This is a genomic window from Bacillus sp. TSO22, assembly GCF_020223595.1.
GTDB lineage: Bacteria > Bacillota > Bacilli > Bacillales > Bacillaceae > Bacillus > Bacillus inaquosorum.
In genome coordinates this window covers 56,791-170,938 of the sequence record NZ_JAHAWO010000015.1, presented here as the reverse complement: position 1 = coordinate 170,938, position 114,148 = coordinate 56,791, and the positions used below count along the sequence as shown (strand labels likewise).

Below are 114,148 nucleotides of genomic sequence, written 5' to 3'. Positions count from 1 at the left end.
CCAGTCATCTTTCGCTTCTTGAATCTTATTATAAAAAAATTCAATAAAGCTTTCTGCAACAGTATCTTGATAACCAATTACCCTATCCCATTCAACTACTGGGCATTCTCCGTCCTTCATTTTATTCGTGTCTAGACAGTAAGCAAAGTAATCAACATCTTCAATAACCACAAGTCCATCAGGAAGGCCGTAGTGTTCTCTATATTCCTTAGTTCTATTTACAACTGATGCATGATCAAAGTTGTAACCTAAAACTAAAACACCGAATAAACCACCAGCACCGTATTTTTCTAAAAACCATTTATAGCTATTGGGAAGAACGCATTGGAGGATTTCTTCAATGCGTTCAATGTTTTTATGACTTGCGCCATCTGTAAATATAGCATTTTGTTTATTTTCATTAATAAAGTTTTCAACCTTCGAATAAATCATTTAAACACCTCAATTTCCATTCTCAAATTGTTTCGCTCTCCACTTCCAATATCTCTTTCTAAAGCTCTCGTATTGTGCTTTTAAAACCTTATCATTTCTAAAACTTTCACCATCAGACTTAAGCTTATGAATGACATCACTATATTTTGTATGTAAACTGTTCGGGATTTCAAGCATTGGGCCAGGTTCTTCTTGAATCAGGTGATGTAAATTAATCTGTGTGCCATCTTTTGCATAAGGGGCATTCCCGTTTTTCATTAGCTGAAGATTTGTAACGCCGAATTCTGTTTTTTGATTAATATCTATATCTTTCATAGTATACACTCTTCGACTTACATCTTTAACTTTCCCCTTCGCCTTTACCTTCCCCTTTATTTCATACGCTTCATACTTTTCTTTATTTAGCCATGGGGGACTTATCTTTTGGCCAGTAAACGGTTTTCTTGTTCCATCTGGTATTTTCTTCGCATTAGTCAAAAGTTCATTCTTAAGGTTTTGGCTATCAACCACATTGTATGGTACGTTATCAGCTAGAGCAAGCTTATACTTAGGGTTGTAAGGCAACAAATCTGAAATATTGACATTCTTAATTTTCTTCCCTGCTTGCCCTGCCTTGTTTATGACCTTACCTGCTACATCTGCTTTGTTGATGGCTCCTGCACCTTTTGTTCCAACAATTGCTGTAACTGTTGAACCAACAGCGTAGGTCACCCATCTTGATCTAGAGTAGGCATCCCCATTCACCATATCTTTTTGGTATGACTCTTCTATTGCTGCTGAAACAGCATCATATGTTTTTACTGGATGAAGAACTGCATTGCCCAGCGCTGAGAGTGTTTCTCCCGGATCGGTGATGAAGTCCCATATTCCGGTTACTGTGTCTTTTCCAACATCATATAAACCTACTCCTACACCTTTTACGATATCCCAGGTGATTTCTCCTGCTCCTTCTAGCTGCTTCGCTTGTTCAATTTGCACTGCAAGCTGTACTTGAGCCGGTTCAAGATTCTCGTACCCTACTTTCTTAGCAATCTCTAAATATTCATCAGGGTCAGAAACACCGTCATTAAGTTTCTTTTTCAACTCTTTAATTTCTCGTTCTTTTGCTTCTTCTTTTTTCACGCTTAAGTAAGCTTCAGAATGCTTCTCAATATCGCCTTTTTTCTTATGTATGTCACTTTCTCTATACGCTTTGGCGTTATAGTGAATTGGTGTGGCGTTCTTCCCTTTACCTGTTGACTCCTGCAGCTTTTTAAAATCTTGCTGAATAAATTGTTCATTTGGCTCGGACACTGCGTACTCCGTTTTTAAATCCTCATCAAGCTTATTCAGCTTATCGATGGTTTTCTCACGTTTGTCATCTGCAGAAGAAAGCTTGTCTTTGAAGTCTTCTGTTGAGAATACCTCAAGGGGGAGAATATCATTGATGTCGTTCAGAATGTCTTTCATCGCTTTCTTCTGTTCGGACATAATGGATTTTGATTTTGCATAAGCGTTCGCCAGCTCATGTTCTAGAAAGGATTCTTCTATGTAAGCATCAGACATCTTAGCATCTTCAAGTTTTGCAGAAATACTGCTTAAGAAAGCAATTTTCATATCGATGAGATCAATCCATTGATCTGTAACGCCGACATGGTCATGATAAAATGCTTTAATGTTGTCTGCACCCTTACCTGAAAACTCGCTGTCATCTAGGTCAGCTACGTCTTTAAACGCTTTTCTTAGCTTCACCATTTGCGACCGTAGTTCCTTATACTCTTTGGTTCTTTTATCCGCTTCAGAGAGTAGTGAATCAGCCTCAAAAACCTTCATATCATTCTCCTTTCATGCTTACTCTATATAAATTTTACCACAATTCCCCATGTCAGAAGCAAAATACTGCAACCAATCAACCTAGGAATTTAGAACTTTAAATGTTTCTTAACTCTCCAAAAATCAATTGTAATTATTTGGATTATTTGATATTATCCTGTCTGGAGGTGGGATAATATGTAATTATATGTAACAATATAACACTCATTAGCTATTCATTTGTTATGTAACACAGAAAAAGGAGATGATTGTTTATGAAAAAGTTTTTAAAATGCTTTGGATTAACTGCTCTAACTGTTGTTTTACTTCTTTCCGGACTCTTCACACATGAAAAGAAAGTAGCTGCAAGTGAATCATCTAACAAAACAAGTATCCAAGGAATCGACCTTACAAAACGTATTTCTTCAGTTAATGGAATAAAACAATCCAGTGAAAACAGCTCCAAAAAAGAGATCACTGGTGTCTCTAATAAACTTGCTAAAATTGCAAAAGAAGAAGGACTCGATGTAACAGATTCGTATCAAACATATATAGCATACGACAAACAAGGAAACAAACTTTCATCAGGAAACGTTACAAGTGAGAACCAACGCAAAACCCTCGAAAAGAAGGCTGGGAATGTAGTTTATCTGAGTCATACTTTTTTAGGTGGAAAAGTCAATAAAGTAATTCATGGAGTAGAAGTTTCAAAAGTTGTTGGAACACCTCCAGCAACTCTTGAAGTTCAACAGGCTCTATGTAAAAGTGGCTATTACAACAAGCAATTTACATGCCCTCACGTAATAAGAAAAACTTTCGTTGCAGGTCAAATAAAGAAAGGTGCGGAAGTACATCAACTGCTTAATGTGAATGCTTCATCCTTTTGGAAGTATTCAGGGAGCGCTATTGCAACTTGGGCAGGAAGACCCCCTTCCATAAGAACTTTAACTTGGACAGAGGGTCTATACCTTACAAACAAAAAAGGCATGTTCTTCCCTGTCTATACTGATAAACAATCAGGATTAAATCTATTAGCACCATCACACGTTTTTTGGAAAAAGATTCCTGAGGACAAAAGAGTTAAATGGAGAAATAAAGAACGTACAGCTTATAGAAATTGGTACGATAAGAAATATGGCAAAAAAACTTGGACTAAGTTTGAAATCCACCATCAACTTCCAAGGGAATACGGTGGCGGAAATATGACCGGGAATTTAATTCCTTTGGATAGGAGTTTCCATAGAACCGAGGTCAATTCATGGTGGGCTTCTTACTAAAAAGTAATAAAGGACTCTAATTAGAGTCCTTTACTCATCTATGTTTTCATAATAAGCTTTAACATCTCTTTCAACTTCCCAGTACTTATTTCCGTTTGAACTTAAAAGTCGATCAAACCAAATTTCAAAATTCGCTTTTAAATCTACTGCTTCATCAAAATGATCAATCGAATCCAAATAAAATAAGTAATCTAAGTCTCCTTTTTCATATCTATTCGAATCTATAACATACCTTCCATCAAAATGATATCCAATCAAAAAACACTTTTCTGGAAGGTCTTCTGTTTCATTGTATTTCATAACATCTTCAATACTGAGTATTTCGATTCCATCAAGAAACTCCAATCCATTATGTAGAGCTAGGAACTCCTTATAATCTTTGGGTAAACTTACATTGAAATGTGATTCTAATTTTCTAATTTCGTCTTCTGTTGCAGGTTCATTAAATTCAAATGTGGCATCTTCTAATACGAAACCACCTGGTTGAATCATTGGAAAGGTGCCATACTTAGAAACAGCTTCTTTAATACCAGCAAGTGTCAAATGAATAAGTTTGCCTTCTTCCATATCCCATCCCCCTATCAACAATTATCTAGATTTTACCATGTCATGCAACTATAAGGAAAGCATAACTAATAGGACATTAATTGGTTATTAGGAAACAATTTTACTCATAATAGAAGCAGCATTAGTGGTGAATAAAATGTAAGTGTTATTTGCTGTTTTAATCACTACCCTATCCGTAGAGCCATAAGGAAACCCAATCCTTACTGCACTTTTTTCCTCTCCCCCATAATTTGGATCAAGAAACACATCATCAATTTCTTTGATTGGGATTTCAATTTTGGATAGCTGCCAATTGATAATTAAGTTATCATTTGTTTTTTCAACTTTAATTCCAAGCATAAAACATTCCCCTTTTCGACTATGAATTTAGTAAAATTTTAACATACGCCTGGAAGTCTTAAAGAGAAATGCGATGATATTAAGGAAAAATTAAATTCACAATAATTGGATACAGGATTATAATTATTGATGGTTTACCGATATAAATAGAGAACAAACATTCTAAAAAGGGGAAATGAAGTTGAAGAAAGTATTATTAGGTTTTGCAGCATTCACTTTGAGCTTATCGTTGGCAGCCTGCAGCTCAAATGATTCTGAAAAAGTAAGCACGGGAAAAGAAACACCACAAGCATCTACGGATGTAGAAAAGAAAACAGAACAAAAGGAAGCTGCTAAAGAAAAAACTGCTGACAAATCTAAGGAAAAAGATGAAAAGGAATTGGTCGATGTTACTCTAGATAGAGCTGTTGATGGTGACACAATTAAAGTTACCTACAACGGAAATGTAGACACAGTCCGCTACTTGCTCATTGATACACCTGAGACGAAGAAACCAAATTCTTGTGTTCAACCATATGGTGATGATGCATCAAAACGAAATAAAGAATTGGTCAGCAGTGGTAAGCTGCAATTGGAGTTTGATAAAGGTGACCGCAGAGATAAGTATGGAAGACTGTTAGCTTACGTTTATGTTGACGGCAAATCTGTTCAGGAAACATTGTTGAAAGAAGGATTGGCCAGAGTAGCATATGTATATGAGCCAAACACCAAATACATAGACGAATTTAAGAAAGACGAGCAGGAAGCAAAATCAGAGAAGCTTTCAATTTGGAGTAAGAATGGATATGTGACTGACCGAGGATTTAGAGGCTGTGTGAAAGAGAAAACCACTGCAGTTAAAAAAGCAACAACATCTAAACCGGCTGCAACACAGCCTACTACTCCAAAAGCATCAAGTGAAACTTCGACTACAACTGAAAACGAAGCCTCTTCAGAGTCAACTGGAGAAACAGAAACGTTTAAAAATTGTACAGAGTTAAGAAAGAAATATCCGAATGGTGTGCCTAGTTCCCACCCTGCTTACCAATCTAAAATGGACAGAGATCATGACAACTATGCATGCGAACGATGAATGAAGTAGGCTCATCTTTATCTATTTTGACAAAATAGATAACCGTAACATAAGGCCTGAAGTTATTTTTTCTAGGAAATTAATAATTATTGTGGAAAAATCCTTTATTTGGTCGATATAGCTAAAGAAGCAAATCATAATAAAGGAGTAATTACAATTGAGAAAATGGTTTTTAGGTCTGGGAGCTCTAACTCTAAGCTTTTCTTTAGTTGCGTGCAGCTATGAATCATCAAGTAATAACGATGAAGACACTTCAAAAAAAGCAACTACAAATACTGAGAACAAAGAAAACAAGCAAAATGACAAAAAAGAATCTGCAAAAAAAGAAGAAGATCCGTTTGAAGATGGTGAAGATTACTTTGAAGGCTTAGGTCACGTTAAAGAAATTGGTATTGGCTATAATGAAGACCTTGGTATTACCGGTATAGACACTCCTTCAGAGCCAATAAAATTAGGCAGTATGAATCTTTATATTGCTGGTGTAGATATTCTTGAGATTAAGCCAGATGACGATGCAAAATCACTTTACTTTAATGATCAAGGCAAGGTTCGTGCTGTAGTACTGAATATGAAAGCTGAAAACACTTCCTCTAAAGATGTAACGTTTAATCCTAATCAGGCTATTATTGTTACAGATACAGGCGAACAGCTAGAATCGCAAATGGGATTAATGGGTGATGTAGGCGGAGACTTTTTGGGTAAGGTTAATAAAGAAGGTCAGACTTTCTGGTTACTTAAAGACAATACAGCAAATATCAGCAGCCTTAAAGTGATCATTCCACCTTCTCATGATGCACATAATAATGAAAAATTAAGTGACGAGAAAAGAATTGATCTAAAAATAATGAGTTTTAAGGAAGCTGAGAAAAAATACATGCAATAATTCAAGCCCCTATGGGGCTTTTTTTATTTCTCGGATTGTTAATCATTGAGTAAAAATATTAGAACCTCTTCAATTTCTTTTTCTAAGTCATTATTATTTAAATCAAATAATGTTCCACAACCGCTTCCTATAAAGCCACCGTAGTAATACCACAAATCCATTGTGATGCAGTCTAGATCTTCATCATAGGCTTTTGCAGGTTGATAATAATTAATTGTTATTTGTGAACGGTATTCTTTTTCCAAACATCTTTCAGCTGTTAAATCATTTAGCTCATCTCCATCTATGTCTCTACAAATTTTTATTGTAAGGTTTGGTTTACCCTGAGCTTCAAAAACATCTATATATTTATTTTGCAGCTTTTTGGATACTACTTCTCCAAGGCTCTCCAGTTCAAATATCTTTTGTTTTAATTCTAGATTTATATCCTTTTCTGGAATCTGTAAATAACCTTCATCGAGTGGACTTTGATTCTTCTGATTCTTAAGTAACTGTCTTAAAGCTTTCCACACAGTGTTGTCCTCCTTTCCAAGTTAAAACGAAACAAAAAGCCAGAGAGTATGTGAGGGAACTCTCTGGCCTATAGTGGCTGATATACCAACTATGATACATATACAGGATACTTTATATTATCGATGTATTCAAGATAAGGTATATTTTATTGTTTAATGACCAGATTGAGTTACACCTGATATCTCCTGCTACTAGAACCAACATTTCTAAAGAGTAAGGAAGCAATCAAAGCTAAAACAAAATAAACAACTACAAACCCGCCCCAGAAGACAAGCGCTTCATCAAATGGAAATCCAAATAGTCTAAAAATAATCCTGTGAACAATACCGGTAATAATAATCAGGATACTTGAAGAAATTGCAAAAGTAATATGTTTCATCAAGAACAACTCCTTACGAAAGATTTATTACTCTATCAGAGCAGTTAGCTATTTCTGGATCATGCGTTACACATATGATTGTTTTCCCCATTTCTTTCAACTGATGGAAAAGAGAAAGAATAATGTTCTTGTTGTACTCATCGAGGTTTCCTGTCGGTTCATCGGCCAGAATGATATCGCAGGGTTTTAGAATAATCCTGGCTATTGCTACACGCTGTTGCTCACCACCGCTCAACTGGTATACCTTTTTCTTTAAAATGCTTTTATCTAAGCCTACCATCTCTAGAGCTTCAGATAGCTTGTTTTTGTCAAAGTCTTTTGCGTATGCTGTGGAAAGCATTAAATTCGTTAATACAGTTTCATTATCCATGAGCACATAGTTTTGAAAGATATATCCTAAATTCTCTCTCCTTAACTTCATCACCTCTTTAGATTTAGGATTTTCATAGCCTAAAATCACAACTTTACCTTCATCTGGATAATCTAAGAGGCTGATTATATTTAGAAGAGTGGTTTTGCCAGAACCGCTCTTGCCAACAATAGAAACGAATTCATTTTCCTCTATGTGAATCGAAAAGTTAGAAAGAACTGATTTTCCATCAAAACTTTTGGATATGCTTTTAAGTTCGATCATAATCTGTCTCCTTTTAAAATCTTATTCATGTTTTTCCTGTTCAAATAAAGGCTGAGGAAATACAGAATAATCATCTCAATTCCAATGAACAATACAATCAAGCCTATTAATTCATAGATTTTATAATAAATACTAAAGCAGATTCCTATCAGACAGTTAGACACAGTCGACAATATGATTAAGCTCTTATTTCTAGCCCAGTATGAATATCCAAATATCTCTTTAAGGTACAGTCGATACGCATTTGCACTGTAGTATGACCATATATAAGAGATAAGGAAGGCTACTGACAATATGAGTGTTATAGTTAATCCAATTAGATTCTGGATGAACTGATTTTGAATTCGTGCTATTTGGTCGCTTAATTCTTGATAGACTGATATCGCAGAACCAATCAGCTCTTTTGTATCTGTTTTATCTAAATAAGGGATGATGTGGTCATATGCCATACCTTTTGAGGCATCAGAAAAGAATAAACTTGAGGTTGCATATGCACCTATAACTGATGAATCAACATTATCAGTGAATACAATTGCAATTGGATCAACAATATTGTTTTTATTGTTGCCGAGCATACTATTATAAGTGAAGTATTCTTGATTATTTTGAGTATATATTATTTTGATTTTCAATCGCTCTTTTTTCAGCGTATTTAATGGTTGCTGAATTTCTTTGTTATACATATTGTCTACTTCAACCTTATCGAAGAAAAATTGATCTTTGTAAGCTTTGAGGATTTTTTCTTTATACTTAGCGTATTTTTTTGGAACAAGTAAATTCAATGTGTTTTGATCGAGAGTTAATTGTTTTTCAGTAATCGTTTTTCCGTTAATTCCTTTAATGGTGTTTACTTTTAAATAATTAGGACTGATCGTTACGCTTCTTCCGGATGGTAAATAAATTTCATTTTCTTTGGTTGTATTCAATGTATAGAAATAAACTGGAGTTTTCCCATTCATTTTCAATATTCCATAGTTTTGAGCATCCATTATAAACGCATCTTTATGTCTTTCTAATTCATGATAAAGCTTTCGTACCTTCTCGTTTTTTTCTCTATCAATTTTTAAATCACTGTAGTTCAAACCTGTGTTAGCAAAACCGGTTTTATAAACTGTTTGTGTCTTATTCCAGTAAGATTGATTGTCTAGCCGTTGTTTTAAATCGAACAAATTAGAGAGGGATGAAGCAAAAATATTAAAAAGTAGGATTGTCACAATTAACTTAAAACCCAATGACAGCCATTGAAACTTTTTAAATGGTATGCCGCCTTTTATCGTGGCGCTTATATTGCTGTTGTTATATAAAATCAAAGTAACAATAATTGTGTATATCATCATTGAGAATGTCACAATCAGTGCATTTCGCATGTACATTTTAACGTACACTGATAACCAGTCGTTTAGGTTGAATATAAAAGCCAGAATTACAATGAGAAGGGCGCCGAAAATTATGATCATAACAATTGGTTTTAAAAACATTTTTGGGAAAGTTAATAGTGATTTGGTTTTTGAATATCCCCATAGCTTCTGTAGGAGAAGTTGCTTGCGATTCTTAATTACGAAATAAAGGATGCCAACAAATAAGATTAGCATGGAAAGCAAAGCTAACAAGAGCAATGTAGTGCTGAACACAGCAGAGTCATTTAAACTGATGTTTTCTTCTATACTGACATCGCCATAGTCTGAGAATAGCTTTTTAGCTTGTTCAATTACATCTTCATCCTCGGATGAAATATAAAATCTATTTCCTAACCCTACGTTGTTTATTTGGTTTAAATTGAAGTATCTGATTTTCCATGTTGATAAAGGGAAATCAATAGTACCAATCAAATTTTTATCTGATTCATTTGCTGTTTTATTGAAATTAGATATAAACCTATCTCCTATTTTGATTGAAGGTTCATTCTTAAGGTTTGAAGCGTAGATATTTAAGGTCTTCTCGTCTAAAAAATTGTATTGAGTAATATTCACGTTCTCTTTTTTTGAAAATCCAGCTATTTCCTTAATGAAATCATCACTTTTAAAGTGTGCTTTGTTGTAATTAATAATTAACGTTTGTTTATTAGAGAATAAAGTATAAAAAACTTGCTTATTCAGAGTATAGTGATAGCTGGATATGTTCATTGAGAGTAAAAATAGAATGAACAATATATAAATCGTTTTCTTCATTGGATAGCCTCCATAAAAAGAAATCCGGTGCCTTATAATCAAGTTTTGACGGCACCGGAAGATAGATTATTAATCTCTTTGCTATTGTCTATTTATTTCGTATCCCAAAAAGCCCTATTTCCCCAAAGAGTTGAATACACTGAAGCGTAGGTATACCCTTCATCTTTTTTCTTCCATTTAGATGAAAAGAACCTTTCTCCGCCAGCCTGCGCACTTGATTTGTGAGTCTTTTTAGTATGATTGTAATTGGATTTAGTTTGCCCACCTTCGAAACCATGATACCAAGTACCGCCACCCGCTTTTTGTTTAGTCAATTTCATGACTTGTATTAAATCCCTTGTTTCATCCAAGTTTACTTCTCCGTGTGTAGCCTCATCTGAAGAACTAGCAAAAACGACAGAAGATGATACTAGTAAAGTAGCTCCCAACACCATTGAAGCAAAAACCTTCTTTTTCAATATAACCTCTCCTTTTTGTTTTCACAAGAAAATATACTGCGTTTTTTCTTGTTAAGTATGAGTATTACACTTAAAAAGTTATGTCACTTCGTGTTGAAAAGACCTTCAATACCAACATGACGAACCACGACAAAAAAACTGATTATGTTACCATATCCCCCCTTTCTAGACACCCAATATAAGGAAATATTGGGTTTATTTGATCATACAATGACTTTTAATCTTTTTCAAGTTCAAATTTCCTATGAGATTAGTAAGTGAAGACATAAGGTGATGTAAGCGTGTAAAGTTGAGTACTTTTCGCTCAAATCAGGGATAGATATGCATCATCTAGTTATAGAGGAAAAGAAAAAAAGTCACTCTTGATTAACAGAGTGACTTTATGAATGTGTTCTATATAAAACTCTTTAAAATGTGAATTTTATCGAGAATTAAATGCTATATACAGAATGATTTAGTATAAATATATCTACATATAGATTAATCAAAGAACTCAAATTTTATATTAAAGGGATAATTTTGTCTCTCTGAATTTCGAGTTGATCTTTTTAAAATGTCTTCAGGAATTACACGAGTAAAATGGATTTTCTTAATAAACCTTTTGAGCAATTCATTTCCATATTCTTGATCCATATCCTCTCTCAAGATAAGAATGAGTTTCCTTTTTTCCTGGATAAGTTCAATTTCTTCTTCAACTGATAGTGAGTTTATGCAATTAATAACTTCTTCTCTCTTAGCTTTTAGCTCGTCCATCCTTTTGACAAGTTCTTGCTTCTTCTCTCTTATTTCTTCATGAGAGAATAGCCCTTCCATCGCTAATTCTATTAGATTCTTTTGTTTCTGTTCAATCTCCATAATAGCTTTATCTATTTGATTTAACTTCAATTGATTCTTTTCATTTAAATCTGATGCATTATTTTTCCTTAGCTGCTCTTCCATCTTAGAGAGGTCGTCAGCGTATTTTGTTAGTCCAGTTAGTACCCTTGCTATTACAGCATCTAACTTCTTCCCACAGTTTGGACACTTTTCACCATTAGGTAACAAGTATTCACATTTCTTAAGAGTGTAACCAGTAGAACTTTTAGTGTCTTTTCTAATGATCATCTTTCTACCGCAAACTCCACAAAAGATTAAGTCTTTTAATAGTGTAACCCCTGATTTAATGGCTGGCTTTTCTCTGATGCTAATGGATTTTAGCGCTCTTGATTCTCGATCCTGATTTGCTTTATCCCAGACATCAGGTGGAATAATAGCAGGATGAGCATTTTCAACTGTAATGGTTTCTACGTTGTCATATTCAAATTTTCCGTTTCTCTTAATCTTTTTCCTGTTATTGAAGATTAGGGTTCCTTTATATGCAGGGTTTTTTATAATTCTCTTGATAGAAGGAAGATTAAATGCTTTGCCGGTAGCTGATTTATAACCCTCATTGTTCAAAATGTCTCTAATTTTAAAGCTCCCATATCCTTCTGAATGCAGTTGAAAGATGTATCGAATTGTAGGTGCTGCTTCTTCATCAATTTCAAGTTTTTTTGTCTCGTTGTTTCTTTTGTACCCAAAAGGAACATTTCCACTTACATGTAAACCCGCTTTAGACATTTGCATTTTATTAGCTTTACTTCGCTTACCAATTGTACTGTGTTCATGACTTGAAATCATGCTACCAACGTCAAATAAGAGACGATCAGTCTCTGAGTTAGCTAAATCATAAGATTGATAAGGAGTTAATATCGGTTTGTCATAATCGATACAGTACTGTTTAACAGTTTGACTAATAAGACCATTCCTAGAAATCCTGGTTAACTCAAAACACGCAATTGCATCATATTTTTCAATGTTGTCGAGCAGTCGTTTAAGTGCAACCCTTTGAGTTATTTCAGATTTTCCACCACTTATGACTTCTCCAAATTCTTCATAAGTAAAGTCATGCTCTTCACAAAACTCTATAAGGATTTGTCTATGGTTCTCCAGAGTTTCTACGTTTTCGCCCTTCTTCTCCTGACTAATCCTAAGGTATATAGCTACATGGTGTATGTTCTCAAGATTCTTAATCATCATCGTATTCCCTTTCTCTGTGCATGGTGCTATATTTAACTAACTAGAGAATACCACTTATTATCAGAAGTTTCCATACTTATTTTAAAAAACACAGTAGGAACCGCATAGCCTGAGGTATGGCCTCTCAGCCCTTCAATGATCTCCAAACCTTTGGAAACGGGGGCTCTGAAATGTCCGATACCTTCTGACAGATCACATTGATAAATATAATACGGACGGACTCTGATTTTTACCAAGTCGTGCATGAGCTTTTTCATGATTGGAACTGAATCATTAATACCGGCTAACACGACTGCCTGATTTCCGACCGGCACTCCTGCGTTCACCAGCTTTTCACAGGCCTCAACGGATTCCTCTGTCATTTCGATGCTTGTGTTGAAATGAGTGTTCAGCCAGACCGGATGATATTTTTTCAAAATCTCGCACAGTTGATCGGTAATGCGCTGTGGAAAGACGACCGGCGCCCTTGTTCCGATTCTGATCACTTCCAGATGCGGAATGCTGCGAAGCTCTTTTAAAATGTATTCTAAAATTTGATCATTGATTAGCAACCCGTCACCGCCTGAAATTAAACAATCGCGGATTTCAGGTGTTTCCCGGATATAAGCAATCGCAGCATCAAGCTGTTTTTTGGGGACTCCCATTCCGATTTGTCCGGAAAAACGCCTTCTTGTGCAGTAGCGGCAGTACATGGAACATTGATTAGTGACAAGAAACAGCACACGGTCGGGATAGCGGTGCGTCAGACCGGGTACCGGTGAATCTTCATCCTCATGGAGCGGGTCTTCCAGATCGTATTTTGTTTTGTGCATTTCTTCAGAAAGCGGTACAGACTGCATGCGGATCGGGCATCTCGGATTATCGGGATCCATTAATGAAGCATAGTAAGGTGTAATATTTAGGGGGATCGTTTTGGTCGAAATTCTGACGCCTTCCTCTTCATCCTCGGTCAGATTAATGACTTTTTTTAAATCATCTACCGTTCTTACCGTATGTGTCAGCTGCCAAAGCCAATCGTTCCATTTCTCTTCCGGAACATCCTTCCATAACTCGATCTCCTTCCAATGCCGTTTCGGTTTATGCCATTTGTTTGCCAAATGAATTCCTCCTTACAGGTGCTTGCACCAAATATTCATGTTTTCAAGACCTTCGGCTATATAGCAATTGTTGATCAGCCTTCCGCCGTACTGATAGCCGGAATGGTACAACACAGCATTCATCCCAAAAGACGCAGCACGGGCGAGAGAAAATACATGAAAGATATCCTTCTCGGCCATTTCTTTTTCTAAAGCCTCGATTAAAAGGCTTGTCAGCGAACGGCCCCGATATTCCGGAAGCACAGCGCAGTCGGTTATTTCCGCATGCCCCAGCCCTGGATTGCTATCTGCGCTTGCTGCACTGATCAGACGATCATGATCAAACATGACATAATACATCGTATTTTCATTCATCGTCTTTTCAATATAAGCAGGATCAAATACGGGGGTCGGGTACGTACGGAATACTTTTTTATACAGCATGGATAGCTGGTACATGTCGTTTGTTTCTGCTTTTCTCATCGTAAAAACGGGGGTAGTTTCGCTGCGGTGGTGAGGTGCTGTGCGATATAAGGCTTCGATGGTCTCCTGTTCTTCTATATAAGAATCTGTTTGTCTCCGTTTCTCTGTGAGGTAACGGACCATGAGGCAAGCCGGGTGGCCGAGATAATAACCCTTGAGAAAACCCTCCGGCACAAATAAGTGTTTGGCAAGCACTGCCTCATCATGCTGTTTCGTATAGACGATGATTTTTTCCGCATCCTCTTCTTTTGCCGCTGCCACGATATCAGGCAGCGCCTTCTCAATGGCTCCGTCATAACGAACTACTCTGATTCGTTTGTTAAAGTCGTCATGGTCCAAAACCGCTGTGACACCGTTACTCTTTATTGACTTGAGCATCCGCATCCTCCCCGTCTGTATGAAGCCCGCACCAATCCATAACAAAAAGTGCAATAATTTTAGCAGATTCTATCATGGCTTCAACCTCAATATATTCGTTTGCCTGATGAGCTGTTTTTGTTTCTCCAGGCCCGAAGACGATCACTGGCGTATCTCCTGCATGGTATAAAAGCCCTCCGTCTGTTCCCCATGGCGAGGCTTCGATCATTGGCTCTGTCTGTTTCATTTTTTGATAGGCTGATTGCAGCACTGAGATTAAAGGATGGTCATCTGGTAAATCATTCGGAAGCCATTGAGCGCCAAACCATTCTACTTTAATCGGATGATGTTTAAACCATTCGTCACGGTATTCTAAATCCCTCAGCCAGTTTTCCAATTCTATTTTTACAGCTTCAGGCTTTTCATGGGGAGCAATTCCGCATCTCCCTTCTATGACGACACGGTCTGCAACTGAAGATGGCCACGCACCGCCTGAGATGGTGCCGATATTCACCGGTACCGGTATTGGGACATTGTCATACAGCGGATCTGAAATTCTCGCATTGCGGGCTTTCTCCAGCTCTTGTATGGCTGTGATCACGTGCATGCTTTTTTCAATCGCGCTCACACCTTCATAGCGTGTGCCCCCATGTGCCGCTAATCCTTTCACTGTGATCCGAAACCACATCGAGCCCTGCTGCTTTATAAAAAGTTTCATATTCGTCGGTTCCGGAATCAGCGCGCCGTCAGCACGGTAGCCTCTCATAATGGCAGACAGTGTTCCAGCGCCGCCGCACTCTTCATCTACAACACTTTGAAACAATACATCTCCCTTCAATTTGACATCGCAAGCGTGCAGGGCTTCTAAAGCAAAAAGAAGGGCTGTATTGCCTCCCTTCATATCCGTTGAGCCGCGGCCGTATATTTTACCGTTTTCTTCGACAGCTTGAAACGGTTCATACTTCCAATCCTTTACACTTCCTTCAGGCACAACATCGATATGACCGTTTAAAATCAGCGACCGGCCCCCGCCCGCTCCCGTTTTTTTTGCAACGATGTTAGGGCTCTCATGAAAATCGGAACGGTCTGATTTAAAGTAGGGATGCTGTTTTAATTGCTTTAGGCTTGGCTCCCACACATCAATGTCCATATGAAATTGCCGCAGCTTTTCAAGCACAACAGCTTGGGCGTTAAATTCTGAGCCTAATGTGCTTTTTTCTCCAATCAGCCTTTTGAGAAGGCGAATGGCTTTGGCCGAATGCTGATCAAGCCACTCGATTACTTTTCTCTCAATACCCTGCATCCTCATTCCCCCTTTAAGACAAAGGCATATCTATTTTGATTTCAGCTTCAGTCAACCTCGTCACCTCGTCGATTGTCGAGCCATTCATCAGCTCTTTTAATATGAAATGATGGCCGTCGACCTCAAGAACGGCTTTTTCAGTAATGATCATATCTACACAGCCTGCTGCAGTTAATGGAAGCGTGCAGGTTTCTGTTAATTTAGGCCTCCCCTTTTGATCTGTATGACTCATGACGACAACCACTTTTTTCGCTTTTTGGGCCAGTTCCATCGCACCGCCCATGCCCGGCACCTTTTTTCCCGGGACAAGCCAATTTGCCAAATCGCCTGACTGGCTCACCTGCAGGGCGCCTAAAATCGTAATGTCAATTTTGCCTCTTCTGATCATCGCAAAAGACATCGTTGTATCAAAATAAGACGCTCCTTTTACAGCCCGGACGGGAAATCCCGCTGCGTTGCATAAATTTTCATCCTCATCTCCCTTTTGAGGGCTTTCGCCAATGCCGAGCACACCGTTTTCCGCCTGCAGCATGACCTGCATGTCAGGTGGCAAAAAGTTCGGCACCAAGGATGGAATGCCGATACCGAGATTCACAATCATGCCCGGCTTGATTTCAGAGGCGGCCCGTTTTGCGATCTGTTCTCTCTCTGCTACTCCCAAGCCCATTTCCACTTCACTCCTTCGCTTCTCACAACCCCCTCGACAAAAACCCCCGGTGTAACAATCATTTCTTCAGAAACCTCTCCCATCGGGACGATCTGCTCAGCTTCGGCAAAGGTTCTACTGGCGGCCATTGCCATAAGCGGATTCATATTGCGCGCTGTTTTGTCATACGTTAAATTGCCGAATTCATCGGCAATGCGCGCATTGATGAAAGCAAAATCAGCCGTCAGCGCCTCTTCAACCAAATATCGCTTTCCAGCCACAGACACGATGCCCTTTTCCTCACAAACCATTTGATTATCAATACCGACGTCGGTTAAAATGCCGCCGAGTCCCGCTCCGCCGGCACGAATCCGTTCTGCAAGCGTTCCCTGTGGTGAAAATTGAACCTCTAACGTCCCGTCAGTCATCTGTTTACCTGCTACAGGATTGGAACCGATATGCGATGCGATCAGGGTTTTGACTCGTTGATTGACAATAAGCGGACCGATCCCTATTTCCGGAAACCCGGCATCGTTGCATATGACGGTTAAATCCGTTACACCGCTGTCCAATATAGCTTCAATCAATGATGGAGGCGATCCGACTCCGCCAAAACCGCCGAACATGAGGACCGATCCGTCCTGAATATCTGCAATTGCTGTATCGATGCTGATTGTTTTTTGAAATGGCGCCATTTGATTTCAATCCTTTTTCAGTATTTTTTCGACCGCTACAACTGTTTCTGAAAAAATAGATATAAGCTCTTTAGCCTCACCGTCTGAAATGGTAAAAGGAGGAGCAATAATGACAGCATCTCCTTCCCCGCTGTCTATTCCCGCTTTGGCAGGATAAACAATCAGCCCGCGTTTTTTCGCCTCGCCGATCATGCGCTGGGTAACCGCCTGCTCTGGTGGAAAAACGTTCTTCGTTTTCTTGTCAGATACAAATTCAATGCCTAATAGCAGTCCTTTACCGCGCACATCACCAATGATCTCGCTTTGAGATGCTGCCTCAACAAGCTGCTTTCTCAGCGCAGCCCCCTTTTTTTCTGATTGCTTGATCAAGTCATGCTTTAACACATATCGCAAAACTTCAAGAGCAGCTTTGGCAGAATAGGGGTGTGCACTATATGTGTGGCCGCTCATAATCACACCTGAACCTTGTTTTATCGTCTCAATAATAGAGTCAGATACAACGGCAGCGGCAATTGGCGCATACCCGGCACCGAGGCCCTTCCCCAGTACAGCAATATCTGGAACGGTGTGCCAATGTTCTGTCGCAAGCATCCTTCCTGTTCTTCCAAGCCCTGTCATCACTTCGTCTGCAATAAAGAGCACTTCGTGTGTGCGGCATACCTCACTTAATCTTTCATAATATCCCGGAGGCGGAGTGATCGCTGCTCCTGCGGCTCCGATGATAGGCTCAGCCACAAAGCCGGCGATAAATTGGCTTCCGATTCTTTTGATGGACGTATCGAGTTCATCAGCGGCAGCCTGAACAAAATCCTCTTCCGTCTTATGATTCTGCCGATAAACATGAGGAGCTGAGATAGCGGGATATCGTTCAACTAGATGGGTGAACCGGTATCTCCTTTCATAAAAACCAGATAATGAAAGCGCTCCCAAAGTTATTCCGTGGTAACTGCTCCATCGCGACAAAAAGATGGATTTTTGCGTTTGTTTTTTTTCCTGCCAATATTGAATGGCGATTTTCATAGCGGTTTCTATTGCTTCTGAACCGCTGTTGACAAAAAAAGACCAATTCACATCTCCCGGAAGCTCCTGCGCCAAGAGAGCGGCTAATTGCTCGGCGGGCTCACTCGTAAACTGTGAGCGGTAAGCAAAAGACACCTGGTCAAGCTGTTCTTTCAGCTTCTCAGTCACATCACGAACCCCGTGGCCGATGTTGCATGTCACCGCACCTGATGAGCCGTCAAGATATCTTTTTCCAGTTTGATCATAAACATATGAACCCTTCGCATAGCTGACAACCGGATAGGCCGAACTAAGCTCCGGCTTAATCAAATAACTGCTCATGCTCCCACCTCAAAAACCCATTTGCTATATTGTATGAGTGTCCAAATTGCGTCATGACGTTCCCCGCAAAAACTTTTTCACACAAAAAAGAGCCTTCCTGAACGGAAAGGCTCTTTTTGAATTTCACCTTCTAGCAAATAAAAGCGGCTCCGACAATAATTAATAAAATGAACAAGACAACAATCAATACAAACGTATTTTTCTCGCAGCCAAATCCGTAACCGTATCCAGGGTATCTATGCATGCTGTTTTCATCCTTTCTTATCACGATATACGGCATTTTATGCGGGCCAAGTCCCAAATGGTTTGTGCGAACGCCTATTTCATGTAAGGAAATAATGAAAAACAGTATGCACCCGCTCATATTTTTTAAACGTCAGATTTTCGTAAAAATGGGTTGCGCCGTCAATGCTTGTAGCCACTAAATAGGCCGCTTCCATTCCTAGTGATTTGGCGATGGACAGCATTTCTTTCACTAAGATACTGCCATAGCCCTTCCTTTGAAACTGATCCAAAATTGCCACTTCTTCGATTTTGGCCGTTTTCTCTTGCGGATGAATGAACAGCTCCCCGCACCCAATGGGAATCTTCTGTTCCTGGTCGCTGTAACAAACAACCAGGATAATCGTACCCGCTTTGTAAAAGGGATATTTTCTTTTTAGTTTTTGTTCAGCGATCGCTTCTCCAATATAAATGGAATCGTAAATTTTCATGATAGAAGATCCGTCGCTAAGGCTTTTTGCCGTCCCCCATGCCGTTAACGGATGTCCCGTCTGCCCCTTCCAGTCATCAAGCTTCATGTCATAAAACAGCTCATCCTCGACAACAAACCCCCTTTTTACAAGCGATTGCTTCAAACCGAGCGGAAAAACATGCTGCGGGGACGCTTTTAAATGAAGATAATTCGCATCAAGAAGCTTTGGTACGGATGGCAAAAAATCCAGTAACCGCTCCAATGGAAACGTATCATGGAGCTGAACAAAGTTATGAGAAAAAATTTGCGGAAGCTCCGGATCTCTATATACGCTGTAATGATCAAACGATGCTGATTCAGACGTTAACAATATATATTGATGTTCCGTTTTTGAATAATGTCCTGTCATGAACGTCTCCTTTTTATGACCTATACCTTTACTCAGTTGCAATATTCAATTTCTTTATAATCTCATCGTACACCGGATAAAACGGCTTTCCAATTGGAAATTGCTGAATATTTCGGAAAGAAGCGGATATTGGCTTCTGATGTAAAAAGAATTTCCTTGCTACTTGCTCACTAATCGGGTGAAAGACGCCGTTTAGAAACAAAAACGGCTCGCGTTCTATAAAAAACAGCCTTCGCCCAGGCGGATTTTCGATCCATCCAGATCGTTCCCGCGTAATTGGCAGCCCTTCCGGCAGCGCCTCCAGTTCTTCTTTTTCAATTGTCAATATGTCTTTTCTTTTAAATTGATAAAACTGAAAAGCATACTGGCCCTCAATCCGTCTTTTTTTTCCGGCTTCGATATAAAATATTGCTGGATGGTCGGCTTCCTTTACTAATATATAGTTCGGAATGTTTAAAATCTTTCCAATGCTATATTGGAATAAATACGGGTCCGGAACAGCCACAGTCCGATTTAGATACAAAGAACCCCACCTTTCCCCGACAGGATGCCTTACACCCTGATCAAGAAAATACACGTTTTGATCTGAACCTTTTACAAATGAACCGTCAATCAAATCAGCGGGCAGAAACCGATATGCATTTTGAAATGAATCGGGGGTTTTATAGGTTGTATCTAATACTTCATTTATCGGCAGAAATGGGGCAAAGTTGTTGATCCTGGCCCAAAAAATTGAGTCGCCATGATTCCAATGCGTCATATCATCATCCCAATAGCTTCCATATTTATGTTGAATACGATCAAGTAGCGAACGGCGATGCATAACTGAACAATGATCAACTTGAAAAGCGGCCTGATCAAGCACTGCATTGGCATTTCTATAGAAATGGGAAATTTCCTCTCCCCTTTCGTTTACATGTACAACTTTTTGTTTTGAATAGACAGCCTGTGCCTCAGGCTTATGTGAAAACGTCTGCACCATACGGCTCAGCCGCTCAGGATGATAAACAGTGTCATCGGTGAGATAGGAAATGTAATCGCCGTCGGCATATGGGAGTGCGCTGTTAATTAATGTGGCATAACGGGTTGTTTTTAGTCGTTCTGCGGGATGTACGAAACTGTTTTGATAACGAATACGCTGGTCATGAAGGTACTTTTGAATCACCGCAGTTGTTTCTTCATTAGAATGATCATCCATGATAAATAGCTCCCAGTGATCATATGTTTGCTTCATGACGCTTTCAATCGCTTTTTGCAGATAATTAGGTTTGTTGTAACTCGTTAAAATAATGGACACTTTCTCTCCCATCTATACAGCCCCCCTATCGTCAAACATAAAAACGGCTCCGCAGCAAGCAGAGCCACTGTCATCATTTAAAAAGCACCCCAGCTTACAATACTTGAGAGTGCGACATTCGATCTCGTGTTATTTAACGGGTTTTGAAAAATAACCAAATCAGTCAGAACCTCTTTTACGATGACGTTTTGAAGCGTATCCCCATTCGACAGATGAACTGTTGAAACCGGTACGCCAAGCTCTTTTGCAAATACGAGCTGCCGTCTGAGATCAGATGGATTTCCTTCAGAAGATGATTGACGTATGAGCAGAATCAGCAAAAGCAGAATAAAATGCAGTTCATCTTGATTTTCTTCTTGATTCACATGTTTCTCTAAATCCAAACAATCCCTCTCCCTTATCCTTATACTCTATTTCACAATATGAACTGACTTTGATTTATGGTATAGGCTATGTCCACTCATTTAAAAAATCAGCATTTTCCTTAAATGTAAGAAAAATAGATCAGGTACGGCGTTCGACTCATACCAATTGGCAATCCGAAGAATATGATTAACGTGAGTTCACTATTGGATAGGAGGTGTGTGTAATGAGCTCTGAAAATGCACAGTTAAAAAAGGATTTGATTAAAACCCTTTTAAGCCCTTTATTCTCAACAGAAGGAGGAGTAAACGTGGATAATAATCTTAAAGACATGCTTGAAGCTGCCATCGATCAAAAAGTAGATGAAAGTGATATGATTACGGCTGAATCTACTTCCCTTCCGGCAAGATGGATTTTTGCCAGAGTTACGCCAGGCACTACAATCAGTATTGTGACTGATTCCGGTGACATGATCGGCCCGGTTGTCTTCGTTGCTTTCGATCAAGTTCACGGTATCGTATTTGTAACACAGGAAAGCTCCGTCACTCCGGCAGGTCAAGCTACAACATTAATTGATGTAGACAAAGTAGAAAGCGTTACGTTCTTTTCGTAACATCTGATGAAAGTCTTGTATATCCAGTCGGGATACGGAGGAATATACAGTTATTTTGACCGCTGGGCTGAAGAATGTTTTCGGAACACTCATACAGAGTATATGTCTGCAGATACACCGGAGGCAGAATCTCTGGTGAAGATCGAAACGTTTCAGCCGGACTTCGCACTTATGATGGTAGGAGACCGCGTTCCTCACGACTGGCTGACCTGGTTAAAGGGTAAGGGTATCCCCGTGTATGTTTGGCTGACCGAAGACCCATTTTATATTGATATCAGTCTTCAGGTGATTAAGCACGCTGACGCCATATTAACGATTGAACAAAATGCCGCTCTCTATTACCGGGAGCTTGGCTGCCAGCACGTCTATTATGTTCCGATTCCAGTTAATCATCGGCTGTTTAGAAAAATGGACACAGAACATTCTTTTCATTCAAATCTGCTTATCATCGGCTATCCTTACCCTAATCGGGTTCAGCTTATGAAAGAAGCGGTACATCTGCCTTTCACGGTTCGAGTAATCGGAAAGGAATGGAGAAAATATCTGCCTAAAAAAGTGCTCAAACAGCCGCATATCGATGTCGTCAGCACGTGGGTTCCGCCCGAACAGGCCGTTCATTATTACAATGGGGCAGACATCGTGATCAATGCGCATCGGCCCTATCATTTTGCTTTCAACAAAAATCATTTCCGCATCAAAAATGCCAGTTTTAATAACAGAACGTTTGATATCGCTGCATGTGAAGCATTTCAATTAACAGATTTACCCGCGGCACATCCTTTTTCATCCTTTATTTCTTATCACAACATCAACGATTTTAAGGAAAAAGCCGCTTTCTATATCAACCATCCTGAGGAACGGCATAAAGCAGCAGCAGCCAATTACAAAGAGACCGTACCCGCAAATACGTATGATGAGCTTCCTGCAAAACTAAAGGCGATTCATCTGGCGCTTTCTTGAAAAATCGTTCATTGATATGAACGATTTTTTGATCTGCAGAAAAAAGCAGCTTACTCAGCTGCTTTCTTTTTTAGCCGTCAGAACGGTCCTTCAGCTTCCTCGGATTCACCTGCTTATGAAGATCAGGCTTTCCGCCGAGATGCTTTGCAATCTGTTCCCACGACACAATTTTGAAGTTTTGATTGACGGCTTGTCCATTTTCAATATTTTCGCCGTCCTGCGCCACAAAAATCCCGTACGGATATTTTGGGCCAAGCCCGAAGCCGAGAACATCAATACCATCTGTATCACTAGTACCGTCTATCTTCTCGCCATCTGTAATGTCAAAGTTGGCTACATAGCGATTGCTTCCCTGCCGTTCATACATTGCATAGCTGTTATTTCCTTGACTTGAAGCCATGAGATATCCTTTACCCTCTGGCGCATAATAGATCGTCAGTCCCTCAATATCAGCTGTCAAATGTTCTCCAGTCGCACGGTCGACAACCTGCCCCTTTGATCCTCCGCCAGGCTCAGCATTAAATTTCCAGATGGCTTCATCTTCCTCTGCTATGTACAGGTTCCCGTACTCATCATCCGCGACAAGGCCTTCGGTCTGAGAATTCAATTTAAATTCACGCACTTTTTTCCCTGACACATAACCCTTTCCATTATCAACAATTTCATACTGCTCAAATTCTCCTTGTTTGCCTGTCACTAATGCGTAAAATGCTCCTGTTTTCTGACTATGATACAGGCTGAATCCGTATACCTCAGAAATATTAGTGGCTATAGGGTGGTTCGGGTCTGTAATGCTTTTCAATATTCCTTTATCCCCGTCAATTGCATATACTTCAATTGTATTCTTTCCTTCAGACCGGTTGGAGGCGGCAGCTATATCAATTTTTTCGCCGCTAAATGGAAAATCATAGCGCAGATCGACATTATTGAGTTTGCCAAACTCGAAAGAATGAATCTGTTTGCCGTCCAAATCATACACGACTAGACCTGATTTCTTATTTGTCGTGATCAACTTGCTTTTTTCCGGATGCTTTTCATTGACCCAAATGGCCGGGTCATCCGCTGCGTCATCACCAGAAGCGACTGGATCTGTCTCCGTTTGCGCCGTCACTTTAAAATGCTGTTCCTCATTCACATGATGTGCCGACACCGAGTTTGCTGTCAGGCTAAGAAATAAACCCGCGGCAGTGCTTAGCAGCATTGTTTTTGAAACCTTCATTTGAATACCCTCCTTTTTATCACTATCACTCTCTATTGTAAAATATATACAGGTCTTTAACTGTGAGGAAAATGAACCCTTTTTTTATAGTGTTTCTGACTCATAAATCGCTTTTCCTTACGATGTACGTGAAAATGACTCCGTCAGATTTGCTTTTGCGGCGCGAAATAAACCAAAATGAATAATTAGTACATTGTTTATTTAGTTAGAATATTCTCATGATCATTCCCCTAAATTTTTTTATTGGTTGCTTTCATTAACTCGAGCATCGATGAGCACCTTCTCGTAAATCCTGGATTTGCTGTTGAATGATTTCAGTTAAAGCTGAATAAAAATAAAATTGGAATCATCCAACAATTAACATTTAGATTATTGCGGCTAAATGCGGTTTGTACTATTCCATAAGAAGGAAGGAATCGTTGATGACAAAGCTTTGCCGAGAAGTTTGGATCGAAGTCAATCTTGACGCCATAAAAAAAAATTTGCGAGCCATACGCCATCATATACCAAAAAAGAGCAAAATTATGGCTGTCGTAAAAGCGAACGGTTATGGTCATGGGTCAGTAGAAGTAGCGCGCCATGCACTGGAACACGGGGCGAGTGAGCTCGCTGTTGCCAGCGTGGAGGAAGGAATCGTTTTACGAAAAGCAGGGATTACAGCACCTATTCTTGTGCTTGGTTTTACATCCCTTAGTTGTGTGAAAAAGTCAGCAGCTTGGAATATAGAGTTATCAGCATTTCAGGTTGATTGGATTAAAAAAGCTAGCGAAATATTGGAAAATGAAGCAAGTACTAACCGATTGGGTATACATATTAATGTGGATACTGGTATGGGCCGATTAGGTGTACGTACAAAAGAAGAACTTTTAGCAGTAGTGAAAGCACTAACAGCAAGTAAATCCCTAAGATGGGCAGGTATTTTTACACATTTCTCAACAGCTGATGAACCAGACACCACACTAACCAAGCTGCAGCACGATAAATTTGTCAGTTTTCTCAGCTTTTTAAAGAAGCAAGGCATTGAGCTGCCCACCGTGCATATGAGCAATACGGCTGCCGCCATCGCTTTCCCTGAATTTAGTGCTGATATGATTCGTTTAGGTATAGGCTTATATGGTTTATATCCTTCAGCATATATAAAAGAACTTAACCTCGTTAGGCTTACACCTGCATTAAGTTTAAAGGCGCGTATCGCTTATGTGAAAACGATGCGAACAGAACCGCGGACCATTAGTTATGGTGCTACATACATCGCGGAACCTGAGGAAGTAATCGCTACACTCCCGGTCGGCTATGCTGACGGTTATTCCCGTGCACTTTCCAATCGCGGATTTGTTCTTCATCGCGGAAGACGAGTGCCGGTAGTGGGAAGAGTGACAATGGATATGATAATGGTTAGTTTAGGAGAGAGCGGTGAAGGTAAACAAGGAGAGGAAGTCGTGATTTATGGTCAGCAAAGGGGAGCTGAGATTCCCGTAGATGAAGTTGCTGAAATGCTCAATACGATTAACTATGAAGTGGTGTCTACATTAAGCCGCCGCGTCCCTCGTTTTTATATAAGAGATGGCGAGATTTTTAAGGTATCAACTCCAGTATTGTACGTGTAGATGTTCACTTATTTTTTTACAACACACGAGGTTGTTCATCTTAAAATCTTCTTTTATGCAAAAATCAAGGTTCCTCATCTGAGAGATTTTGCTGATGTATAGAAATCTTCGACAAATTTCGAAATCTATCCGCTGTCATCCAAGTTGTCCGACAATTGGACTAGACAGGGATTTGGATGCTGGTGGAAAGCCAGAAAAGAAGAACCTACAAAGTCAAATAAAAAAACCGAAATCATTGTTTATACAACAAAACCTAAAACAATTAACATCCCCTCATGAAATTGAATCACTGTATGAATGGGGCAATCTTATATGCCCCTTCCAGTTCGCAAAGTCAATCTGCCTGGGTATCAATCAGATCAAGCCCCACTTATTACAAAAGACAGAATTGCCCAGATATTGAAGATTTGCATCAAGAAAAAAAGGCATAAAAACAAGCCTGTCTATCCATTAGGCAGGCCTGTTTTTTTGATTTATTTATCAAAGAGATGCAGATAGCTTTCGTACCCTTCTTCTTTCAGTTTATCCTTCGGCACAAAACGCAGCGCCGCTGAATTTATGCAGTAACGCAGCCCGCTTGGCCCCGGTCCGTCATTAAATACATGGCCAAGATGAGAATCAGCAGTGCGGCTTCTCACTTCTGTGCGAATCATGCCGTGGCTCGTATCTAGTTTTTCTTCCACTTCTTCTTCTTCAATCGGCTTTGTAAAGCTTGGCCAGCCGCAGTGGGAATCAAATTTATCCTTGGATGTAAACAATGGCTTGCCTGACACAATGTCTACATACAGCCCTTCCTCTTTATGATCCCAATATTCATTTTGAAACGGCGGCTCCGTGCCGTTATTTTGCGTCACCTCATATTGCATGCGATTTAGTGACTTCATTTTTTCTTCTTTATTGTACGCCATTTATTTCGCCCCCCAATGCTCGCTGATAAATCCGGCTCGTCCAGAACCTGTCCGGTAGCGCTGATAATGTCCTGGATTCTTTTTATAAAAATGCTGATGGTAGTCTTCCGCTTCATAGAAAGGTTCAGCTTTTAAAATGTCCGTTACAATCGGGTCTTTAAAGACGCCGCTTTCTGCCAGGCGCTGCTTGGAAGCTTCCGCAAGCTCCTTTTGTTTTTCATTATGATAAAAAATGGCTGCACGGTAGGAGGTGCCGCGATCTGCAAACTGGCCGCCGGCATCTGTCGGGTCGATTTGCTGCCAAAATAATTCAAGCAGTTTTTCATAAGGGAACACATCAGGATGAAACGTGATTTGAACCGCTTCACGATGACCTGTCGTTTCACTGCACACCTCTTCATACGTAGGGTTTTCAGTATGGCCGCCTGTATACCCGGACACCACTTTTTCAATTCCCGGCTGTTCGTCAAAAGGTTTAACCATACACCAAAAACAGCCTCCTGCAAATGTGGCGATTTCTTTTTTTTCAGACATACTGGTGCCTCCTTTGTTAATACGTGGTATTATTATATTATAGCATGTAATAATAGAATGAAAATGATTCTGCTTTTCAATAAAATCTATAGGTTTTAAGCAATATGCTTATGTAATGGAGGTTCACAAATTTGAAAGTAAGAACACAGATGATGTACGATATGGAAACTTTACTCCGTAAAGTCTTTAAACAAATACGCAACGAAATCAATGAAATTCTAGATAAAGAGCTGTCACGGAATGAATTTACGATTCTGCGGATCCTCAGTGAACAAGGGCCCAAAAAAGTTACTGAATTTGCGCCTATTTTAGAGGTATCGGCAAGCCACATTACGGCTGTGACTGATGCGCTGGTAGAAAAGGAATGGATTACGAGAATCAGATCGAAGGAAGACAGACGCATCATCCGCATTCATATCACTGAAGCGGGTGAAAAAGTCCTTCAGCATTTCAACGAGAAAAAAACGGAATATTTCTTTAAACGCTTTGACTGCTACAGTGATGCCGAACTTGCCTCATTAATCGAGCTCTTCAGCAAACTTGATAAAAAACGGTGAAAAAAAGCACATACCGCTATATATGGGTATGTGCTTTTCACAGCGCTCACTTATTTTGCAGTGAACAGTTTCATTGTTTTCCAGCGGCCGTATCTGTAATACAAAAAAGCCGCACAGCTGCTTAATAAAAAACTCATTCCGATTCCGAGCCCGATTCCTTTCTGTCCAAGCCAAGCTGAAAATAGGGCTGTGAAAGGATATCTCAAAACCCAAAACGATATCAAATTTAAAACCAGCACCTGCAGCATCGCTCCCGCTGCCCTGACGATTCCGTTCAGTACGAAATTAATTCCGATAAAAGGATAGAAAAACGCGATCCAGCGCAAATATTGTTCACCAAACGCGACCGCATCAGGCTCGCTGATAAATAACCTCATGAGGTATTTACCAAATACCCAAAGTATAACTGCAATCACCAGCATGCAAGAAATAACAGCCATCACACCAAGCCTCGCAATGGTTCCCACTCTTTTAAAGTTTCCGACTCCGATATTTTGCCCTGCCATACTGTTGACCGCCGTACCGGCAGCCATAGCCGGAAGCGTGATGAGGCTGTCCAGCCGCTGCACCGCGCCGAAGCCTGACACAACGTGCTCTCCGTATGAGTTGACAACACTCATAATCGCCATCATGCCGCCTGTAATCACCATCATCTGCAGACCGGCTGGAATCCCGAGTTTTAAAATCAGCGCGGACTCTTCCCATTTGGGCATGCGCGGAATAGAGAACGGCACAAGCTTGTGTTTGATGACATAAAACAACCCATACAGAAACGCAATGCCCTGTGACAAAATCGTCGAATAAGCAGCTCCCGCTATTCCCATGCGGAACACAGAAATAAAGAGCGGTGCCAACACTGTATTCAGCACAACGGCAAACGCAATAAACCGGAGAGGTGTTTTGCTGTCGCCAAGCGCCCGAAGCACAGTACTGATAAAGTTATATCCAAACAAAAATAAAATGCCGATAAATTGAATCTGTAAATAGGTCTCAGCAAGCGGAATCATCGACTCCGGCGTTTTTAGAAGACGAAGCAAAAGCTCTGACAGAAAAAAACCGGCCGCGCCGAATCCGATGCTTAGGCCTGTTAATAAAACAACAAAGGCGTTAATATACGACGCCATTCCTTTTTCATCATCTTTTCCCTTTTGCTGTGACAAAATCGTTAACGTCGCATTGTTAAGGCCCAAAATAAAAGACAGCACGGTTAATACAATCGTGCTTGATACCGCGGCTGCCCCAAGGGCCTTTGCCCCCAGTAAATTTCCGATCCACAAACTGTCTATAAATTGAAAGGAAACCTGCAATGCGTTTCCGAGCATAATAGGCATTGAAAACAGCACAAGCTGTTTCAGCACGTTCCCCTGTGTAAAATCGTATGCTTTCATTTTTTCTCCTCGTGTTCTCAAATTTTCTTCAGGCGCACGAAAAAAGAGACGTTGTTTCATGTCTCTTTTTTCATGATTTATCGGTTTTTTTCCGGTCTCTCATACCAAATGTAAACACCATCACACTTAGGAACAAGGCACAATAGGAAACGTTCAAATACATTTGATCCATATCTTCAGTGGCCAGATGATGATAAGCAAGCCAGCCGAAATACAGGGAAAATATAAAGGATAATAAACTGAAATACTGGTAAATCCGTTTCATTTTCAGTCACCTCTATTGTTTAGGATGGTAATAGGAAAACTCAATTTCATCTTTTTCTAAATTTATTTTATCCGCTTTGACATACATTCCATTCGTTAAAGGCATTTCTGACAGACGCACTTCAATGCTTTTATCGCCGGGATGAACGTGGACAAATGACGGCAATTCGTAAAAGCTGTCCATATAATTTAACACAAAGCTAATCGGTATACTCAATTTCCCTAACGAAAATTTCGTGACATTCAACTCCACATCGCCATTTTTTTTCACAGTCGGTTCAAAAGCGACAAACGCATCAATGGACGTGGAAAAAGCCTTGATTTTCCCTGCGACATGAACATCATCATCTATCTCTACTTTATAATCAAGCTTGTTTGCTGCTTTGTCGTTTAAATATGAGTTGACAAACGCAGCTAATGATTCTTTTGTGCTTGTCACTTGAAATCCATACTCACTCTGAGATGAATCCTTCACCTGAGCTTGTTCTCCCGGCAGCATAACAAGTGTCACAAACCCAGCGGCGAGGACAATATTGATTGCAAGCAATATAAAAAACAGTCGTTTCCACTTATTCATGATGTCACCCTACTCTTTCGGTAATCCTTCTTTTTTAATGGCTTGATAGACCCGCTTCGCGATAAGGGAATAGCCCGTACCATTAGGATGAAAATCATCTTCCTCAGAAATTCGGCTGCTGTCACTTTTTTGATTGAACAAGTCTTCAATTTGAATGATTTTTGCATGTTTATCTTTTTTCAGCTCTTTTTCAGCAATATGGTTCCAATCAGTGACGACTCCGTTTATTTCATTTAATTCAGATAGCGTGAACGTAAACGGATTATACATGCTGACATAAATCAGCTCAGCGTGATCATTCAGCTCCCGGATTTCAGAAATGATTTTTTCAAAACGCTTTTCATACGGCTTTTCCGCTTCCTGAAACGGTTCAACGGTTAATTGCAGAAAGTTTTGGCGAAGGACTTTCATCAAATCATTACCGCCAATGGTAAAAAAGACATAATCTGCGTCCTTTATGCCTTTTTGAACCTTTTTATCTTTTAGTTTCTCTAACAAATCATCCGAACGGTTCCCTTTCACGGCATAATTCTTTACGTCTACCGTTTTGACTTGTTTATCTGACCGGATAGAATCCGCCACCTTGCCGACGTATCCCTTTCCTTCGGGATCTCCGACACCTTCTGTCAGCGAATCTCCGACAGCAGCAATGACAATGTGCTCTTTCGTTTTCGTTTCATGGGCTTTTTGTTTTCCCTCAGATGCTGTACGTATGCTCGTACAAGCAGTAAGAAGCAAAATCAAACTGGCCATGAGTGAAAAAATGCGCAGCTTCAATCTTGTTGCTCCTTCCCATTCTACTAGTGGAAAGTGTATCATGTTTTAGAAGATTTGCAAATGCCTAGTCTCCTAGCTTACTTGAGTGTACTGGCTGTCTTCACATCGGCGATAATATCATCGTACGGTGTATTTTCTACTCCGTTGTAATCTTTCAGCACCTTACCTTTGGGGCCTACCAAATAAAAAGAAGAATAATGAATGACTTGGTCCTCTCCCTCCGGTTTCTTCACAATCGCTTTAAAGCTCTTAAGCGCGAATGCCTCAATGTCACTCTGGCTGTATCCCGTGAGGAAATCCCAGTTATCAAAAGATAATGGATAGTTTGCGGCAAATTTCTTCAGCTGTTTCGGCTTATCGTTTTCTGGATCAACGCTAAAGGATACGATACGGACATCTATGTTCTCAGCCTTCAGTTTTTTTTGCAGCTCGGTCATATGAGCGGTCATCGGCGGACATACAGTTTCACAATTGGTAAAAATAAAATCCGCCAGCCATACTTCTCCTTTTAAACTCTCTAAAGAAACATTCTTGCCGTCTTGGTTTTGAAATGTAAAAGGCTCCACCTCGTAATTGAGCGGATCTTTAATCTGTTGTCCTCCGCAGGCACACAAAAACAGAAAAAACAGCCCTGCCGTTAAACCCTTGATAACCTTCATGACTTTCACCCTTTCCAGCCAGCATAAAACGCTTTCTAAAACAGTTCTAACCTGCTGCGTCCCATGTTTGTATTCGATACCGGTCAAAAAAAATCCTGCATGCCTCCCAATCTACAAATACAAAGGGGGACACACAGGTATAAACTCCATATCACGCGTTGTGCTTTAACACCTCTTGATGAAAAACAGCCTGATAATCTGCCCATTTCATCCGGCGCTTCATATAATGTCGGAAAGAATACACTTTTGCCCTGCTGTTTGATGAAAACACTTCTTTTAAGTAGAACTGCAAATGGTGATGTAACATAAAGAAATAGTGCTCATCTTCCTTTAAAACAGGTATTTCTGTCACTTTCACCTGAATCCCGTCACTGCGTTTGAACTCTAGGCTTTTGAGTAACAAGCTATCAATCCTCTTTTTTTGTTTTTCTTCTATTATATACAATGCCAGCCAGGCTGTCTGTCATTTTGCGCGGTTGTGTGAAAAAATTAGATCAGCAAATGAAACAAGTCCTCATCCTTATTCACCTCTACATAATGAAACGCTTTTCTATTCATCCGTTCAATCAGCGGTCCATAGTCTGCCTTGTTCTGCAGCTCGATGCCGACAAGAGCAGGCCCGTTGCTTTTATTATTTTTCTTCGTATATTCAAACCTTGTAATGTCATCATTAGGTCCGAGGACTTCGTCAAGAAACTCGCGGAGCGCTCCCGCTCTTTGCGGAAAATTGACGATAAAATAATGCTGAAGTCCCTCAAAAATCAAAGACCGCTCTTTCATTTCCTGCATTCTTCCGATATCGTTATTGCCCCCGCTGACCACACACACTACATTTTTGCCTTTAATTTCATCCTTGTACAAATCAAGCGCGGCAACAGAAAGAGCTCCAGCCGGTTCAGCAACAATCGCACATTCGTTATATAATTCAAGAATGGATGTACATACTTTCCCTTCAGGCACAAGGAGGATGTCATCCACGACCGCTTCCAGCGTCTGGAACGTTTCCTCCCCAATTTTTTTAACAGCGGCTCCATCTACAAATTTATCAATTTTATCAAGTGTGATGACATGCCCGGCTTTGTTTGATTCAAAATAGGATGCCGCACCCGCCGGCTCAACAGCAATTACCTTTGTATCAGGGGACACATTTTTCAAATATGTACCTACCCCTGAGAGAAGGCCGCCGCCTCCGACACTTGCAAACAGAAAATGCGGTTCTGTATCAATGTCGTTTAAAATCTCGACTGCCAGCGTTCCCTGGCCCGCCATCACATCCGGATCATCGAACGGATGGATAAACGTCCGGGATTCCGCCTCACAGCACTCAACAGCGCTTTTATACGCATCGTCAAACGTATCACCTGTCAAAATAATATCGATAAATCCTTTTCCGAACAGTTCAACTTGAGACACTTTTTGTCTCGGTGTTGTAGACGGCATAAAAATTTTCCCGTGAATGCCGAGATGTTTACATGAGAACGCCACACCTTGAGCATGGTTTCCGGCACTTGCACACACAACTCCGTTCTCAGTCTGCTCGCTGGAAAGCTGTTTCATTTTATGATAAGCCCCTCTGAGCTTAAAAGATCTGACAACTTGCAAGTCTTCACGTTTCAAATAGATATTGCATTCATATCTCTCAGAAAGTCTGTCATTCCTTTGCAAAGGTGTGTGAATCACAACATCCTTCACGTTTTGATGAGCCTTTAAAATGTCTTTCACTTGGATGAGAGAGTTTTCTTTAAGCAACGGTTTCATGTACAGATTCCTTTCTTGTTTTAAATCCCTATTTAATATGCCATTATAACACGAATATTCAAAAAATAAGACAATTATTTTTATTTAATAATTAAAAAAATACAGACTATATTCACCACATCCTGTTGTAACATCTGCGTCATCAGTATCCTGCTGACCCAAGAAAAAAGATGATCGTAAATAATAGGTGTTTTCAGCCAAAAGACATGATATAATAAAACCAATTAGAACCAAAAGGAGCCAATTGATGAATACCGCACCAACACTCAACACATTTCATAACCTAATCGGAGAACATCAAACATTTTTGGAAACGAAGCGAATCGCTAAGCAGTTCTCATTATCGGAGCTTCCCGTCCTGATCACAGGAAAAATCGGAACAGGGAAAGATCATTTCGCACAAGCCATACACCAGAGATCTTCGAGAAACAACGAACCTTTTATTAGCGTCAATTGCAGCGCCCACTCGGAAGAAAGCCTTATGCATGAGCTTTTTGGTCCTAACGGAAACTCAGGAGCGTTTCAAAAAACGGCACGAGGAACCCTTTTTATTGATGAAGTATGGCGGATGCCTGCTTCTGTACAAGCTCAGCTGCTAAAAGCGCTTGATTCAGACACGGAAAAACCGCGAATGATCTGTGCTTCCGCAGACGGATGCGCGGAACATACATTCAGACAAGACTTATTCTACAGACTGAATATTTTAACGCTCACACTTCCCGAATTGTCTGAACGAAAAAGCGATATACCGCTTTTGACACAGTATTTTCTCTCAAATTCAGGTCAGCAATTGTTAATTGATCCCTCAGTCTTTCCGATGCTTGAGCAGCACACATTTGAAGGCAATGTCAGAGAATTAAAAAACGCCGCAGATTATATGGCAGCAGTGTCAAGCGGAGGAACCATTCATTCATATGACGTCCCGCCATACATTAGGGGCGCAATAGACGGAAAAGCGTCGAAGAAAAAAGCGAAGCTGCTGACTTTAATGGAAAAAGCGGAGTTTTTGTTTATTTTGGAAACAATAAAAGCGTTAAACGAAAAAGGAGAGCCAGCCAGCAGACGGATCATTTCCGAACACAGCAAAAACACCCAAACGTCGTTAACTCCTCAGCAGGTCAGAAGCCGACTCGACTATTTGGAGAAAAAAGATTATGTCACAAAAAGCCGCGGACGCGCCGGCACTAAAATTACGTTAGAGGGCTTGAGCTTTTTAGAAACGCTGAAAAATCAAATGATCTAGCGATCGAAAGGAGAATGCACTTGTTTACAATCAAAGAAGAGATCGCCAATGCAATTACACATGGCATCGGTGTACTCTTATCCATACCCGCACTAGTGTTTCTGATCATATTTGCAGCTAATTACGGCTCCGCATGGGATATTGTCAGCTTTACGATATTCGGTGTCTCTATGCTGCTGCTTTATCTAAGCTCCACACTGCTTCACAGCATCACACATAAAAAAACGAAGAATATTTTGGAGATTATTGACCATAGCGCCATTTACGTTCTGATCGCCGGAACCTATACGCCTTTTTTGCTAGGCCCGCTGAAAGGCACGCTCGGCTTCACCCTGCTGGTTATCGTATGGTCACTCGCCCTAGGCGGAATCGTTTTTAAAATTTTCTTCGTGAAACGCTTTATCCTATTGTCAACCTTAGTGTATTTGATCATGGGGTGGCTGATGATTATCGCGGTTAAACCTTTATATGCTTCGCTGAGCGGAGCGGGATTCAGCCTTCTTTTTCTCGGCGGCATTTTATACTCTGTCGGAACCATCTTTTACATTTGGAAAAAGATCCCCTTCCATCACGCCATTTGGCACAGCTTTGTATTAGGCGGAAGCGCTGCGATGTTCTTCTGCGTGCTGCTTTATTGTGTGAAGGTGCCGTTCATGTCGTAACAGAAAAGCGCAGTCTTAAAGACTGCGCTTTTTTATGCACGTAATTGCTTTTCATTTGCAGGTATATAAGCTTTTGAAAATGACAATTCAATGTCTGCCGGTTTTAAACGTTTAAAAATCGATCCCTTTTGCAGTTCATCTGTCCCTTTCGTTTCCACCATCACCAACGGAAGATGATAGCGGGCCGCAAGTTCAACAGGATCTATAGAACCATCTAATGAAAGAATCAGGCTTTGTCCTTTTTCAAGCTGTTTCGTCACATCTTCATATACCTTTTCTGAACTGCCGTCTGCAATCACATCCATCCGATTGAGCCATTGCCCGATAAAAGGCAAGCGAAATACTTTTGGATTAGCGATAAAGCCGGCCGGTTCCTCAATATATCCAGCAATTAAGGCCAGTTCAGCTAAACGCAAACGGGGATGCACATACAAAACAGGACCGCGCGGTATTGGTTCAGGCTGATGGATCGTCACAACTGAACCAGTCATGCCGATGCAGCCTTCCATAAACGCCTTTGGCTGTTCATAGACAAGAGTCATCTGTTTTTTGTATGACAGACGGGGGTCAAGCATCGTTTGATTAAATAATTGTTTCATATTTTTTAACAGCATATACACAATATAAACTACTAGCAAGCTGTAACGAACCAATTAAAATCCTCCCGCTTCAGAAGAATTCTTTTTTTCATACATTAGAAATTCGTAATCGTACGGGTTTTTTTCGTCCTTGATCCCCTGCTCAGAAGAAACCAGCTTCCAATTGGTTTCATCAAATTCAGGGAAGTGACGGTCACCCTCAAACTCGTGATGAATTTTGGTCATATACAGTCTGTCCGCATAAGGGAACAGCGCTGTATAGAGCTGAGCCCCTCCGATCACAAAGCATTCCTCAGAACCTGAACAAATGTCCAGCACATCCTTTAATGAACTGACAACCGTGCATCCCGGAAATTCTGAAGCCGGCGCTGAAGTGACAACAATATTTTTCCGGTTTGGAAGCGGACGTCCAATGGATTCATATGTTTTTCGGCCCATAATGATTGAATGGCCCGATGTTACTTTTTTAAAGTACGCAAGATCATTGGGTAAATGCCACGGCAAATCATTGTCTTTGCCGATAAGCCTGTTGGCATCCATCGCAAAAATGAACGAAATCATACGCTTACCGCTCCTTTGATATGAGGATGCGGATCATAATCCTCGATGATAAAGTCCTCAAATGCAAAGTTGAAAATAGAATCAATCTCCCTGGCGAAACGAAGCTTCGGAAGCGGGCGAATGTCTCTTGTCAGTTGCAAATTGACTTGTTCAATATGGTTTTGATAAATATGGACATCGCCAAATGTATGAATAAACTCTCCCGGTTCAAGCCCAGTCACATGAGCAATCATCATGGTTAGCAGGGCATAAGAAGTAATGTTAAACGGCACACCGAGGAAAACATCGGCAGAGCGCTGATACAGCTGACAGGACAGCTTGCCGTCAGACACGTAGAATTGGAACAGGCAATGGCACGGCGGCAACGCCATTTTATCAATTTCAGCAACATTCCAGGCACTGACGATTAAGCGTCTGGAATTCGGATTTGTCTTAATATCCTCAATAAGACGGGAAATTTGATCAACGGTTTCCCCGTCAGCTCCCCGCCAAGAACGCCATTGTGAACCGTATACAGGCCCGAGTTCACCGTTTTCATCAGCCCACTCATTCCAGATCCGCACTCCATTTTCCTGCAGATAGCGTACATTGGTATCCCCTTTTAAAAACCAAAGCAATTCATGTGCAATTGATTTAAAGTGGAGTTTTTTAGTGGTCAGCATCGGAAAGCCTTCCTGTAAATTAAATCTCATTTGATACCCGAAGGTGCTAATTGTTCCGGTCCCTGTCCGGTCTCCTTTTTTTTCGCCATGCTCTAAAACATGCCTGCATAAATCCTTATACTGTTTCATTTTTTTCATCCTTTAAAAGTAGTCTTCTAGTAGTGTAACACAATAAAAAATCATTTCTGAACCCAGAAATGATTTTTTATAGTCAGCTGACGACAGGCTTTTCATCCTGTTCTTTTTCTTCATCTTGCAGATCCTGATGCGTATGGGCAATCCTGCTCGCCGCTGCTGCCGCAAGTGCTGCCACAATATCATCCAAAAAGGTATGGATACCGTCTGGACTTTCATCAAGTTCCTTAATAATTCCAATCTTCTCTTTATCTAGATAACCGAAGTTAGTCAAACCGATCGACCCGTACACATTGACGATTGAAAGCGGGATAATTTCATCTATGCCGTAAAGCGGTTCATCCGTTTCAACAAGGTGCTGCAGCGGTTCAGGAAGCAATTTCTGCTCAGCAAGCTGATCAAGCGCAAGTCCTGTTAATACAGCATGAATAATTTCACGTTTGTTCAGCACTTTTTCTACATTCTCCATACATACACTGAGCTGCAGATTTGGATTATATTTTTCCTGAAGCTTTTGAACAATCTGCGCAATATCTTCTATCATAACGCCCCGTTTGTTCAGCATATCTTTTGTTATATCGACCATTTCATTCATTGTGTACTTTTTCATGTCTAATGGCATCTCCTTTACGCACTCATCCAGTTGGGAGGCGTGTTGCGGTCCCAGTAAATACTCCCAAGCTCATGATGTGATTGAAATCCATCTTCTGCTGTATGATAGTGAAAATTAAACCAGTAGCCGTCATGAGGCGGGTGGTCTCTGCGCACATGGAATCTGAGGAGATCTTCTCCAGTTGTCCGATTGTAAACGTTGAAAATTTTTTCCGTTTTGCCTGCTGAAGGCTTGCTCGAGATCACAACATCCTGATATGCCTCATCATCTTGCAATGTCGCTAAAAAATCGCTAATCACATTTTCGATTTTCGGCAGGATCTCATTCCGATAGTCATCCTCAATGACAGGAGCGATTTTGCTGCCGAATTTCAAAAAGGACTGATCCTCAACGCTGTCAAGGAGCTGTTCCCTGTACGATTGAAAAAGCAGTTCAGGATCGCGCCTGTCTTCCGACTCATAATCATCGTACAGGTCATGCTCATCATAAAAAGCGGTGTAATCATTCTGCTCAAGACTGCTCGGCTGTCCGGAGGGCTTGTCCGCCATAAGAGCAGCCGGAGGAGATACGAGCCCGAACGTTACGATGGTAAATAAAACCACAAGGGTCTTTCTCATCCACAATTTCATGACTGCTTATTCCTCTCTATTTTATTGTCATGTTTCTCTTATTTTAGCACACCCGAAACATGCAAGTCATGTACTATATGAAACTGATATGGAAATTAGGAGATTCGTTGCTTTGCCGCATGTGTAAAAACGCTTACAATATACTATGAAAGGAGGCTTTCCGCATGATTGACGCTTTGTTTGCCACAGTTTCACTCTTAACATTGTTATACTTTGTCGTCATGGAAGTCACCGATTAACAGAAAGCCCGTGAGAGTAATCACGGGCTTGTTTTACTTGCAGCTTGAATAACGCCATAATGAAACAGTGCTGTTTTTCTTTTCATGACGTGAAAACCAAACTGTTCAAATCGCGGGCTTTTCCAGTGGTCTTTAAGCACTACGCTTTTTCTGGCAACGCGCACCGCTTCTATGATACACCCTTCATGCAAAACTGAATCCTCTGCCAAATCCCGTAAAGGTGCGATGCCGTCAGATGTCTCTACAGGCTCATGAAACATTGGATCGAAATAAATTACATCAACAGAGTCGTCAGGAAGCTGCTTGATATATTCAAAGCAATCCCCATTCTCCACTTGGATTCTTCTCATTGCAGCTTGAAGCTCTTCTATGTCCGTTTCCCATGAATGCAGTCCCGTCCTCACCAAAACGGATACAAGATGGTTTTTTTCGATCCCAATCACAGAGCCCGTTTCGCCTACTGCCATACTTGCGATTATGGCATCCGAACCCAGTCCGAGTGTGCAATCTAAAAACGTATCCCCTTCCGATAAACCAGTTGCCTGAAGCATCGGCTCTTGCTCCCCCCGTAAGAAGCGTTTGGCTCTAAACATCGCTGTATTCGGATGAAAAAAGAATTTGGCACCTTGTTTCGTATAAAGTTCAAACCGTTCTTTGCCGACCACAAGCAAATCACGTTTAGCTGACTTCAGCAGGTTTTTAACGGTTTGTTTATTTCGGCCGCAATATGGCATGCCCAGCTCTTTAGAAAGCTGCTTTGCGGTTTTTATGGTGTGTTCAGTCGGTCTATAGCTTGTTGTTATCATCTTCTATACTCCCAAAAAGAAAATGCCCGGAAAACGGGCATTTAGCAGTGTGCATCGAAGGCAGCGGTCAGATTTTTCATGATCTCTTCCATATCGTGTCCTTCAATTTCATGACGCGGAATAAAATGTACGACTTCTTTGCCTTTCAAAAGAGCCATTGACGGTGAAGAAGGCTCCTGGCCAGTAAAATACTCACGCATTTTTGCAGTAGCTTCTTTATCTTGGCCCGCAAATACAGTCACCGTATTGTCAGGTGTTTTGTCGTGCTGGAGGACTGCCTGTGTTGCCGCAGGACGCGCAAGGCCTGCCGCACAGCCGCACACAGAGTTAACCACTACAAGAGTTGTGCCCTCTGCCTTTTCCATAAAGTTTTCTACTTCTTCCGCTGTTGTTAATTCTTCAAAACCTGCTCCAGTCAGCTCGCGGCGCATCGGTACGACAAGCTGGCGCATGTATTCTTCATAAGCCATTGACATAAAAAAAGCCCCCTCTATTATCCTTCATCTGAAGTAAAGGATACTATAGAGAGGGCCGGATTTCAAATGTTCACGACTTAAAATAGGAGAAAGTGATTCCCGCTGTCTAGATTTTCATGATACCGCCAGTGTTGGCGCTTGTCACCAGTTTAGAATAACGGGCCAAGTAGCCAGTTTTCACCTTAGGCTCAAAACCTTTCCAGTTCGCTTTCCGTTTTTCCCATTCTTCCTCTGGAACTTGTACATCCAAGATACGTTTTTCAATATCAACGATGATATGGTCTCCGTTTTCAACAAAGGCAAGCGGTCCTCCCTCTGCGGCCTCTGGTGATACGTGGCCGATCGAGAGGCCTCGAGAGGCTCCGGAAAAACGCCCGTCCGTAATCAAAGCCACTTTTGGCCCGAGTCCCATCCCAACGATCTGGGAAGTAGGCGCCAGCATTTCCGGCATTCCAGGTCCGCCTTTTGGCCCCTCGTATCGGATGATGACGACGTCGCCTTCTTTTACTTTCCGGTTGATTATGCCGTCAAGCGCCTCATCCTGAGAATCAAATACGACAGCCGGACCTTCGTGTCTCGTAATTCCGTTCTGTACGCCGCCCGTTTTAATGATAGCGCCGTCTGGAGCCAGATTGCCGAATAAAACAGCAAGGCCGCCCTTTTCAGTGAATGGTTTATCCAGCGGATGGATGACGTCATAATCCTTCACTTCATGTCCGGCAATGGTTTCTCCAAGTGTTTTTCCTGTAACAGTCAGCGCGTCTAAATGAAGCGCTCCTTCTTTCTTGGAAAGTTCATTCAGCGCCGCTGACACGCCGCCCGCTTCATGTAGATCTTCAATAAACACATCTGATGCAGGAGCCAGCTTGGCCAAATGCGGCACGCGCTCAGCGACTTCGTTAATGCGTTCTAAAGAGTATTCAACGCCGGCTTCGTTTGCTAGAGCAAGCGTATGAAGAACGGTATTTGTTGAACCGCCGAGCGCCATATCGAGTGCAAAGGCGTTATCAATCGCTTTTACTGTGACGATATCACGCGGTTTGATATCCTTGCGAATTGTTTCCATTAATTGCGTAGCCGACTTTCTGACAAACTCTTTTCGTTCCGGTGATGTCGCGAGAATGGTTCCATTACCCGGCAAAGCTAGTCCAAGTGCTTCGGACAGACAGTTCATTGAGTTTGCTGTAAACATTCCAGAGCAAGACCCGCACGTTGGGCATCCAAACTGCTCTAGTTCTTGAAGCTCGTTTTCATTGATTTTTCCGGCTTGGTAAGCGCCTACCCCTTCGAATACTGAGGAAAGGGAGATTTTGCGCCCGTCACTTGTTCTTCCTGCCGCCATCGGCCCCCCGCTGACAAAAATCGTTGGAATATTGATGCGCATTGCCGCCATAAGCATTCCCGGCGTGATTTTGTCACAGTTCGGAATACAGACCATTCCGTCAAACCAGTGCGCGGATACGACCGTTTCCACAGAGTCGGCAATGATTTCACGGCTCGGCAGCGAATACCTCATACCGATATGCCCCATCGCGATGCCATCATCTACTCCGATGGTATTAAATTCAAACGGTACGCCCCCGGCTTCTCTGATTGCTTCTTTTACGATTTTCCCAAACTCCTGCAAGTGAACATGACCGGGAACGATATCAATGTATGAATTACAAACCGCAATAAACGGTTTGCCGAAATCCTCTTCTTTTACACCTGCTGCACGAAGCAAACTGCGGTGCGGAGCTCTATCGATTCCTTGTGTGATCATGTTACTGCGTAATTCTGCCATGGTGATCCTCCTAAATACTTTCAATTGTTAGACTGGATTTTATTTTAACAATTTTCAGTTTATTTGTGGGCTGTTTTTGCAAAAAGATAAAATACAGGCCGCCCTCGCCTTAATTGTTTCCTTCATGTTTTTATATTTATATAGTTTTCTGTCGATGTAAACCCTCCAACTATTAATATTGTTACTTACTATAAATAGTTTTCGGGCATTTTTCAACAATATTCGAAATAATTTTTATAAAAAGTGAATTCACAAAAAAAGGTGCATGATCTGCACCTTTTTCTTTCTATTCTCCTTTTTTTCTGCTCTCTGTCATTTGTTTCCAAACCGAACCTTTTGCTTCTTCTCCATGCTCAATACGCTCAAGCGCCATTTTCACTTGAAGGCTGACCTCAAATTCGGGATCATCTTCGGCAGCACGCAAAGCTTCAATTGCACTTTCATCTCCGACTTCGTACAGGAACATAGCCGCACGCCAGCGAACAAGCTTGCTGGAGTCGCTTAACGATTTGATCATAGCAGGAATGGCTTGAGGGTCGCCGATATCAGACAGGCAGTCTCCGGCCGTTCTTCTCACTGAGACAGCTTTGTCCTCAAGTGCCTTATACAATAAAGGAAGAACATCAGGTGTTTCAATCATTCCTAAATACACAACAGCCTGTCTTCTAATGGACACCTTGGGATCATCCAATGCCTTCTGTAAAACCGGGATATCCTCCTCTTTCGGATCCATCTGCTCGAGATGTGCATAACGCTTTTTCCAGTCCTCATCATCCAGCATATTAAGCGTTACTTTATACGCTTTGCGCTGTACAGCTTGTTTTGCTTCGCCCTTTCCCTGAGCGGCTGCTTCTGTCAGCCGTTTCAGCCGTTCATCACTGTATGCGGCCTGAAGCTCTTCTGTCACGTCATGACCGATTTCATTAAAGTCGCCGAATCTGACGCCTTGTTCTTTCCAGGCCCGCTCAAACACAACATTTGAAGCTTCAGATCTGAGTTTTAAGATCGCCTGCTGAAAGCGTTCAGGTAACCCGAAGCGCTCTTCACGCTCCCCATCCGTCAATTTGACCTGCATAGGAATGCCGCTGAACATCTGCACAAAAACTTTCACCTCTCCAAAAGACTCTTGATCAGAGCGGTTTTCTTCTGCACTTTCAGCACTTTCCATCCCAAATGCAGAGCGGACTTGCGGTAAAATGTCTTTCCAGTCGTATCTTGCGTTCCGTTCAACAGCAAGAAAATCAGCGACGTGGTAGACACCTCTAACCCCTTCTATTTTAAGGATTTCCGCTATAACAGGCGGTGCGCCTTCTGCTTGATCCGGTTTATAGTTATTGCTTTTGCCCGCCGGAAGCTCTTCCGTTAAGATGACCTTCATTGTATTCGGGCTTGGCGTAGGTTCAATTGATTTTATCTTCATGATCGTCCTCCTATAGCATATCTGTGACTTATTCTATCATAGTCACAGCAAGCCTTCTATTACGACGTTTTGGCATCAATCCCGGGTATGTCTTTTTCTAGTTGGCGGACAAAATGGATCATAAAATCATGTCTTTCTTCTGCCAGTTCCCGTGCAGTGTCTGTATTCATCATATCTTTCAGCCGCAGCAGCTTATGAAAAAAATGAGCGTAGGCGCTTTGATCATCTCCATAAAGGCTGTGGCCTTTTGCGCCCGCAAACATAAAAGTTCTCGCAATACCGACAGCACCGATCGCATCAAGCCTGTCAGCGTCCTGTACGGCTTTCCCCTCAATTGAGAGCGGCTCTTCCGCCAGCTTTTCCCTGTCCCGAAAGGACATCCTTGTGATAATATCAATCACTTTGTCAGCAGCCTCTTTTCCAACTCCGAAAAAAACGAGCTGTTCATAAACTTCACTCACTGAAAGCCTGACCGTGTCAGGCAGCTTGACATCAATTAAATCATGAACCAAAGCCGCCGTTTCAACAATGAACAAATCCGCATTTTCCTTTTCTCCAATATACACAGCAAGATCTGCAACTCTTGATACATGATGCCAATCATGTCCAGAGCTTTCGCCGGTTAGGACAGATTGAACCCATGTCCTGATTTGCTCTGTCTGCTTCAATTCCTTCACAAAAACACCCTCTTTATTGCCCTAATAGCTTCACGATAACGTCTTCCAGCTCTTTCGGATTTGTATTAGGAGAATATCGGCCAACGATTTCTCCATTTCTGTCCACAACAAATTTTGTGAAATTCCACTTGATCGCCTTAGTTCCCAGCATCCCTTTCGCATGCTCTGTCAAATACACAAACAGCGGGTGGGCGTTTTTCCCGTTTACTTCTACTTTTGAAAACATAGGAAACGTTACACCGTAATTTGTTTCGCAAAAATCCTGTATGTCTGCCTCGTCACCAGGCTCTTGGTTCATAAATTGATTGCAGGGAAACCCTAAGATCTCCAGGCCCTCCTGCTGATATGTATCATATAACTCCTGAAGCTGCTTCAATTGCGGAGTAAATCCGCATTTACTCGCTGTATTCACGATCATCAATACCTTTCCGGCAAAAGGCTGAAGTGTCATGTCTTTCCCTTTTATTGTACGTACCTTCATATGATATATAGACATGTAAGTCCCTCCTATGTCCCTGGTGCTGATTATTTTACCTTTTTTATACCTCAATTCAAAATGCAAACATCATTTATCAGAACTCTTAAGAAAAGAGTCAAATGAACCTTAAATTCATGTGGCTCATTTTTTATCTTAATCATTCTATAAAACATTACATTTACCTTCTGAGATACATCATGGAAAATCATTTTACAGTGAAACCAAAAGGCGTATCTATGCGTTTTATTTAAAGAGTTTTCCGTTGTTTCCCCATCAACCCTTATAGATAGATTGAAAATTGGCGTGAAAATTCCTATAATGAAGAAAATTAAACGGGGAAATGATGGAGGTGGCACGTTGCCTATTAATATACCAACACACCTGCCGGCAAAACAGGTGCTTGAGAGTGAACATATATTTGTAATGGATGAAAGCAGAGCATTTCATCAGGATATCCGGCCGCAAAAAATTATCATATTGAATTTGATGCCGAAAAAAATCCAAACAGAGACTCAACTTCTCAGATTGCTTGGAAATTCGCCTTTACAGGTTCATTTTACATTTTTAATCCCAAGCACACACACGCCGAAAAATACTGCAAGAGAACACCTTGACGAATTTTACACGACTTTTTCCAATATCCGTCACAAGAAGTTTGACGGCATGATTATCACCGGTGCGCCGATCGAGCATTTGGCGTTTGAAGAGGTTTCTTATTGGGAAGAGCTCAAAGAGATCATGGAGTGGAGCAAAACAAATGTCACTTCAACCTTGCATATTTGCTGGGGCGCTCAAGCAGGTTTGTACTACCATTACGGTGTGGAAAAAATTCAAATGCCGAAAAAGATCTTCGGTGTGTTCGAACATTCCGTTCTTGCAAAACACGAAAGATTGGTAAGAGGTTTTGACGAGCTATACTACGTGCCGCATTCCCGGCATACAGATATAAATATGGAACAGCTTCAAGCAGTGTCCGAGTTAAAAATTCTATCCGCATCAAAGGAAGCTGGGGTTTGCTTAATTGTGTCAAAAGACGAAAAACAAGTCTTTTTAACAGGGCACCCCGAATATGATACAAATACGCTTCTTCAAGAGTATGAAAGAGATCTGGAGCGAAACCTTTCTACTGTCGAGGCGCCTAAACATTATTTCGCAAAAGACAGCGAAGAGCCAGTGAATCGCTGGAAAGCGCATGCGACATTATTGTTTATGAACTGGCTGAATTATTACGTTTACCAAGAAACTCCTTACGAATGGGACTAATTTTTCTTTTTTTAGTGATACGCTGAGCAAAAAATATGATAAAATACATCTGATTCAGTCTGCGTATAACAAAAATTTAAAATACTGGAATCCAAATCATTTAAAATTAGCTTAATTTTTTCACTGCATTAATAATTCAATTATGTATTTGTGTTATGTTTATGTATAGACAATAACTCCTTACGATGCATGAAGCTTGCTTGTTGTTGATTACATTGAGGTGAATTTACTTGAATACCAATAAAAGAGTATTAATTTTGACTGCAAATTACGGAAATGGACATGTGCAGGTAGCCAAAACGCTTTACGAGCAATGTGTACGTCTCGGCTTTCAGCATGTAACAGTTTCTAATTTGTACCAAGAGTCAAATCCGATTGTTTCAGAGGTAACTCAGTACCTTTATTTAAAAAGCTTCTCAATCGGGAAACAGTTTTATCGTTTGTTTTATTACGGAGTTGACAAAATCTATAATAAACGTAAATTTAATATTTACTTTAAAATGGGTAATAAACGATTGGGCGAACTTGTCGAGGAACATCAGCCCGATATTATTATTAATACATTTCCGATGATCGTCGTGCCGGAATACAGACGCCGAACAGGAAGAGTCATCCCTACCTTCAACGTTATGACTGATTTTTGCCTTCATAAAATTTGGGTTCACGAAAACGTGGATAAATATTATGTGGCGACAGATTATGTGAAGGAAAAACTGCTGGAGATCGGCACTCATCCAAGCAACGTGAAAATCACCGGAATTCCAATCAGGCCGCAATTTGAAGAATCCCTGCCGGTGGAGCCGATATATAAAAAGTACAATCTTTCACCAAACAAAAAAGTGCTTCTTATTATGGCAGGCGCCCACGGTGTTCTAAAGAACGTAAAAGAGCTGTGTGAAAATCTTGTCAAAGATGATCATGTGCAAGTGGTTGTCGTGTGCGGGAAAAATACGGCTTTAAAGGAATCTTTAAGCGCGCTTGAAGCAGAAAACGGTGACAAATTAAAAGTTCTTGGCTATGTGGAGCGCATCGATGAGCTGTTCCGGATCACAGATTGCATGATTACAAAACCTGGGGGCATTACTTTGACAGAAGCAACTGCCATCGGTGTGCCTGTCATTCTGTACAAACCCGTGCCTGGCCAGGAAAAAGAAAATGCAAACTTCTTTGAAGATCGCGGAGCTGCCATTGTCGTGAACCGTCATGAAGAGATTCTCGAGTCAGTCACTTCCCTTCTCGCAGATGAAGATACCTTACAGCGCATGAAGAAAAACATTAAGGAGCTTCATTTAGCAAACTCCTCTGAAGTGATCTTAGAGGATATCCTGAAGGAATCAGAAATGATGACATCCAAACAAAAAGCCAAAGCGCTATCTTAATGATGTTCATAGAGAGCACACGAAAATCGTGTGCTCTTTTTATTTATATTCACCCATCTATAAAAGCGGTTACATTTTTTTGTGAAACTTGCCCTTCTTTTGAAAAATAAGCAGTTTCGCAACTTGACGGGTGCTCCCAGATGGTGTATAGTTGAACCATCATTTAACAATGAATCAACGTTAAATGATGACAAAATTTTTTTTAGCACACGGGTGCTACAGTACTAGGAGGAATTAAGCAATATGCAAAACGGTAAAGTAAAATGGTTCAACAACGAAAAAGGATTCGGCTTCATTGAAGTTGAAGGCGGAGACGATGTATTTGTTCACTTCACAGCTATCGAAGGAGAAGGATACAAATCATTAGAAGAAGGACAAGAAGTTTCTTTTGAAATTGTCGAAGGTAATCGTGGACCTCAAGCTTCTAATGTTGTAAAACTCTAAACTCAATACATGACGACAAATAGAGGAGAGGCATTTGCCTCTCCTATTTGATTTTCATCTGAATTTCAATAGCCAAAATATTTTGTTTGCACCTCTGTTCAATCTCTGCAACATGCTTTTCCATTGATGGCTTCCCTTTTTTCGCGATATCCGCCAGTTCTTCTAAATCACTGTATATTTCTATAAATGTTTTGTGAAGGATCGACTTCAAGTCTTTATCATCCATAGCTGCGTTCCCCTTCTCTTCCAAGATACCCCAAATAGTAAATCAGACCTATTTATTCCGGTTCAATAGTTATATCGGCTTATTTTCATTTTATTTTCTATTTTGGTACATAAATTTCAAAAAAACTCTGCAAAATAGTTGCGGAGGTGTTTTTTGTGACATCAGAATTTCATAAAGAGGATCAGGCTGGATTTACTGATAAGCGGCAGCTGGAACTAGCGGTGGAAACAGCGCAAAAAACGACAGGAGCTGCGACGAGAGGCCAAAGCACAACATTAGTCGATTCCGCATACCAAGCTATTGAGGATGCAAGAGAACTGTCACAATCTGAAGAGCTGGCAGCTCTCGATGATCCTGAATTTGTTCAGCAACAACAGCAGCTGCTGGATGATAGCCAGCATCAGCTTGATGAATTCAAAGAATAAAAACCGCAGCTTCTGCGGTTTTTATTCTTTAGTGATTGGTTAAAACATCGCCGTATGCTTTCAGCTTTTCACCCACCGTACATTTATTAATGCAAAATGAATGCGCATAGGTTTTGCCAAATTCCTTGCGAAATTGCTTCTTAATAAAACAATCCTTGCAGTATTCATCGTGCAGTTCTGTCAGTTCTTTAAAAATCATTTTCTTATCCAATATCGTCATCTCCGTTACGGTCTAATTTCGTGTGGCTTTCTACGAATTGATGGGATAGAATCTTTTTAGCGAGGCCGTCAGCTTCCTGGTTGTCTTTCCGCTGTATGGTTTCGTAGGTTGGGGTAAGCTTCAGCGATTCAAGGAGTGCTTCTATTTTGTCCAGCCATTCATTATGCGATGGATCATAGCAAGGCCAGCTGCCGTCAAGCTGATTCAGCACAACAAGTGAATCCCCTTTGATCGTAATTGAATTTCTGCTTGCCCCAAGCTCTCTTACTTCTCTTATTGCTTCATATAGCGCCGCGTATTCAGCTTCATTATTGGTTTTCAGCCGGAAGCTTTTATTTTTTCTCAAGCGATGCCGGATTCCTCCCAATGAATAATAAATGACGATTCCGAGTCCGGCCAGTTCGCTCTCCTTATCGAAACTGCCGTCAAAGTAAACAGTAATATCATCAGGCTCTTGAGCAAGCTCCTCGGTTAGCTTTTCCAATTCCTTCAGCGTCCAGCTGCCGCCTTTCTCGTCTTCAAACTCGAGCTCTTTCATGTATGGAAAACGGCTGAGTTCTCTGGCTAGCATACGTGCTTGCTGAGCAGTCAGCCAGTCTTCACCCAAAAATGAGACGGATCCCGTCCCTTTTGCTTCTATTTTCATATGCGGTCTGAGCTTCATTACGATCACCTTACCATTCATTAGTTGCCGGGCTTGTGCTATAATCAAACCAATCTAATCCCGGAAAGGAAGCTTTTTCATTTTGTTTAATAATTCGTTTTGGATCATTTTTGCGATCATTCATTTTATCATTGTTCTTTTATTTTATAAAGGATTTGGCAAAATGGGACTGTTTGTTTGGATCGGTTTTGCGACAGTCTGCGCCAACCTTCAAGTCGTCAAGACAGTCGAACTGTTTGGATTAACAGCAACGCTCGGGAATGTGATGTACGGCACAATCTTTTTTGCGACAGATGTGCTGAATGAAAAATACGGACCGGCTGAAGCTAGAAAAGCGGTATGGCTCGGATTCACAACGCTCCTGACGCTGACATTTGTCATGCAGGGCGTGCTGCTTTTCGAACCGGCTTCCAGTGACATATCACAAACAGCGCTGGAAACGATTTTCGGCTTCCTTCCACGAGTTGCGTTAGGAAGTCTGCTTGCCTTTATCTTCAGCCAAACGCTGGATGTTTATGTATATTCGGCAATTAGAAGGATATTTCCTTCTGATCGGCTTTTATGGCTCAGAAACGGCGGCAGTACAGCAGTCAGCCAGCTATTTGATACACTGATATTTACTGGTGTCGCTTTTTTCGGCATTTATCCGGCAGGCGTTTGGCTTCATATTTTTATTTCTACATATTTGATTAAGTTTGCGGTATCTTTGATTTCATTGCCTTATGCTTATGCAGCGAAAAAAATGATACCAAATGATGAAAGGAGTTCATAATGCCTACAGAAATTTATGTAGACGGCGCAAGCGCCGGTAATCCCGGGCCTTCCGGTGTCGGCATTTTTATCAAACATGAAGGAAAAGCAGAATCTTTCTCTATTCCAGTCGGAATGCATACAAACCAGGAAGCGGAATTTCTTGCATTAATTGAAGGGATGAAGCTATGTGCAGAGCGCGGGTATCAATCTGTTTCCTTTCGAACCGATTCAGATATTGTGGAACGGGCCGCTGAGTTTGAAATGGTCAAAAATAAAACATATCACCCGTATGTAGAAGAAATCATCCGATTAAAAGCGGCCTTCCCTCTTTTTTTCATCAAATGGATACCGGGCAAGCAAAACCAAAAAGCCGACCAGCTGGCAAAAGAAGCGATTCGGCTGAATGATAAGAATTAAATCTCGATCAATGGTCATCCTAATGACGAGGTGAACAAACATGAAAAAGAAAGATAAAGGCCGGCTGACCGGCGGTGTGACTCCGCAAGGCGACCTGGAAGGCAATACACATGACGACCCTAAAACAGAGCTTGAGGAAAGAGCCAAAAAAAGCAATACAAAACGCTAGAGAAGATCTTACACGATCTCTCTAGCGTTCAGCTTTTCGAGCATACGCTCAATTCCTTTGATTTGGTGGCGGCGAAGCATGTCAGCCGCCTGCTCCATTTGCAGTGTAAATAGAGCGTCTTTCAGTGTGCAGACCAGCGGCACAGAGCAATGAATTTCAGCAAGCTTCCTCGACATCTCCAAATCGCTCAAACCTTGCTGAATTTTCCCCTGCTGCCCCTTCGGAAGAAAAGAAAGATTTTCTAATAAACGGTCAATCGTTTCGTATTCACGAATCAGTTTGTAGGCTGTTTTTTCTCCAATCCCTTTGACGCCAGGATAGTTATCACTGGAATCACCCATAAGCGCTTTAATATCAATCAAAGCTTTCGGCAGGACGCCTGTTTCTTTATAAAAAGTCTCTTTTGTATAGACTTTATAATTTCCGATTCCTTTTTGGAGCAAGGCCACACTCACTTCATCCGTTAACAGCTGAAGTAAATCTCTGTCCCCTGTTACGATTGTAATGTCAGCTTCATTTGCAAATAAACCGGCAAGAGTTCCGATACAATCATCCGCTTCATACCCGGCAAAGCCGATGTTCATAATCCCAAGCTCAGCGGCCGCTTCCTTTGCCAAATCAAACTGCGGAATAAGCTCTACAGGCGGTGCGCTTCGGTTCGCCTTATAATCTTGGAACAGGTCATTTCGATACGTTTTGCTCCCCATGTCCCAGCAGCAGACGACATGTGTCGGCTGGAATGTTTCCACAGCTGTGATCAAATGCTTTAAAAACCCGTTGACGCCGTTCGTCGGCACCCCGCTGTCATTTATCATAAAGTTGCGATGCACAGCCGTGGCAAAAAACGCCCGGAATAAAAGAGCCATGCCGTCAACTAGCAATAGTTTATTATTATTCATAAGATAACTCCCTTTTCTTTCATTCTTTCTATTTTACCATAAAGCATCCCAAAAATAAAAAACAGCATCTCTTCGATTAGAGATACTGTTTTAATAACATCAGTCGTTGTGTCTTTTGTTGCTGGCGATCAGCTTTTCAGCTTCGCGTCCTGCGTAAGAGTCAAAATGGGTTTGAAATCCGTTTTTCTTTTTGGCATTGTTATTCGCCTGTGCATTTCTGTTTCCCAGCTTTGTTCTGCCCAACATGAATCCCCCCTTACGTCGGATACACATAGTATATGCTTCCGGCAGGAGATTCACTCGCGACAGGATCATCCAGCTTACATACGGTTTACGTATTCTCTGACCATTTCCGTTGATACAAGGCGTCTTGTCGGTACGATCCCTTTTTTGGCGAGCTGATTGATCTGCTCGGTAATTTCATTAATCGCATCTGTAGTAAAAGGCTCATCGTTTTTGCATTTTGAAACCGCTTCTTCAATGGCCAGTTCACGCATGTTTTCAAGACGCATAAATGCTTTGATATGCTCGTGCTGTTTTGATGAATGTGCTGAAATTGCTTTATGTACCTCTGACATGAATCGTTCATCTCGCTTTTTTCTATTTAGTCTATCATGACTTGAAATACAAGCCAACTGAATTTTACATTTTTATTGTATGGTCTGATCTTTGCCAGGAGATGCATGCTTGGTATGCCTTTTCAATTTCTTTCGCATGTTCCCCTTCCGCATATCCTCCTAAATACGTATCTTTTTGATCCTTTATTTGTGTCATTGCTTTTTCAGCCATATCTTCCTGCAAGCGTCTGAGGTGATCTGTGTAATGAGAGATAAGGCTTTCTTCTTCATTTTTCACCCAATCCTCTGTGATTTTCGTGAGTTTCATCCGTACAGCTTCAATGAAGGCCGCTTTTCCTTTTTGTTCAAAAAAGTGCTTCGGTGATTTGACCTCTTTTTGTTCCTGCTCGAAGGCACGTACATCTATTTTCGGTTCAACTTCCTTCAGCTGTATGCCGGTCGAATGCTGATCCCCCGCATAAAAGGAAAAATAACCGTCCTCGTTTAATGTTTTTTGAAAGCTTTCCAGCCACTCTTCGGTAATATGCCGCTCGATGAAACCGCTCATACGAACATCAAGTGTTTTGATTTCCTGAACATATTCAAACTGATACTCATGTAAGGCGGTTTTCATTGCCTTCCCGACGTTCTTTTTCCAATCCCCGTTCTGAAGCCCCGGATGAAATGCTGATTTTAGTAAATCATTCGCAAAAAAAGATAATCGCTGTGTTATGTGATAAAGCTGCTCTCTTGTATCTTTTTTTACCTTCTCAATGATGGTTTCTGAGTTCCGCCGTTTCTCGATTTCGGCTGCTGTCCGCTCAAATGACAGCATAAGGCGCTGTTTCTGCGCTTCCTTTTCTTCCTTGGACTGATGCTGTGATTGGTGAAGCTGGAAAACAGTTTCGCATAGTTTGTCTGCTTCCGAACTGAGTTGTGCAGCTGCGGCTTTTTTTACATCAACTTCGATAAACCGGTCTAAGTGCGTTCTTACTTTCGGGAACTGGTTATAAAATGATTCCGATTTTCCCAGCAGTTCCTCCTTACTTGATACGGTAAAGAGCTGCGGACTATGAATCCCTTCTTTTACAAGCTCTGTGCTGACATAATCGGTCACTGTTTCCAGCTCTGATTTATCTTTCGCAAGGTCTGCTGCATTAATGACGAAAAACATTTTATCCATGCTGAGCGATTCTTTCACCAGCCCGAGCTTGCGCAAAAACGAACGGTCTCCTTTCGAGAAGGAGTGCTGATAATAGGTCATATAAAAAAACGCATCAGCATCTTTAATATATTGGAACGCCAGTTCTGTATGCCGTTTATTCATGCTGCTCGCGCCGGGCGTATCGACTATTGTAATCCCTTTTTCAGTCAGCGGGCATGTATAATAGACCGTTACCTCTTTCACAGCGCAGGCCGTTGCCTCCTCTGCTACATACGGCTTTAATTCAGACAGCGGAATCGTTAATTTCTTTTGTTCCTGTATATATTTGTGATACTTTTCGTATGCAAGCAGGAAGTTGCTGATTAATTTAATGTGTTCTTCCTGCATCCGGCTTTTTTTGACTGCCTTTTCCCACTTCTCTATGAAAGAACGGCCTGTCGGTTCTTCTTGTATCCCGGTGAGCTGCAAAATGTCAGCCGTTATGTCATCCTCCGTCTTAAACACCACATCCGCTGTTTTGTTGATGTTGCCATTGGCTGGTTTTGTGATTTTGTTAATTGTGGCTGTGGTTGGCGTTGGTGAGGACGGCAGCACCCTTTCGCCGACAAGCGCATTGGCAAATGATGATTTCCCCGAGCTGAATCCTCCAAAAAGCGCAAGTGTAAATTTCCGTTCCTCAAGCCTTTTAATCCTTTCCCGAAAGGCTGAGGTTTGCTTTGACAGCATGCTATACTCGCCTAAACGGTCAGATAATCTGTAAAAACGTTTGATCTGGTCTTGAAGCGGCAGTTCTTGCTCCATTTTGATTTCTGGTTTCTGTATTGGCTGCTGTGTCTGCTGGCCTTGACTTCGTTTCTGTTCTGGAGCGGCCACTGTTTTTTTCTTCGTTTTAAACCAGTCAGTGTCTATGTGCATTGGGCATGCAGACTCTTCTTCCCATTTGGCCCATAAGCGATCGGCTTTCTCGCGGGCATTATTCTCTAAACGGGCCTGTTCTTGGAGAAGGACAAGTTTTTCTGATTCCTGAATGAGCCGGCCATTGATCGTTTGCACGTCTTTGGAAACACGCTCTTTCACCATCGCGGCCAGCGCCTTTATGATGTCTGCCGCTTCTCTCTTCGCCTCTTTGCGGATAAGCTCTGCCAAGTCTTTTGTATATTGCAATACATATTCAGAAGAAAAAGCTGCACCATGCTTGACCGCGCGTTCAATGATATCAATTTCAAGTGGAGTGCGATAGGCCTGAATCAGCTGTTCACTTTCAACTGTATGAACATCATATGTCTTGGCGAGTTTATGGAACGTGTCTATCATGTGCCAATCCGCTTCGGCCTCTGTTCGTTTTGTCACATCAGAGAATAAAGCATTCCGTCTTCTATCTCTTTCCTGTGCAGTTTTTGCTTTAGAAAAGAAAAAGCCGGTTTTAAAAGAAGGCTCTCGCGATTCTAGAAATGCAGCTGCCAATTCACGCATTTCAAAAGGCGTCAGGTTGGCGTTTTTTAAAATGCGATTGATTTCTTCCTGCATCCTGTTTTCTGCCTCAGTCGCTTGTTTTGCCGCCTCATCCAATTGATTACCCAGCGATTGGACCAGATCAGTTTGTGTATTAAGCTGTTCAGCAAAGTTTGGACCGTCTGTTTCGTCTTTCAAAAGCATTTCGGTATGTTCCTTCAGCAGATTGCGGACTTTTTGTTCTGTTAAAGCCTGCAAATTGCTTTTTGATTGTTGTTTTATTCTTTTTAATTCTTCTCTCAGGCTCCCAATCTGATTGAACGGGTGATTCAGTTCTGTCACTGACGTAAAATAAAGTGATTCCTTTGAAATGCCTTCATTGCAAAGCATCTCCTCTACCTGTGTTTTATAGTCTTCAAAGTGTGTCTCCTTCTCATCATGCCGGTCAATTTGATTAACGATAAAATACACATTCGGAATGCTTTCTTTTATCGACCTGAGAAACTTAACATTTTCCTCAGAGTGAACGTGATTATAGTGAACGACGTAAAACAGCGCATCCGCCTGATGGAGTATAGACGCCGCCGACAGAAAATGCGCATCATCTGTTGAGTCAATCCCAGGGGTGTCAATATACGCAACTCCAGAGTCGATCTCAGTATACCGGTCAAAAATTTCAACGCTTTCAATTTGCTCGCCGTCTTTGCAATATTGCTGCACCTTGTCTTTCTGATAAGCCCCCTTCAGCTCTGCGCATGCTCCGTCTGTTGTATGAAGCCGAACACGCTTTTCCCCGTTTCTGATCACAACAAGGTTAGCACTTGTCGGAATCGGGCTTGTCGGCAAAATATTCTCCATTAACAGGCAGTTCAGCAGTGACGATTTCCCCGCTGAATAATGCCCGGTAAATGCGATATAAACCTCTTCATCAGCCGCTTTTTTCATGACTGCTGCCAGTTTAGCAGCCCTTTGTTCATCTTGATTCTCGATGAATTGCTTATAAATTTCACCTGTTTTGTGCAAAAGCTCTTTTCTGTTATGTTCTGTCATAAATCTGAACCCCTTTGTGCCGTTTCAATTGTGAATCTTTTTCGAAAGATCTGAATACATTCCCTTTCATTTTACACAAGAATGAGCCAAATTTCTTTAAGAGAATAGAAAAAAGCCGCCATTACGGCAGCTTCTATAAAAGAAAATCTGCAACTTTGACAAGTTCCAGATTCATTAAACAGATTTATTAGAGATTCCTTTTAATACAAAACCAATTAATACACTATATGTACAAACCGCCCCAAGCAAAAACAGCATTGTCATTTGCTTCACCATCCTGATTGAGAATCTTTTTCAAATTCATTTTAACATGAATGAGAATGATTTTCAATCGCTATTTTATGCTGTATTCCTCTAATGCTTTGTCTTCTGCACGAATTCTGACGGTTAACAAAACGGCATTTAAAATGGAAAACAGACACATGGTGACGTACGCTTGATATAGCAGCGGAATCAATAAGATTTCTAGTATAACAACGGTATAGTTTGGATGCTTCATCCATTTATAAGGGCCTTTTTTTACAAGCTCCACACCTGGAACGACAAGGATTTTCGTATTCCAATATGCTCCTAAGGAACAAAGCGCCCAATACCGCACTGCCTGCACGATTAAAATAACCGCAGCGATACCGATCCACCAGCTTGACGGCTGTTTGTTCATCAGCAGCACTTCCGCAATTAAAGACAGGAAAAAAAGGATGTGCATGATGATGATATACGGATAGTGGCTCTCACCGAATTCGATCGCCCCTTGCTTCTTTACCTTTTGTTCATTTTGTCTGGCTACTGCCATTTCAGCTGCTCTTTGAGCGATGAGAATGGCGATTAACAACCAAAACATGAGTCAAGCCCCCTTTTCCCAGCTGAATAACAGCAGCTCTGATGAAAATCCCGGCCCTAATGCGCCAATCAGTCCCCGTTCTGCTACCTTTTTATGTCCGTACAGCAGATGGTCTTTGATCACATACAATATTGTGGCTGAAGACATATTTCCGTGCTTTTGCAAAATGCTTTGTGCAGATGAAAGCTTTTCCGGTGAAAGCTCGAGACTTTTGATGTATGCTTCAATCACCTTTTTTCCGCCAGGATGTGCCAAAAAAACACTGATATCAGTGAATGACAGCTGATGTTTGTCTAAAAAAACCTGTAGATTTTTTTTGAGCCATTTTTCTACCAAAGTCGGAATATCTCTTGAGAAAATGACTTTGAATCCTTGATCAGTAAAGTCCCAGCCCATAACATCTTCTGATTGTTTCATCAAAACAGATTGGGAATCTGTTACCTTCGGCGCAAGCTTTAGTTTTGACATTCTGCGGTCTGCCTTCTCCCCGCATAATAAGGCTGCAGCAATGCCATCGCCAAAAAGTGAGGTGCCGATAAGATTGCTTTTCGTTTTATCTTCCGGCTGGAATGTCAGGCTGCATAGCTCAGCAGCAATGACAAGCACGAAAGACTCAGGATGCGCTTTGCAGTATTCGGCAGCGCGCGCAAGTCCGCTGGCCCCTCCTGCACAGCCTAGGCCCCAAATCGGAATCCGCTTCGTATATGGAGAAAATGGAAGTTCATTCATGAGCCGCGCCTCAATGCTCGGTGTGGAAAGGCCCGTGCTGGAGACGAAAAAAACAGCATCCACTTTCTCATAAGGGATGGCTTCTTGAAAAAATCCAGGATGAGAGAGGCACTCGCGAACAGCCTCTATACTGTGCTTAAGTGTTTCTTCTATGTATATTTGATTTTTTTCTTCGAAGCTGTGACCCTCTTTATACCATTCAATCGGCTTGACAAATTGTCTCGATTGAATTTGCCCGTTTTTAAAGGAGGTTAACAGCCGGTCAATATCTTTAAAGGAATGCTGAAACATATACCGGGCAAACTCAGCCGCTTTCTCTTGGTTTACATCGTACGCAGGAAGACTTGTTCCGATGGATAAAATAAACGCCATGCGATCACCTCTTTGCATACATTGTTCCGCAACGATCTTTTTTATATGCAAAAAACTCCGCCGCGGCGGAGTTTAGACTGCTGTTTTTTGCTCAGTGATGTCAGCTGTTTGTTCTGTTTTTTTGGCTTTAGAAAATACGTTATATACAATATTTAGAACTACTGCAGTGAAGCTGCCGGCAACAATGCCGTTTGTTGTAAGGAGCGTTAAGGCGCTCGGAAGCTGCTTAAAAATATCCGGCACAACTGTCACACCGAGACCCAGTCCCACTGAGCAGGCAACGATCAGCAGATTTTCCTGTTTCGCAAAATCAATGCGGCTGAGCATTTTGATTCCATAAGCGATCACCATTCCAAACATCGCCACCATTGCCCCGCCCAAAACAGCAGATGGAATAATGGTCGTAAAAGCAGCGATCTTCGGAAACAGCCCAAATGCCATTAAGATCACACCCGTGACAACAATTACGGCATTTTTCTTGATTCCTGTGAGCTGTACGAGCCCGACATTTTGAGAGAATGCCGTGTAAGGAAAAGCGTTAAAAATACCGCCCAGCAGCACAGCCACCCCTTCAGCGCGATAGCCCTTTGATAAATCTTTCTCTGTCAGACGGCGGTTCGTCAGGTCACCTAAGGCAAAGTAAACACCAGTTGATTCTACAAGGCTGACAATTGCAACAATGGACATCGTAATGATAGGCGCTGCGTGAAAAGACGGCGCTCCGAAGTAAAACGGCTGAATCATTTGAACAACTGCCGCGTCCGAAACATTATCAAATTGAACTTTTCCCATAAAATAAGCAATGAAGGTGCCGATCAATATACCGATCAAAATCGAGATGGATTTGATAAAGCCCGTCGTAAAACGGTATAGAAGCACAATAATACTCAAAACGATAAAAGCGAGAGCAAGATTGGAGAGATCTCCGAAATCTGCACTTCCTTCTCCGCCGGCCATGTTATTCATGGCTACCGGCATAAGTGTAATTCCGATAATCGTAACAACTGAGCCTGTCACGACGGGCGGAAAAAAAGATACAAGCTTCCCAAAGAAAAATGAAATGAGAATGACAAGAATACCTGACGAGATAATACTTCCGTAAACCGCTGAAACCCCGTACTCAGACCCAATCGCAATCATCGGCGATACTGCTGTAAATGTACAGCCAAGCACAACCGGAAGCCCGATCCCGAAAAATCGGTTGCTCCACACTTGCAAAAGTGTAGCCACGCCGCACATAAAAATATCAATCGATACTAAGTAGGTCAGCTGTTCGACAGTCAGGCCCATTGCTTTTCCGACAATCAGAGGAACGACAATGGCACCGGCATACATGGCGAGCACATGCTGTATCCCTAAAGACAGCGTTTTGCCAAATCCGTTTTTCATGAATGAACCTCCTGTACGAAGGACACTTTTCCTTCTTCCAATGATTGAATTCTTGCCAAAGATTCCACCCGGTAGCCTAGCTTCACAAGTTCATCTCTCCCCGGCTGAAATGACTTTTCGATGACAATGCCAAGTCCCGCAATAGAGGCTCCCGCCTGCTTCACTATCGACACGAGCCCGTGCGCTGCTTGTCCATTTGCCAAAAAATCATCGATAATCAGAACATGATCCTGATCCGACAGGTGGGTTCCTGAGACCGCAATTTGGCTTTCTGTTTGCTTCGTAAAGGAATAAACAGATGCTGTCAGCAAGTTGTCGGTGAGTGTTAAAGATTTATGTTTTCTCGCGAAGACAACCGGCACACCCAACTGCAAACCCGTCATCACAGCAGGAGCGATTCCAGATGATTCGATTGTCACAATTTTAGTAATACCGTCTTTTGCAAATCTGGCGGCAAATTCGTCACCGATTTTCTGCATAAGCAGCGGATCAATTTGGTGATTCAAAAAAGAATCCACTTTCAATACCTGATCAGATAATACGACGCCTTCTTCCTCTATTTTCCGTTTCAGTGCTTCCATCCTGTCTTACCTCCGTTATGAGAATAAAAAAAGCATTGCCCGCTCAAAAAAAGAGCAAGCAATGCTGATATAACAAAAAACCGTACACGTGCGGTCTCATTGCTCACTCATAGTCGAACATTTACGGTGTCCGGTAGAAACTTGCGTGCCATATCCACGCGATTATATGAGTGTTCCTATGATATTGTAATAAATTATATCAAGATTCTAATCTCTTGCATAGACAAAAAAACAAAATTTCCGAACTTTATTTTTATTTTCTTGATAATCATTCGTCTTTTATGTATTTTGATTCTAAAAAAGCCTGACGGCCGCACCGCCAGGCTTTTGATTATGACAGATAGAGATTTGAATATTTGTTTGACAAATATTCAATCAAATAACGTACATTCAGCTCTTCTCCTGTTGCATCTTTAATAATGTCTAACGGCTTTTTCCGTTTTCCGTGAATGTGCACCTTTTCCGTCAGCCATTGTTTTATCGGATGAAATTCCCCTCTTTCCAAAAGAGTGTCAAACTCAGGCAGATCCTCGAGCATTTTTTGTTTCAGCTGAGCCGCATACATGTAGCCAAGCGCATAGGATGGGAAGTAGCCGAAATCTCCTCCTGCCCAATGGACGTCCTGTAAAATCCCCTCTGCGTCCGTCTGTGGTGTAATCCCTAAGTAATCCTGGTATTTTTGATTCCAAAGCGACGGCAGTTCTTCTACAGACACTTCATTGCTGAAAATCGCTTTTTCAATTTCATATCGGATGATAATATGAAGAGGATACGTTAATTCATCCGCTTCAACCCTGATGAAGGAAGGTTTTGATTCATTGATTGCACGGACAAAATCATCCAGCGAGATGTCCTTGAACTGTTTAGGTGATGCTTCTTGAATCTTCTTATAGTACGGTGTCCAAAAATGCTTGTTGCGGCCGATAAAATTCTCGTAAAATAATGATTGAGATTCATGGATTCCCATCGATGCACCGTCTGACAAGTTCGTGCCACTCAGTGCTTCGTCAATATTTTGCTCGTATATCGCGTGACCGCACTCATGAATGGTGCCAAAGATCGCCGTACGGAAATCTTTTTCATCATATCTCGTCGTGACCCTAACGTCTCCACGGTTCATCGTGGTCGCAAACGGATGAACCGTTTCATCTAGCCGTCCGCCATCAAAATCGTAGCCAAGCTCCTGTAAAAAATACAGGCTGAGCTCTTTTTGCTTTCCTTTAGGGAACTCTCTTGTGATAAAGCTTGTATCTGGTTTATTTCCGGAAGCTGTCACCTGCGCAACAAGAGGAATAATCGCTTCCTTGAGCTCGGAAAACAGCTGATCAAGCACCTTTACCGTGACACCCGGCTCAAACAAATCAAGCAATGCATCATAAGGATGCTCTTGATAACCCCAATATGTAATAAAACGTTTATTGAATTCAATCAGCTGCTCTAAATATGGGGAAAACAAGCTGAAATCAGATTTCCCTTTCGCTTCTTCCCACGCGGTTTCTGCCTTTGAACACAGAATCACGTATTCCTTGTATTCAGCCTCAGGGATTTTTTTATTCTCTTCATACTCTTTTTTCGCTAGCTCCACTGCCTTTTTCGTGTCTTGAGATAAGTCATCAAATCGTTCATACAGGGCATCAATAAGCTCCTTCATCCGATCTGAAGTTTGGATATTGAATATATCTGTTGAAAGCTGTCCGATACTTTCGGCACGGTCCTCTGAGCCGTTTTTTGGCGCACCTGTTCTGGAGTCCCAGTGCATTAACGCAACTGCTTCGCTGTAATGTGAGATTCTTTTTAAAAGATCAAAAAATTCCTTTTCATATGTATGTATCTCCATATCCATTCCCTCCCTATTCTAGCCGTTCCATTACAGGCTAATGGAAGGGGGTATGAAAGTCAAATTGTTTGTATAAGAGGCTGCCGGTATTTTTGGCGGCAGCCTTCTTTGTTCAGTTGATCGTCATTTGATTTTTTGGCGGCGGTGTTTTCCGCTTTTTCTCATTGATTTTTTTATCCACCCACACTGTTGCCAGCGGGGTTAACAGCGAGGTGACAATAACGCTTGTCGCTATGATTGCCGTTGCTGATTCAGCAACTGGCGCAAACGAAGCATTCGCTTCCGCTAATGCGTATGGCACGGCTACAGCCGCCCCCGCCGTAGAGGAAGCTGCCACTCCCGCGACGCCGTCTCCCCGCGCGACAAAACGATCAAGCAAAAACAAGGAGCCGCCCGATAAAATAACGACAGAAACACCGATAAAAATGCCGAGCAGCCCTGATTGGATCAGCATTCCAAAATTCAAGGTGTTGCCGAGCGAAAAGGCAAAAAACGGGATGATCGCCGGTACAACCTTGCTGAATAAGTCTCTGAGATCATGATCAAGATTTCCAAGTATACAGCCGAGTAAAAACGGGATGACAGTCGCTGCCAGCGTTTCCCACGGGAATGCCGCAAGTCCCGTCACACCAAACGTCACCATGGTCATAAAAGGACCTGATTCTGTACTGATAAACGCGAAAGCGCCCGCATCCTCTTTTCTTCCCATATGGTTCATAAGCGCCAAATACAGGCCGCCGTTCGTTTCATTCATTACCGCGACAATTGCTAAAACAGAAAGACCTGCAAAAAAGCCGGATTGTATGCCTTCATCAGGTATAAATTGCGCTGCGATCACGCCAAGCAGCGCCGCAAATCCGACCTTCCCCAATAATAATGTGATTCCTTTCCTTGCGATATAGCCTGAAGAACGAAAATCAATCGTCGCTCCTACGCAAAAAATAAAAACACCCAGTATCGGCAGCGTTCCGGTAATCAAAGCACCCGTAAACCCTCCAAAGAACTCCGCTGTTCCAGGCGCAAACGTATTGAGCGCCGCTCCCAGAAACAGCGGAATAATCATCATTCCGCCAGGTACCCGTTCAATTGTCGCTTTGATTTTCATATGTGGATTCTCCCATCCTCCGGTTATGAAAAAAACAATACCCCTTACACTTGGAAAACAGCCTGCAAATCTTCTTTTGAACAGCTGCCCAGCTGGCTGCCGACACCGACGGCGCCAGCTCCGGCTTTGAGCCAATCCGGCACTTCAGACGGATGTATCCCGCCTGTCGGAATAAAGGTCACCTGCGGGAAAGGGCCCGCTAAATTTTTCATAAACGGGATGCCAAACACACCGCTAGGGAACAGCTTCAATGTAGTAAAACCGCATGTCAGCGCTTCCATAATTTCGCTCGGAGTCAATACGCCGGGGATATAATGTGTCTTTAAAAAAGAAAGATGTTCAGCAAGGTCTGCTGAAAAACCCGGACTGACAATAAACTGCGCGCCAGCCTCAGCAGCTTCTCCCGCTTGCTGCGCAGTGATGACCGTGCCCGCACCGATTAAAATATCTTCTCTATTACGGAAGGATTCGATAATATCTGATGCCCCAGGCGTCGTATAAGTCACTTCAACCGCACGAACCCCTTTATCAAGTAAACTCTCAATCTGCTGACAGGCCTCCTGTTTATCCTTTGAGCGAATGACTGCAATCAGCCTTGCTTCTTTCAGACGGTTTTCAACGATTTTGGACTCCATATTAATAATCCCCTTTCTTTTGGTAAACCGTTCTTTGAGCAGATAAAAATGCAGCTAATTTCTCCCTGGTCGGCAGTCCGTCCATATCCCCCGGTGCCTGAACTTGCAAAGCGCCAATCGCATTTCCCCTTTGCACCGCATCCTTGTATGACAAACCGTCAAGGATGCCGCTGATCACACCGACTGCAAATCCGTCTCCGGCACCGACTGTATCAACCACCCGATCGACCCGGAAGCCTTCTGCAAATCCTTCACTTTCCCTCGTTTTAAAGTAAGCGCCTTCTTTTCCGAGTTTAATAGCGACAAAGCTGACCCCTTTTTTCAGATAATAGTCGGCAATGCCTTCAGGTGTTTTTTCTCCGGTCAATAGCTCCCCCTCTGTGATCCCCGGGAAAAACCAATCTGCAAGACCAGCCAGATCATTAATGGTATGGGCCATCGTTGCTTGATCAGGCCAAAGCGAAGGCCTTAAATTGGGATCTAACGATACCGTTTTCCCAGTATGTTTCATATCCTTCATTACGTGGTAGGTAAAATCTTTCATTTCAGCAGATAAGGCCGGCGGAATGCCTGTCACATGCAAATGGCCTGCGCCTTGAAAATACTCTCTCGGATATTCAGCAGAAGTTAGTGTGCTTGCAGCTGAGTTTTTCCTGTAATAGGTAACTTGCGGATCGCCTTCTTTCACTTTTGACTTCAGCAGAAGACCGGTGGGATTTCCGTCCTGCGATCGGATCACGCGGGACACATCCACTCCCTCTTTTTTAAGCGCCTCTAAAATAAATGTTCCGAGCTGATCATTGCCGACCTTGCTCATCCATCCCATCTGAAATCCGAGTCTGGCCAGGCCGCAAGCAACATTGCTTTCTGCCCCGGCCAGCCCTTTAGAAAAAGTGGATGCTTCATGAAGGCCCCCGTACTCATTTGCGTAAAACATGGCCATCGATTCCCCGAATGTCACCGCATCAAGCTTCATCTTTTCCCAACCTCCTCTTAGTTGAGGGCACCTAGGATTAAAGTGACTTTCTCATGATGACTTCTGCCTCTAATTCAATGGTTTGAGGCGCTCCCTTGTCACCTTCAATCCTTTTTAATACACGTTCCATCGCCGTCCTGCCCATATCATGTGACGGCTGGGCGATCGTTGTAATGCCCGGACCGATCAGTTTGTACCATTCCGTATCGTCGAACCCAGCAATCCCTATATCTTGGGGGATGTGCAGTCCAAGCTCTTTCATACAGCTGATGATTTTCAGCATAATTAAGCCGTTCAAAGCCAGAATCGCTTTTTTTTGCTCTGGCATATCCTTGTAAAAAGACCGAAGCGCCGCCTTAAGCTGCTCCTTGTTTTTCACGTCAATTTCATACATTCTGACAAGCCCGTTCACATTTTGAGCCGAAGCCATTTCTTGATACACAGCTGCTCTTTCTGCACGAGGGCTGATAGATGAAATCGGTTCGGTAAACAGCGCGACATCAGTGTACCCTTTGCTGTAAATCTTCTGAAGAATCTCTTTTGTGATCCTTCTGTTGTCAGTCGTTACCGTATCCAGTTTCAGATCTGGAAGTTTCCGGTCAATTAATATCGTTGGAATGTGCTGTTCGGCAAAGGCGTTCAGTAGATCCTTATTTTCTCCGGTTGCGTTTAAGATCAGCCCCTCAACCGAATGGGCTTCAAGCTTTAAGAGCATTTCCCGCTCTTTTTCAGGACTGTTATCTGTGTTGCACACCATAATGCTGTAGCCATATTGATCACAAACCTCTTCGACTCCCCTGAAAGCCGCGACCGAAAAAGGATTTGTAATGTCAGCTACAACAAATCCGATTAATTTGCTTTTTTTTATTTTCAAACCTTGCGCCATTTTACTTGGCCGATAATTCAATTCTGCAATTGCCTTTTTAATATTTTTCACTTTTTCAGGAGAAATCGCATCAATTTTTCCGTTGATATAGCGGGAAACTGTCGATTTCGAAACTCCTGCACATTCAGCTACGTCTTTGATGGTCGTATGGCCTGTTGTTTTCTTTTTCATTCAAGTGCTCCTGTATCTCATATATTTGAAACCGATTTCAAAACCGTTACAACAAAAGAATACCATATTTTTAAAATTTGGAAAGAGTTTTTTTAATAATGTGCTTATTCACAATTTTTCCGTTGACTCTTTTCACTATTTATCCTAAAATTTTCTTTGAAACCGTTACCAAAATATTTTCATTCAAGTGAGCCGAAATCCTAACCAAGGGGGAAATATAATGGAAAATCGTTATTCTGTACACCCTGAACAAGTTAAACGCTTTACAACAGAGGAGCTTCGCAGCCATTTCTTAATGGATACTTTATTTACGGAAAATAAACTAATGATGTATTACTCACATGAAGACCGGGTTGTCATCGGAGGAGCAGCTCCGGGGCAAAGTGAACTGAAGCTTGATGCCGGGGATTTCCTTAAAACAGACTTCTTCCTGGAACGGCGTGAAATTGGGATTATTAATGTTGGCCAGCCTGGTGCTGTCAGAGTCGGCGATGATGAGTATGTACTTCAAACAAAGGATTTTCTCTATATTGGAATGGGCAATCAGGATGTAGCGTTTACAAGCCTGAACGGAGAAAAAGCTAAGTTTTACTTTATCTCCGCTTGTGCTCATCAAAGCTATCCGACGCAAAAAGCCGCTCTTTCTGAACTGACACCGGACCGCCTTGGTGATGATGCAGCGTCTAATGTCAGAAGCCTGTACAAAGTCATTCATCAAGATGGCATTAAAAGCTGTCAGCTTATGATGGGAATTACGATGCTTGATCAAAACAACAACTGGAACACCATGCCGGCACACGTCCATGATCGCCGGATGGAGGCTTATCTTTACCTTGATCTTGAGAAGGATTCGAAGGTGTTTCACTTCATGGGCCAGCCGGACGAAACACGCCATCTTGTTGTCGGAAATGAGCAGGCTGTCCTTTCCCCTGCCTGGTCTATTCACTCTGGCGCAGGAACATCAAACTACAGCTTTGTGTGGGCAATGGCCGGAGAAAACTACACATTCACGGACATGGATGTCGTTCCGATGGATGGGCTGAAATAAGATGAGTTATCTACATGATGCCTTTTCATTAGAAGGAAAAACAGCGCTGGTAACGGGACCGGGAACGGGAATCGGTCAAGGAATTGCCAAAGCACTTGCCGGGGCTGGCGCTGATATTATCGGCACATCACATAAAAGCAGCCTGTCTGAAACACAGCAGCTTGTCGAACAGGAAGGCCGAACGTTTACGTCTTTTACAATGGATATGAGCAAGCCTGAAGCGATAAAGGATACTGCAGCTGAGCTGTTCGAAAACCGGCAGGTCGACATCCTTGTCAATAATGCCGGCATTATTCACCGGGAAAAAGCGGAACATTTCCCAGAAGAGAACTGGCATCACGTACTGAATGTCAACCTAAACAGCTTGTTTATTCTGACACAGCTGGCAGGCGGACACATGCTGAAAAGAGGTTATGGAAAGATTATTAATATCGCCTCTCTTCTGTCTTTTCAAGGCGGTATCCTTGTTCCCGCATATACAGCGAGCAAACACGCTGTTGCCGGTTTGACTAAATCATTTGCAAATGAGTGGGCAGCGTCCGGCGTTCAGGTGAACGCAATCGCCCCGGGCTATATTTCTACAGCCAATACAAAGCCTATTCAGGACGATGAAAAGCGAAATGAAGACATTTTAAAGAGAATCCCTGCCGGACGGTGGGGCAAAGCGGATGACATCGGCGGGACTGCAGTCTTTTTGGCATCACGTGCTTCAGATTATGTAAATGGACATATTTTAGCAGTAGACGGCGGATGGCTATCCCGCTGACAAATAAAAAAGCTGACGAACACGATCGTCAGCTTTTTTCTATTACATCATATGCGGTTCAACAGGAAGTACCTTTTTGACCTCATCAATGATGCGTTGATTTTCTCCGCCAGCGTAAATGTGAATCGAGCCGCTGTCTTGAGTCGAACGAATCAGACGCCCGATGCCCTGTCGCACGCGTAATAACATATATGGCAGATCAACTTCTTCGAACGGATCTTTTTTCGCCCCGTTGCGTTTCGCTGTAAATACAGGATCATGAGGCGGGAATGGCAATGACCAAATAGTAACATTCTTCAATGCGTCTCCAGGAATATCGAGTCCTTCCCATAAGTGAACCGAACAAAGCACTGTTTCCTCTTCCTCTTGGAATTTCTCCACTAAGCTGCTGATTTCTTCATCACCTTCAAAGAAAATCGGATACGGCAGCTCCCAGGCCGCCGACAGTTGCTTAAACTCCTTTAATTCCTCAAAAGAAGGGAAAAGCACCAGCGTTCTGCCTTTATAACGCTTGATCGTTTCAATCGTTTCAGCTGTTTTTTGTTCAGCGGTCATTTCTGTTTTTGCATATAGATTAACGGTCATTTGCTCGTCATAATCATAAGGAGAATCAACGGTTAACGACAAATAATCATGAATCCCGAGACTGTCGGCAATATAATCAAATGAACCGCCTTCTGACAGCGTAGCAGAAGAGAAGATATAAGGAATTTTCTTAGAAAACACTTTTTCGCCAAGCACTTCTGCCACCGTTCTCGGCATTACAACAAAGGTTGATTCTGCTTCCTTTTTCTCCAGCCAGCTGATCGCATCCTTTTGATATAGAGATAATGAATACGCCATTTGTTCAACATATTCTTCCACAACTGACAGCTCGTATTGATCAATCGTGTACATCTCAGACTCGAACACGAGAGCCTCCCCGATTTTATCGAGCAAACGGCAAAGCTCGTCCGCCGCCTTTTTGACACGCTGGTCATTTTTTATTTCTAGACGGTGTGAACCGGCCACTTCTTTTGATTCTTCAGAAAGAACATAGAAAAATTCGTCGTTCGCAGCAAGCGCATCTTCAATCAGTTCAGCAAACTCTTCTCTGATGTCATTTTGAAGCAAACGTTCTAAAAACAATTCAAGAGTAGACTGCTTCACTCTGTAGGTTAACGCTTTTTGTGCGGCAAACTCTAACAGATGCCCTTCATCAAATACAACCGCACTATGATCAGGCAGCAGCGGCAGCTGGCCCTCTCGTTTGCGTGACTCTTCCGTCCACACATGCTCCATATAAAAATCATGGGAACAAATGATCAAGTCTGTAGACTTTCGGTAATAATCTCTGGAAAGCGTCAAACCGCATCTGTGTCTCATATCACAAGTCAGACAATCCTGAAACGAGTCGTAGCTTACTTCAGACCATTGTTCATTCGATAGATTTGCGTACTGCTTACGGTCGCCATACGGATAAAAGCGCTGCATCGCCTGTGATTCATGGACAAATGACGGTAATGACTCATAAAGATCCAGCCATTTATCATCATCAGAGCGCTGCATTGTTTTTTCAAGCTTCTTCAAGCATAAATATTGCTCATGTGACTTCGACAGCCTTGTATCTATTTTCAGATCCAAATGTTCCGCCAGCTTCGAAATATCGCCCTCTTTTTTCACAAGCTGTTCGATTAATGTTTCATCAGCACAAGCAATAATGGCGGGTTTGCCGACATATCTTGCATAGCTGATCGCGAAAAGAAGATAAACCAGCGTTTTCCCCGTTCCCACTCCAGCTTCGGCAAACATGACTTTTTTCTCTTTAAACGCCCGCTCCAGCTGAAAAGCCATAAATACTTGCTCATCCCGAAGATCAAACCCTTTTTCGGGAAGGATATCGTAAAACACGTCACCAATCCAATTGTTCAATTCTTCATAAAAATTCTTTGTTTTCGTTAAAGAAAAAGGCAAACGTGATGTTGTCACCTAGTTCCAACCCCCAACTATTCGACATTCAGACCACCAATAATATCATTTCCTACTGATGAATACAATAAAAAAACTTGGCAATGCCAAGTTTTTTTGCAGCTTACTTTCGATTGATCACATGCGACGATAAAAAAGGATGGTCTGTTGAATAAATATGTTCCACCGCTTTTTCTAAATCATTTTGCGCATGCGACATCACAGACGGAGACGAATCAGCCCCGAGCTCCTTCAGCTCGTTTGCTGTTGCGTCAAGCGCCCTTTGAATTAGATTAAAATGTTCGCTGTTTAGCATGAGATCACCTCTGATGGAAATAATCATCATTGTATGCGAACTTTTCATTTTATATACATGCTTTCCGCATGTTATTACCGAAACATGCACAAACTACATTCGATATTCCGTACCCGGATTATCCGTCTTATCAACAATATTCTATCAGGGAGTGATGTTGACATGAGTTATAGAAATCGATTAGATCAGCATTCTGAACTGTTTCATCACAATTGGACGCGGCCTAAACGTTCTAAGTCTCAAGTAAACGGTCACACTGAAATGTCCCAAACCAACATTATATTGAGAAGCAACGCGAAAGCTCACCGTTGGTAACGATAGAATATGGCTGAAAGATGAAAGAAGACGCATGCAGAGCGTCTTCTTTTTTATGCGTTTTCTGTTTTCTTGCGCTGCGGTCTTACTTTTGACCAGTATTGATAATAATCCGTTTTAATAAATCCGTTAAAGAGCTTTCGTTTCTTCGTCGCTTTTCTGCCGTAAGCTTCCTCAAAATTCTCGTTTGATGTCAGCATATACACAGACCAGGTATCAAGCGGTTCGAACGCCTGTCCCATTTCTTTGTACATCTGCTCAACGGCTTTTTTCTCGCCGAGACGCTCTCCGTATGGCGGGTTACCGACAATTACGCCAAACTCCAGATTTGTCGTAAAGTCCTTGACCTGCATCTGCTTAAATTCGATTAAATCTCCCAAGCCTGCTTCCTCTGCATTCTCTTTTGCGATTTGAACCATGCGGTGGTCTATGTCGCTTGCGAAAATCGTAAGCGGCTGGTCATAGTTGGCCTTTTCTTCGACTTCAAGCCGTGCTTTGTCCCACAGATCTTTACCGATCCATTCCCAATCCTCTGAGACAAAATCGCGGTTAAATCCAGGGGCGATGTTTTGACCGATTAACGCGGCTTCAATCGCAATCGTTCCGGAACCGCAGAAAGGATCGACAAATGGACGGTCCGGGGTCCAATTGGTTAATTGCACTAAAGCGGCAGCAAGTGTTTCTTTAATCGGCGCGCCGCCCTGATCGACACGATATCCTCGTTTGTGGAGGCCTGTCCCCGACGAATCCAATGTAATAATTGCTTGATCTTTTAATAAAGAAATTTCCACCTTATACTCGGCACCTGTTTCTTCAATCCAGTCATTGGCTTTGCCTGACTGGAGCTTGAGCTTTTCGACAATTGCTTTTTTGACGATCCGCTGACAGTCAGGAACGCTTGCTAGGGTTGATTTCACCGATTTCCCGATGACAGGGAATTTCCCGTTTTCAGGTATAAATGAGCGCCAGTTAATCGCTTTCGTTTTTTCAAATAGTTCATCAAATGTTTTCGCTTTAAAAGAAGCAACCTGAACCTTTATGCGGTCGGCTGTTCTAAGCCAAAGGTTCGTGCGGCAAATGGCAAGCGCATCACCTTCAAAAATAACTTTTCCGTTATCAACCTTGCATTCGTATCCTAAATCTCGTACTTCCTTTGCGACAACAGCTTCAATGCCCATCGGCGCCGTTGCAATTAGTGTATACTTCTTCATCGTATCACCCTGTCTTTTAAAACTTTTCTTTTCTCAAGATAAAAGCTCTCCTTATACGGGAGAGCTTGTTTTCATCATTTTAAATGTAAGTGGTCTAACGTTCTGTAAGCCATGTTTTGTTCCGTCGTACTGCAAACGGCTCATCACCTCGTACTCAGGCGGCAATCATCTATCTACAGAAAGCATTCTGTCCTTCTCTCCGTTGAATTCCGTCAAGAAGGTTCCCCTACCAAAATTTGGGTTTCTCGCTCGAGGGGTTTACCGCGTTCCACTCTCACCATTTCTAGTGAGACTTCGTCACTGTGGCACTTTCAAGGATACTCAGCCATATCCAAAGGACGTAGGCTTTTTTCCTGCCGTCAGCCTTTCATGGCTGCCCTAGCTTATGACTTCGCTAGGCACGAACACTACGGGCATCTCAGCACCGTGCGAGCATGGACTTTCCTCTACAGATTCAAGATCTGCAGCGATTACCCGAACGTTAAGAACATGAATTATTATATAACAACTGATTGCAATTTACAAGCGCCATTTTTTTCAAGCCCGATCAATCATAAAGCTTGCTGCCAAACACGTGTTTTTCTAAGTTAGACAGCCGTTTTAAAATATCAAAGTTGGTTGTGTTAGATTGCACAGGCTGTTTTTTGCTGGCTTCTTCAAGCTGCTTTTTCAGCTGCAGATTTTCCTGCTGCAGTTCTTCGATTTCTTGATGGAAGGTTTCATAATCCTTAATAATCATATCTAAAAATTTGTCAACGTCTTCTTGCTTGTAGCCTCTAACGCCTGTTTTAAATTCTTTTTCCAAAATTTCTTTCGCAGAAAGCTTTACTTTATCAGCAAGCATCTTTTTCACCTCGTATCGTGAATCATCACCTTATATTTTTTCAGAAATCTGTACGGTTGTCAAATTTCTCTTTCTTTGTTACAAGTAGCTGTCTTCCTCTACCGTCACTCTCAGATCATCCATTGTAATAAAGTAGATGGGATAGCCATCCTGTTCGCGCCTTTTTTCCGCTGTCCCAAGCATATACTTAGGGGAGCCTTCCTTTTCCGGGTCATATAAAAGCAGAAGCCCATCGGACTTATCAATGAAGAACTGATTTTTTTGTTTAAATTGAAGCGGGCTTTCATACGGACGGCGAGTCAGGCTTGCTTCATAGTCTGCCTGAGCCAGAACTGCTTCATACAGTTCCTTATTCGGTTCTTTCCAGTTCTTTTCCTGCTCGTAAAATGGCGTGATGACAGCTACCTTTAAGTCAGGGTATTCTTCCTGCAAATCATATGCAGCTTCGGCCGCCCATAGTTCCGTCCCAAGCTGACCTGAAATTAAAATCCATTCTAATCCTTCATCCAAAAAAGCAATCAGCCGGTTCTTAATGGCTTTTTTTATGTAATACAGCGCCTTGTCATCCTGTTTAAATATCCCGAGTTCAAACGGTTTATAGCCCGTTATTGCCAATACTTTCATCATTTCACCTGCTTTAAAAAATGGGGCTCCCGTTGGGCCCCATTTGATGTGCTGCATTGTTTACACCATCAAGCTGCACGTTTTCCATACTAGTAGTCGCAGCAAGGTTTTCCTGCTTGAAAATGCTGATGCGTAGCCGGATCAACATTTGAGAAAGTGTGTGGAAAGTAGTGAACGTGCTGAAAATGCTGGTGGTTTACGTTTGTTGTATGCTGTGGATGAATGTGCGGCACGATAGTCTTCGAAAACGTATGGTGTTCACAGCAATGAGTAGGATGGACAATTGGCGCCACCATATGCGGTCTGCAGTGATGCATGATAAAATCCCCTTTCCATAAACTTTATTACAATACTAAGCTATGAAAAATTAGGGGTACATGTTCTAATACAAAGACCTATTTTAAAAGTGTGCAATTAAGCTGTCTTTAAAGTTTGAAAACACAAAAGCAATCAAAAATACCACAACAAAGAACAAGTAAAAAACACCCTTATACATACCAACTCTCCCTTTAAAAATAACTAACGTCATTTTACAGGATTCGCCGCTATTCTACAACAAAATCGATGTGAATTCAGCAAAAAAAATTCATGGCGAAACAAGTCGTCTTTTGCGCTTTCCCGGGGAATATTTAAGAGGAATATTTCCTTTTCAGCCGGGTGATTCTCACATGCAGTTTTTCTGTTTCTTTTTCTGATAAGAATGCCACATCGCTAAGTAATTGTTCAGTTATATGCAATGCTTTCCCGAACGCTTTTTCCTTATGCTCAAAATATTTCGCAAGCTCTATCACAGCATCATATCTGCACTTCTGATTTTGGGAGCGGGACAGCTTTTCCCAAAGCGGCACTGCTTCTGCCAACCGGTTTTGTTTCTTGTACAGGAGCGATAAATCGAGCAGCGCTCTGTCCTGATCCTCAAACGGCTTTTCTTTAAGCGTTTCAAGCTGTTTGACCGCCTGATCCGTTTCTTTATGGGCCATAAACCATTTCGCCATTGCATAAGCTTCACTGTACTCTTTTGGCGCATGTGATTCTGAAAGAATTTTTTTAGACATATGAATGTACAATGAAATGAGCGATAGCACATCCATTTCATTATGATGCAGGACACCTTTTAGAAGATCCGGCTCTTGCGCCTTGATAAAATGAAAGTAAAGCATTGGCGCCAAATAGCCCGGTGTATCTTCTTGTCTGCGGATGCCGAGCTCCTCTTTTTCAACCGTGCCAAGTGATACACGGTCCATTTTGTGTTTCCACAGGCGTCTTGCCCCATGCAGAAGGTCAAAGTGGCCGAACTCCGGGAGCTTAGGAAGTCTGTCGCGGATCAATGTGTGCCTTGTTTTCACCTGCGGCCAATCAAAGGCTTTTCCGTTGTACGTAACAAGTGATGTAATGTCAACCTCGCTTAAAAAGCTTTGATACAAGGCGACTTCATTCCCCGGTTTGGGCAAAAGATGCTGTTTGACTGTCACTCGGTCTTCATATACTCTCGCATGACCAAGCAAAAAAATAGTATTTCCGGCTCCGCCTCCAAGACCGGTTGTTTCTGTATCAAAGAAAAAGAGACTGTTTTTCTTATACCCTTTTGCTGACAATGTATGCGACAGGCTGCTTTGATTCCACAATGTGATCACTTCATCAAGCTGAGAAAAACTGTACAACCCATGGCGGTGAGAAAGCGGATATTCTACTTCCCTGGTGAGGCAGTATTCATCTTCGAAGAAAAAAGGCTTCATGCCAAAAGCCTCCCACTCTTCTAAAAACGGAATTTCAGCATGGTTTTCAACGCGTTTGTTTTCTTGTTTACCCGCTTCTATTTTATGTTCCCCTTCATCAAGCATCATATGCTTTTTCATTCGCTGAAGTTTCCCTTTTAATGACATATCTGACCTCCCTCCTTACGACATTTGATCCAACAGCTGCAAAATTCTTTCCTTTGCTTTTATCCCGTCTATTTCGGTACCTATACAAGACGGACAGCCGTCATGGCAGGGACATTGTTTAATCAGCTGTTTCGCAGCTTCATTAATATCTGCAAATCGTTTGAAGACTTCCTCCGCCAAACCGATACCGCCCGGATAATGATCATATAAAAATATGGTCGGCAATCCGGTATGGGCTGCTTTGATTTGAGAAACGACATGCACATCGTTTCGGTCACACATGATATACACAGGAACAATATGCTGCAGCACATTCGAAATGCCAAGAAGCAGCTGTTCCAGCGTCTTTTCCCCGATGTCTTCGTCTGCTGTTTTGATTTCGAGCCAAGCTGCACTTGTATGCAGTTCTTCTTCCGGCAAATGAATAGGACCAGAGCCAATATTTTCGAAAGTGGTCATTTTTATTTTTTTAAAAATGGTCGGCAGGGCATTGACAGTGACGTCACCATAGTGCAGTGACGTACGGCTGTTTTCTGTCGTTTTATCAACTTCTAATACTTTTAGCTGAACTGCCAGGTTGGCATCCGTATAATATTCAACATCGACTTTCCTGACATAAGCCTTTTTATGGTCCCAATCGAGCTTCTCTACTTGGTATTGGACCCCTTCATGCAAATAAATCGCTTCATCATGCAAAAGCGTCATCGCGCTAAATCGATCCATTTCACCGATTATCCTTACATTTGCAATATCTGACTGATCAACAATGACGACATTTTCTTGTGATGCGGAGCGCAAACTGATATTTGAAGCAGGGAACGATTCACTTGCCCAATGATACCGTTCGCCATTGCGGTGAAGAACAGCCTCTTCCTGAAGGTACTCAAGAATGTCACTGACATCCATCGGTCCAAACTCTTCATCAGCTCTAAAAGGAAGCTCATAAGCCGCACACTTTAAGTGGTCTACTAAAATAATCAAATTCTCAGGATTGATTCTTGCAGATTCCGGCGAACGGTTAAAGAAGTATTCTGGATGGCGCACAATATATTGGTCAATCGGCGTTGAATTGGCGACCATGATAATCAAAGACTCACCGTGTCTTCTGCCGGCTCGTCCCGCCTGCTGCCATGCACTTGCCACACTTCCAGGATAACCCGTCATCACACACACTTGCAGCTGTCCGATATCAACACCAAGCTCTAAGGCATTCGTACTGACAACTCCTAAAATCTCGCCTTCTCTTAACCCTCTTTCGATTTCTCTCCGCTCTTTCGGAAGATAGCCTCCCCGATAGCCTCTGATTGACTTTGTCCCGATCTCTTTTTTCACAAGCTCTTGAATATGGCTTAAAATAATTTCCACCCGGACTCTGCTTCTGGCAAAAACAATGGTCTGCACTTTGTTTTTCAGAAACTCTTTCGCCAGTTCATTCACTTCTGCTGTTGCACTCTTTCTGATATTCAGCGGTTTGTTCACAATTGGCGGATTATAAAACACAAAGTGCTTCCGTCCGCTCGGGGCACCGTTGTCATCGACCAGACGCATCGGTTTGCCCGTCAGCTGCTCCCCCAACTCCTTCGGGTTGGCAATCGTAGCGGAAGTGCAAATAAAAATTGGATCACTTCCGTAAAACCGGCAGATACGCTTCAGCCGCCGGATCACATTCGCCACATGGCTCCCGAAAACACCGCGATACGTATGAAGCTCATCGATGACGATATACTTAAGGTTTTCAAACAAACTGACCCATTTCGTATGATGCGGAAGAATGGCAGAATGCAGCATATCGGGGTTTGTAATGACAATATGACCTGCTTTTCTCACTTTTTGTCTGATTGCCGGAGACGTATCCCCGTCATATGTAAAGCTTTTAATATCAATGCCCATTTCATCAATGATTTCATTTAGCTCGCTCTTTTGGTCCTGTGCCAGCGCTTTAGTCGGAAATAAATATAGCGCCCGGTTTGTTTCGTCTTGGGCGATGGACTGCAGGACTGGGAGGTTATAGCATAACGTTTTTCCTGATGCGGTTGGCGTTACGGTAACGATGCTCTCTCCTTTTTGCACACATTGAAAAGCGGAATATTGGTGGGTATATAGTTCATCAATGCCCCTATTCGAAAGGGCTGTCTTTATTCTCTCGTCTATACTTTCAGGCATCGGCCTTGTTCTTGCTTCACGAGGCTCAATTTCATGCCAATTCACAACGTTTTCATTTCCTTTTAACTCAGAAATGAGCTCAGTTAGTGATTTCTTTTTCATTCTTTACACCTCTTTGTCAAATACAGTTTACCGAATATTTGTTTGCATGGCTAGGTGCAAATTTTATACAATCAAACAAAAAAGCAAGGCATACGCCCTGCTTATTTCGCTTTTATTGTGAGGAGCTTTGTTTCACCTTTATGCGCAGCTTTTTCGCCTGCCGGCACAATTGATCCTACAGCTTCACCATTCATTATAACGATCGGGATGACTGTACTGCTCGCTTTTTCTTTTATTGATTCCAAATCACACGTAATCAGCGGGTCACCGACCTTCACTTTGTCCCCTTCTTTAATGTGGGCAGTAAACCCTTCTCCGTTCATATTGACCGTTTCCAGCCCGACATGAATTAACAGTTCTATTCCCGAGCGAGTCCGAATGCCAACGGCGTGTTTGGTGTGGAAAATCTGAATCACTTCACCTTCAGCAGGTGAAACGATTTCACCGTTTGAGGGTTCCACCGCTATTCCTTCACCCATCATTTTCTGTGAAAAAACAGGGTCCGGCACATCCGTCAAGTCCATTACCGTACCGTCTGCCGGAGAATAAATAACCTCTTCTGTCACTTTTTCCTGAGTTTTGCCCATTCCGAATAATTTTTTCAGCAATGTGTTTTCTCCCTTCTCATTCACTTCAACCGCTATCCCTTCATTCATCACTATTTAACCACACTTTCAATTTTGCTTCAATTTATAACAACATCTGGCACAGGCGCATATTCTGGTTAAAAAAGGCGGTGGCAGATTTGGAATTCTTTGATGACAAAAAGAACGAACTGCAAAAGAAAGAAGAAATCATTACACAGGCAATAGACCATCTTTTTCAATCCTCAGCGTTCGGCAACCTTTTAAACGGATTTCAGAACCTGATCAACTCGAGTTTAAAGGATGTGCAGACGACCATACAGCTCAGAGAAAGAGATACAGGGCTGTATGTCGATATCACGATTCCGTCGACGTTTCGAGACGGCGACATCGTCGTTGATATTAAATCTAGGTATCTTCATGTCACACTTCAAGAAAAACAGCAACAGCAATATGAGGCCACTTTGACAACCATGACGAGAACGGTGCAGCTGCCTTATGAAGTTCGCCAAGAAGATATGGAAACATCTTGGAACGAGCAGACAATGACGCTTTTCTTTCCAAAAAATAAGCATGAATGAGCGATTCATTCATGCTTCTATCATTTGAAAAAGCTAGTAAATCCCTTTATTAAAGATCCGACTTGATTCATTGCACTCATCACTTGACCTGTCGTATCCATCATTTTATTAAAATCAAACTGCCCATTGGCTTTTTTGAACTGCGACATAATACTTTGAAATTGTGAGGGCTGCTGCTGATTTGGCCTTGGGATTGGATAAGGGTTGGTAAATACAGGCGGCTGCATTGGCATAGAATGGATCGGAGCATACGGCTGATAATAATCCTGCTGCCCATAATGCTGCTGCGGCAAGTATTGCCCAGGTGCAGCCTGCTGATAATACCCCTGCATTTGTTGAGGATAATAATAGCCCATTTGCCGAGGATAGCTTTGAGAACTCCAGTTCATTGCGATTCCCCCCAAACTCAACATGTTTCTCTTCTATATATGTATGAATGAAGTCTATTGTTTGTGTCACAGGTCCTGATCCGTGTTTGTCAAATTGTGTCGAAAGTTTAAATTTTTTAAAAACAGAAAAAAGTCGAATCATTGTGGTACCATTTCTTCAATACAGATGAGAGGGGATGCACCATAATGAACGTATCATACTTAAGCAAACGTTTTGCAGAAATGAAGAAATATGAAACAGACTGTATGAATAAACTGATGGACTTTGCCAAGTTCCTCTATATTCAAGGACATCTCAGCACAACTGAGTTTCGTAACAGTATGAAGGTTCTCGAAGCAAATGGAGCAGAAAGTCCGGCATATGAGCTGAATTAACGTCCGGCCCCCTATAACAAACGAAAAGAAGACAGCCTTTACCGGCTGTCTTCTCTTGCAATTTCATCCTTTACTGCGTGCAATGTGTAAAGGACTGACTCAGTGATATCCTTGAATCGTTTTTTATGAATATGATGAACATATGATTGAAGGACCAATTCCTGAAAATTATCCTTTGCGGTCTCGATCTGCTCTCTATGCACATATTTCGGGCGGCGGGCTTTTATCAGTTCAAGCGCCCCTTGCGCCCAGCGAGCTGCCAGAACATCATTCTCTTCAACTGCTGGCTTTATCGTCTCAAAAAAATCATAAGAAAGATCACTGTCTTTTCCTTCCTGATATCGATCAGCGCCTTTTTCAGCAGCTTCAATCATTTGCTCGGTCATTTCCAGCAATGTTTGTGATTGCAACACCCTTCACCTCAATGCATATCGTACCAAATTTTGCTCGCAAATTCAGCCGATGCGGTATACCTTTTCAAATGCATACCTGTGTTCAGGCGAGTGATACAGCTCATTTATACAAATATGAAGGTCCATGATTTCTTCTTCCAGCACACTCAGGCGCTCGTTTTCCGTTTCCCGCATCTCAGCCTCAAATGCATTTAAAGAATAATTCAGGCTCTGCTCAGCTCGGGTTAATTCGTCTTCTATATCAGAAAGCATACGGAGAATATCTGTCTTGCTTACGTAACCGGACATTCGTGTACCTCCCTTTCCTCGTCTCTCCTGGTTAACATTCTTTGCTCTTCAGGCTCTTTCCTTCCTCATGACAAAACTAGAAGCAAATCGCCAAACAAACACGTATTCCACGAAAAGCTGAAGTTTTCGACAAAAACACCCGCAAAAATTGTATGATCCTCTCCCTTAATGCAAACGATACTTGTGAGGAGGTGCCGTATGAAAACAAGACCGAAAAAAGCCGGCCAACAAAAAAAGACTGAATCAAAAGCAATCGATTCTTTAGATAAAAAACTAGGCGGCCCGAACCGCCCTTCTACGTAAGAAGCAAGGATATCCCTTGCTTCTTTATTTTTTCAGCCAATGCTGCACCGCAAAAAGCGCATGAAGCTGGCGTTTTTTATGTAAATACCATTCTGTCAATTCAATCTGCTTCGGTAATTCCTCCCGCCTAAAGAACGTTTTCTTTATCTTTCCATGAAACCAATCTGTTTTCTTTCCGTCTAATGAGTGGATTAACTCAGGGTAGCATGTCCTTAGCATAGGAGATGTTCTTTTTGTAATCCCGATCATTTTTTCCATATCAAAACGGGAGCCTGTATGCGGCACTGTGTGCAGAAAGTGATAAAAAGAGGAGAACAATTCCGGACTGAACAGCAATTGAGACAGCTGCTTTCCCAGTCTTATCCTTTCCTCTGTCTTTGAGAAACGTTTCACTGAAATGCCGTAAAGAAACCCGTCTGCAGCTGGAAAAATAACGGTGTTGAAATGAAACCAGTCACTTAAATAAAAAGGAATCGTGTCAAAAACGTTCTTTTTAAACGAAGGATTTTGTATAATAGGTGTTTGGATAGTGTTTTGTTCATTTATAATGAGGGCATACATCAGCCGCTCCGTGTTTCGCTCATGCCAAAAACGGGCCCATTCTTCCGTCATAAATTGTGAGACGCCAAACACATGCAGATGATGAAACAGCGGTTTCCCGATTTTTTTTGACCAGTGATACAAAAGAAGCTGCGGATAGGCATCGGAAAAAATGAGCCAGTTCGCTCTTTCATAGGCTAAAAAGAACCACCTTTGCTGTCTCTCACGGAGTCCGAGCTGAAACAGACTGCCTTTTAAGTCAGTCATTGACCAGCCGGCATTGCGAGAAACAAAAGATGCCAAGAGCGACCATTTGATTTCCGGATGACGGTCATAAAATGATTTATACGCGTTCGTTCTTGAAATGTTATCTGCGTTTTTTGCTTTTGTCTGCCGCTCAATTCGGCTCAAAAGCTTTCTGATGGTCTGTTGTTCTTGCACGTTCATTCACTTCCGTCATGAATAGTTTAATAAGGAGGATGAGAAAGTGATTCGGTATCCTAACGGAAAAACGTTTCAGCCGAAACATTCGGTTTCATCCCAAAACAGTCAGAAAAGGGCCCCGTCTTACAGTAATCGCGGAATGACCCTCGAAGATGACTTAAACGAAACGAATAAGTATTATCTGACAAACCAAATTGCCGTCATACACAAAAAGCCGACACCTGTTCAAATTGTAAATGTCCATTATCCAAAAAGAAGCGCCGCAGTGATTAAAGAAGCTTACTTTAAACAATCATCGACAACAGATTATAACGGGATTTACAAAGGGCGATATATTGATTTTGAGGCGAAAGAAACGAAAAACAAGACCTCTTTCCCCCTGCAGAATTTCCATGACCATCAAATCGAGCATATGAAGCAGGTAAAGGCTCAAGACGGTATTTGTTTTGTTATTATATCCGCTTTCGACCAGGTTTATTTCTTGGAAGCCGATAAGCTGTTTTATTTCTGGGACAGAAAAGAAAAAAACGGCAGAAAATCAATTCGTAAAGATGAGTTAGAGGAAGCGGCGTATCCGATTTCTCTTGGATACGCACCTAGAATTGATTATATTAGTATTATTGAACAGCTTTATTTTTCGCCTTCATCTAGTGCGAAAGGTTGATTAACGAAAGGTTGAGATGTTTATGTCAGATCAATTTAACAGCCGTGAAGCTCGACGAAAAGCGAACAGCAAATCGAGTCCTTCACCGAAAAAAGGCAAGAAACGAAAAAAAGGCGGATTGTTTAAAAAGACTCTTTTCACTTTACTCATTCTGTTTGTTTTAGGCATAGTCGGCGGTGCCGTTACATTTGCCGTCATGGTTTCAGATGCGCCATCACTAGACGAAAGCAAATTGAAGACGCCTTATTCATCAACAATATACGATAAAAATGGAAAAGAAATCGCTGAAGTCGGTGCCGAAAAACGGACCTACGTCTCGATAGATGAAATTCCCGATGTTGTAAAAGAAGCCTTTATCGCGACAGAGGACGCGCGTTTTTATGAGCACCACGGGATTGATCCTGTCCGTATCGGAGGCGCCTTAGTTGCCAACTTTAAAGACGGCTTCGGAGCTGAAGGCGGAAGTACGATCACCCAGCAGGTCGTCAAGAACTCCCTTCTTTCACATCAGAAGACACTGAAACGGAAGGTACAGGAAGTATGGCTTTCAATTCAGCTGGAGCGCAATTACTCTAAAGATGAAATTTTAGAAATGTATTTAAACCGGATTTATTTTTCTCCTAGAGCATACGGAATCGGAAAAGCGGCGGAAGAATTTTTCGGCGTCACAGATTTAAGCAAATTGACTGTAGAACAAGCTGCGACACTTGCGGGTATGCCGCAAAGCCCGACAGCGTACAATCCCGTTAAAAACCCGGATAAAGCGGAAAAAAGACGGAACATCGTACTCAGTCTGATGAAAAAGCAAGGATTTATTTCTGATTCTCAATATAACAAAGCGAAAAATGTAGCAATGAAAGACGAAGGCGTTGTGTCACAGAAGGAATATGAAAAAGCAAGTTCAAACAAATACAGCGCGTTTGTTGAAGAAGTCATGAAAGAAATTGATGAAAAATCTGATGTCGATCCATCCGCTGACGGATTAAAGATTTATACGACATTAGATACAAAAGCACAAGACAAACTAGATGAATTAATGGACGGAGACACTGTCGGATTTACTGAAGGCATGCAGGGCGGCGTTACACTTCTCGATACAAAAACCGGAGAAGTCCGCGCGATTGGCGCCGGAAGAGATTCTGCAGTTGGCGGCTACAATTACGCGACCCAAGCTCAACGACAGCCTGGTTCTACCATTAAACCTATTCTCGACTACGGTCCGGTTATTGAAAATAAAAAATGGTCTACTTACGAGCAAATAGACGACTCGGCTTACACGTATTCAGATGGAACACCTATCCGTGACTTTGACCGCTCGTATAAAGGACTCATGTCTATGCGTGAAGCACTTGCCCAATCTCGTAACATTCCGGCTTTAAAAGCATTCCAAGCAGTTGGAAAAGATACGGCAGTAGACTTTGCTAATGGACTTGGACTGGGATTAAATAAAGATACTGTCTATGAATCCTACTCTATTGGAGGATTCGGAAAAGGCAATGTTGGTGTCTCTTCACTGACAATGGCTGGAGCATACAGCGCGTTCGGAAATAATGGAACATATAATGAACCGCATTTTGTAAAGTCTATCGAATTTAACGATGGCACGAAGCTTGACTTAACACCAAAATCAAAGTCAGCCATGAGCGATTATACGGCGTTTATGATTACAGATATGCTAAAAACAGCTGTTAATACAGGTACTGGGAAGCTTGCACAAGTACCTGGTGTGGAAGTAGCAGGAAAAACAGGAACGACTAACTTTGAAGAAAGTGAAATCCAAAGGTACAATATCGCAAGCGACGGCGCTCGAGATTCCTGGTTCGTCGGCTACACACCGCAATATACGGCAGCCGTCTGGACGGGGATGGAAGAAAACGAAGCTGGAAAGAAATCTCTTTCAACTGAAGAGCAAAAAGTTGCCAAGCGCATCTTCGCCCAACTCATCGCCGATGTCGATGACGGAAGCGGATCATTCGAGAAGCCTGACAGCGTAGTGGAAGCCACTGTAGAAAAAGGCTCTAACCCTGCAAAACTGGCAGGACCTAATACGCCAAGCGATAAAAAGCTCACAGAGTACTTTGTAAAAGGCACAGCTCCTTCTACTGTTTCTAAAACATATGAGAAAGAAGAAAAAGAAGAAACAGAAAAACTGTCTGGTTTAAGTGTAAAATATGATAAAGACAATCAATCATTGACATTAAGCTGGAATTACGACGGAGATGCGACCTTTGCTGTTAAGCAATCTGTTGATGGCGGCAGCTACTCAGAAATTCAAAACAGCTCTGCAAAAGAGGCAGTCATTTCAGGCGTGCAGCCAGGATCTGTATACAAATTCGAAGTGACAGCCGTCAGTGATGATGGCAAAAGTACAGCTTCCACATCCTATGAAGTGCCGAAAGCTGAAGACGACGAAGATAAAGAAGATCAGCAACAAACGGATGATGAAAATCAAGATGATGAGAAGACTCAGGATGACACACAAACTGACGATTCTCAAACAGATGACAGCCAGACGGATCAAGATCAGACAGATGATTCAACAAACGATCAAGACAAAAAACAAGACAACACGAACACCAATCCGTCCGACAACAGTAACCAAGACCAATCTAACGATAACAGCAACAACAATAGCAACAATCAGGATACGTCGGATGATAATTCGAACCCAGATACAAATGATTCATCAGGTTCTGATCCAAATAAAAACAAAACAGACACTACCGACAAAACACAAACGAACTCATCATCAACAACTGAAAAAACAAATTAAACAAAAAGCCATCACCTTTAGGTGATGGCTTTTTTCTTTTAGAAAAAACCTCCCCTTTCAAGGGGAGGTTTTTATCGATTCATCGCATGATATTTATAAAAATGCTTCTTCATTTCAGTAAACAGCTCATCAAGCTGAATAAAGCAATGGTATTGAGTCGGCTTCAGGAGAATAAACTCCACCCGTTCAGCCCAATTGATCGGCTTTGCGGGAAATGATTTCTTCGTCAGTTCTAACCAATCGAGCGACTTCACCCGCTCGCCTGCTGTCCAGTGAAACGAAGCCAGCAAACACACAATGCCCTTTAGCATTTCGTTTTGGTCACATCTCGATTTTCGTGTTTGAAAGACTGGGAGAAGTGATGCTTTGATGTCATCCCACACTTCAAATAAATGCGGAACGTACTTGCCGCTGTCCTCCCATGGCAAAACGCCTTCAGATTTAGTGCAATAATCAAAATACAGGGGATTGATCCGCAAGGCTTCTTTCATATCCGAGAAGCTCAGCTGGCTGAGACTGCGCAAGTCTTTTTCATAGGAAGCCAACACTTCTTTTGCTTGCGTCATCGTTTCACCAGTCCTTTTTTATCTCTCTTTTGCCCTTCCCTGCATAGAGAAAGCAGCGGACATTCCGCACAGCGCGGAGACTGCGCCTTACAATGATATCTGCCGAAGAAAATAAGCCGGTGATGCGTAACGGACCAGTCTTCTTTTGGCACTTTGCGCATCAGCGTCTTTTCAACTTCCAGCACCGAGTCCTTCCACCGGCAGATTCCCAAACGCTTGCTGACTCTCTCCACATGGGTATCCACGGCGATGGCCGGCACGCCAAAGGCAACGGATACCACGACGTTGGCGGTCTTTCTTCCGACACCTGGCAGTTTGACAAGCTCATCACGGTCTCTGGGCACTTCTCCGCCGTAATCTTCAATAATCATTTTGCTCAGTTTTTGGATATTTTTCGCTTTATTACGGTACAAACCGATTGATTTAATATCCTGCTGAAGCTCTTCCAGCGAAACAGCCAAATAGTCTTCCGGCCGTTTATATTTTTGAAATAATGTTTTGGTCACTCTGTTTACAAGTGCATCTGTACATTGCGCAGATAAAGCGACTGCCACCACTAATTCAAAAGGATTGGAATGAACCAGTTCACACTCCGCGTGGGGAAACATGTCGCCTATTTTGTCTAAACAGAATTCAATTTGTTTTAGATTTAACACGATTGTCACCTTTTCACTTTATTGTTCAAGCCAATTGTAAAAAGGAACCTGCCTTTTATACTCTTTTTGCGGTTCATTCTGCTTTGCTTGTACCCGCCGGAATTTTTGGCTGTGGATTTTTGCCTGCTCCACAGTTTTCAGCCCGTTTTTCTTCCACTCAAACAAAATCCGGTCAATGTAGCGGAAACTGAGTTTTCCTGATAGTACAGCCTCTTTTAACGCGTGTTTAATCAGCTGTGCGTCATGCTGGTCCTGGTCCTGCCAGATAGCCAGTGTTTCACACTCTAAAGGTGATAGCGGTCTGGCGAACTCTTCCTCAAAAATGGTATAAAGGCTTTTTTGTTCCCCTTCTGCTTTTCTTTCCTGTGTTTGATTCTGTGCAAGCTGTATAAACTCGTACAGCTTCCCCCATAAAGGCTGAAGCGAATACTTCTCAAATTTGATGCCGTTTTGGTCTTCGCATTCTTCAATGAACAGAAAACCTTTTTGAATAAACATCCGTAATCTGTTTGTGCATTCCTCAACAGAAATTGACATACCTTCCTGCAGCTGATTCGGTGTAGGAAAATAAGATCCTTTTTCTAAATGCATTTTAATTTTCAGCAGCAGAATAAGTTCTGTTTCATTAAGCCCGAGCTGTTTATAATGCGTGAGCAGAAGATTGGGAATTGTTGACGTCCCCTGTTCCTGCATATCAATAAATTGATGTTTTTTCATCGTTACACCTCTTACTGTAAAGGATCGTGATATCCCCTTTACTGTAAAAAGTCTCCCTTGCAGGAGACTCTTTTTTTGTTTCATTTGAATGTATTACGGATACAGACGGTTTAATAGTCTTGGGAACGGAATGGTTTCACGAACGTGAGGCGCTCCGCTGATCCAAGCTACTGTCCGCTCTAATCCAAGGCCGAAGCCGGAATGAGGAACTGATCCATATTTTCTAAGTTCAGCATACCATTTATACGCGTCAGAATCCAGTCCATGTTCTTTAAGACGCGCTTCCAAAAGTTCCATATCGTGAATCCGTTCAGATCCGCCGATAATTTCTCCATAGCCTTCCGGCGCAATCAGGTCAGCGCAAAGCACGACATCCTCGCGGTCAGAAGCCGGCTGCATATAAAACGGTTTTAAGGAAGTCGGGTAGCGAGTGATGAAAACCGGTTTGTCATAGTGTTCGGCAATCGCTGTTTCATGAGGCGCTCCGAAGTCGTCTCCCCACTCGATATCGTCAAAGCCTTTTTCTTTCAGAAAATCAATCGCTTCATCATACGTAATTCTTGGGAACGGAGCTTTGATTTGCTCAAGTTTTGACGTGTCTCTTCCTAATGTGTTTAATTCAATTTTGCAATTCTTAAGAACAGATTGCACAATGAAAGAAACGTAATTTTCCTGTACTTGAAGGTTTTCTTCAAATTCTACAAACGCCATTTCCGGTTCGATCATCCAGAATTCGATCAAGTGACGCTTTGTTTTAGACTTTTCCGCTCTGAATGTCGGCCCGAATGAGAATACTTTTCCTAAAGCCATTGCCGCTGCTTCCATGTAGAGCTGACCGCTTTGAGACAGGTAAGCATCTTCATCAAAGTATTTTGTCGCAAAGAGCTCTGTTGTTCCTTCAGGTGCGCTTCCAGTCAGAATCGGCGGATCCACTTTTACGAAGCCTTCGTTATTAAAGAATTCGTAAGTCGCGCGAATGATTTCATTACGGATTTTCATGATCGCATGCTGGCGTTTTGAACGCAGCCATAAATGTCTGTGATCCATCAAGAATTCCGTACCGTGTTCTTTTGGCGTAATTGGATAATCAGTAGCTTCGTGAATGACTTCAATACCTGTCACAGCTAGTTCATAACCAAGCGGAGAACGCTCGTCCTCTTTGACAATCCCTTTTATATAGAGTGACGTTTCCTGCGTCACTGATTTAGCTGTTTGGAAAATGCTTTCTTCCACTTCCGCTTTTACTACGACACCTTGAATAAAGCCAGTACCGTCCCGCAGCTGTAAAAATGCGATTTTCCCGCTTGAACGCTTATTAGCGACCCAAGCTCCGATCGTTACTTCCTCACCTACGTGCTTGTACACCTGGTTGATTGTTGTTTTCAACATATTTCCCTCCAAAACAAGAAAGACATTCGGAAGCTCATTGCCCCGAACTCTATTATCATCACTTTATTATACCCGCTCTTAACTAACCGGGTCAATGCAGATAAAAAGCGGCTTTTCTGTCAGCCGCTTTTTGATCTGTTAGCTATGTTTTTCTACAAATCGTTTGATTCTTTCAACTGCTTTTTCAAGAAGTTCTAACGATGTTGCGTAAGAAAGACGGACATTATCAGGAGAGCCGAATCCGGATCCAGGAACAATCGCAACTTTTTCTTCCTCAAGAAGCGCTTTAACAAATTCATCTACATCTTTGAAACCGCAAGATTGAGCTGCTTCTTTTGCATTCGGGAACAAGTAAAAAGCGCCTTCCGGCTTCACACAGCTGAACCCAGGGATTTCTATGAGCTTTACATAGATTGTGTTTAATCTATGTTCAAATGCTTCTCTCATTTCTTCCAGCGGCTCAGAAGGCCCGTTATAGGCAGCAATTGCTCCGTACTGGGCGATTGATGTCGGGTTTGACGTGCTGTGGCTTGCTAGGTTAGTCATTGCTTTAATAATGTCTTCAGACCCAGCCGCATAACCGATTCTCCAGCCCGTCATACTGTGTGACTTCGACACGCCGTTAATAATAACCGTTTGCTCTTTCAGTCTGTCAGACAGCTGTGCTATGGAAACGTGTTTCTTTCCGCCGTATGTAAGTTTTTCATAAATTTCGTCAGACACAATCAGGATGTCATGTTCAAGGCACACTTCACCAAGCGCAGACAGCTCTTCTTCCGTATACATGACACCAGTCGGGTTGCTTGGAGAGTTAATGACGATCGCTTTTGTTTTTTCTGTGATCGCATTTTTCAGCTGTTCAGGAGAAATTTTGAAATGATTTTCCTCAAGCCCTTCTACATAAACAGGATTTCCGCCAGCGAGTTTCACCTGCTCTGGATAGCTTACCCAGTAAGGCGTTGGAATAATGACTTCATCTCCTTCATCCAGAATCACTTGGAAAAGGGTGTACAGAGCATGTTTGGCACCAGTGCAGACAATAATTTGAGACGGTTTGTATTCAATATTCTGGTCACGTTTAAATTTCTCTGCAATGCTGTTTTTTAGTTCAGCCAGACCACCTGATGGCGTGTACTTCGTATGGCCTTCGTTCATTGAACGCACAGCCGCATCAATAATGTGCTGCGGTGTATTGAAGTCTGGTTCGCCGGCCCCTAGGCCGATGACATCATGGCCTGCCGCTTTCAGTTCTTTCGCTTTTGCTGTGATTGCCAGTGTGGTAGATGGTGTTAATGCGGATACTCTTTTTGCCAGTTTCAACTTGAACTCCCCCTAATTCGTCTTAAGGCGTGATATTTTTGAGAATCTTTCCAGTTGTAAAGTCCACATAACTTAAACTGTATTGACCTTCTTTGTCTAAGTACGTTACTTCCCAAAGCAGGACATTTCCTTCCCTTGCCAGGTGAACCTCTTTTTGCTTTGAAACCAGCCCTTCATCCTGTATGATTTTCGCCGCTTTGTCTTCCGAGATTCCCTCTTTTGCTTCTTTTGAGAGAATTTTTGCTTTTTTATCAGCAGGAACCCAGACATATAATTTGCTGCCTTTTTTGTCCGTTCCCTTTACGACATAATATTTTTCTTTTCCGACAAATGTTTCGACTTGATCAACGCTGGTGAGATCGGTTTCTTTTTTAGCTTCAGCAGCTGCTGCTTCGTGCCCCTCTTCCTTTTGTGCCATGGCCGATTTATAAATGTTTGCCGAGACAAGAAGTACTGCTAAAAAAATAATACCAAAAATGACGGTAAATATTAATGCTTTTTTTCTCATCTTCTCACCTACGTACGATAAATGGTAAAAACGGCTTGGTTTTTGTTTTCTTCATCCAGCGCAAGGCCGAACATCAGATTGTCTCTTTTCAGTGTCCGATTCAGTGTGTCTACAATTTTATACAGGTCATCAGAATGCTCTACATTAATTGTTGAAAGAATTTCGATTTTGCTTTCCATTATTTCATCCTCCAGTTTGAACAAATATTGTTAGTCATACTCCATTTCAGGACACGCCATACTAGTATCACAGAGCGGCAAAACCGCTTTTAAATAAAACACCATCCTACTCCCACACCGGAAAGCCGCTTTATGCGGCTTTTATTCATTTTTCCCTGCAACATAAGCCTCAAGCTCGCTGTCAGTCATTTCAGATACGGAGGTTGTCGGCAGGGCATCAAGAAACAGCCGGCCGTAACCAGCCGTTTTAATCCGTCTGTCCAAAATGACAATCGTCCCTTTGTCCCCCGCTGTCCGCAGCAAACGGCCGATTCCTTGCCTAAAGGTCAGCACAGCTTCCGGAAGTGATACTGTTTGAAACGGATTCAGCCCTTTTTTACGGGCAAGCTCACATTTCGCAGCATGAAGCGGATGATCAGGGGACCGGAATGGAAGCCTCACGATCATTACTGTTGTCAGCTCATCACCAGGGAAATCAACGCCTTCCCAAAAGTGATTTGTGCCAAGCAGGATCGCCTGATTGGATGTTTTAAAAGTTTTCATCAGCTTGCCGGGACTTCCGCCTGTAATTCCTTGTGCCAAGAGCTGAATTCCGGAAGCACTTATCGCTTGCTTAAGCACCTGATGAACCTTTTTCAGCATATCATGGGATGTAAACAGCACAAGGATTTTGGGCTGTTTTTCCTTTGCCATTAGCTCGATATAACGGGCCGTATCCTGTATAAATTCAATTTGCCCCGTATCTTGAATTGATTTCATTTCTTTTGGAATCATCACACGCATGCGCTCATCGTAAGAAAAAGGCGACTCAATTCTCATGGTCCGCGGGAAAAAGTCACCCAGTCCCAGTCGTTCAATCATAAATTGAAAAGAACCTTCGACAGTAAGAGTTGCAGATGTTAGCACCACACTATTTTTGCGCGCGAAAAACTGATCAGCCAGAAGTTCACCAGGTTCAAGCGGCTGTGCGTAAATGGCCACCGCATTTTTTGCTCCCTTTGCGTCTATTTCAATCCAAACCGCTTCATCGTCATCAGACTCAAAGAACAGCTTCTGCAACGTTTGACAGTAACGCTGCAAACCTTTCATGCTTCTTTGATATTCATCGGCTAAAAAGACGGTTTTGTTCTTCATACTAGTGAGGTGTTTTTCCATCAGGGCAGACTGTGCCTCAAAAAGCTGCTGCAAATGTGTCAGCATGGAACAAAGCCTCTCCGCTCCATCCGTTAAAATCGGCCAGCTTTTATCTTGGCTTTCTTTGTTCACCTTAAAGACTAGACGGTTTAAGTCTTCTTTAGGTTTTCTTCGTTTGACAAAAGAATGCACAGAGCTGAAGAAAGCATCACTTTCTGCTTGAATGTGCTGAATCCACTCTTCCAATTCGAAAAATGAATCAACCGGCAGGCTGTTTCGCTGAAATAGCTGTCTCATCTTTTTTAGAAGTCCCTGCTCCTTCAGAGTGCCGATTCTGCTCAATTTAGAATGCAATTCTATGTACGTGGCTCTTTTGCCTAAATGTTCGCTTGCAGCCCGTTCAAAATGATGTGCTTCATCGATAATAAATGTACCGCTTTCCGGTAGCCTTTTTTTCCGGCTGCCTTCATCGGTCAGCAAAAGGGAGTGGTTGGTGATCACCAAATCGGAACGCATGGCAATCTGTTTGGCCCGCTCATAAAAGCCGGTCACACTCTCATTGCGACTTCTTTTGTAGGAGTCATCGTCATAAGCCAATCTGTCCCACAGCAATTTTCCGCCTGAAGGCAAATTCAGTTCAGCTACATCTCCTGTGTTTGTCTCTGTCAGCCAAACGAGGAGCTGTGCCTTTGTCAATACGGCATCATAATTATCATCGTCTTCATGAAGAACCTGCTCGAATTTATACAGGCATAAATAATGCGATTGCCCTTTTAAAATTGCCGCTGTTACCGGAAATGGAAACAGGTCTTGGACAATCGGCAAATCCTTTGTCAAAATCTGCTGCTGCAAAAGAGTTGAATACGTGCTGATAATAACCGGCTTTTTTGATTTCTTGGCAAAAAGCGCAGCCGGAATAAGGTATCCAATCGTTTTTCCAATTCCCGGAGGAGCTTCAATCAGCGCATGCTCACGATTAGCAAACGCTTCAGCCACCTCTTTCATCATCATCATTTGGCCGTCTCTTTTTTCATACCCAGGCATTAACTCAGACAGCGCTTTTTCATTTCCCGCTTCCCAATTTTCGATCTCAAATGAGAAGTTCCCGTCTTCATTGACACGTCCATCGATAGATTCAGGTTCTCTGACAGAAAAGGAAGAAAAGCGCGCATAGCCCGTTATTTCGGTATGTCTGTTTTCATAAATGAACATATCCAACAAATGCGTCAGATCACTGATAAAATGCTGCGAAAGCCTTCTTAACTGTTTTAACGTCGGATAAGGAAGCTGCCGCAGCTTTTCAAGGATTTCCAAAAAAATAAGCCCTGTGACTTCAGCGTCGCTGTCAGCCCGATGCGGCTGATCGTGCCGCAGTTGAAGCTCCTCGCTTAATTCGGTCAGCTTATATCCCTCAAACCCCGGAAAAACAATCCGGGAGAGCTCGACAGTATCCAGCACTTCACAATCCGGAAGTTGAAAGCCCGCCTTATGTAACTCATACTTGACAAATCCAAGGTCGAAATGGATATTGTGGGCGACAAAATAAGCGCCGTCAAGCAAATGGAACACTTCTTCAGCCACAGCTTCAAATGGCTGTTCATGCTCTACCATTTGATTAGAGATTCCAGTAAGCTGCTCAATAAAAGCAGGAATGGATTTATTTGGATTAATGTATTTTGAAAACCGCTCAGTAATTTGTCCATTTTCGATTACAACCGCTGCGATTTGTATGATTTTATCGCCTTTCTTCGGCGAATTCCCTGTTGTTTCTACATCTATAACAACGAACCGTTGCTTATTCATTAAAATGGACACCTCAATTCTTGCATACGACAAAAGTGTAACACGTTTTGTACGGAAATGGAGCGGCAAAACCGTTTTACTCTCAAAATCTTAAAAGAAAACCCCCGATAAAGGGGGCTTTTCTTCTACAAAATTGTGTGGGCTGGTTCATTCCCCAGCATTTGTTCAATTTTGTTTTGATCATTCAGAACAGCCACTTTCGGCTGGTGGCTTGCCGCTTCTTGATCAGACATCATTTTGTAGGAAATAATAATGACCTTATCGCCTTCCTGCACAAGGCGTGCGGCTGCACCGTTTAAGCAGATGACGCCGCTTCCGCGTTTACCAGGAATAATATACGTTTCCAGACGTGCTCCATTATTATTATTTACAATTTGCACTTTTTCATTAGGAAGCATTCCCACTGCATCAATGAGGTCTTCATCAATTGTAATGCTTCCCACATAGTTTAGGTTTGCTTCCGTAACGGTTGCCCTGTGAAGCTTTCCGCTCATCATCGTGCGATACATATTATATTCTCTCCATTTCTCGAATATCAATAATGATATTATCTATTAAACGCGCTTTTGAAAAAGCAACTGCAACAGCCAGAATCATCTTTCCTTCAATGTTGTTCACAGGCTCGAGTTCCGGATAGGAATAAAGCTCCACATAGTCAATGATGCCGCTTGTCGTTTCAATGATTTCTTTCGCAGCTTTTATCACCGCTTCAGGATCTCTTTCACCGGCTCTGATCAGCTCCGCACTTGTTTGAAGTGCCTGATAGAGCTTAGGCGCTTCTTTTCTTTCCTCAGCTGTTAAGTATACATTACGGGAGCTTTTGGCTAAGCCGTCTTCCTCTCTGACCGTATCGACAGCAACCAATTCAATATTCATGAAGAAATCGCTGATTAAGCCATCAACAACAGCCACCTGCTGTGCATCCTTTAAACCGAAATAGGCGCGGGTCGGCTGCACAAGGTTGAACAGCTTCGTCAGTACGATTGCAACCCCGTCAAAATGTCCTTCTCTTGAGCGACCGCATAAAACATCTGTGCGTCTTTCAACGTGAATTGTGACATTCTTTTCACCAGGATACATGTCATGAGCATCAGGCGTAAAAAGAATATCGACTCCGGCGTTTTCTGCAAGGGCCGCATCCCGCTCAATATTGCGCGGATATGCTTCAAAATCTTCATTAGGACCGAATTGCGCAGGATTCACAAAGATACTCATAACGACGGCGTCATTTTCTTGTCTTGCTTTGTCTGCCAAGGTTAAATGCCCCTCATGCAAAAACCCCATCGTCGGAACAAATCCGACTGACTTCCCCTCTGATTGATATTGTCTTATGGCTTCTTTCAGCTGTGAAATATCTGTAATCTGTCTCATCTTATTTTCCTCCATACAAGCCGTCAAGCACTGTCTGGTTCATTTGAAAGGAATGCTTTTGTTCAGGGAAAGCACGATGTCTTACATCATGGACATATCCGCTGATTGCTGTTTCGATTGTTTCGTCAATTCGCGTATATTGTTTTACAAATTTAGGTGTTCTCTCAACACCGTGGCCGATAATATCATGATAAACGAGAACTTGTCCGTCCGCTTTCACACCAGCCCCGATTCCGATGACCGGTATGCTTAGCATCTCGGCAATTTTGGCTGTGAGTTCTGCAGGAACACATTCCAGTACAAGCATCATAGCTCCTGCTTCTTCGCATTTTATACTGTCTTCTATTAATTTTTTAGCGCTTTGTTCGTCTTTGCCCTGTACTTTATATCCGCCCAATACACCGACTGACTGCGGTGTCAGGCCTAAGTGACTGACTACCGGAATGCCTCCGAGCGTCAATGCGCGAATGGATTCAAACACGCCTTCTCCGCCCTCAAGCTTCAGCGCGTCAGCTCCGCTTTCCTGAACGATCGCCGCCGCATTTTTCAGCGTATCTTCCTTAGACAGGTGATAAGACATAAACGGCATATCCGTTACGATAAATGTATTCGGCGCGCCCCTTTTAACCGCTTTTGTATGATGGATCATGTCCGCAACTGTCACACCGACAGTTGAATCAAGGCCGAGGACGACCATTCCGAGTGAATCACCGACTAAAATCATGTCGACTCCCGCTTGTTCAGCCAGCTTAGCCGCTGGATAATCATAAGCGGTCAGCATCACAATCGGTTCTTCAGACTCCTTCATTTTTAGAAAATCCAATTTTGTTTTCATGTTTTCTCCTCCTCATGTTTAGAGGAGATGAGCTGCCGTTTTCTTTTACAAGCCAAAAAACCTTCCGTTACAACGAGAAGGATTCTTCACTTTCTAAAGTTCGGCGAGTTTCATCCCTCTGTCCCAGTCCTTTTTTGGATCAAGGCAGACTGCTGCAATGTCTATCTATTTTTATAATAGGTGCAGTTCGCAGGCGATACTGCCCAATGGAAGTATACCAAAATCAACGGGCTTGTACCAACACATTAACCCAATTCTATATCGGCAGAATAGATTTTTTTAATGCCTTCCTTCGTTTCTAATAGAAGAACACCTTCATCATCTATACCTAGCGCCTTCCCGTAAAATGTTCCGTTTAACGTTCTGGCCCTCATATTAGTGCCGATTCCCAGCGCATAGCTTTCCCATAAAAGCTTAATCGGTGTAAAACCGTGATTCATATAATCCCGGTACCGTTTTTCAAAGCAAAGTAAAATATGCTGGATGACGCCGGCCCGGTCAATTTTTTCTCCGGCAGCTTGGCTGAGGCTTGTCGCGATGTCCTTCAGTTCATCTGGAAAATCGTCCGGCTGCTGGTTAACATTAATGCCCATCCCGATGATGACTGAACGTACGCGGTCTTCCTCGGCCTGCATTTCTGTTAAGATGCCGACTGTTTTTTTTCCGTTAATCAAAATATCATTAGGCCATTTAATGTCCGTCTGGATGCCTGCTGCCTCTTCTATTCCCTGCACAACAGCTATTGCAGCAAGCAGTGTGAGCTGCGGTGTTTTTTGGAGCGGAATGTCTGGCCGCAAAATCAGGCTCATCCAAATGCCGTTTCCCTCTTGAGAATGCCACACCCTAGACATTCGACCCCTTCCGGCTGTTTGTTTGTCAGCCACCACGAGGGTGCCTTCCGGTGCGTTATCATTCGCAAGCTCATGCGCCGTTTTTTGCGTGCTCGAAAGAACGTCATGATAAATAAGATGCTGGCCCATCACATCCGTTTTCAGTCCGAAGCGAATTTCGCTTTCACTGAGTTTCCCGGGCTTTTTAATGAGCCGATATCCTTTTCTTCTGACGGCTTCTACTTCATAGCCCTCTTTCCGAAGCTCTTCAATATGCTTCCACACAGCAGTTCTGGAACAGCCGAGGGCATCACTGATTTTTTGGCCGGAAATAAATTCATTTCCGGCCTGAGAAAATAGTTCAATAAGATTTTTTCTTAATGTTGACCGCATGTCTTCAGCCACTCCTCTATGTGGTTCTTTTGATTGGAGAGCTTTCCCGTCACAACTGCCTGCTCGATCTGCTGTAATTCTTCCGACACCCATTTTCCAGCAGGCCGGTTTCGAAGCGCAAGCAAATCCTTACCCGTGAAATCAAGATCCTTGAGGCTTTTGATCGGCAGGCTTTGATAAGCGTTTTGAATGTCTTTCAGTTTTTCTTCATCCAGTTTTTCATTTTGCCTAAGCTGCGCTATTTTGGCTGCTGAAAGCAGTGGCTTTTCCCCAGCCTTGTACATTGACATAGCGTCAAGGCTCTGGCCAAACGTATGGGCAATGTGAATGGCTTCCTTCATCACCTTTCCCGGGAGCTTCCAGGCTTTCAGGAAAAGCGGCGCATCTTTCAAGTCTATGTCAAGGTCAATTAAAAGCGCAGCCCAAAGCTCCTCACGGGATGTTAAAAAGAAAAATGGAAAGTTACTCGCCGCAATCAGGTTCTCTCGTTTATGGTAAAAACCAGGAAGTTCCTCATACAGCCCCGTTTGAATGAGCGTTTGAAGCGCTTGGCGGGACGCTCTTCCCTGCAGCAGCTTTTCGAACTCTATAGTTTTTCGCTCTACTGAAACATGGGATAGGAGTGTTTTTACCTTCGTGATCGCTTCTTCTGTTTCAAGTGAAAGCGTAAAGCCAAGCTGACTCATAAAGCGTACGGCTCTCAGCATGCGAAGCGCATCCTCTTGAAATCTGTCCTCAGGCTTTCCGACGGTTCGAATCAGCCTCTGATCAATATCTTTCTTACCGCCAAAATAATCAAGCACCTGCCCGTCAGCTGTCATGGCCATCGCATTAATCGTCAAATCTCTGCGTTTTAAATCCTCTTCTAAAGATGTGATAAATTGCACATCTGATGGCCTTCTATAATCTTCATACTCTGATTCAGTCCGGAATGTAGTGACTTCATAGGTTTCATCTTCCCAGAGCACAATAATGGTCCCGTGCTCTTTTCCTACATCAACTGTTCGCTGAAACAGCCGTTCTACTTGATCCGGAGCCGCATCAGTCGCGATATCGACATCTCCGATCGTTCGTTTCATATAGCTGTCACGAACTGCGCCTCCGACAAAATAAGCCTGGTGGCCCGCTTCGAATAAAGTGCGGAGCACGGGAAGCGCTTTGATAAAAACTTGTTCCATGTGATCACTCCGGTTCTGCTAAATCGGCATAAATCTGTTCATACTGGCTGACAATTTTTTGTGAAGAAAATTCATTTTTGAGCATTTCCATTGCCGCCTCTGTAAACCGCTTGCTTAGCTGTTCATCTTCTAAAATACGCATCGCGCTGGCTGTTGCGGCTGCAACATCGCCGACATCCACCAAAAATCCGCTCACATTATTCTTAATAACCTCCGGGATACCGCCAATGTTTGTTCCGATACAAGGCACCCCGCAAGCCATCGCTTCAAGCAGGACAAGGCCAAAGCTTTCTTTTTCAGACAGCAGCAGCTTCAAATCGCTAATGGAATAAAGCTCCTCAACACGATCTTGATTTCCAAGCATTAAGACTTGGTTTTCCAATCCATATTTTCTGACAAGCTCACAGGCTGTCGATTTCTCCGGGCCGTCTCCGACTAAAAGCAATTTTGCTTTCGTTTTGCCGGCGATATTCCGGAACACACGGATGACATCCTGCACACGTTTGACCTTTCTGAAGTTAGACACGTGGATGACGACTTTTTCGTCTGGTAAAATACCATGTTTCTCTTTAATCACCGCTGTGTTTTTCTTCAGATACACGCGCTCGTCTATAAAGTTATAAATCGTTTCGATTTTTTTCTCCGGTTTAATTAAATCGTATGTTTCAGCTGCAAGCGCTGAGGAGACAGCTGTCACCCTGTCTGATGCCTCAATGGCAAAACGGATCAGATCTTTTAGAGACGGGTCATACCCTAACACCGTGATATCCGTACCGTGCAAAGTGGTCACAATGCCGATATTGCGTTTCAGCATCTGCTTTGCAAGATAGGCGCAAACCGCATGCGGGAGAGCGTAGTGAGCATGGATAATGTCTAAATTCTCCCGTTCCGCCACCTCGGCGATTTTGCTTGCCAATGTCAAATCATACGGCGGATACTTAAAAACAGCATATTGATTAACCTCAACTTCATGAAAATGAATATTGGGACGATATGTATTCAGTCTAAACGGAATGCTTGACGTGATAAAATGGATTTCATGTCCTTTTTCAGCAAGCTGCTTCCCCAGTTCTGTCGCAATGATACCTGAGCCTCCGACGCTCGGATAGCATGTGATCCCTATTTTTAGTTTTTTCATTGTTCGCCCCCAAGCACATCATGATCAAGCATCAGCATCCGTTTGGAAAAGAAACCTTCGGCATACCCCACTCCCGCTTCTTTACCGTAAAGCTTTTCTCTCGCTTCAACGATCTCGATATAGCCATTTGTCAGAGGTGTTGAAACTGAATCCTTTGACGGTATAAACTGGCTTTTGTAGGCATTAAGGCTTTGTTTCTTGGCCTCTATTGTATCCGAGATATCAATGACAAAATCCGGCTGATGAAAACCATTTATCATATAATAGTAAACCTTGCTAACTTTATGCGCGGGAAGGCTTTTTTCGTCTTTATATTTATGGATTCCGGCGGAAAAGATTGCTTCTTCCACCAGTGCTGCCGCATTGCCGTGATCGGGATGGCGATCCTTTTTATACGGCATAAAGACTGCTTTTGGCCGGCAGGTCCTGATGACACTGACTATCGCCCGAATTGCCTGATCACTCATCATCAGACCGCGGTCTGGAAGCGTTAGCTGAATTCTTTTTTCTGCACCTAATATTCGGGCTGCTTCCGCTGCTTCCTCTTTACGTAAGCTGACCGTTCCGTTTGAAGAGAGTTCCGCTTCGGTCAAGTCGCATATGATTACTTTTTTCCCCTGTTTGACAAACTTCGCTATTGTGCCGCCCATTCCGATCTCGACATCATCACTGTGGGCGCCAAAAGCAAGAACGTCAGCATTATACATTCGGCTCTTCTCCCCGAAGAAGATTGCGAAATTCAAAAACACCTTCATCAAGTGTGCGGACAAGAATTTCCGCAGTACCCATATTTGTGGCGAGCGGAATGGAATACACATCACATAAACGGATTAATGCCGAGACATCCGGTTCATGCGGCTGCGCGGTCAGCGGGTCGCGCAAAAAGATGACAAGATCGAGTGCATTGGCTGCGATCAGCGCACCGATTTGCTGGTCTCCCCCTAAAGGGCCGGATTGGAAACGTTCAATGTGAAGACCTGTCGCCTCTTGAATTTTCAACCCTGTTGTTCCGGTTGCGTATAGATCATGATGACTCAAAATATCCCGATAGGCAGTCGTGAATTGAACCATATCCTGTTTTTTCTTGTCATGCGCGATCAAAGCAATTTTCATCATTTCTCCCCCTGTCTAATCAATGATATTTTCCAGTCCGTACACAAGCTGATCAATCTTCATGACTTGTTCGACTGACAATTTAACACCTGACATGAAAGAAGCGCGGTTATAGGAATCGTGGCGGATCTGAAGCGTTTGACCATCCATGCCGAACATGACTTCCTGGTGTGCAATCAGTCCCGGAAGACGGACGCTGTGCAAGCGGATACCGTTTTGCTCCGCTCCTCTTGCTCCTGGGAGAATTTCTTTTTCATCTGGATGTCCTTGCTGCTTTTCTTTACGAACCTCTGAAATCATTTCTGCTGTTTTAAGCGCCGTTCCACTTGGTGCGTCAAGCTTCCGGTCATGGTGAAGCTCAATAATCTCAACATCCTCAAAGTAGTTTGCAGCCATTTTCGAAAATTTCATCATCAGTACCGCACCAAGCGCAAAATTTGGAGCGATGATGGCTCCAATTCCCTTCTCTTCTGTTAAAGACGTGAGCTCTTTTAAATCAGCTTCTGAAAATCCAGTTGTTCCGACAACTGGACGAACTCCGTGCTCTAATGCAATTTTTGTATGTACTTTTCCGATTTCAGGCGTAGTCAAATCAATTAAGACATCCGGCTGTGTTTCTGTAAAACAGGCATGGATATCTGTGTAAATCAGGGCATCTGACTCAACAGACATCACATCAGATAATTTTTGCTGGTCGTATGTATGATCTATGGCCCCGACCAGGTCAAAATGAGGTGTTCGTTCCGCCAATTTAACAGCTTCCTGCCCCATTCTTCCACGCGGTCCTGCAATGACTACTTTAATTGTTTCATTTGACATCTTAATCTCCTCTACTTTCCTTCTTCTTTTCTGGTCCAGCGATCTTTATCTCTCGTATTAAATTTATGCATAACTCGATCGTGGGCTTCCTCTAAAGAGATATCTAAAGAGTTGGCTAAACAAACCAATACAAACAGCACATCGCCCATTTCCTCTTCCATGCTTTTATCATCTTCAGTCGCTTTTTTTGGTTTTTCTCCATAACGATGATTGACTTCTCTGGCAAGCTCGCCCAGTTCTTCGGTCAGCCTCGCCATCATGGCAAGCGGGCTGAAATATCCTTCTTTAAATTGGCCGATGTAACGGTCCACTTCAGCCTGTATGTCTTTCATTGTTTTATCACTCACTGCACGAAACCTCCTATCATCCTCTTACATGTTAGCTAATTCAGATACGTTTGACAAATGTTTAAGCACGTTTGCTGTTTTCTTTTTCATCCACTATAATATAAACGCTATCTAATGGAAGGAAAAGGGGTTTTGTGTGATGCTTGGAGAAATTAGATTAAAAAACATATTTTTTATTTTAATCGGAGCGGCGATTTTTTCATTTGGCTTGGTTCATTTCAATATGCAGAACAATCTGGCTGAGGGCGGTTTTACAGGTATTACACTTTTGCTTTATGCCCTTTTCCACATCAGTCCCTCTATCTCGAATCTGGTTTTGAACATTCCGATCTTTTTTATCGGCTGGCGTTTGCTTGGCAGGACAATGTTTGTTTACACCCTTGTGGGCACTGTAGCTTTGTCTCTGTTCCTCAGCATTTTTCAGCGATATGAAATACATATGCCTCTTCAGCATGACTTAGCGCTCGCTGCTTTATTTGCCGGCGTGTTTATCGGAGCCGGATTAGGCATTATTTTTAAGTTCGGCGGTACGACAGGCGGAGTTGATATCATTGCCCGTTTGGTCAATAAGTATTTTGGGATTCCGATGGGCAGAACGATGTTCGCTTTCGATGCCTGCGTCATCATTTTGTCTTTGCTTACTTACCTCTCCTATAAAGAAGCGATGTATACCCTGGTGGCTGTATTTGTAGCGGCAAGATTAATTGATTTTATTCAGGAAGGCGGATACGCTGCTAAAGGGGCGACCATCATCTCTTCGAAAAACGACCTGATCCAGAAAAAGATTCTTGAAGAAATGGAACGGGGCGTCACCATTTTGAAAGGACAAGGTTCCTATACAAAAGAGGATATAGATGTACTTTATTGTGTGGTGCCGAAAAACGAATTGGTGATGCTGAAAAGTGTGATTAACTCCGTTGATCCTCATGCCTTTGTGGCAGTAAGTGATGTCCACGATGTACTCGGAGAAGGATTTACGCTTGATGAAAATAAAAATCCGCTTCCCCGCTGACATTTAATAGAAAAAAGGCGGCTGCCGCCGCCCCTCATGCTCATTTAGGGTAGTCCCGTTTTTTCAGCTTGTTTTTCTCCGCTTTGTACTTTCTGTAACCGACATAGGTGAGAGCCGTAATGATAATACTGCCGGTTGTGATGATCACCCAGAGTAAAGACGGATCGGCATCATCCTCCTCCACCCTGTCAAATACATTTTTCAGATCATGCTGAAGAAGAGAAAGCCGTTCAAGCTTCGTGCTCTCAGTCATTTGCTGAAATTCCTCTTGCTCAATGACGTCTATATGTTTTCCCACTGTTTCAAGCTGGTCCTCTGATACATCGATTGTAAGACTTGGATAAATCAAATCATATAAACTGATAAATTCATTCCATTTTTCATGAAAGCTCGTACTTTCATTCTTTTGGACATCCTGCTTCAGTTCAGCAAAGGCTTCCATAATCGGTTTTTCCAGTGATCCCCAAAGCGGATCAGACCGATTCTCCACCGCATCCATCAGCATTCTGAACTGCGCGGCTGCTCTGAGTTTTTGTGTATCTGATGTATCAGCCTGCTTTAAACTCCGTACCATATCGTTATAGCCCAGTGTGATTTGACGGATTTGGGCTCCGGTTAGCATGGGGTCTTGCTGTTTTTTTTCAGCGGATTTTAAAGTTTTTTCAAAGTAAGCAAGGACTTGCAGCGCCTCTTCATATTTCGACTGGCGGGTCATTTGAAAGACCGTATCGGATAAATCGTTCAATTCTTCGAGGCTTCCCCGCTCTGCAGCCTTGGCATTTCCATTATAAAAAATAAGAGCAAGCAACAAACAGATCGTCAGCTTTCGTTTCATGCAGGTCCCTCCCACTCTCTCTCCTTACAGAATATGAAGAAAGGGACAAGGATAGACCAATATTGTCTTTACATCAGCTCAAGCTTTGATTGCTTTTTCGAGACCACAAGAAAGTAAGCCAGCCCGATTGAAAAGATGCTCAGCCAAAATGTTCCGTACCCTATATCAGTCATATAATCAGAAAGCATAGAGTACTTCGGCATCATTTCAAACAAGTAATCAATGACATCGTTATGCAGCGTCCAGACGGCAGCAATTGCAAGATGCCAAAAAGAAAAACGAAAATACGGACTGTACAATACGCCTTGGACTGCCATTGCAAAATGCGAGACAATCAGCATATAGCCCTCCCACGGCAAGTCACCTGTTACAGCCAGCACAAGAAAATTCATAACGACCGCCCATAGGCCATACTTTACGAGGGTGACTAGCGCAAGCGCCTCAAAGAGCGGGGCGTTCCGTTTCATGATAAAGGCGAGCAGCACAAACAGAAAGAAAAACGTTGCTGTCGGACTGTCCGGAACAAAAACGAGGAAACGGGCCGGTGTCTCCAGAAGCTGCGGCAAATACCAGTAGTATCCGTAAACCGTTCCCAGAAAATTGATGGCTAAGACCAGAATAAGCACCGTCCGCTGTCCTAATACATATTGAAACCATTTCACATCATATCAACTCTCAGTCTGTAAAAAATAATGTGTCCATATAAAAAAGCTGACGCCGGGTCAGCTTTTGATAATAAAAGTATATCCTTCCATTTCGCAATTCACAATACGTTATTTTGCGGTTGTTTCAGAAATGAATTTCGCAAGTTCTTCGAGCTGCTTATCATTCCCTTTAAACACACCCGCCGGCATTTTGCCTTTCCCTTCAACAGCGATTTTTTTGATTTCTTCCGGTTTCAGTCCGCTGTCAACCAATGAAGGCCCGGCCGCTCCCCCTTGGAGGTTATCCCCATGGCAAGAAATACAGCCCTGCTCCTTAAATACCTTATATCCCTCTGCATTGGTGTCAATGTCAGCTTCTTTTGTGATTTTCCCCTGTTCTTCTGCCTTGGCCCAGTCATGAGTAGCAACTGACTGCCACGTCAAAAACACAGCAGCAGAAATGGCCAGAAGCATCATACCGACAGCAACAGGGCGCTTCCACGGCCTTCTTTCTGTTCCTCTGTCAAGGAATGGCGCCAAAAGCAGGGCGCCAAAAGCGAGTCCCGGCATAATCATGGCGCCGACGACTGTAAAACTCCCGGCGGCGTATTCATACTTCAACAGCTGGTATAAGAAAAGAAAATACCAATCCGGCAGCGGAATATAACCTGTATCAGTCGGGTCCGCCATCCGCTCCAAAGGCGGCTGATGCACAATCGTCAAAACAAGAAAACCGATCAGAAAGACAGCTCCAACCATCCATTCCTTCAACAAGAAATTCGGCCAGAAAGCCTCTGTTTTACCGGGATACTCCGAATAATCCTTCGGTATATTCGGCTTTTTTTCAGCCGGTATCCTTGAGTCGCCTACAAATTTCATCCCTTTGCCCCGGTGCATGTCATCCCCTCCCTTTTATTTGCAGATCAAGAGTTTAAAGCGGTCCTGAAATCCCCTGCTTCCGGATCATAATAAAATGTGCAGCCATCAGCCCGAACAATGCGGCAGGAAGAAAGAATACATGGATCGCAAAAAACCTAGTCAGCGTTTGGGCGCCTACAATATCCGGGTGCCCCGCAAGGAGTGTTTTGACTTGCGTCCCGATCAAAGGCGTGGCTTCAGCGATCTGCAGCCCGACTTTTGTTGCAAACAGAGCCTTCATGTCCCAAGGAAGCAAGTAGCCTGTAAAGCCAAGCCCGAGCATGACAAAAAAGATCAGCACACCGACAATCCAGTTCAGCTCGCGCGGCTTTTTATACGCCCCTTGGAAAAAGACCCTCAGTGTATGTAAAAACATCATCACAATGACCAGGCTCGCACCCCAGTGGTGCATTCCCCTGACGATCTGGCCGAATGCCACTTCATTTTGCAAATAATATACCGATTCCCAGGCATTTTTGATATCAGGCACATAGTACATCGTTAAAAACATTCCAGATAACACTTGGATAACGGTTACAAAAAACGTCAGTCCCCCAAAGCAATACACAAACGCAGAGAAATGATGGGCGGGATTCACATGTTCCGGTACTTCGTGATCGGCAATATCCCTCCACATCGGTGTAATATCAAGCCGCTCATCTACCCAGTCATAAATTTTGTTCAGCATGTCACCCTTCCCCCTTAGGCTTTGCTTTTCCAAGATACAGGAAGCCGTCTTTTACTTCTTGCTCATAATGATCAAGAGGCGAAAGCGGCGGCGTGCCCGGGACATTGGTGCCGTCCTTTTCATAGAGTCCGTAATGGCATGGACAAAAGAATTTATTCGGGTTTTTAGGATCACTATTCCAGTTCACCGTACACCCTAAATGCTTACAAATTGGCGAAAGTGCTACAATTTCATCCCCGTTTTTGAAGACCCAGGCTGATCTTGACTCTTCTGACTCATACCAGGCATCGACTTGATTAATTTTGAAATCAAAACGCTGCGGCTCTTTTGTCAGCTCATCTACGCTGACAACCTGAACCATGTCCTGCTTTCCTGTCGATTTTAATACCGGGTCGAGTGCAAAGCGAACCATAGGCATGAGCATACTAGCCGCCATAAAACCCCCTACGCCTGTGAGCGTATAATTCAAAAATTGACGTCTGGATATATCATGTTTTCCGCCCATCTCTTCTCCCCCCTCTAGGTCACCCCTGCAAACTGACTAAAATAGAAAATATTGCAATAACTCTAGACACCCTCATAATATATGAATCTCTCAGCAAGGTCAATATAGCCAAAATATTGTTCATAAGGAAATGTAAGTGTTTTTACGAGGTGCTCCACAACTGTAACAAAACGTTCAAAATTTCAGCAGTACGTTCATCTAATATTTTTCTTTTTAAAGAGTCATTTAAATGCTCTAACGGAACAGACGGTGTCACAATGATTTTGCCTAACGCATCCTCACTATTCCAATTTTCGTCAGACGTGAGCAGTACAACATGCGGAAATTCTGATATAAGCTCTTCCCGCAGGTCCTTAAGTCCTTGAACGGTTTTTTCATTTCTATCAACATATGTATAAGGGGGCAGTAAATATACCCGTCCCTTTAACTGCCTTTCTAGTTCATCTGACAGAAGCTGTGTGAATTCTCCTTTCTCTGCCGTTATTTTGAAATGCGCACCTACTTTTATGTTAATTAATGGAATGACAGCGGTATCAATGTAATCTTTAGTTTGTAAATAGTCCTTGGCATCAGTGATTCTCCACCTCATCGTTCTCCCCCTTTACGACCACAAGCCTTGCAATACGCTGCAAGGCTGGTCATATTATGTGAGCTGATTCAATTGGCGCGATAATTGTTCAAATGCTTCTTTATCATGACGATCTAGCGCGTCGTCAATGTCTTTTAATAATTTTTCTCTTTGGAATGTGGAAATAGCGTGCTCTAAAATTTGTTCAGCCAACCCCTGATCTTTTTTGTTCTCAAACAGATCCTTCGGAATATGAGGGTTAGACTCCAGCACCGCCGCATACTCAGGTGAGCTGTAAGCTGAACGGAAATTAAGCTGGATAAACAAATCCTGCTGTTTATTTAATCTAATATCATGAAAAGATTTTTCCGCGTCGGTTGTCATGACATTCTCTTTATAGAACCGAAACGGAACTTCTTCAACACAATGTGTTGACATTATAATGCCTCTCGGGCAAAATTCTGCCTGCTCCACAAAATGAACCTTCTCCATGAGAGAATCATGGCTCATTAAGTAGTTCAAGATCCAAACGCACTCTCGGCGCTTTAACTGATAATGGTTTAAAAACCAACGGATAAAATCCTTTTTCTCATTGACAGAAACAGGGGTCTGCATGTAATTCCCTCCTCTATCGTTCGTATAATCTATATACTTATATGTTCCACACGAATGGTGAATATTCCTGCTTATCTAGAAAATTCATCCTCGATTCGCAAAATCGTTTCTTCCAGCTCTTCATTGGCTCCGTCAATTTCGAGAACCTTTTTCAAAAGCGGCAGTGCTTCTTTTTGAAGTCCTTCTTCCAATAGGAAGCTTGCGTATTCATATAAGAAATCTCTGTCCTCACGGTAGTGAAGAAAGGCAGCCTCAAAGGATTGTTTTGCTTCCTCGTATTGCTCTAATTCGGTATATGCGCTCGCTAGATACCAATTGTATTTCGGATCTTCTTCCCCGTAGCCGCGCACCTCTTGAATAAGATCAATGATCTGTTCATAATCCTCTTCTTTATGATACACGGCAAGAAGTGTATGAAGTGCCTCGACGAAGCCCGGATCAAGCGCAAGCGCCTCTTGAAGCAGCTGTTTCCCATCATCTGACTTCCCGATTTTCAAAGCCATTTTTGCGGCATAGAGGAAAAGTTCTTTGTTATATTCATCATATCTGATACCCTCTTTTGCCGTTTTTAATGCCTCTTCATACATTCCTTCAGCTTCATAACTTTTCGATAGCGGCATATAAAGTGAAGAATAAGATGGATCAAGCTCCTTTAAATCAGACAGCTGCTTAATAGCTGTTTTAACAAGCCCCGCCTGTAGGGCTGTAAACCCATAGCCGAAAATCGTATTAGGATCAGGATTCTCATCAACAGCTTTCTCGTACCACGGAATGGCATCCTCAAATTCACCTGAAGCACTTAACGATTCTGCCAGTCTTTGATGGACATTAACGCCTCCGATCTCACTCTGCTCCTCAGCCGTTGTTTTAAAATATTGAACCGCTTTTGCATAAGCTCCCTGAGTAAAATAAAGTTCGCCCAGCGCAAAATCAATAACGGGTTCATTGTCCAGAATGGACTTTGCCTGTAAAAGCTTTTGCTCACTGACTTCGAATAACCCCTGCATTTGATAAAGATCCGCCATAAGCAGCAAACTTTCCGGGTATGATGGATCTGTTTCCGGAATGGTTTCCAGCACAGCAAGGGCTTTTTCTTCTTCGTCAATATCTATTAAAAGTTCAGCGTAAAAATTCGTCAGTTCTGTTTCATTTGGATATAAATCATGTAAATCACTGATCAGTGAAATTGCTTTTTCTACATTGCCCCACTCATAATAAAGCTGGGCAGCGATGGCTTTATCTTCATCATGGAGCTGTTTTTCAGCCTTCGAGAGAGTGTTGAGGCCTTTTTCTGTTTCACCTGCTTCAACTAATTTTATGGCTTCTTGAATCAATGTATTCAAATCGGACCGGTCCTTTCTTTTCCTATACAACATCAACCATACAAAAAAGCTTTATTTGTTCGGGTTAATCTTATCATAATTCAGACGAATGTCCCCGGCAAATAAGATGCTTGCTGTACGGCAGGGAATTATTGAGTCTTATTAGTTTACCAAAAGATCTTGAGATAGAAAATGAAAAAAGGAAGATCGCCCTCTGTACAGTAAAGCAGCTCTATGACCTGCCGGCTTGTAAGTAAAGCGCATCCCCCCTTTTCGTTTTTCTTTTCCCTCTTAAGACAAGCTATGTTTTTTTCCCTCGAATTATGATTCTTACAGTCAATCTGCACAACAAATCCTGAAGCAAGAACTTCAGGATTTGTTTGAAAGCTTATTTAAATGCTCGAAGAAGGTTGGATAAGAAACATGAATGGCATCTGTCTGCTCGATTTCAATTGGCTCCTCCGTTATACAGGAAGCGATACCAAGCATCATTCCGATCCGATGATCTCCATGGCTGGACACTGTTGCGCCGCCTTTCAGTGTTTGTTTGCCATAAACCTTCATTCCATCTGCTGTCGGTTCAATCTCAGCACCCAGCTTACGAAGCTCGGAAACCACGGTGTCAATGCGGTTTGTTTCTTTTACTTTAAGCTCTGCCGCATCCTTAATAACGGTAGTTCCTTCCGCCTGAGTTGCAAGAAGCGCGATGATAGGGATTTCATCAATTAAACGCGGAATGATATCTCCTCCGATTTCAACCGCTTTTAGAGATGACGTTTCTATGACCAAATCTCCATAAGGCTCTGCACTGTCGGCAGCAGACGGTTTGACTTCAAGTTTTGCCCCCATGTTTTGAAGGACGTCAATGATACCTGTCCGAGTCGAATTTAAACCTACGTTTTTCAATACAATCTTGCTGTTTGGAACAATTGCGCCCGCAGCAAGGAAAAAAGCCGCTGAAGAAATGTCTCCAGGAACAAAAACATCTGCAGCTGTCAGTTTCTGGCCTCCTGCAATGGAAACACTCGTTTGATCTTCAGAAAGTTTAACGCCAAATGCAGAAAGCATCCGCTCAGTATGGTCCCGAGATTTATGAGGCTCTGTGACGGTTGTTGTGCCCTCAGCCTGTAATCCGGCCAGTAAAACAGCAGATTTAATTTGCGCGCTTGCAACAGGTGATACATAATCAATTCCTTTTAATGAAGAGCCGCTCACTGACAGCGGTGTAAATTCTCCGCCGGCTCTGCCGTCGATTTTAGCCCCCATTTGTTTCAAAGGCTCAGTGACACGTTTCATCGGGCGCTTCGCAATGCTCTCATCTCCAGCTACCGCGCTGTAAAATGGACGGCCCGCCAAAATGCCGAGCATCAGGCGAATCGTTGTACCTGAATTTCCGACATCTAAAAGGCTTTCTGGCTCGCTCAAGGAATCGATTCCTTTTCCGTGAATCACTACATCGCTGCCGTTTTGCTCAATTTCAACACCCATTTTTCTAAAGCAATCAATCGTGCTCAGACAATCCGCACCCGGCAGAAAGTTTTTAACAGTTGTTGTGCCTTTCGCTAGTGCACCGAACATGACGGAGCGGTGTGAAATGGATTTATCACCAGGAATGTGTATTTCTCCGTTTAAGGCCTGCACCTTTTCTCTTTTCATTATTTTCCACCTCAATCAGCATAAAAAGTTTCATATTCCGCCCGGGCTTCAATGCATTGTTCAGCCCGTTTGCGGTCATCATCAGACTGAAAACTGATTCTTAGAATCCCGTTAATATCTTCTCGTGTTTCAATAATGCGGATATTCGTGATACTGATGCGCTCCGCAGCTAAGATAGCCGTTATCTCGGAAATCACACCCGGATGATCGGGAACATCCACGTATAAATCATAAAATGCAGGTATCGCGCCCTTCTGCCGAAGCGGCAGCCCGTCGCGATAATCCTTGGCCGTTTTAAAATAACGAAATAGATTTTCCGCATCTTCTTGTTCTACATATGTCCTAATCTTCTCGATTTCACGAATCCACTCATCAAAACGGTCCAAAATTTTATCTTTATTATGTAATAGAATATCCCGCCACATTGCCGGGCTGCTTGATGCAATCCTTGTAATATCCCTGAACCCGCCGGCAGCAAAACGCTTAACAAGCGGATAAAGCTCTTCCGAATGATGGGTTTGGTGAACAAGGCTTGCTGCGACAATATGCGGAAAATGACTGATCACGCTTGTAACGCCATCATGCTCTTCTGGTGACATTTCCACAAAATGGGCATTCGTCCCCTCCAGCAGGCTTTTTAACTGCTCTACCGCTTGTCTGTCCGTTTTATGGCCTGGCGTTAAAATATAAAATGCATTTTCAAACAGGAACTCCTTCGCAGCGGCCACTCCTGATTTGTGTGAACCTGCCATCGGATGCCCTCCGACAAATTGATAGCGGCTAGGCAGCACTTTGTCTGCGTAATGAACCACTTTTTGCTTTGTGCTTCCTACGTCGGTAATCAAAAGCTTATGTTCAATCCCTGAATGAGCCAGCTCATCAAGCATAAGTAGCGTTTGCGCGACAGGCGTCGCAATGATCACTGTAGCCGCCTCTTTCGCACCGCTAATAAACGAATCAGCACGCTCGTCTATCACACCTAATTTTAAAGCGGCAACCACCTGTTCATCAGAGATGTCGATTCCGATAATCCGTTTGCCGGGATGCTTTTTTTTGATCGCTAACGCAATCGAACCGCCTATCAATCCGAGACCGGCGAGCAATATTGTATCTTTGATTTGGTTCATATGTCATCACCTGATTTATAGACTAAAGAGGTGATATTTGATCACCTCTTACAAAATTTCAGCTAAAATTGCAAGAATTTCTTCATTTTGCTCTTTTGTTCCGATCGTAATCCGGAGTGATGTCGGGAAACCTAATGCATTTCCCGACCGGACAATATAGCCTTTTTCCAGCAGAGCCTGAAACAGTTCATCGGCCGGACGGTTAAAGTCAATTAACACAAAGTTTGTCTGTGAAGGGTAGCACTTTAAACCATGAGTCTTCGCAAAATCATAATATTGCTGGAGACCTGCTTTATTTTGCTCGATACAGGAAGCAATAAACGCTTGATCATCAAGCGCTGCGATCGCAGCAGCCTGGCCTAGACGGCTGGTGTTAAACGGCTCTCTTGCCGGCTCAATCTGGCGAATCAGGTTCTCGTCAGCAATTCCGTATCCGACTCTGAGCGCAGCCAGACCGTAAGCCTTTGAAAATGTCCGTAATATCATCAAATTGGAGTACTTGTTTAAGAGCGGCACAGTCTCCGGGTAATCCTCTGCTGTTACATATTCATAATATGCTTCGTCTAGAACAACGAGGACACGAGATGGAACGCGCTCCAGAAATGCGAGTAATTCCCCTTCTGATGTATAAGTGCCTGTCGGGTTATTTGGGCTGCATATCCAAACGACTTGTGTCTGTTCGTCAATCGCTTCAAGCATGGCGTCTAAATTATGTGAGCCGTCGGGCCGAAGTGCGATTTCACGAACTTCAGCACCTTCAATGACCGCATTATGTTTATATTGCGGAAAAGTCGGAGCAGCAGTAATCGTGTTCGTTTTCTCGTTTAAAAATGCCCGGCAGATGATCTGAATGATTTCATCTGAACCATTTCCGAAAATAAGTGATGTTTCGCTGACATTGAGGTGCTCACTGAGCCTTGTGCGCAAAGCGGCGCTATATCCGTCCGGATAAAGCGCAAGCTGTTGAATTTCGTGATGAAGCGCCTCTTTTGCAGCTTCTGAACAGCCGTATGGATTCTCGTTTGAAGCAAGCTTCACAACTTTATCCAAGCCATATTCTGATTTCACTGCTTCAATCGGCTTTCCAGGCTGATAAGGCTTCAGCTGTTTTAAATGTTCTTTGATACGCAAATCCAGTCACCTCATTTTAAACTGTACAAGCCGCCAAACGCCGTTGCGTAATCTTCAAACTCCTGCAGCGCTTGATCTCTCGTTTCAGCGCTGATGAGCCGGTCCTTTAATTCTTCTATTTTTCTGACGAGCGCACTTCCCACTACGACACCGTCACAAATTTCATTCATCTTCATGACCTGTTCGCGGTTTGATATACCGAACCCTACAGCAACCGGCACAGCGCTAAGATCCTTCACTGTCCGGATGAACGGATACACGGATGAATTGAACTCATTGCGGACACCGGTCACACCTAGAGAAGATACACAGTAGACGAAGCCCTCGGCTTGTTCAATAATGGTTTTCAAACGGCTTTCGCTTGTCGGCGCAACCAAAGAAATATACGTCACCTCATGGTTTTTGCATTCGTCTTGAAGGCTGGCGCTTTCTTCTAATGGCAGATCCGGAACAAGCAGACCGTCAATATGATTTTCCCGCAGTAAAGCGAAAAAGTATTCTTTGTTCAATTGTAACACAGGATTATAATACGTAAAGAGGATAATCGGAATATTCACTCCGTTTTTTTTCATTTCTCCGCCTAATTCGATTGCCTTTACGATATTCATTCCATTGTTAAGCGCCCGCTTCGAAGCCCGCTGGATCACCGGACCGTCTGCAAGCGGGTCTGAGTATGCAACACCAAGCTCCAGTGCCGTGGCACCCGCTTTTTGGAGAGACTTCGCCAGTTCAACCGAAACCTCAGGCAATGGATCGCCCGCCGTAATAAACGGGACAAACAATTTTTCTGACGCTTGAAGGTCTAATTTAAACATGCGCTTTCACCTCTTCTTCCAATACATTCATTAATGTGTTGACATCCTTATCTCCCCGTCCTGATAAACAGACGAGAATCATTTGATCGCGATCCATCTCTTTAGCAAGTTTGAATGCTTTTGCTAACGCATGGGCAGATTCGATTGCCGGCAAAATCCCCTCTTTTTCTGACAAGAGTTTTAATGCATCCACCGCTTCTTCATCTGTGATACTGTCATAAGTGACTCGGCCGCTCTTATGCAAATAAGCGTGCTCTGGACCGATTCCTGGATAGTCAAGTCCTGCTGAAATGGAGTAAGGCTCAATAATTTGCCCGAACTCATCTTGAATGAGATAAGTCAATGAACCGTGAATGACACCTACGGTTCCTTTCGAAATAGTAGCGGCATGAAGAGGGGTATCAATTCCTTTTCCGGCTGCTTCAGCGCCGATGAGTTCAACATCTTCATCCAAAAACGCCTGAAACATGCCCATCGCATTGCTTCCTCCGCCTACACACGCCACCACCTTATCTGGCAGAGCGCCTTCAATGCGTTTCAGCTGATTCTTCGCCTCCTCACCGATCATTTTTTGAAATTCACGGACGACCTGCGGATAAGGGTGCGGTCCGACAACTGATCCGATCATGTAAAAATGATCCTCACAATGCTGAACCCAGTACCGGATCGCCTCATTTGTGGCATCCTTCAATGTGCCGTTTCCGCTTGTTACAGGCACAACCTCCGCTCCAAGAAGCTTCATTCGGAAAACGTTAAGAGACTGGCGGGCAACGTCTTCCTCGCCCATAAATACAGTGCAGGAAAAGCCGAATTTAGCTGCGACTGTCGCAGCGGCAACGCCGTGCTGCCCGGCGCCAGTTTCAGCAATGATTTTCGTTTTGCCCATTTTTTTAGCAAGCAGCGCTTGGCCTAGTGCATTATTGATTTTATGAGAACCTGTATGGTTTAAATCTTCTCGTTTCAAATAGATTTTTGCACCGCCTAAGTATTCAGTGACTCGATCAGCGTATGTTAATGCAGTCGGCCTGCCGGAATAGTCATTTAACAGCTTGTAATATTCGTCACGAAAAGCGGGATCATCCTTGATCTCTTTAAATGCAGTTTCAATTTCTTCTAATGGCTGCATGAGTGTTTCCGGAACAAATTTTCCGCCAAAATCGCCGTATCTGCCTATTTCATTCGGGTATGGATACATATCGGTTCATCCTTTCTTCTAAAAGCCTCATCAGATTTTGATCTTTTTGTCCGTTTTTTTCGATTCCGCTGGCAAGGTCAATTCCTATCGGCTGCCATTTCAATAGGTCTGTGATGGTGTCCGGATTCACGCCACCTGCGATAAAGCAGCGTTTGCCCGCAGCCGCCTGCTGATATTCCGGCACACAGTCCCAAGAAAAAGCAACACCAGTGCCGCCTCTTTGCCCTTTTACAGATGAATCAATCACAAAGCCGTCCACACCAACTTTAAAACGGGCTATTTCTTGAATTGTGTTCTCATGATGGTGAAGCGCCTTCCATATTTCGCAACCTGTCAGCATGCGAAGAGCATCGGCATCCGCCGGTACCTCATCTCCGTGAAGCTGAATGACGTCGAGATTCAAGTCTTCGGCAATGCGTGACATTGTCTCTATCGATTCATTAACAAAAACACCCGCAACTTGTTTTTCGACATGAACTTGACTCAGCCACTTTTTCACATCTTGCGGAGATACTTTCCGTTTGCTTTCAGCAAAAATAAAGCCCAGATAATCAGCCTGTGAATCCGCTGCAAGCTGCAAATCCTGCAGTGACCGTATGCCGCAATATTTTAATGCAGGTTTCTTCACATCCTCACTCCCCAAACAAAGCATGGATTGCTTTTTGCTGTGATGTTTGTCTCATCAATGATTCACCGATAAGCACAGCTCGTGCTCCATGTTCTTTGACAAATGTTAAATGTTCTAAAGAACCGATTCCGCTTTCGCTGACAAGCAGGGATTCTTTCGGTACGAGAGATGCGATTTGTTCTGTCTGCATTATAGAGGTTTCAAATGTTTTTAGGTTTCGGTTGTTTATGCCGAGAATAGCAGGCATAAATACTTTCAATATTTGTTCAAGCGTTGATGCATCATGAACCTCTACTAACACATCCATCTCCTTTTCGCCTGCTTCAAGATATAATTCATGAAGATGTAAGGGATCAAGCACCTCGCCGATTAACAGTATGGCATCCGCTCCGATTCTTTTCGATTCCTCCACTTGAAGAGAATCAATAATAAAATCTTTTCTGAGTACAGGAATTGATACAGCACGCTTTACGTCTGATAAATAGCTGTTTTTCCCTTGAAAAAACGGGGTGTCTGTTAATACGGAAAGCGCATCTGCCTGCGCAGTTTCATAGTCTTTTGCAATCTGTACAGGGACAAAATCCTCTTTAATAAGCCCTTTTGACGGTGACGCTTTCTTCACTTCGGCAATCAATCCGATAAACCGATTCGGACTTGCCAGCGCCTCTTTAAATGAACGTTTTTCGAAAAGCTGCTCTTCCGGCAGTACCAGTGTTTTTACTTCTTCTTTCTTTTGTTTGATAATATTTTCAAGCATAGATCTCTTCCTCTTTCTGCTTTAGTCGTTCAAGCTGCGCGGCAGCGCCTCCGCTTGTAATCGTCTCTAACGCGAGCTCCGTACCTTCCTTCAGTGAGGCGGTTATCCCCGCCGTGTATATCGCAGCCCCTGCATTAAAAGCAGTAATAGATAAAGCGGAACTGCTGCTTTTATTTTCAAAAATATTCTGAATGAGACAGGCACTCTCTTTCGGTGACT

General features: G+C 42.6%; 130 protein-coding genes, 1 other RNA gene, 4 pseudogenes and 1 riboswitch (2 of these 136 running past the window's edge). Of the genes and pseudogenes, 27 read left to right on the top strand and 108 right to left on the bottom strand.

Going from position 1 to position 114,148, the window contains the following annotated elements; all coding sequences use genetic code 11:
- Both KHQ79_RS20480 and yobL read right to left on the bottom strand, forming a co-directional pair.
- Positions 1-432, bottom strand: partial view of an SMI1/KNR4 family protein gene (locus KHQ79_RS20480; protein WP_003241729.1) — the 5' portion only. 27 nt of this gene lie to the left of the window's left edge; the window shows 432 of its 459 coding nt (coding positions 1-432); its start codon is at positions 430-432; its stop codon lies beyond the left edge, outside the window.
- Between the two features lie 9 nt (positions 433-441).
- A complete protein-coding gene (gene yobL, locus KHQ79_RS20475) occupies positions 442-2,244 on the bottom strand; it encodes an LXG family T7SS effector ribonuclease toxin YobL (protein ID WP_225516728.1) in 1,803 nt (600 codons plus the stop codon).
- Between the two features lie 254 nt (positions 2,245-2,498).
- Here yobL and KHQ79_RS20470 point away from each other — a divergent pair, with 254 nt between their 5' ends.
- Positions 2,499-3,500 carry a hypothetical protein gene (locus KHQ79_RS20470; protein WP_225516727.1) on the top strand — a complete coding sequence of 334 codons (1,002 nt, stop codon included), beginning with the start codon at positions 2,499-2,501 and terminating at the stop codon, positions 3,498-3,500.
- A gap of 30 nt (positions 3,501-3,530) precedes the next feature.
- Here KHQ79_RS20470 and KHQ79_RS20465 read toward each other — a convergent pair whose 3' ends face one another.
- The gene (locus KHQ79_RS20465; protein ID WP_225516726.1) at positions 3,531-4,067 is read right to left on the bottom strand and encodes an SMI1/KNR4 family protein; all 537 of its coding nucleotides are present in this window, start codon (positions 4,065-4,067) and stop codon (positions 3,531-3,533) included.
- 87 nt (positions 4,068-4,154) lie between these two features.
- Positions 4,155-4,406 (bottom strand): PH domain-containing protein, encoded by a 252-nt coding sequence (locus KHQ79_RS20460; protein WP_225516725.1) that lies wholly within the window; start codon positions 4,404-4,406, stop codon positions 4,155-4,157.
- A 181-nt stretch (positions 4,407-4,587) separates the two neighbouring features.
- On the opposite strand from KHQ79_RS20460, the gene yokF reads away from it, so the two are divergent.
- On the top strand, positions 4,588-5,478 hold the full coding sequence (gene yokF / locus KHQ79_RS20455; protein WP_225516724.1) for an endonuclease YokF: 891 nt from the start codon (positions 4,588-4,590) through the stop codon (positions 5,476-5,478).
- A gap of 157 nt (positions 5,479-5,635) precedes the next feature.
- On the top strand, positions 5,636-6,361 hold the full coding sequence (locus tag KHQ79_RS20450; RefSeq protein WP_225516723.1) for a hypothetical protein: 726 nt from the start codon (positions 5,636-5,638) through the stop codon (positions 6,359-6,361).
- A gap of 427 nt (positions 6,362-6,788) precedes the next feature.
- Here the strand turns inward: KHQ79_RS20450 and KHQ79_RS22455 are convergent.
- The 17 genes and pseudogenes from KHQ79_RS22455 to cgeC form a co-directional block, all read right to left on the bottom strand.
- A pseudogene (locus KHQ79_RS22455) lies at positions 6,789-6,873 on the bottom strand (hypothetical protein); the annotation flags it as partial.
- Between the two features lie 170 nt (positions 6,874-7,043).
- Entirely contained in the window at positions 7,044-7,253 is a 210-nt protein-coding gene (locus KHQ79_RS20440; protein WP_225516721.1) for a bacteriocin-like WGxF protein, read from the bottom strand.
- A 13-nt stretch (positions 7,254-7,266) separates the two neighbouring features.
- Positions 7,267-7,887, bottom strand: coding sequence for an ATP-binding cassette domain-containing protein (locus KHQ79_RS20435; RefSeq protein ID WP_225516720.1), 621 nt, complete (start codon positions 7,885-7,887; stop codon positions 7,267-7,269).
- Positions 7,884-10,055, bottom strand: coding sequence for a DUF1430 domain-containing protein (locus tag KHQ79_RS20430; protein ID WP_225516719.1), 2,172 nt, complete (start codon positions 10,053-10,055; stop codon positions 7,884-7,886). The genes KHQ79_RS20435 and KHQ79_RS20430 overlap by 4 nt, the downstream gene beginning before the upstream one ends.
- Positions 10,056-10,147: 92 nt before the next feature.
- Entirely contained in the window at positions 10,148-10,513 is a 366-nt protein-coding gene (locus KHQ79_RS20425) for a lactococcin 972 family bacteriocin (protein ID WP_225516718.1), read from the bottom strand.
- Between the two features lie 480 nt (positions 10,514-10,993).
- Positions 10,994-12,568: a recombinase family protein gene (locus tag KHQ79_RS20420; protein WP_225516717.1), complete on the bottom strand. Its 1,575-nt coding sequence runs from the start codon at positions 12,566-12,568 to the stop codon at positions 10,994-10,996.
- Positions 12,569-12,663: 95 nt separating this feature from the next.
- A pseudogene (gene kamA / locus KHQ79_RS20415) lies at positions 12,664-13,668 on the bottom strand (lysine 2,3-aminomutase); the annotation flags it as partial.
- A 12-nt stretch (positions 13,669-13,680) separates the two neighbouring features.
- Positions 13,681-14,508, bottom strand: coding sequence for a putative beta-lysine N-acetyltransferase (gene ablB, locus KHQ79_RS20410; RefSeq protein ID WP_225516716.1), 828 nt, complete (start codon positions 14,506-14,508; stop codon positions 13,681-13,683).
- A complete protein-coding gene (locus KHQ79_RS20405; RefSeq protein ID WP_080429027.1) occupies positions 14,486-15,796 on the bottom strand; it encodes a peptidase in 1,311 nt (436 codons plus the stop codon). The genes ablB and KHQ79_RS20405 overlap by 23 nt, the downstream gene beginning before the upstream one ends.
- Before the next feature lie 7 nt (positions 15,797-15,803).
- Positions 15,804-16,457, bottom strand: coding sequence for a 3-oxoacid CoA-transferase subunit B (locus tag KHQ79_RS20400; RefSeq protein WP_060398849.1), 654 nt, complete (start codon positions 16,455-16,457; stop codon positions 15,804-15,806).
- Positions 16,442-17,131 carry a CoA transferase subunit A gene (locus KHQ79_RS20395; RefSeq protein ID WP_225516715.1) on the bottom strand — a complete coding sequence of 230 codons (690 nt, stop codon included), beginning with the start codon at positions 17,129-17,131 and terminating at the stop codon, positions 16,442-16,444. The genes KHQ79_RS20400 and KHQ79_RS20395 overlap by 16 nt, the downstream gene beginning before the upstream one ends.
- 6 nt (positions 17,132-17,137) lie before the next feature.
- The gene (locus KHQ79_RS20390; RefSeq protein WP_225516714.1) at positions 17,138-18,472 is read right to left on the bottom strand and encodes an aspartate aminotransferase family protein; all 1,335 of its coding nucleotides are present in this window, start codon (positions 18,470-18,472) and stop codon (positions 17,138-17,140) included.
- Positions 18,453-18,609 (bottom strand): annotated as a pseudogene (locus KHQ79_RS20385) (hypothetical protein). Before KHQ79_RS20385 ends, KHQ79_RS20390 begins: the two are co-directional and overlap by 20 nt.
- Entirely contained in the window at positions 18,603-18,716 is a 114-nt protein-coding gene (locus KHQ79_RS22450; RefSeq protein WP_032732322.1) for a YjcZ family sporulation protein, read from the bottom strand. Before KHQ79_RS22450 ends, KHQ79_RS20385 begins: the two are co-directional and overlap by 7 nt.
- A 79-nt stretch (positions 18,717-18,795) precedes the next feature.
- Positions 18,796-19,575: a spore maturation N-acetyltransferase CgeE gene (gene cgeE, locus KHQ79_RS20375; protein WP_225516713.1), complete on the bottom strand. Its 780-nt coding sequence runs from the start codon at positions 19,573-19,575 to the stop codon at positions 18,796-18,798.
- 28 nt (positions 19,576-19,603) lie between these two features.
- Positions 19,604-20,884: a spore maturation glycosyltransferase CgeD gene (cgeD, locus tag KHQ79_RS20370; RefSeq protein ID WP_225516712.1), complete on the bottom strand. Its 1,281-nt coding sequence runs from the start codon at positions 20,882-20,884 to the stop codon at positions 19,604-19,606.
- Positions 20,885-20,949: 65 nt separating this feature from the next.
- Positions 20,950-21,255, bottom strand: a complete 306-nt coding sequence (gene cgeC, locus KHQ79_RS20365; protein ID WP_003218185.1) for a spore maturation protein CgeC — start codon at positions 21,253-21,255, stop codon at positions 20,950-20,952.
- A gap of 206 nt (positions 21,256-21,461) precedes the next feature.
- Here cgeC and cgeA point away from each other — a divergent pair, with 206 nt between their 5' ends.
- Together cgeA and cgeB are read left to right on the top strand one after the other, a co-directional pair.
- Positions 21,462-21,848, top strand: coding sequence for a spore crust protein CgeA (gene cgeA, locus KHQ79_RS20360; protein WP_003241549.1), 387 nt, complete (start codon positions 21,462-21,464; stop codon positions 21,846-21,848).
- 6 nt (positions 21,849-21,854) lie between these two features.
- A complete protein-coding gene (gene cgeB, locus KHQ79_RS20355; protein ID WP_003241546.1) occupies positions 21,855-22,808 on the top strand; it encodes a spore maturation protein CgeB in 954 nt (317 codons plus the stop codon).
- Positions 22,809-22,878: 70 nt separating this feature from the next.
- Here cgeB and KHQ79_RS20350 read toward each other — a convergent pair whose 3' ends face one another.
- Positions 22,879-24,027: a phytase gene (locus KHQ79_RS20350; protein WP_225516711.1), complete on the bottom strand. Its 1,149-nt coding sequence runs from the start codon at positions 24,025-24,027 to the stop codon at positions 22,879-22,881.
- A gap of 422 nt (positions 24,028-24,449) precedes the next feature.
- Here KHQ79_RS20350 and alr point away from each other — a divergent pair, with 422 nt between their 5' ends.
- Together alr and KHQ79_RS22345 are read left to right on the top strand one after the other, a co-directional pair.
- Positions 24,450-25,634, top strand: a complete 1,185-nt coding sequence (alr, locus tag KHQ79_RS20345) for an alanine racemase (RefSeq protein WP_225516927.1) — start codon at positions 24,450-24,452, stop codon at positions 25,632-25,634.
- A 256-nt stretch (positions 25,635-25,890) separates the two neighbouring features.
- Positions 25,891-26,065 (top strand): annotated as a pseudogene (locus KHQ79_RS22345) (SDR family NAD(P)-dependent oxidoreductase); the annotation flags it as partial.
- 42 nt (positions 26,066-26,107) lie between these two features.
- Here KHQ79_RS22345 and msrB read toward each other — a convergent pair.
- Both msrB and msrA read right to left on the bottom strand, forming a co-directional pair.
- Positions 26,108-26,542 carry a peptide-methionine (R)-S-oxide reductase MsrB gene (gene msrB / locus KHQ79_RS20340; RefSeq protein ID WP_019258693.1) on the bottom strand — a complete coding sequence of 145 codons (435 nt, stop codon included), beginning with the start codon at positions 26,540-26,542 and terminating at the stop codon, positions 26,108-26,110.
- Positions 26,543-27,076 carry a peptide-methionine (S)-S-oxide reductase MsrA gene (gene msrA / locus KHQ79_RS20335; protein ID WP_003241535.1) on the bottom strand — a complete coding sequence of 178 codons (534 nt, stop codon included), beginning with the start codon at positions 27,074-27,076 and terminating at the stop codon, positions 26,543-26,545. It lies immediately after the preceding gene.
- A gap of 131 nt (positions 27,077-27,207) precedes the next feature.
- On the opposite strand from msrA, the gene KHQ79_RS20330 reads away from it, so the two are divergent.
- A complete protein-coding gene (locus KHQ79_RS20330) occupies positions 27,208-27,633 on the top strand; it encodes a MarR family transcriptional regulator (RefSeq protein WP_003241533.1) in 426 nt (141 codons plus the stop codon).
- 50 nt (positions 27,634-27,683) lie between these two features.
- Here the strand turns inward: KHQ79_RS20330 and KHQ79_RS20325 are convergent, their stop codons facing one another.
- The 7 genes from KHQ79_RS20325 to ilvA all read right to left on the bottom strand — a co-directional run bounded on the left by KHQ79_RS20325 (position 27,684) and on the right by ilvA (position 33,056).
- Entirely contained in the window at positions 27,684-29,021 is a 1,338-nt protein-coding gene (locus tag KHQ79_RS20325) for an MATE family efflux transporter (protein ID WP_003241531.1), read from the bottom strand.
- 70 nt (positions 29,022-29,091) lie between these two features.
- Positions 29,092-29,286, bottom strand: a complete 195-nt coding sequence (ypmT, locus tag KHQ79_RS20320) for a protein YpmT (RefSeq protein ID WP_003241529.1) — start codon at positions 29,284-29,286, stop codon at positions 29,092-29,094.
- Between the two features lie 12 nt (positions 29,287-29,298).
- Positions 29,299-29,862: a YpmS family protein gene (locus KHQ79_RS20315; protein ID WP_003241527.1), complete on the bottom strand. Its 564-nt coding sequence runs from the start codon at positions 29,860-29,862 to the stop codon at positions 29,299-29,301.
- Positions 29,863-29,871: 9 nt separating this feature from the next.
- Entirely contained in the window at positions 29,872-30,639 is a 768-nt protein-coding gene (locus KHQ79_RS20310) for an SGNH/GDSL hydrolase family protein (protein WP_225516710.1), read from the bottom strand.
- 77 nt (positions 30,640-30,716) lie between these two features.
- Positions 30,717-31,298 (bottom strand): cytochrome c oxidase assembly accessory protein ScuA, encoded by a 582-nt coding sequence (gene scuA, locus KHQ79_RS20305; RefSeq protein WP_225516709.1) that lies wholly within the window; start codon positions 31,296-31,298, stop codon positions 30,717-30,719.
- Between the two features lie 151 nt (positions 31,299-31,449).
- Positions 31,450-31,701 carry a YpmP family protein gene (locus tag KHQ79_RS20300; RefSeq protein ID WP_003218212.1) on the bottom strand — a complete coding sequence of 84 codons (252 nt, stop codon included), beginning with the start codon at positions 31,699-31,701 and terminating at the stop codon, positions 31,450-31,452.
- Between the two features lie 86 nt (positions 31,702-31,787).
- The gene (ilvA, locus tag KHQ79_RS20295; RefSeq protein ID WP_225516708.1) at positions 31,788-33,056 is read right to left on the bottom strand and encodes a threonine ammonia-lyase IlvA; all 1,269 of its coding nucleotides are present in this window, start codon (positions 33,054-33,056) and stop codon (positions 31,788-31,790) included.
- Positions 33,057-33,303: 247 nt separating this feature from the next.
- On the opposite strand from ilvA, the gene KHQ79_RS20290 reads away from it, so the two are divergent.
- Together KHQ79_RS20290 and trhA are read left to right on the top strand one after the other, a co-directional pair.
- On the top strand, positions 33,304-34,299 hold the full coding sequence (locus tag KHQ79_RS20290) for a sigma 54-interacting transcriptional regulator (protein ID WP_225516707.1): 996 nt from the start codon (positions 33,304-33,306) through the stop codon (positions 34,297-34,299).
- 20 nt (positions 34,300-34,319) lie between these two features.
- Positions 34,320-34,961 (top strand): PAQR family membrane homeostasis protein TrhA, encoded by a 642-nt coding sequence (trhA, locus tag KHQ79_RS20285; protein WP_225516706.1) that lies wholly within the window; start codon positions 34,320-34,322, stop codon positions 34,959-34,961.
- A 32-nt stretch (positions 34,962-34,993) separates the two neighbouring features.
- Here trhA and KHQ79_RS20280 read toward each other — a convergent pair whose 3' ends face one another.
- From KHQ79_RS20280 to KHQ79_RS20230, 11 genes are all read right to left on the bottom strand, one after another.
- Complete coding sequence (locus KHQ79_RS20280; protein WP_225516705.1) at positions 34,994-35,614, bottom strand: lysophospholipid acyltransferase family protein; 621 nt, start codon at positions 35,612-35,614, stop codon at positions 34,994-34,996.
- Positions 35,615-36,121 carry a dihydrofolate reductase DfrA gene (dfrA, locus tag KHQ79_RS20275; RefSeq protein ID WP_004397873.1) on the bottom strand — a complete coding sequence of 169 codons (507 nt, stop codon included), beginning with the start codon at positions 36,119-36,121 and terminating at the stop codon, positions 35,615-35,617. It lies immediately after the preceding gene.
- On the bottom strand, positions 36,118-36,912 hold the full coding sequence (locus tag KHQ79_RS20270) for a thymidylate synthase (protein ID WP_004397875.1): 795 nt from the start codon (positions 36,910-36,912) through the stop codon (positions 36,118-36,120). Before KHQ79_RS20270 ends, dfrA begins: the two co-directional genes overlap by 4 nt.
- 82 nt (positions 36,913-36,994) lie before the next feature.
- Entirely contained in the window at positions 36,995-37,528 is a 534-nt protein-coding gene (locus tag KHQ79_RS20265; protein WP_004397878.1) for a phosphatidylglycerophosphatase A family protein, read from the bottom strand.
- Positions 37,529-37,545: 17 nt separating this feature from the next.
- Positions 37,546-38,160, bottom strand: coding sequence for a YpjP family protein (locus tag KHQ79_RS20260; protein ID WP_032732341.1), 615 nt, complete (start codon positions 38,158-38,160; stop codon positions 37,546-37,548).
- 259 nt (positions 38,161-38,419) lie between these two features.
- On the bottom strand, positions 38,420-39,205 hold the full coding sequence (locus tag KHQ79_RS20255) for a class I SAM-dependent methyltransferase (RefSeq protein ID WP_225516704.1): 786 nt from the start codon (positions 39,203-39,205) through the stop codon (positions 38,420-38,422).
- Between the two features lie 41 nt (positions 39,206-39,246).
- Complete coding sequence (gene brxA, locus KHQ79_RS20250) at positions 39,247-39,681, bottom strand: bacilliredoxin BrxA (protein ID WP_225516703.1); 435 nt, start codon at positions 39,679-39,681, stop codon at positions 39,247-39,249.
- A gap of 106 nt (positions 39,682-39,787) precedes the next feature.
- Positions 39,788-41,464 carry a dihydroxy-acid dehydratase gene (gene ilvD, locus KHQ79_RS20245; RefSeq protein WP_225516702.1) on the bottom strand — a complete coding sequence of 559 codons (1,677 nt, stop codon included), beginning with the start codon at positions 41,462-41,464 and terminating at the stop codon, positions 39,788-39,790.
- A gap of 286 nt (positions 41,465-41,750) precedes the next feature.
- Positions 41,751-42,884, bottom strand: a complete 1,134-nt coding sequence (locus KHQ79_RS20240) for a conserved virulence factor C family protein (RefSeq protein WP_225516701.1) — start codon at positions 42,882-42,884, stop codon at positions 41,751-41,753.
- Positions 42,885-42,943: 59 nt separating this feature from the next.
- Positions 42,944-43,561, bottom strand: coding sequence for an HD domain-containing protein (locus tag KHQ79_RS20235; protein ID WP_119913944.1), 618 nt, complete (start codon positions 43,559-43,561; stop codon positions 42,944-42,946).
- 13 nt (positions 43,562-43,574) lie between these two features.
- Entirely contained in the window at positions 43,575-44,057 is a 483-nt protein-coding gene (locus KHQ79_RS20230) for a glutathione peroxidase (protein WP_019258708.1), read from the bottom strand.
- A 339-nt stretch (positions 44,058-44,396) separates the two neighbouring features.
- Between KHQ79_RS20230 and metA the strand changes: the two genes are divergently transcribed.
- From metA to cspD, 4 genes are all read left to right on the top strand, one after another.
- Entirely contained in the window at positions 44,397-45,302 is a 906-nt protein-coding gene (metA, locus tag KHQ79_RS20225) for a homoserine O-acetyltransferase MetA (RefSeq protein ID WP_225516700.1), read from the top strand.
- A gap of 230 nt (positions 45,303-45,532) precedes the next feature.
- Positions 45,533-46,681 carry a diglucosyl diacylglycerol synthase gene (locus tag KHQ79_RS20220; protein ID WP_004397915.1) on the top strand — a complete coding sequence of 383 codons (1,149 nt, stop codon included), beginning with the start codon at positions 45,533-45,535 and terminating at the stop codon, positions 46,679-46,681.
- A gap of 81 nt (positions 46,682-46,762) precedes the next feature.
- On the top strand, positions 46,763-46,909 hold the full coding sequence (locus KHQ79_RS20215; protein WP_133487171.1) for a hypothetical protein: 147 nt from the start codon (positions 46,763-46,765) through the stop codon (positions 46,907-46,909).
- 15 nt (positions 46,910-46,924) lie between these two features.
- The gene (cspD, locus tag KHQ79_RS20210) at positions 46,925-47,125 is read left to right on the top strand and encodes a cold-shock protein CspD (RefSeq protein ID WP_003153604.1); all 201 of its coding nucleotides are present in this window, start codon (positions 46,925-46,927) and stop codon (positions 47,123-47,125) included.
- 43 nt (positions 47,126-47,168) lie between these two features.
- Here the strand turns inward: cspD and degR are convergent, their stop codons facing one another.
- Positions 47,169-47,351 (bottom strand): transcriptional regulator DegR, encoded by a 183-nt coding sequence (gene degR, locus KHQ79_RS20205; protein WP_004397939.1) that lies wholly within the window; start codon positions 47,349-47,351, stop codon positions 47,169-47,171.
- Positions 47,352-47,506: 155 nt separating this feature from the next.
- Here degR and KHQ79_RS20200 point away from each other — a divergent pair, with 155 nt between their 5' ends.
- A complete protein-coding gene (locus KHQ79_RS20200) occupies positions 47,507-47,776 on the top strand; it encodes a DUF2564 family protein (protein WP_004397942.1) in 270 nt (89 codons plus the stop codon).
- Positions 47,777-47,804: 28 nt separating this feature from the next.
- Here KHQ79_RS20200 and KHQ79_RS20195 read toward each other — a convergent pair whose 3' ends face one another.
- Entirely contained in the window at positions 47,805-47,987 is a 183-nt protein-coding gene (locus KHQ79_RS20195; RefSeq protein WP_004397944.1) for a zinc-finger domain-containing protein, read from the bottom strand.
- Positions 47,980-48,660 (bottom strand): ribonuclease H family protein, encoded by a 681-nt coding sequence (locus KHQ79_RS20190; RefSeq protein WP_004397945.1) that lies wholly within the window; start codon positions 48,658-48,660, stop codon positions 47,980-47,982. Before KHQ79_RS20190 ends, KHQ79_RS20195 begins: the two co-directional genes overlap by 8 nt.
- 82 nt (positions 48,661-48,742) lie before the next feature.
- Here KHQ79_RS20190 and KHQ79_RS20185 point away from each other — a divergent pair, with 82 nt between their 5' ends.
- The 3 genes from KHQ79_RS20185 to sspL are packed head-to-tail and all read left to right on the top strand — an operon-like array spanning position 48,743 to position 49,999.
- A complete protein-coding gene (locus tag KHQ79_RS20185) occupies positions 48,743-49,432 on the top strand; it encodes a queuosine precursor transporter (protein WP_225516698.1) in 690 nt (229 codons plus the stop codon).
- Positions 49,432-49,830 carry a reverse transcriptase-like protein gene (locus KHQ79_RS20180; RefSeq protein ID WP_004397948.1) on the top strand — a complete coding sequence of 133 codons (399 nt, stop codon included), beginning with the start codon at positions 49,432-49,434 and terminating at the stop codon, positions 49,828-49,830. Before KHQ79_RS20185 ends, KHQ79_RS20180 begins: the two co-directional genes overlap by 1 nt.
- A gap of 40 nt (positions 49,831-49,870) precedes the next feature.
- Positions 49,871-49,999, top strand: coding sequence for a small, acid-soluble spore protein L (gene sspL / locus KHQ79_RS20175; protein WP_004397949.1), 129 nt, complete (start codon positions 49,871-49,873; stop codon positions 49,997-49,999).
- Positions 50,000-50,007: 8 nt separating this feature from the next.
- Here the strand turns inward: sspL and exnP are convergent, their stop codons facing one another.
- The 14 genes from exnP to kdgR form a co-directional block, all read right to left on the bottom strand.
- Positions 50,008-50,898, bottom strand: coding sequence for a 5'-3' exonuclease (exnP, locus tag KHQ79_RS20170; RefSeq protein WP_225516697.1), 891 nt, complete (start codon positions 50,896-50,898; stop codon positions 50,008-50,010).
- A gap of 99 nt (positions 50,899-50,997) precedes the next feature.
- Positions 50,998-51,144, bottom strand: a complete 147-nt coding sequence (locus tag KHQ79_RS20165; RefSeq protein WP_003230761.1) for a hypothetical protein — start codon at positions 51,142-51,144, stop codon at positions 50,998-51,000.
- A 74-nt stretch (positions 51,145-51,218) separates the two neighbouring features.
- Positions 51,219-51,476: a YpbS family protein gene (locus KHQ79_RS20160; RefSeq protein ID WP_119913949.1), complete on the bottom strand. Its 258-nt coding sequence runs from the start codon at positions 51,474-51,476 to the stop codon at positions 51,219-51,221.
- A 64-nt stretch (positions 51,477-51,540) separates the two neighbouring features.
- A complete protein-coding gene (gene dynA / locus KHQ79_RS20155; protein ID WP_225516696.1) occupies positions 51,541-55,122 on the bottom strand; it encodes a dynamin GTPase in 3,582 nt (1,193 codons plus the stop codon).
- Positions 55,123-55,296: 174 nt separating this feature from the next.
- Complete coding sequence (gene fbpC / locus KHQ79_RS20150) at positions 55,297-55,386, bottom strand: Fur-regulated basic protein FbpC (RefSeq protein ID WP_100069434.1); 90 nt, start codon at positions 55,384-55,386, stop codon at positions 55,297-55,299.
- Positions 55,387-55,456: 70 nt separating this feature from the next.
- Positions 55,457-55,963, bottom strand: coding sequence for an alkylpyrone methyltransferase (gene bpsB, locus KHQ79_RS20145; RefSeq protein ID WP_004397961.1), 507 nt, complete (start codon positions 55,961-55,963; stop codon positions 55,457-55,459).
- 3 nt (positions 55,964-55,966) lie between these two features.
- Complete coding sequence (locus tag KHQ79_RS20140; protein ID WP_250648382.1) at positions 55,967-57,064, bottom strand: type III polyketide synthase; 1,098 nt, start codon at positions 57,062-57,064, stop codon at positions 55,967-55,969.
- A gap of 72 nt (positions 57,065-57,136) precedes the next feature.
- Complete coding sequence (gene pbuX / locus KHQ79_RS20135; protein ID WP_119913951.1) at positions 57,137-58,453, bottom strand: xanthine permease PbuX; 1,317 nt, start codon at positions 58,451-58,453, stop codon at positions 57,137-57,139.
- A complete protein-coding gene (xpt, locus tag KHQ79_RS20130; RefSeq protein WP_004397964.1) occupies positions 58,450-59,034 on the bottom strand; it encodes a xanthine phosphoribosyltransferase in 585 nt (194 codons plus the stop codon). Before xpt ends, pbuX begins: the two co-directional genes overlap by 4 nt.
- A gap of 90 nt (positions 59,035-59,124) precedes the next feature.
- A riboswitch (purine riboswitch) is annotated at positions 59,125-59,224 on the bottom strand.
- Positions 59,225-59,365: 141 nt separating this feature from the next.
- Positions 59,366-60,871, bottom strand: coding sequence for a carboxypeptidase M32 (gene ypwA / locus KHQ79_RS20125; RefSeq protein WP_225516694.1), 1,506 nt, complete (start codon positions 60,869-60,871; stop codon positions 59,366-59,368).
- Between the two features lie 112 nt (positions 60,872-60,983).
- Positions 60,984-61,976 (bottom strand): 2-keto-3-deoxygluconate transporter, encoded by a 993-nt coding sequence (gene kdgT / locus KHQ79_RS20120; protein WP_060398876.1) that lies wholly within the window; start codon positions 61,974-61,976, stop codon positions 60,984-60,986.
- A 44-nt stretch (positions 61,977-62,020) separates the two neighbouring features.
- Positions 62,021-62,611, bottom strand: a complete 591-nt coding sequence (gene eda / locus KHQ79_RS20115; RefSeq protein WP_060398877.1) for a bifunctional 4-hydroxy-2-oxoglutarate aldolase/2-dehydro-3-deoxy-phosphogluconate aldolase — start codon at positions 62,609-62,611, stop codon at positions 62,021-62,023.
- Position 62,612: 1 nt separating this feature from the next.
- On the bottom strand, positions 62,613-63,587 hold the full coding sequence (gene kdgK / locus KHQ79_RS20110) for a 2-dehydro-3-deoxygluconokinase (RefSeq protein WP_133487157.1): 975 nt from the start codon (positions 63,585-63,587) through the stop codon (positions 62,613-62,615).
- 37 nt (positions 63,588-63,624) lie between these two features.
- Complete coding sequence (kdgR, locus tag KHQ79_RS20105; RefSeq protein WP_225516693.1) at positions 63,625-64,644, bottom strand: pectin utilization transcriptional regulator KdgR; 1,020 nt, start codon at positions 64,642-64,644, stop codon at positions 63,625-63,627.
- Positions 64,645-64,864: 220 nt separating this feature from the next.
- Here kdgR and kduI point away from each other — a divergent pair, with 220 nt between their 5' ends.
- Both kduI and kduD read left to right on the top strand, forming a co-directional pair.
- Entirely contained in the window at positions 64,865-65,692 is an 828-nt protein-coding gene (gene kduI, locus KHQ79_RS20100; RefSeq protein ID WP_225516691.1) for a 5-dehydro-4-deoxy-D-glucuronate isomerase, read from the top strand.
- A 1-nt stretch (position 65,693) separates the two neighbouring features.
- Complete coding sequence (gene kduD / locus KHQ79_RS20095) at positions 65,694-66,458, top strand: 2-dehydro-3-deoxy-D-gluconate 5-dehydrogenase KduD (RefSeq protein ID WP_004397971.1); 765 nt, start codon at positions 65,694-65,696, stop codon at positions 66,456-66,458.
- 42 nt (positions 66,459-66,500) lie between these two features.
- On the opposite strand, the gene KHQ79_RS20090 is transcribed toward kduD, so the two are convergent.
- The gene (locus KHQ79_RS20090; protein WP_225516689.1) at positions 66,501-68,426 is read right to left on the bottom strand and encodes an ATP-dependent DNA helicase; all 1,926 of its coding nucleotides are present in this window, start codon (positions 68,424-68,426) and stop codon (positions 66,501-66,503) included.
- Positions 68,427-68,529: 103 nt separating this feature from the next.
- Complete coding sequence (locus KHQ79_RS20085) at positions 68,530-68,721, bottom strand: hypothetical protein (RefSeq protein WP_004397973.1); 192 nt, start codon at positions 68,719-68,721, stop codon at positions 68,530-68,532.
- 162 nt (positions 68,722-68,883) lie between these two features.
- On the opposite strand from KHQ79_RS20085, the gene KHQ79_RS20080 reads away from it, so the two are divergent.
- Positions 68,884-69,036 carry a YpzG family protein gene (locus tag KHQ79_RS20080; protein WP_010327933.1) on the top strand — a complete coding sequence of 51 codons (153 nt, stop codon included), beginning with the start codon at positions 68,884-68,886 and terminating at the stop codon, positions 69,034-69,036.
- A 53-nt stretch (positions 69,037-69,089) separates the two neighbouring features.
- Here KHQ79_RS20080 and KHQ79_RS20075 read toward each other — a convergent pair whose 3' ends face one another.
- From KHQ79_RS20075 to KHQ79_RS20035, 9 genes are all read right to left on the bottom strand, one after another.
- Entirely contained in the window at positions 69,090-70,247 is a 1,158-nt protein-coding gene (locus KHQ79_RS20075; protein ID WP_225516687.1) for a THUMP domain-containing class I SAM-dependent RNA methyltransferase, read from the bottom strand.
- A 100-nt stretch (positions 70,248-70,347) separates the two neighbouring features.
- An RNA gene (gene rnpB, locus KHQ79_RS20070) (RNase P RNA component class B) lies at positions 70,348-70,729 on the bottom strand.
- 65 nt (positions 70,730-70,794) lie between these two features.
- The gene (gene gpsB / locus KHQ79_RS20065; RefSeq protein WP_003225629.1) at positions 70,795-71,091 is read right to left on the bottom strand and encodes a cell division regulator GpsB; all 297 of its coding nucleotides are present in this window, start codon (positions 71,089-71,091) and stop codon (positions 70,795-70,797) included.
- A 78-nt stretch (positions 71,092-71,169) separates the two neighbouring features.
- Positions 71,170-71,715, bottom strand: a complete 546-nt coding sequence (locus KHQ79_RS20060; protein WP_225516685.1) for an SLOG family protein — start codon at positions 71,713-71,715, stop codon at positions 71,170-71,172.
- An 89-nt stretch (positions 71,716-71,804) separates the two neighbouring features.
- Positions 71,805-72,032 carry a spore coat protein CotD gene (gene cotD / locus KHQ79_RS20055; RefSeq protein WP_080010830.1) on the bottom strand — a complete coding sequence of 76 codons (228 nt, stop codon included), beginning with the start codon at positions 72,030-72,032 and terminating at the stop codon, positions 71,805-71,807.
- A gap of 83 nt (positions 72,033-72,115) precedes the next feature.
- A complete protein-coding gene (locus KHQ79_RS20050; protein WP_003230707.1) occupies positions 72,116-72,244 on the bottom strand; it encodes a hypothetical protein in 129 nt (42 codons plus the stop codon).
- A 100-nt stretch (positions 72,245-72,344) separates the two neighbouring features.
- On the bottom strand, positions 72,345-73,598 hold the full coding sequence (locus KHQ79_RS20045) for a ribonuclease H-like domain-containing protein (protein ID WP_225516682.1): 1,254 nt from the start codon (positions 73,596-73,598) through the stop codon (positions 72,345-72,347).
- A gap of 15 nt (positions 73,599-73,613) precedes the next feature.
- A complete protein-coding gene (gene mrfA, locus KHQ79_RS20040) occupies positions 73,614-75,863 on the bottom strand; it encodes an ATP-dependent helicase MrfA (RefSeq protein WP_119913958.1) in 2,250 nt (749 codons plus the stop codon).
- 101 nt (positions 75,864-75,964) lie between these two features.
- Positions 75,965-76,471 (bottom strand): PTS sugar transporter subunit IIA, encoded by a 507-nt coding sequence (locus tag KHQ79_RS20035; RefSeq protein WP_225516926.1) that lies wholly within the window; start codon positions 76,469-76,471, stop codon positions 75,965-75,967.
- Between the two features lie 137 nt (positions 76,472-76,608).
- Between KHQ79_RS20035 and KHQ79_RS20030 the strand changes: the two genes are divergently transcribed.
- Positions 76,609-77,028: an Hsp20/alpha crystallin family protein gene (locus KHQ79_RS20030; RefSeq protein WP_019258729.1), complete on the top strand. Its 420-nt coding sequence runs from the start codon at positions 76,609-76,611 to the stop codon at positions 77,026-77,028.
- A gap of 20 nt (positions 77,029-77,048) precedes the next feature.
- On the opposite strand, the gene KHQ79_RS20025 is transcribed toward KHQ79_RS20030, so the two are convergent.
- Entirely contained in the window at positions 77,049-77,417 is a 369-nt protein-coding gene (locus KHQ79_RS20025) for a YppG family protein (protein ID WP_004398002.1), read from the bottom strand.
- A 186-nt stretch (positions 77,418-77,603) separates the two neighbouring features.
- On the opposite strand from KHQ79_RS20025, the gene KHQ79_RS20020 reads away from it, so the two are divergent.
- The gene (locus KHQ79_RS20020; RefSeq protein WP_003225611.1) at positions 77,604-77,792 is read left to right on the top strand and encodes a YppF family protein; all 189 of its coding nucleotides are present in this window, start codon (positions 77,604-77,606) and stop codon (positions 77,790-77,792) included.
- A 38-nt stretch (positions 77,793-77,830) separates the two neighbouring features.
- On the opposite strand, the gene KHQ79_RS20015 is transcribed toward KHQ79_RS20020, so the two are convergent.
- Complete coding sequence (locus tag KHQ79_RS20015) at positions 77,831-78,202, bottom strand: YppE family protein (protein WP_060398888.1); 372 nt, start codon at positions 78,200-78,202, stop codon at positions 77,831-77,833.
- 45 nt (positions 78,203-78,247) lie between these two features.
- Positions 78,248-78,493 (bottom strand): DUF5446 family protein, encoded by a 246-nt coding sequence (locus tag KHQ79_RS20010; RefSeq protein ID WP_004398004.1) that lies wholly within the window; start codon positions 78,491-78,493, stop codon positions 78,248-78,250.
- Between the two features lie 198 nt (positions 78,494-78,691).
- Between KHQ79_RS20010 and sspM the strand changes: the two genes are divergently transcribed.
- Complete coding sequence (sspM, locus tag KHQ79_RS20005; protein WP_003225606.1) at positions 78,692-78,796, top strand: acid-soluble spore protein SspM; 105 nt, start codon at positions 78,692-78,694, stop codon at positions 78,794-78,796.
- Between the two features lie 24 nt (positions 78,797-78,820).
- Here the strand turns inward: sspM and KHQ79_RS20000 are convergent, their stop codons facing one another.
- A complete protein-coding gene (locus KHQ79_RS20000; RefSeq protein ID WP_004398006.1) occupies positions 78,821-79,783 on the bottom strand; it encodes a DUF2515 domain-containing protein in 963 nt (320 codons plus the stop codon).
- Between the two features lie 40 nt (positions 79,784-79,823).
- Between KHQ79_RS20000 and recU the strand changes: the two genes are divergently transcribed.
- The gene (gene recU, locus KHQ79_RS19995; RefSeq protein WP_004398007.1) at positions 79,824-80,444 is read left to right on the top strand and encodes a Holliday junction resolvase RecU; all 621 of its coding nucleotides are present in this window, start codon (positions 79,824-79,826) and stop codon (positions 80,442-80,444) included.
- A gap of 22 nt (positions 80,445-80,466) precedes the next feature.
- A complete protein-coding gene (locus KHQ79_RS19990; protein ID WP_225516681.1) occupies positions 80,467-83,217 on the top strand; it encodes a transglycosylase domain-containing protein in 2,751 nt (916 codons plus the stop codon).
- Positions 83,218-83,288: 71 nt separating this feature from the next.
- Here the strand turns inward: KHQ79_RS19990 and KHQ79_RS19985 are convergent, their stop codons facing one another.
- The 18 genes from KHQ79_RS19985 to KHQ79_RS19900 all read right to left on the bottom strand — a co-directional run bounded on the left by KHQ79_RS19985 (position 83,289) and on the right by KHQ79_RS19900 (position 99,513).
- A complete protein-coding gene (locus tag KHQ79_RS19985) occupies positions 83,289-83,783 on the bottom strand; it encodes a YpoC family protein (RefSeq protein ID WP_225516680.1) in 495 nt (164 codons plus the stop codon).
- On the bottom strand, positions 83,780-84,439 hold the full coding sequence (gene nth / locus KHQ79_RS19980) for an endonuclease III (RefSeq protein WP_003225594.1): 660 nt from the start codon (positions 84,437-84,439) through the stop codon (positions 83,780-83,782). Before nth ends, KHQ79_RS19985 begins: the two co-directional genes overlap by 4 nt.
- An 18-nt stretch (positions 84,440-84,457) precedes the next feature.
- The gene (dnaD, locus tag KHQ79_RS19975) at positions 84,458-85,156 is read right to left on the bottom strand and encodes a DNA replication protein DnaD (RefSeq protein WP_004398016.1); all 699 of its coding nucleotides are present in this window, start codon (positions 85,154-85,156) and stop codon (positions 84,458-84,460) included.
- Between the two features lie 93 nt (positions 85,157-85,249).
- Positions 85,250-86,542, bottom strand: a complete 1,293-nt coding sequence (gene asnS, locus KHQ79_RS19970; RefSeq protein WP_029316846.1) for an asparagine--tRNA ligase — start codon at positions 86,540-86,542, stop codon at positions 85,250-85,252.
- 141 nt (positions 86,543-86,683) lie between these two features.
- The gene (gene aspB, locus KHQ79_RS19965) at positions 86,684-87,865 is read right to left on the bottom strand and encodes an aspartate transaminase AspB (protein WP_225516679.1); all 1,182 of its coding nucleotides are present in this window, start codon (positions 87,863-87,865) and stop codon (positions 86,684-86,686) included.
- Positions 87,866-87,887: 22 nt separating this feature from the next.
- Positions 87,888-88,373, bottom strand: coding sequence for a cell wall elongation/penicillin-binding protein regulator TseB (tseB, locus tag KHQ79_RS19960; protein ID WP_133487140.1), 486 nt, complete (start codon positions 88,371-88,373; stop codon positions 87,888-87,890).
- Positions 88,374-88,381: 8 nt separating this feature from the next.
- Positions 88,382-88,552 carry a YpmA family protein gene (locus KHQ79_RS19955; protein WP_003225588.1) on the bottom strand — a complete coding sequence of 57 codons (171 nt, stop codon included), beginning with the start codon at positions 88,550-88,552 and terminating at the stop codon, positions 88,382-88,384.
- A 141-nt stretch (positions 88,553-88,693) separates the two neighbouring features.
- Positions 88,694-91,489 (bottom strand): ATP-dependent DNA helicase DinG, encoded by a 2,796-nt coding sequence (gene dinG, locus KHQ79_RS19950; RefSeq protein ID WP_225516678.1) that lies wholly within the window; start codon positions 91,487-91,489, stop codon positions 88,694-88,696.
- 125 nt (positions 91,490-91,614) lie between these two features.
- The gene (gene panD / locus KHQ79_RS19945) at positions 91,615-91,998 is read right to left on the bottom strand and encodes an aspartate 1-decarboxylase (protein ID WP_019258737.1); all 384 of its coding nucleotides are present in this window, start codon (positions 91,996-91,998) and stop codon (positions 91,615-91,617) included.
- Between the two features lies 1 nt (position 91,999).
- Positions 92,000-92,860, bottom strand: a complete 861-nt coding sequence (gene panC, locus KHQ79_RS19940; protein ID WP_225516676.1) for a pantoate--beta-alanine ligase — start codon at positions 92,858-92,860, stop codon at positions 92,000-92,002.
- A 1-nt stretch (position 92,861) separates the two neighbouring features.
- The gene (gene panB, locus KHQ79_RS19935; protein WP_060398893.1) at positions 92,862-93,695 is read right to left on the bottom strand and encodes a 3-methyl-2-oxobutanoate hydroxymethyltransferase; all 834 of its coding nucleotides are present in this window, start codon (positions 93,693-93,695) and stop codon (positions 92,862-92,864) included.
- Positions 93,696-93,940: 245 nt separating this feature from the next.
- Complete coding sequence (locus KHQ79_RS19930; RefSeq protein ID WP_225516674.1) at positions 93,941-94,918, bottom strand: biotin--[acetyl-CoA-carboxylase] ligase; 978 nt, start codon at positions 94,916-94,918, stop codon at positions 93,941-93,943.
- Complete coding sequence (locus tag KHQ79_RS19925) at positions 94,903-96,096, bottom strand: CCA tRNA nucleotidyltransferase (RefSeq protein WP_225516672.1); 1,194 nt, start codon at positions 96,094-96,096, stop codon at positions 94,903-94,905. The genes KHQ79_RS19930 and KHQ79_RS19925 overlap by 16 nt, the downstream gene beginning before the upstream one ends.
- Before the next feature lie 4 nt (positions 96,097-96,100).
- A complete protein-coding gene (bshA, locus tag KHQ79_RS19920) occupies positions 96,101-97,234 on the bottom strand; it encodes an N-acetyl-alpha-D-glucosaminyl L-malate synthase BshA (protein ID WP_225516670.1) in 1,134 nt (377 codons plus the stop codon).
- Complete coding sequence (gene bshB1 / locus KHQ79_RS19915; protein ID WP_004398041.1) at positions 97,231-97,941, bottom strand: bacillithiol biosynthesis deacetylase BshB1; 711 nt, start codon at positions 97,939-97,941, stop codon at positions 97,231-97,233. Before bshB1 ends, bshA begins: the two co-directional genes overlap by 4 nt.
- Positions 97,934-98,347 (bottom strand): methylglyoxal synthase, encoded by a 414-nt coding sequence (gene mgsA / locus KHQ79_RS19910; RefSeq protein ID WP_019258743.1) that lies wholly within the window; start codon positions 98,345-98,347, stop codon positions 97,934-97,936. Before mgsA ends, bshB1 begins: the two co-directional genes overlap by 8 nt.
- Before the next feature lie 15 nt (positions 98,348-98,362).
- Positions 98,363-99,166, bottom strand: a complete 804-nt coding sequence (gene dapB / locus KHQ79_RS19905) for a 4-hydroxy-tetrahydrodipicolinate reductase (protein ID WP_004398043.1) — start codon at positions 99,164-99,166, stop codon at positions 98,363-98,365.
- Positions 99,167-99,177: 11 nt separating this feature from the next.
- The gene (locus tag KHQ79_RS19900; protein ID WP_004398044.1) at positions 99,178-99,513 is read right to left on the bottom strand and encodes a nucleotide pyrophosphohydrolase; all 336 of its coding nucleotides are present in this window, start codon (positions 99,511-99,513) and stop codon (positions 99,178-99,180) included.
- Between the two features lie 139 nt (positions 99,514-99,652).
- Here KHQ79_RS19900 and KHQ79_RS19895 point away from each other — a divergent pair, with 139 nt between their 5' ends.
- Positions 99,653-100,525: a YitT family protein gene (locus KHQ79_RS19895; RefSeq protein ID WP_004398045.1), complete on the top strand. Its 873-nt coding sequence runs from the start codon at positions 99,653-99,655 to the stop codon at positions 100,523-100,525.
- Between the two features lie 40 nt (positions 100,526-100,565).
- Here KHQ79_RS19895 and ypjB read toward each other — a convergent pair whose 3' ends face one another.
- The 16 genes from ypjB to trpD all read right to left on the bottom strand — a co-directional run.
- Complete coding sequence (ypjB, locus tag KHQ79_RS19890; RefSeq protein ID WP_004398047.1) at positions 100,566-101,360, bottom strand: sporulation protein YpjB; 795 nt, start codon at positions 101,358-101,360, stop codon at positions 100,566-100,568.
- Between the two features lie 68 nt (positions 101,361-101,428).
- Positions 101,429-102,022 (bottom strand): lipoprotein heptaprenylglyceryl N-acetyltransferase LhaT, encoded by a 594-nt coding sequence (gene lhaT, locus KHQ79_RS19885; RefSeq protein ID WP_004398049.1) that lies wholly within the window; start codon positions 102,020-102,022, stop codon positions 101,429-101,431.
- A gap of 111 nt (positions 102,023-102,133) precedes the next feature.
- Complete coding sequence (locus KHQ79_RS19880; protein WP_004398051.1) at positions 102,134-102,901, bottom strand: menaquinol-cytochrome c reductase cytochrome b/c subunit; 768 nt, start codon at positions 102,899-102,901, stop codon at positions 102,134-102,136.
- A 34-nt stretch (positions 102,902-102,935) separates the two neighbouring features.
- A complete protein-coding gene (gene qcrB / locus KHQ79_RS19875) occupies positions 102,936-103,610 on the bottom strand; it encodes a menaquinol-cytochrome c reductase cytochrome b subunit (protein ID WP_003225560.1) in 675 nt (224 codons plus the stop codon).
- A gap of 1 nt (position 103,611) precedes the next feature.
- Entirely contained in the window at positions 103,612-104,115 is a 504-nt protein-coding gene (locus KHQ79_RS19870; RefSeq protein ID WP_004398062.1) for a Rieske (2Fe-2S) protein, read from the bottom strand.
- A gap of 142 nt (positions 104,116-104,257) precedes the next feature.
- Positions 104,258-104,704 (bottom strand): YpiF family protein, encoded by a 447-nt coding sequence (locus KHQ79_RS19865; protein ID WP_060398896.1) that lies wholly within the window; start codon positions 104,702-104,704, stop codon positions 104,258-104,260.
- A gap of 54 nt (positions 104,705-104,758) precedes the next feature.
- Positions 104,759-105,298, bottom strand: a complete 540-nt coding sequence (locus tag KHQ79_RS19860) for a ReoY family proteolytic degradation factor (protein ID WP_003225551.1) — start codon at positions 105,296-105,298, stop codon at positions 104,759-104,761.
- 71 nt (positions 105,299-105,369) lie between these two features.
- Complete coding sequence (locus KHQ79_RS19855; protein ID WP_225516668.1) at positions 105,370-106,641, bottom strand: tetratricopeptide repeat protein; 1,272 nt, start codon at positions 106,639-106,641, stop codon at positions 105,370-105,372.
- 348 nt (positions 106,642-106,989) lie between these two features.
- Positions 106,990-108,276 carry a 3-phosphoshikimate 1-carboxyvinyltransferase gene (gene aroA, locus KHQ79_RS19850; protein WP_004398069.1) on the bottom strand — a complete coding sequence of 429 codons (1,287 nt, stop codon included), beginning with the start codon at positions 108,274-108,276 and terminating at the stop codon, positions 106,990-106,992.
- A gap of 11 nt (positions 108,277-108,287) precedes the next feature.
- Positions 108,288-109,403: a prephenate dehydrogenase gene (locus KHQ79_RS19845; protein ID WP_004398071.1), complete on the bottom strand. Its 1,116-nt coding sequence runs from the start codon at positions 109,401-109,403 to the stop codon at positions 108,288-108,290.
- Between the two features lie 48 nt (positions 109,404-109,451).
- Complete coding sequence (gene hisC / locus KHQ79_RS19840; protein ID WP_060398900.1) at positions 109,452-110,534, bottom strand: histidinol-phosphate transaminase; 1,083 nt, start codon at positions 110,532-110,534, stop codon at positions 109,452-109,454.
- 11 nt (positions 110,535-110,545) lie between these two features.
- Positions 110,546-111,349, bottom strand: a complete 804-nt coding sequence (trpA, locus tag KHQ79_RS19835) for a tryptophan synthase subunit alpha (protein WP_060398901.1) — start codon at positions 111,347-111,349, stop codon at positions 110,546-110,548.
- Entirely contained in the window at positions 111,342-112,544 is a 1,203-nt protein-coding gene (gene trpB / locus KHQ79_RS19830) for a tryptophan synthase subunit beta (RefSeq protein WP_060398902.1), read from the bottom strand. The genes trpA and trpB overlap by 8 nt, the downstream gene beginning before the upstream one ends.
- A complete protein-coding gene (locus tag KHQ79_RS19825) occupies positions 112,525-113,172 on the bottom strand; it encodes a phosphoribosylanthranilate isomerase (protein ID WP_060398903.1) in 648 nt (215 codons plus the stop codon). The genes trpB and KHQ79_RS19825 overlap by 20 nt, the downstream gene beginning before the upstream one ends.
- Before the next feature lie 4 nt (positions 113,173-113,176).
- Positions 113,177-113,929 (bottom strand): indole-3-glycerol phosphate synthase TrpC, encoded by a 753-nt coding sequence (gene trpC / locus KHQ79_RS19820; RefSeq protein ID WP_004398090.1) that lies wholly within the window; start codon positions 113,927-113,929, stop codon positions 113,177-113,179.
- Positions 113,922-114,148 carry the final stretch of an anthranilate phosphoribosyltransferase gene (trpD, locus tag KHQ79_RS19815; protein WP_225516666.1) on the bottom strand. It continues 790 nt past the right edge of the window, so 227 of the gene's 1,017 nt are visible here — the last part of the coding sequence; the start codon falls outside the window, past its right edge; it ends in the stop codon at positions 113,922-113,924. Before trpD ends, trpC begins: the two co-directional genes overlap by 8 nt.

Coding starts and splice junctions, on each gene's coding strand:
- yobL (WP_225516728.1), bottom strand. CDS start 2,244: ATGAAGGTTTTTGAGGCTGATTCACTACTCTCTGAAGCGGATAAAAGA.
- KHQ79_RS20470 (WP_225516727.1), top strand. CDS start 2,499: ATGAAAAAGTTTTTAAAATGCTTTGGATTAACTGCTCTAACTGTTGTT.
- KHQ79_RS20465 (WP_225516726.1), bottom strand. CDS start 4,067: ATGGAAGAAGGCAAACTTATTCATTTGACACTTGCTGGTATTAAAGAA.
- KHQ79_RS20460 (WP_225516725.1), bottom strand. CDS start 4,406: ATGCTTGGAATTAAAGTTGAAAAAACAAATGATAACTTAATTATCAAT.
- KHQ79_RS20440 (WP_225516721.1), bottom strand. CDS start 7,253: ATGAAACATATTACTTTTGCAATTTCTTCAAGTATCCTGATTATTATT.
- KHQ79_RS20435 (WP_225516720.1), bottom strand. CDS start 7,887: ATGATCGAACTTAAAAGCATATCCAAAAGTTTTGATGGAAAATCAGTT.
- KHQ79_RS20430 (WP_225516719.1), bottom strand. CDS start 10,055: ATGAAGAAAACGATTTATATATTGTTCATTCTATTTTTACTCTCAATG.
- KHQ79_RS20420 (WP_225516717.1), bottom strand. CDS start 12,568: ATGATTAAGAATCTTGAGAACATACACCATGTAGCTATATACCTTAGG.
- ablB (WP_225516716.1), bottom strand. CDS start 14,508: ATGCTCAAGTCAATAAAGAGTAACGGTGTCACAGCGGTTTTGGACCAT.
- KHQ79_RS20405 (WP_080429027.1), bottom strand. CDS start 15,796: ATGAGGATGCAGGGTATTGAGAGAAAAGTAATCGAGTGGCTTGATCAG.
- KHQ79_RS20400 (WP_060398849.1), bottom strand. CDS start 16,457: ATGGGCTTGGGAGTAGCAGAGAGAGAACAGATCGCAAAACGGGCCGCC.
- KHQ79_RS20395 (WP_225516715.1), bottom strand. CDS start 17,131: ATGGCGCCATTTCAAAAAACAATCAGCATCGATACAGCAATTGCAGAT.
- KHQ79_RS20390 (WP_225516714.1), bottom strand. CDS start 18,472: ATGAGCAGTTATTTGATTAAGCCGGAGCTTAGTTCGGCCTATCCGGTT.
- KHQ79_RS22450 (WP_032732322.1), bottom strand. CDS start 18,716: ATGCATAGATACCCTGGATACGGTTACGGATTTGGCTGCGAGAAAAAT.
- cgeE (WP_225516713.1), bottom strand. CDS start 19,575: ATGACAGGACATTATTCAAAAACGGAACATCAATATATATTGTTAACG.
- cgeD (WP_225516712.1), bottom strand. CDS start 20,884: ATGGGAGAGAAAGTGTCCATTATTTTAACGAGTTACAACAAACCTAAT.
- cgeA (WP_003241549.1), top strand. CDS start 21,462: ATGAGCTCTGAAAATGCACAGTTAAAAAAGGATTTGATTAAAACCCTT.
- cgeB (WP_003241546.1), top strand. CDS start 21,855: ATGAAAGTCTTGTATATCCAGTCGGGATACGGAGGAATATACAGTTAT.
- KHQ79_RS20350 (WP_225516711.1), bottom strand. CDS start 24,027: ATGAAGGTTTCAAAAACAATGCTGCTAAGCACTGCCGCGGGTTTATTT.
- alr (WP_225516927.1), top strand. CDS start 24,450: ATGACAAAGCTTTGCCGAGAAGTTTGGATCGAAGTCAATCTTGACGCC.
- msrB (WP_019258693.1), bottom strand. CDS start 26,542: ATGGCGTACAATAAAGAAGAAAAAATGAAGTCACTAAATCGCATGCAA.
- msrA (WP_003241535.1), bottom strand. CDS start 27,076: ATGTCTGAAAAAAAAGAAATCGCCACATTTGCAGGAGGCTGTTTTTGG.
- KHQ79_RS20325 (WP_003241531.1), bottom strand. CDS start 29,021: ATGAAAGCATACGATTTTACACAGGGGAACGTGCTGAAACAGCTTGTG.
- ypmT (WP_003241529.1), bottom strand. CDS start 29,286: ATGAAACGGATTTACCAGTATTTCAGTTTATTATCCTTTATATTTTCC.
- KHQ79_RS20315 (WP_003241527.1), bottom strand. CDS start 29,862: ATGAATAAGTGGAAACGACTGTTTTTTATATTGCTTGCAATCAATATT.
- scuA (WP_225516709.1), bottom strand. CDS start 31,298: ATGAAGGTTATCAAGGGTTTAACGGCAGGGCTGTTTTTTCTGTTTTTG.
- ilvA (WP_225516708.1), bottom strand. CDS start 33,056: ATGAAACCGTTGCTTAAAGAAAACTCTCTCATCCAAGTGAAAGACATT.
- KHQ79_RS20290 (WP_225516707.1), top strand. CDS start 33,304: ATGAATACCGCACCAACACTCAACACATTTCATAACCTAATCGGAGAA.
- dfrA (WP_004397873.1), bottom strand. CDS start 36,121: ATGATTTCGTTCATTTTTGCGATGGATGCCAACAGGCTTATCGGCAAA.
- KHQ79_RS20270 (WP_004397875.1), bottom strand. CDS start 36,912: ATGAAACAGTATAAGGATTTATGCAGGCATGTTTTAGAGCATGGCGAA.
- KHQ79_RS20265 (WP_004397878.1), bottom strand. CDS start 37,528: ATGAAAAAGTACACAATGAATGAAATGGTCGATATAACAAAAGATATG.
- KHQ79_RS20260 (WP_032732341.1), bottom strand. CDS start 38,160: ATGAAATTGTGGATGAGAAAGACCCTTGTGGTTTTATTTACCATCGTA.
- KHQ79_RS20255 (WP_225516704.1), bottom strand. CDS start 39,205: ATGATAACAACAAGCTATAGACCGACTGAACACACCATAAAAACCGCA.
- brxA (WP_225516703.1), bottom strand. CDS start 39,681: ATGTCAATGGCTTATGAAGAATACATGCGCCAGCTTGTCGTACCGATG.
- ilvD (WP_225516702.1), bottom strand. CDS start 41,464: ATGGCAGAATTACGCAGTAACATGATCACACAAGGAATCGATAGAGCT.
- KHQ79_RS20240 (WP_225516701.1), bottom strand. CDS start 42,884: ATGAAGATAAAATCAATTGAACCTACGCCAAGCCCGAATACAATGAAG.
- KHQ79_RS20230 (WP_019258708.1), bottom strand. CDS start 44,057: ATGTCTATATATCATATGAAGGTACGTACAATAAAAGGGAAAGACATG.
- cspD (WP_003153604.1), top strand. CDS start 46,925: ATGCAAAACGGTAAAGTAAAATGGTTCAACAACGAAAAAGGATTCGGC.
- degR (WP_004397939.1), bottom strand. CDS start 47,351: ATGGATGATAAAGACTTGAAGTCGATCCTTCACAAAACATTTATAGAA.
- KHQ79_RS20190 (WP_004397945.1), bottom strand. CDS start 48,660: ATGAAGCTCAGACCGCATATGAAAATAGAAGCAAAAGGGACGGGATCC.
- KHQ79_RS20180 (WP_004397948.1), top strand. CDS start 49,432: ATGCCTACAGAAATTTATGTAGACGGCGCAAGCGCCGGTAATCCCGGG.
- sspL (WP_004397949.1), top strand. CDS start 49,871: ATGAAAAAGAAAGATAAAGGCCGGCTGACCGGCGGTGTGACTCCGCAA.
- exnP (WP_225516697.1), bottom strand. CDS start 50,898: ATGAATAATAATAAACTATTGCTAGTTGACGGCATGGCTCTTTTATTC.
- KHQ79_RS20165 (WP_003230761.1), bottom strand. CDS start 51,144: ATGTTGGGCAGAACAAAGCTGGGAAACAGAAATGCACAGGCGAATAAC.
- KHQ79_RS20160 (WP_119913949.1), bottom strand. CDS start 51,476: ATGTCAGAGGTACATAAAGCAATTTCAGCACATTCATCAAAACAGCAC.
- dynA (WP_225516696.1), bottom strand. CDS start 55,122: ATGACAGAACATAACAGAAAAGAGCTTTTGCACAAAACAGGTGAAATT.
- fbpC (WP_100069434.1), bottom strand. CDS start 55,386: ATGACAATGCTGTTTTTGCTTGGGGCGGTTTGTACATATAGTGTATTA.
- bpsB (WP_004397961.1), bottom strand. CDS start 55,963: ATGTTTTGGTTGTTAATCGCCATTCTCATCGCTCAAAGAGCAGCTGAA.
- KHQ79_RS20140 (WP_250648382.1), bottom strand. CDS start 57,064: ATGGCGTTTATTTTATCCATCGGAACAAGTCTTCCTGCGTACGATGTA.
- pbuX (WP_119913951.1), bottom strand. CDS start 58,453: ATGAAAAACGGATTTGGCAAAACGCTGTCTTTAGGGATACAGCATGTG.
- xpt (WP_004397964.1), bottom strand. CDS start 59,034: ATGGAAGCACTGAAACGGAAAATAGAGGAAGAAGGCGTCGTATTATCT.
- ypwA (WP_225516694.1), bottom strand. CDS start 60,871: ATGGAGATACATACATATGAAAAGGAATTTTTTGATCTTTTAAAAAGA.
- kdgT (WP_060398876.1), bottom strand. CDS start 61,976: ATGAAAATCAAAGCGACAATTGAACGGGTACCTGGCGGAATGATGATT.
- eda (WP_060398877.1), bottom strand. CDS start 62,611: ATGGAGTCCAAAATCGTTGAAAACCGTCTGAAAGAAGCAAGGCTGATT.
- kdgK (WP_133487157.1), bottom strand. CDS start 63,587: ATGAAGCTTGATGCGGTGACATTCGGGGAATCGATGGCCATGTTTTAC.
- kdgR (WP_225516693.1), bottom strand. CDS start 64,644: ATGAAAAAGAAAACAACAGGCCATACGACCATCAAAGACGTAGCTGAA.
- kduI (WP_225516691.1), top strand. CDS start 64,865: ATGGAAAATCGTTATTCTGTACACCCTGAACAAGTTAAACGCTTTACA.
- kduD (WP_004397971.1), top strand. CDS start 65,694: ATGAGTTATCTACATGATGCCTTTTCATTAGAAGGAAAAACAGCGCTG.
- KHQ79_RS20085 (WP_004397973.1), bottom strand. CDS start 68,721: ATGCTAAACAGCGAACATTTTAATCTAATTCAAAGGGCGCTTGACGCA.
- KHQ79_RS20080 (WP_010327933.1), top strand. CDS start 68,884: ATGAGTTATAGAAATCGATTAGATCAGCATTCTGAACTGTTTCATCAC.
- KHQ79_RS20075 (WP_225516687.1), bottom strand. CDS start 70,247: ATGAAGAAGTATACACTAATTGCAACGGCGCCGATGGGCATTGAAGCT.
- gpsB (WP_003225629.1), bottom strand. CDS start 71,091: ATGCTTGCTGATAAAGTAAAGCTTTCTGCGAAAGAAATTTTGGAAAAA.
- KHQ79_RS20060 (WP_225516685.1), bottom strand. CDS start 71,715: ATGAAAGTATTGGCAATAACGGGCTATAAACCGTTTGAACTCGGGATA.
- cotD (WP_080010830.1), bottom strand. CDS start 72,032: ATGCATCACTGCAGACCGCATATGGTGGCGCCAATTGTCCATCCTACT.
- KHQ79_RS20050 (WP_003230707.1), bottom strand. CDS start 72,244: ATGACGTTAGTTATTTTTAAAGGGAGAGTTGGTATGTATAAGGGTGTT.
- KHQ79_RS20045 (WP_225516682.1), bottom strand. CDS start 73,598: ATGTCATTAAAAGGGAAACTTCAGCGAATGAAAAAGCATATGATGCTT.
- mrfA (WP_119913958.1), bottom strand. CDS start 75,863: ATGAAAAAGAAATCACTAACTGAGCTCATTTCTGAGTTAAAAGGAAAT.
- KHQ79_RS20025 (WP_004398002.1), bottom strand. CDS start 77,417: ATGAACTGGAGTTCTCAAAGCTATCCTCGGCAAATGGGCTATTATTAT.
- KHQ79_RS20020 (WP_003225611.1), top strand. CDS start 77,604: ATGAACGTATCATACTTAAGCAAACGTTTTGCAGAAATGAAGAAATAT.
- KHQ79_RS20010 (WP_004398004.1), bottom strand. CDS start 78,493: ATGTCCGGTTACGTAAGCAAGACAGATATTCTCCGTATGCTTTCTGAT.
- sspM (WP_003225606.1), top strand. CDS start 78,692: ATGAAAACAAGACCGAAAAAAGCCGGCCAACAAAAAAAGACTGAATCA.
- KHQ79_RS20000 (WP_004398006.1), bottom strand. CDS start 79,783: ATGAACGTGCAAGAACAACAGACCATCAGAAAGCTTTTGAGCCGAATT.
- KHQ79_RS19990 (WP_225516681.1), top strand. CDS start 80,467: ATGTCAGATCAATTTAACAGCCGTGAAGCTCGACGAAAAGCGAACAGC.
- KHQ79_RS19985 (WP_225516680.1), bottom strand. CDS start 83,783: ATGACGCAAGCAAAAGAAGTGTTGGCTTCCTATGAAAAAGACTTGCGC.
- dnaD (WP_004398016.1), bottom strand. CDS start 85,156: ATGAAAAAACATCAATTTATTGATATGCAGGAACAGGGGACGTCAACA.
- tseB (WP_133487140.1), bottom strand. CDS start 88,373: ATGAGAAAAAAAGCATTAATATTTACCGTCATTTTTGGTATTATTTTT.
- KHQ79_RS19955 (WP_003225588.1), bottom strand. CDS start 88,552: ATGGAAAGCAAAATCGAAATTCTTTCAACAATTAATGTAGAGCATTCT.
- dinG (WP_225516678.1), bottom strand. CDS start 91,489: ATGAATAAGCAACGGTTCGTTGTTATAGATGTAGAAACAACAGGGAAT.
- panD (WP_019258737.1), bottom strand. CDS start 91,998: ATGTATCGCACGATGATGAGCGGAAAGCTTCACAGGGCAACCGTTACG.
- panC (WP_225516676.1), bottom strand. CDS start 92,860: ATGAGACAGATTACAGATATTTCACAGCTGAAAGAAGCCATAAGACAA.
- panB (WP_060398893.1), bottom strand. CDS start 93,695: ATGAAAACAAAATTGGATTTTCTAAAAATGAAGGAGTCTGAAGAACCG.
- KHQ79_RS19930 (WP_225516674.1), bottom strand. CDS start 94,918: ATGCGGTCAACATTAAGAAAAAATCTTATTGAACTATTTTCTCAGGCC.
- KHQ79_RS19925 (WP_225516672.1), bottom strand. CDS start 96,096: ATGGAACAAGTTTTTATCAAAGCGCTTCCCGTGCTCCGCACTTTATTC.
- bshA (WP_225516670.1), bottom strand. CDS start 97,234: ATGAAAAAACTAAAAATAGGGATCACATGCTATCCGAGCGTCGGAGGC.
- bshB1 (WP_004398041.1), bottom strand. CDS start 97,941: ATGTATAATGCTGACGTTCTTGCTTTTGGCGCCCACAGTGATGATGTC.
- mgsA (WP_019258743.1), bottom strand. CDS start 98,347: ATGAAAATTGCTTTGATCGCGCATGACAAGAAAAAACAGGATATGGTT.
- dapB (WP_004398043.1), bottom strand. CDS start 99,166: ATGTCAAATGAAACAATTAAAGTAGTCATTGCAGGACCGCGTGGAAGA.
- KHQ79_RS19895 (WP_004398045.1), top strand. CDS start 99,653: ATGCTTGGAGAAATTAGATTAAAAAACATATTTTTTATTTTAATCGGA.
- ypjB (WP_004398047.1), bottom strand. CDS start 101,360: ATGAAACGAAAGCTGACGATCTGTTTGTTGCTTGCTCTTATTTTTTAT.
- KHQ79_RS19880 (WP_004398051.1), bottom strand. CDS start 102,901: ATGCACCGGGGCAAAGGGATGAAATTTGTAGGCGACTCAAGGATACCG.
- qcrB (WP_003225560.1), bottom strand. CDS start 103,610: ATGCTGAACAAAATTTATGACTGGGTAGATGAGCGGCTTGATATTACA.
- KHQ79_RS19870 (WP_004398062.1), bottom strand. CDS start 104,115: ATGGGCGGAAAACATGATATATCCAGACGTCAATTTTTGAATTATACG.
- KHQ79_RS19865 (WP_060398896.1), bottom strand. CDS start 104,704: ATGAGGTGGAGAATCACTGATGCCAAGGACTATTTACAAACTAAAGAT.
- KHQ79_RS19860 (WP_003225551.1), bottom strand. CDS start 105,298: ATGCAGACCCCTGTTTCTGTCAATGAGAAAAAGGATTTTATCCGTTGG.
- aroA (WP_004398069.1), bottom strand. CDS start 108,276: ATGAAAAGAGAAAAGGTGCAGGCCTTAAACGGAGAAATACACATTCCT.
- KHQ79_RS19845 (WP_004398071.1), bottom strand. CDS start 109,403: ATGAACCAAATCAAAGATACAATATTGCTCGCCGGTCTCGGATTGATA.
- trpA (WP_060398901.1), bottom strand. CDS start 111,349: ATGTTTAAATTAGACCTTCAAGCGTCAGAAAAATTGTTTGTCCCGTTT.
- trpB (WP_060398902.1), bottom strand. CDS start 112,544: ATGTATCCATACCCGAATGAAATAGGCAGATACGGCGATTTTGGCGGA.
- trpC (WP_004398090.1), bottom strand. CDS start 113,929: ATGCTTGAAAATATTATCAAACAAAAGAAAGAAGAAGTAAAAACACTG.